Origin of the sequence: Massilia agilis, from assembly GCF_024756255.1 — a bacterium.
Lineage (GTDB): Bacteria > Pseudomonadota > Gammaproteobacteria > Burkholderiales > Burkholderiaceae_D > Telluria > Telluria agilis.
Genome location: NZ_JANUHB010000002.1, coordinates 624,208 through 733,719, shown reverse-complemented (window position 1 = coordinate 733,719; position 109,512 = coordinate 624,208). Strand labels below are relative to the sequence as shown.

Genomic DNA, 109,512 nt, shown 5'->3' with positions numbered 1-109,512 from the left:
CGGCCTCGCCTCCTCCTCACAACCATCGCCGGGACGGTATTAAATGCAATGACCGGTTTTTGGGGCTGGCTGGCGTGGCAGTACCACACCGAAGTCCAACAGCTCCAAGCGCAACTTCAGCAGGTAGAGAACAAGCGCCCAACCGTCGTGCTGCCACGGCCAACATTGACCGAGCAAGATTTTTTCAGGAATTCGGTTAGGCATCACCGCGAGACGAGACACCAAGGCATGGCTGTGCGGACTACGCGCCACAATCCCCGCCTGTTATAGCCGCCGCTAGGCGATGATGCGCCCGGGCGGGCGCATCCAGAGGGCTGCCGTCAGGCAGCATTCCCGAGTGCCGGATAGTCGATGTAACCGACCGGCCCGGGTGCGTAGAACGTCTTCGGATCCGGCACATTGAGCGGCGCGTTTTTCTTCAGGCGCTGCACCAGGTCCGGGTTGGCGATAAAGAGCCGTCCGAAAGCGACCGCGTCCGCATGGCCGGACTCCACCGCCTGGATCGCCATCGCACGGTCATAGCCGTTGTTGGCGATGTAGGCGCCCTTGAAGGTCTTGCGCGCCCACGCGAAATCGAATCCCGGCACGTCGCGCGCGCCACCGGTGGCGCCTTCGACGAAGTGGATGAAGGCGATGCCGCGCTTGTTCAGCTCTTCAACCAGGTAACCGAAAACTGCTTGCGGATTGCTGTCCGAGATGTCGTTCGATGGCGTCACCGGCGACAGGCGGATGCCGACGCGGCCGGCGCCAATCTCGGCGATGCAGGCGTCAACCACTTCCAGCGCAAAGCGCGCACGGTTTTCCACGGAGCCACCGTACACGTCGGTCCGCTTGTTGGTGCCATCACGCAGGAACTGGTCGATCAGGTAGCCGTTGGCGCCGTGGATCTCCACGCCATCGAACCCGGCGCGGATCGCGTTGGCTGCACCGCGGCGATATTCGGCCACCACCTGCTTGATGTCGTCGGACGACAGCGCGCGCGGTTCGGGCGCATCCACCTTGCCGTTATGGGTGTACGCGGTCACGTTCGGCTTCACCGCCGACGGCGCCACCGGCTGCACGCCACCCGTCAGGTCCGGGTGCGATACGCGGCCAACGTGCCAGATCTGCGCAACGATCTTCGAGCCTGCTTCGTGCACCGCGCGGGTGATCGGCTTCCAGCCTTCCACTTGGGCATCCGAATAGATGCCCGGGGTGGCCATGTAGCCCTTGCCGATCGGCGAGACCTGCGTGCCTTCGCTGATGATCAGGCCAGCGTTGCTGCGCTGGCGGTAGTATTCGATGTTCATTTCGCTGCCGGGAACGTCTCCGGCAGCTTCGTCGGCGCGGCTGCGGGTCAGCGGCGCCATCACCACGCGGTTGGCGATCTCGATGTCGCCGATGCGGGTAGGCTGGAACAGTTTGCTCAGTGCTGCGTCTGCTGGGTTTGCGGCATTCGTCATCGTTTCTCTTCCTTCTTTTGTAATCGGACAGCGGCCCAGGACCATGGCCGGGGCGCAAGATTGGAATTATGGACATTCCACGCAGAATAAAAGAGGCCGGCTCGGGGATATAATTTATTCTTTTCAGGAATAAGTGGGCCAGCTATGGACAGGCTGCGGTGGATGGAAACCTTCGCCCGGATCGTGGAGACGGGCAGCTTCTCGGCGGTTGCGCGCGAGATGATGACGACCCAGCCCGCCGTCAGCAAGCAGCTGCAGGCACTGGAAAAGCACCTGGGCACCAAGCTGCTGGTGCGCTCCACCCGCAGCCACTCGCTGACCGAAGCGGGGCGGCTCTATTACGAGCGCTGCCGGCAGGTGCTCGACACGTTGGAGGAGGCGCGGCTGGAGGTGCACCGCGCCGAGCACGAGATATCGGGCTTGCTGCGGGTGGCTGCGCCTGCCGCGTTCGGGCGGCTGCATATCGTGCCGCGGCTGGCCGCATTCTATGAGCGCTACCCCAAGATCAAGGTCGAGCTGCAGCTGGACGACAGCTTCGTCGATCTGGTGGGCGCCGGCATCGATGTCGCGTTCCGGGTGGGCGAACTCAAGGACAGCCGCTTGATCGCGCGGCGCATCGGCACGGCCCATCGCGCCACGCTGGCCTCACCGGCCTATCTTGCCCGCTACGGCGAGCCGCGCCATCCGTCCGAGCTGGCCAATCACCAGTGCCTCGTCTATACCGGGCTGGCCAACATCAACGAATGGATTTACAAGGACGAGGGCAGTGCCGACATCGTGGTGCGCATCGGCGGCAACTTTCGCTCGAACAGTTCCGAGGCGATTCGCCAGGCCGTACGCGAGGGCCTGGGCATCAGCTATTCCACGCAGTGGATTTACGGTGACGATATTCGCCACGGCCGCATCAAGCCCATCCTGACCCAGTACCGGCCGCCGTCGCTGCCGCTCAACGTCGTATTCCAGCCGGCACGGCGGCCCTCGCTCAAGGTGAACCACTTCGTGTCCTTCTTTGCAGATGCGTTTCGCCAGGACCCGGACATTGGCGAGATGCTAACCGAGGCCCCCCCAAAGTCCGTTACCAAGGACTAGTTTCGCGGCTGGCTCCTTGATTTCTGTTCATTTCCCAGCAGCTCATCGTTAAACATGTAGATTGAATGCATGTTTAATGGTAGAGTCGCTTTCGTTGACTTCTGCAACCTCACACACTTCCTTTTTTGGAGAAGCATATGAAACGGCTGGACGGGAAAACCGCTGTAGTAACGGGCGCAAGCAGTGGTATCGGGCGCGCGATTGTTGAAAAATTCGTTGCCGAAGGCGCAAAGGTGTTCGCGTTTGCCCGCAATGCCGAGGCGCTGAAATCCCTGGAAGCCGCATATCCCGGCCAGGTCGTGGCGATTACTGGCGACGTCACCCGTCAGGCCGACCTGCGACAACTGGTCGAATCCGTCCTGAAGCAGACCGACGCCATCGATATCCTGGTCCCGAACGCCGGTATTGCCCGCGTCGTGGGATTCGACGACAGCACCGCCGAAGCATTCTCCGAACAGTTCTCGGTCAACCTGTTCGGCGCCGCCGAAACAGCGCGCCTGTTCGTGCCGCACATCCGCAAGGGCGGATCGATCCAGTTCATCACCACCTTCCTGACGCAGGTCGGCTTTCCTGGCCTTGCCATTTACAGCGCCAGCAAAGCGGCGCTCAAGTCCTTGTCGCAGACACTGGCGGCGGAGCTGGCACCGCGCGGCATCCGCGTGAACGCGATTGCGCCAGGTCCGATCGCAACGCCGTTGTGGGGTACGGTTGGCTTGCCGGCGGACGTGCTCGGCACGGTGGCGGCGCAGATTAACGCGCGGCTGATGCAAGGGAAATTCGGCGAGCCTGGCGATATCGCTGCAACTTCGGTGTTCCTGGCCTCGGACGAGGCGAAGAACATTTACGGCCAGGAGATTGTCGTCGACGGGGGTTACACCGTCGGCTAAGACGGCAAGGGCCAGCAGGCTAGGGCGGTGGCGCCTGCCGTCCGGGCGCCTGCGGCGCGGGCGCGGTTTGCGCGTCGGCGTTGCCCAGGTCGCTGATCGACACCATGCCCACCAGCTCCATCTCGCGGCTCACCACCGGAAGGCGGTGGGCCTGGCGTTCCCCCATCAGTTCCAACACCTGGCCTTGCGGCTCGTCCTCGAACACCCACGCCACGTCGGTGCTCATCACGTCGGCCACGTGCGCGGTGGTCGGTGACAGTCCCTGGGCCACCGCGCGCACGACGATGTCGCGGTCCGTAATCATGCCCATCAGCCGGCTGCCGTGACACACGGGCAGCGCAACAAGGTCCAGGTCGCGCAACAGCTCGGCAGCCCGCTGCAGGCTCGCGTCCGGCGGAATCACGGCAACGTTGCGGGTCATGACTTCGGAAATCGGTCGCATCGTCGTCTCCTTGTGGCCACCGGTTTTGAACCGGCGCGCGCGGCAAAGTTTCGATGAAATTGCGAAGCCTCCTGCTTTCGGTGCGACAATAGCCCTGTTCCGCAACCACGCAGGGTGAACTCATGAAAGTGCTTCCGAGCTGGGTCCTGTTCGCGCTGGGCTCGGCCTTCTTTGCCGCGCTCACGGCGCTGTTCGGCAAACTTGGCGTGGCCGGCATCAACTCGAACATGGCCACGTTCATCCGCACCATCGTCATCATGGTCGTCACTGCCGGCATTTTGTCGATGCGTTCGGAGTGGCAGAAGCTGGAAAGCATTTCGGCGTACAGCTGGCTGTTCCTCGTCCTGTCCGGCATTGCGACCGGGCTGTCGTGGCTGTGCTACTACCGTGCCTTGCAGCTCGGGCCGGTGAGCAAGGTCGCGCCGGTGGACAAGCTCAGCGTCGCCATCGCGATCGTGCTGGGCATCGTCTTCGCAGGCGAGCAGCTGACCTGGCAGGTGGCGCTCGGCGGCGCGCTGATCGTGGCCGGCTCGGTCGTCATCATCTTGTTCTAGGAGGTTTTCCATGCCCGCACCACACCGCGAACGGCATCGTCTCGGGTCCATCGGCTGGCTGCGTGCCGCCGTGCTGGGCGCCAACGATGGCATCGTTTCCACCTCGAGCCTGGTGCTCGGGGTGGCTGCCGCCCATGCCAGCCACGGCAGCATCGTCACGGCCACCCTGGCCGGGCTGGTGGCGGGCGCCATGTCGATGGCGACCGGCGAGTACGTGTCGGTGCAGTCGCAGGCCGATACGGAGAAGGCGGCGCTGGACACGGAGCGCATGGAGCTGCGCCAGAGGCCGGATGCGGAGCACCGCGAGCTGGCGGACATCTATGTGCAGCGCGGGCTGGACCCGGCGCTGGCCAAGCAGGTGGCCACCGAGCTGATGGGGCACGATGCGCTCGATGCGCATGCGCGCGACGAGCTGGGAATCTCCAAGACGCTGGCGGCGCGGCCGCTGGAGGCGGCGTTCGCGTCCGCGCTCAGCTTCGCGGCCGGCGCATTCATGCCGCTAGTGGTGGTGCTGCTCACGCCGCACGAGCAGCTGATACCGGTGATGGTTGTGGCCTCGCTGGTGTTCCTGGCGGTGCTTGGCGGGGTCGCCGCGCGCGCAGGCGGCGCGCCGGTCGGCCCGGGTGTGGCGCGGGTGACGTTCTGGAGCGCGCTGTCAATGGGGGCGGCGGCCGCCGTCGGTATCGTATTTGGTACGTCGGCCTGAAGCCAGGGGACTGTGCGCGGTGCGCGCGATCAGACGTGAGACGATCAGTGCGGCAGCGGCGGCGGCCAGCAGGTGTTTGAGCGTGTGCCCACTCATCCACCCCAGCGCGTCGAGCACGGGACGGTCGGCCAGTTCGGCCGCCTTGGCGAGACAGTAAAGCAGGAGGGCGGCGCCAAACGCTCGGCGTTCCACGGCCGGGGCGCCGCCAGCCAACTGCCATGCCGGGATCAGCAGCAGCGGCAGCGCCTGCATGAGCAGATAGGGACGAAGGTCGCCGGCACCGTTGCGATCCGTAATCGCCCACCAAGCCACGCTTGCGCCTGCGGCCAGGGCGAACAGGAGGGTGTCGCGGGCGCAGCGTTCGCGCGCAAGGTTGTCGGCGCGGGCGCCAGCGAGGAGACCAGCGCAGGCAAGGGCAATCGGCAGGCGGTCCCACACCAGGCGCGCGTTGTCCGGGGCCAGGTGGTAGAACGCCGAGCCAAATGCCGTCAGCAGGAGCGCCAGCAGGAACAGCAGGTAGCCCGGCCAGGCGCGCCGAAGCAGGGGATGCGTGCGCATGGCGCCAAGCCGGACGAGTCCCCATGCCGCCACCAGCGCAAAGGCGACATTGGACAGGACGTCGCCTGCGTGCGGGATACCGAAGAGTTGTGCACGGTCGGCAAAGTCGTGATAGTGCGATAGTTGCGCGATGGGGCCGTGGACCAGCATTGCAAGGGGCAGCGCGGCGGCAATCGCCGGCGGCAGGTGGCGCATGGCAGTTTTCACGTCAGGCTCCGGTAGAGGTTGCGATGTCCGGAGCATGCGCTTTTGCCCGCCGGCGTGGCCGCTTGCGCAAAAAGTTGCAATTCTTTACTGTTCAGGTATCAGTTGCCGATACCTGCGCCCATGTCCGAAGTCACCCAACTGCTCAACACACTGAAACGCCAGCTCAAACTGCAGGGCAAGACCTATCGCGATGTCGCAGTGGCGCTCGACCTGTCTGAAGCGAGCGTCAAACGCCTGTTCGCGTCCGAGTCGTTTGCACTCGACCGGCTGGTCGAGGTCTGCAACCTGCTCGGCTTTACCGTTGCCGAACTGGCGCAGGAGGCCGCGCGCGCGGAAGAGCAGTTGCGCACGCTGACGGTGGAGCAGGAGAAGGAGCTGGTGTCCGACCCGAAGCTGTTGCTGGTGGCGGTGTGCGCGCTGAACCATTGGACGCTGCGCGACATCATTGCAGTGTACCGGCTGACGGAAGCGGAGTGCATCGAGCGGCTGGCGCGCCTGGACCGGCTGCGGCTGATCGCGTTAATGCCGGGGAACCGGATCCGGTTGACGGTGGCGCGCGACTTCGACTGGATCGCCGATGGGCCGATCCGGCGCTATTTTCGTGGCGATGGCATGGGCGACTTCCTGGCCAGCGCGTTCCACGGGAGCGAAGAGTCGCTGGCGTTCACGCATGGGATGCTCACCGACGTGGCGATGGAGAAGATGCAGGCGGAGTTGCGGCAGCTGCGGGCGCGATTTGCGCAGCTGCACCAGGAGAGCCTGGCCTCGCCACTGCCCAAGCGGCGCGGCACCGGGCTGCTGGTGGCGATGCGGGAATGGGAGCCGGTGCAGTTCACGCAGCTGCGGCGGACCGGCTGAGCAGCCCGCCGGCCTTGTTACTTGCCGCCTGGTGTGCGCGCGTCGATCCGGTAGCCCCACGCCGGCAGGCTGGCGCGCTTGTGCCCGGGCAGGGCGTAGGACTGCCGCTCGCCGGTCAGGTTGACGGCAACCTGCACCACGCTGCAGATGGCAAAGCTCAATACGCGCAGCGAACAGGCAGGCTGTCTCATCTTTTCTTGTCCTTTATTTGTTTGAGGAATTGTTTTTGATGCAAATTGAAAGTGGGGAGCGTGCTTTGCGCGACACGTTTCTGTTGCGTTTGTGTCGTCAGAGAATGCCGACAAAAAAACGAGAACATTTGAGGGATGGTTTGTGGGATTTTGGACAGATGAATCCGCTGGCAAAGAGGATAAGGTAGAGGCGTAAAGAGGCCACGCCATGAAACCGTCAATTCTAGTGTTCGCTGCTCTTGGAGGATACGCGGCGTTTGCGTACGCGCAGACCCAGGACGGGGTTGCGTTCTACACGCGCGACCCCGCTGGCGCTGCGGCACGCCCTGCGGCCGCGGCGCTGCCAGGCGTGCTGCCGGGGGCGCCGTACATGGGCGGTTCCATGCTGCCGCCGTCGGGTCGCGAGTACAGCCTGGACTACCTCGCGCTGGCCGACGTGGGCGAGCCGTCAGGCGGAGACGCGGCCGGCCACGCCGCCAGCGTCATCGCCAACGGCAACCGGCGCGCCGACGGCACCATGCAGTTCCACAGCCCGCCCGTCAAGGGCTTTTCCGCCGGCGCATCGTACTCGAGCGATACGAGTTACCGCGACCCCGGCAACCGGGCGTGGGGCATGTCGCTGGCTTACCAGCTTGGCCCGCTGACGCTGCGCGCGGCGCACCAGAACCGGCATGTGGCCAAGGTGCGGCTGTACGACCTGGCTGGCAACAACATGGAAGCGAAGAACTCGCTGATTGCGGCCAACATGCGCTTTGGCTGGGGCACGGCCTACGCCGGCTTCAGCGCCAACAACGGCTGGGGGAGCACGCCGCTGTTCAACCCCGACAATCCCTATGGCGCGTCGATGGCCACCACGCCCTCCACCGACAGCCGCGACGTGCTGTTCGGCGTGGCAGTGCCGGCCGGGCGTGCCACCACGCTGCTCGCTTCATTCGTCCACAAGAACGACCGGGATCCGGCCAACCGCGACGCCAACCAGTTCGCGCTGGGCGCGTCGTATGCGGTTGACCGCCACACCGATTTCTACGCGGCCTGGTCGCACACGCAGAACCTCAGCGCCGCTGGCCAGCCGCGCACCAGCTACGATGCGCCCGGCCGCACCAGCTCGGCCTTGAGCTTTGGCATGCGGCACGCCTTCTGAGGCTACGCTGCGCCGCGTCAATTGAAAATTCGGTAGCCTGTGGCGATGGCATCCACCATCCGCAACGCCCCGGCGCGGCGCATTGCGCGCACCTGCGTGCGCGTGTCTCCGTCGCCGCCAAGGCTTGCATCACAGGGAGAGAAATCATGACTGGCAGCAGCACGCTTGACCCGGACAACTTTCCGGAACGCCCGGACCGCAGCCTTGGCCGCGGCAAGGGAATCGATTCGCTCGGCCCGAGCGACATTTCCGATACCGGCAGCGACGTCGTCGGCGGCCACGGCTTTGCCGACAACCTGGATGACGACCAGGTGATCAACCTGGACGAGGGTACCACCTCGGACATGGAGAGCAGCCATGCGGGCGAAACCGCGGGCCCGGACATCGGCGACGCCAATTTTTCGTCCGACAGCGACTACGGCGGCACGGGCGAGCGCGCCAGCGCCGGCCGCGACACCATTGCCGAGGCCGGCTCCGACATTTCGACCGACCACGTCGAGGTGATCCCCGACACGCCGCTTAGTGACGAGGACACCGAATTCCTATCGAGCCGCCCGCCGGGACAGCATACTCCACGCAAATAGCGCACCGGCGCCGAGCAGGGCGGTCTTCAGCGGCCCGGAGTGGCGTGCGAGCGCGGTGTAAGGCGAGTGCTCGTGCACGCTGCGCGGCATGCCTTGGCGCTCGCGCAGCTCGGTCGCCGGATCGGGCGCGTAGAGGGCGTCGCGCCGGCCCGGCGCGGCGGGTGCATCCGTCTGCTGCTGGCGGAAGACGAAGGCTTGCATGAAGCGGTCGAGCGCGCGCGGCATCGTGATATCGCTGACCGACGCGAACTTGGCATGGCCGCCGACGAACACGTCGCGCACGGGATGCTGGGCCGCATGCAGGATCGACTCGGCCACCAGCTCGGGCGCATACACCGGCGGGGGCAGGGTGGGCTCCTTGTCCATGTAATTTTTGGCGTGCACCGTGAACATGGTGTCGATGGCCGACGGCCGCACCAGCGTCACCGAGATCGGCGCGCCTTCCTTCTCCAGCTCCATGCGCAGCGCGTCGGTATAGCCCTTGACCGCGTGCTTGGAGGCCGAGTACACGCCCTGCAACGGCACGGCCCGGGTCGATACTTCGCTGCCCAGGTTGATGAGGGCGCCGCCGCCGCGCGTCTTCATGCGCTTGACCGCTTCCAGCGAGCCGTACACGACGCCCCAGAAGTTGGTCTGCATCACGCGCTGCTGGTCTTCGATCGGCACTTCCTCGATCCTGCCGTAAATGGAAACGCCGGCGTTGTTGACCCAGGTGTCGATGCGGCCGAAACGCTCCATTGCGGCCTGGCCGATGCGCTCCACGTCGTCCTGTTTGCCGACGTCGGCCGCAACGGTGGCCACTTGCGAACCTTGCCGGCGCAGCTCGCTGGCCAACTGGTCGAGCGCGTCGGCGCTGCGTGCAGCCAGCACCAGCCGCGCACCCTGGCTTGCCGCCATGCGCGCGGTCGTCAGGCCAATGCCGCTGGTGGCGCCGGTGATCACCATCACCTGTTCGTTGATCTTGCGAAGATTGACTGCCATGACTTCCTCCTCGATGGGTATCTGGGAAGGACCGGCCCGGCCGCGGTTGGTTCGCGGCCGGGCCGGCCTGTGCTGCTTCATGAACAGTCATGATCGTGGCCAGTGCCACGATTTCAAGTCACTTTTTTCCCGGCTGGTAGATCTGGTCGAACAGGCCGCCGTCGGCAAAGTGCAGCTTTTGCGCACTGGCCCAGCCACCGGCGACCTCGTCCACGGTAAAGAGCTTCACGACCGGAAACTGGCCGGCGTACTTGCGGGCAAAGCGTTCAACGGCGGGGCGGTAATAGTGCTTGGCAATGATCTGCTGCCCCTCGTCGCTGTACAGGTAGGCGAGGTAGGCCTCGGCCGCCTTGCGCGTGCCGCGCTTGTCGACGACTTTGTCCACCAGCGCGACCGGCGGCTCGGCCAGGATGCTGACGGACGGCGCCACGATTTCAAACTTGTCCTGGCCAAGTTCCTTTTGCGCGAGCAGGGCTTCGTTTTCCCAAGCAAGCAACACGTCGCCGATGCCGCGTTCGACAAAGGTGGTGGTGGCGCCGCGCGCGCCGGAATCGAGCACCGGCACGTTGCGGTAGAGCTTTGCCAGGTATTCCTTGGCGCTCGCTTCGGTTGCGCCGGGCTGGCGCAGTGCGTAGCCCCAGGCGGCCAGGTGGTTCCAGCGCGCGCCGCCGGACGTTTTCGGGTTCGGCGTAATCACCTGCACGCCCGGTTTGACCAGGTCACCCCAATCGCGAATATGCTTGGGGTTGCCTTTGCGGACGAGGAACACGATCGTGGACGTGTAAGGCGCGCTGTGGCCGTCAAAGCGCTGCTGCCAGCCGTGCGCGATAAGGCCGCGTTCGCTGATAGCATCGATATCGTAGGCGAGCGCAAGCGTGACGACGTCGGCCTGCAGGCCATCGATCACCGCGCGCGCTTGCTTGCCCGAGCCGCCATGCGACTGCCGCACCGTGACGTTGTCGCCGGTTTTGGCTTTCCATTGGCGGGCGAAGGCCGCGTTGAATTCCTGGTACAGCTCGCGCGTCGGGTCATACGACACGTTCAGCAGCGTGATGTCGGCCGCGAAGGCCGGCGAACCTGCCAGCAGCGCAAGCGCGGCCAGCGAATGAAGTGCTTTTCGGATAAACATGGTGCTCTTTCGGTAACGGGGGTGACTGCAGAGTACTGCCGCCCCGTTCGGAAGAACACGAATGAATTCCGATATGGATATGCGCTTTTTACTGCGCCTTGGACAAGATGAGCAGCCAGCGGCCGAACAGCAGGATCTCGACATGGCCAGGTTCCACGCCGGTGTCGCACTCGATGAGCGGGTTGACCGGGTAGAAGCGCTTGCGGAAGTCGCGCGTGACCAGAAGCTCGCGCCGGCCCAGGCGCAGCAGGAACGGGGTGGGTGCGTATTGCATGCCGAAAGAGCTGTTGAGGGTGGTCATGTCGGTTTCCTTTTTTCAAGTAGTGTTGATCAGGTGAGGAAAGAATAGCACAACTACTGTATAAATCCACAGGTACTGTACAAAAAGACAGTTCGGATAAAATGTTGTGGTTTTTTCGCCAACAGCCCCAACGTCCACCGCATGCGCGCACGAACTCTCCCACTCCAGCGATTCATCCAGGCCCGGCTGTCACCGGAAGGCGCCTTCGGCCTGCACCTGACCGTGGGGCTGGTGCTGATGCTGGTGGCAGGCTGGGTGTTTTCCGGCATTGCGGACTCGGTCATGGAGGGCGGCGCCGTCACCGTGCTCGACCGTACGCTTGCACACTGGTTCCATGTGCATGCGACAGTCGGCTTCACGCGATTCATGCTCGCGATCACCTGGATGCACAGCGCGTGGGGGATCATCGCGATGCTCACCGTGTTCACCGGCTGGCTGTACCGCAAGCGGGCCTACGCCTGGATGCTGACCGCGCTGCTGGCGGTGACCGGTGGCATGCTGCTGAACGTGGGCCTCAAGCACATCTTCCAGCGCGCGCGGCCGCACTTAGACGATCCGCTGCTTACGCTCTCCACCTACAGCTTTCCCAGCGGGCACACCGCCAGCGCCACCGTGTTTTACGGCATGCTGGCCTGCTATCTCATCACCCGCACCCACCAGCGCTGGCACGTTCCGCTGATCGTCGCCGCGGCAACGCTGGCGGTGGCGTTGGTCGCGCTGTCGCGCATGTACCTGGGCGTGCATTACCTGTCCGACGTGCTCGCCGCTGTGGCGGAGGGCTTCGCATGGCTGGCGATCTGCGTGAGCGGCGCCGCGAGCTTGCGGCGGCACCGGGCGGGCCGGGAGAGCGCATGAGGAAGGCCGCCGTCATCGTCAATGGCAGCGCCGGCAGCGGCCATGACCAGGACACGGCGCGCACCCTGCGCGAGCAGTTTGGCGCGGCCGGCATCGAGGCGGCAGTCACGCTGGCGGACGGTGGCGCCGCCATCATCGATGCTGCGCACAAGGCAGCCCAAAGCGATGCCGAGCTCGTCGTCGGTGGCGGAGGCGACGGCACGATCAACGCGGTGGCCTCGGTACTGGTCGGGACTGGCCGGCCCTTTGGCGTGCTGCCGCTGGGAACGCTCAACCATTTCGCCAAGGATCTTGGCATGCCGCTCGCGCTGGACCAGGCGGTGCGCGCGCTGGCCACCGGCCGGCCCAGGCAGGTGGACGTGGGCGAAGTGAATGGACGCATCTTCCTGAACAATTCCAGCCTCGGCCTGTACCCGGACATCGTGCACGACCGCGAGAAGCAGCAGCGGCGCCTGGGCCGCCGCAAATGGCTGGCCGCGGCGTGGGCAAGCCTGGCGGCGCTCCGGCGCTATCCTTTCCTGTCCGTGCGGCTGGTCGTCGAAGGCCAGCGCCTCGCGCGCCGCACGCCGTTTGTCTTTATCGGCAATAACCAGTACACGATGCAGGGCTTTTCCATCGGCGAGCGCGCACGGCTGGACCAGGGCGTGCTGAGCCTGTACGTGGCGCAGCGCCCGGGTCGGCTTGGCCTGCTGCGCTTCGCGTTGCGCGCGCTGATGGGCACGCTCGCGCAGGACCGCGACTTCGACGTGCTGCTCGCCGCGGAGATGGAGGTGACGACGCTGCGGCCGCGCATCCGCGTCGCGACCGACGGCGAAGTGACCGTCATGGACAGCCCCTTGCGCTACCGGGTGCGGCCCGGGGCGCTGACCGTCATCGTGCCCGAATGAGGAGACACCATGCGCACCCTGGTTCATCTGTCTGACTTGCACTTTGGCCGCGTTGATGCGGCACTGCTCGACCCGCTGCGCGACTTCGTGCACCGCGTAGCGCCGGACGTGGTGGTGGTGTCCGGCGACCTGACACAGCGCGCCAGGAGCGAGCAATTCGAGCAGGCGCGCGCCTGGCTCGACACGCTGCCCGGGCCGCAGATCATCGTGCCCGGCAACCACGACATTTCGCTCTACAACGTGTTCCGCCGTTTCGTCGAACCGCTCAAGCGCTACAAGCGCTACATCACGGAAGACTTGTCGCCGGTGTATATCGACGACGAAATCGCGGTGCTGGGCGTGAACACGGCGCGCTCGCTGACGTTCAAGGACGGCCGCGTGAACGAAGAACAGGTGGGGAAAATCCGGGCGCAACTGGCCGGGGTGGACCCCAGGGTGACGCGCATCGTGGTGACGCACCATCCGTTCGACCTGCCCGAGCATGGCGACGAGAAGGATATCGTCGGGCGTGCGGGAATGGCGATGCAGGCGTTCGCCGAATGCGGGGTGGATGTGCTGATGGCGGGGCACCTGCACCAAAGCCATGCCGGCAGCACGGCCGAGCGCTACCAGATGGGTGACTTCGCGGCGCTGGTGGTGCAGGCCGGCACCGCCACATCCACGCGCGGGCGGGGCGAGGTCAACTCGTTCAACGTGCTACGGGTGGAGCACGAGCGGGTGGAGGTGGATCGCTACGGGTGGGATGTGGTCGGCAGCAAGTTCGAGCTGATGAGCACGGAGAAGTTCCTCCGCAGCGGGAATGTGTGGACGGAGCACAATGACGGGCTATACGCGGCCGGCATTTAGCGGGCGCGACCGTTCATCGCCAATCACCCAAGCCCGGAATGGTTCAGCTAATCAAACCCTGATCCAGTAGCGCCGCGCCAATTGCGACCCGGGGCAGACGTAGCCGCCCCTGGAAGTTGCTCGTCACTTGGCCTCTAGAAATCGATGGAGAGCGAACTTAATTCGTTCCTGCTGATATGGCTTTTGAATGGCATACGTGCCTGCGACAACACTAACTGCCATAGCAATAAGGATGAGTGTCGTTTTGATGACCCTGATGTTCATAAATGCATTCTCCAGTTGGTAGGTGGCTCGTTCTCTGATGGCGAACAGCATACTTCCGATAATCCAACGAACTGCTGCTGGACGTGTTTCGATGTAAGCGAGCTCGTTGAGTATTTCGTGTGCCCAGCCCTTACGATGCGGCGGCATTATCCAAATCACCAGCCGAACGGCGGTGACAGAGCTGATCAGCCTGTTAGCCCTTTTGGACATCAGGCGCGACCTGCCGACAGGAGTCCAGGGTTGATGCATTCGTGCGCCGCATGCTCGATCGCGTAAGCGGCCCCTTCAGTGGTAAGACGATACAGCTTCCTGGGCGGACGGCCTTCATGCTCCGATGGCTCCCACTTCGACTCGAGCATGCCTCTATCGCTCAACCGCATAAGGATGGGATAAAGCGTTCCCGAGCTGAGACCGGTCTGTTCAGAAAGGTCATATCCATGCCGCCACTGAACACGCTGGGCTAGCAGAGCTGCGAGGAGCTTCCGGGTTTGAGGAGATGGGGGTCTGATGCGTGCCATGTGTTAAGTCTACATATGTAGAGATGATCTGGCAAGCGTCGTAATTGTAGTGACTGATCCTGGCCGTTTGCCGACTATCACAGCGTCCGCTTCCGACCCATTGCGGGTCTGGCAAACAGCTTCCCGTGCAGCCCTGTAGGCTTAAATAACTGAGCCTTCCCGCGCACGCGTATAAATACCAACCGCTTTGCCGTATACCTCCGTTTCCGCCTCATAAGTCATTCCCAGCCGCTTGGCAACGCGCAGCGAGGATTCATTGGCTGAAGCGATGAGAGCCCGTACTTTTGGTTCGCGTCGGATCTCGAGCGCATGGTTCAAGGCTGCGGTCGCCGCTTCGTTCGCGAATCCCCGGCCCCAAAAGGCACGATAGGTATTCCAACCAAGTTCCATCACAGTGGATTCCTCGCGAAAGAACGCGCCAACAGTCCCGACGAGTTGACCAGTCTTCTTTTCCTCGACAGCCCACCAACCGGCGCCATGTATGAGCCATAGTCCGGCTTGTGAACAGAAGATTCGCCATGCAGCATGGCGGTCAGCCGGGACCAAGTGGGCCGCGCTTACAGGGTCGGCGACATGCGCGGCGAACAGGTCAAAGTCCTCCCGTCGATATTCGCGAAGCATGAGTCGTTCCGTGTGAAGGTAAGGAACGGAAGTGATGAACTCGCTATTCATGAGCTGGATTCCATGTCTGGTGCCAGATAAGCCGTCCATTGTCGGCTACAAGGTACAGTTCGCGCCAAAGGTCTTCTTTCACCCAATTCGACTCGGCAGCGGTAAGGGTCATTGCAAGAAAACAGGCAGTTTGTTGGCTCGTTCTTGCGAAGGTCCGTTCCAGGCCGATCTCGGCCGTTCGGCCCCCCAGCATAACATCTTCCCGAGTTGGCAAAATCCTTGCATGGTTGGCAACTGGGACATTTTGTCTAAATGTGTGGAAATTTCTTTTAAGTAGAATGACTCAAAGCGTGCGGCAACACGTCTGCACCAAGCCATAGCCTGGAAAGACTCAACATCATGGATTGGATTCCTGTAGCCCTCCTTACGTTCAAGATTCTCGTGTTAGCCACGGGCATGTTCTTCGCCATCAAGTGGCATTACGATCAAGGGAAGAAGGTGGAAGAGAAGCGCGCGGTGCTGCTCGCCAGCGGCAAGGTGGCCGCTGTCTTCCTGCTGTCGCTCCTGGCCATGGGGCTCATCACCTTCTTCCTGATCAGGACGTTCGCTAGTGACCTGAGCTTGACTTGATGGCAAAGATTCGCGCGGTTTGGCCAGGGTTCTAGATCCAGTACTCCGCCATCCGTCCGATCATTTCCATGAACCGGTCCTTGAGCGGGCGCTTGCGCCACTGCGCGAGCGTCACCTCCTTCGAGTCGCGCAGGTCCTCGTTGAAGGCACTTTCCATGTCGCGGCCGAAGGCCGGGTCCATCACCACCACGTTCAGCTCGTAGTTGTGGATGAAGCTGCGCCGGTCGATGTTGGCCGAGCCGATCGTGGACCAGACGCTGTCGATCACCGCCGTCTTTGCATGCAGCACGGCCACCTGCAGCTGGTAGATCTTCACGCCGCTCTCCAGTAGCTCATCGTAAAACGCCTGCCCCGCATGGAACACCAGGCTGTGGTCGGACACGCCCGGCAGCACCAGCTTGACGTCCACGCCGCGCCGCGCGGCAGCGCACAGCGCGTCGATCACCTGCTGGTCCGGCACAAAGTAGGCCTGGGTGATGTGGATCGATTTCTTCGCTTCGCCAATTGCCAGCAGCAGCGATTTGTAGATCGACGAATCGTGGTCCGGTTCGGTCGCCAGTACGCGCACGATCTTGTCGCCCGCCGCTTGCAGCACCGGGAAGTAGTTTGCGCGCGGCAGCTCGCCGCCGGCCTGGCGCACCCAGTTGTTGATGAAGGCCCATTGCAGCGTGGCCACCGCCGGGCCTTCGATCTTGATGTGGGTGTCGCGCCAGCCGACTTTCTGGTGCCCGGTCTCGCTCGGCTTCTGGCGCGAGCGGAAGAACGAGCTGTTGGCATAGGTGCTGCTGATGTTGATGCCGCCGGTGAACGCCATCTTGCCATCCACTACCAGCACCTTGCGGTGGTCGCGGTTATTGAGCTCCCACCTGCCGGGCCCCCGCGCCGGGTTGACCGGGTTGAAGGCCAGCATGGTGATGCCAGCTGCCTTCATGCGGTCGAAAAAGGCCTGCGGGGTGCCCAACGTGCCCACGGCGTCGTACATCACGTTCACCACCACGCCCTGGCGGCGCTTGTCGATCAGGAGGTCGGCGAACTGCAGGCCGATCGGGTCCTGGTCGAAGATGTAGGTTTCCAGGTTGATGGAATTGGTCGCGGAGCGCACCGCGGCCATCATCTCGCGCATCGTGGCCGGGCCGTCGAACAGCAAGGTGACGCGGTTGCCCGCGATGAGGGGCACGCCGGTGGCCTGTTCCTCCAGCACCGCCAGCAACTTGAGGTCGGTGCCGGCGTTGGCCCAGCGGCGCTCGAGCAGTTGCGCGGCCTGCCGCGGCGGCATGTTGCCATCGGGCGTGGCGATGGTCGGGGACGCCTTGCGCGCCTGTTCGGGCAGGGCGCTGGCGTCGGGTAATGTCTTGCAGGATATGGCAACGAGGCCAAGCATCAGCGTGGCCAGCCACCTGGCGCAGCGTTCCGGGATCATTTTCTTCCTTTCGTGTCGTCCGCTTGCGCCAGGTCGGCGTCACTGGGGCCGATCAGGAAGACGATCGGCGCCGTGCGCAGGCGCCGTCCCAGCGCGCGCAGCAGGCGCAGGCCGTGGCGGAACCGGATCTTGCGGGCGCGCAGCGCCACCCACAGCGCCAGGCCAAAGCTCACCACCAGGTTCACCACGCCGATCAGCAGGGCGCCGGCAACGGTGATGGCCGCCGTTTGCGGGTCCACGTCGAAGTCGAGCCCGACCAGCGCAATCGCGAAGTTCGCGGACGAAAAGGTGACGTGGCGCACGTCCAGCGGCAGGCCGACCAGGTAGCCGATGGTGGCGGTGAACCCCATCAGCACGCCGAAATAGAAGTTGCCCATCAGGCCGCCGAGGTTGTCTTCCAGGTAGCCGGCCAGGCGCGCCAGGCGCTGCGGCCCGAGCAGGCGGCGCAGCAGGTGCAGCTGGCGCACGCGCTGGCCCATGCGGGTGTATAGCGCCTTGTTGTCGTAGTAGCCCGAGATCAGGCCCGAGACGAACAGCCACACGCCCGCGGTGGCCGCATAGAGCAGGGCCGGCGAATGGATCGGGTCGATTTCCGCGATCAGGTGCTGCGCCTTCTCGGGCGACACCAGTTCGCGGCCGGTCAGGTAAGGGTAGGCGAGCGCCAGCACGAAGGCGGTCGGGAAGCAGGTCACGATGTTGCCGAGCACCGCCACCAGCTGGGTGCGGAACACCTTGTTGATGAGCTCGGCGAGGGAGTCGGCGTCGATGCGGCGCCCGTCCGTGCTGTGCAGCTCGGCCGCGATGCGCTGGGCGGTCATGGCCGGCTGCTTGGTCGCAATGGTCCAGTGCAGCACGTGCACCAGCATGAAGCCGAGCGAGTAGTTGAGCGAATACAGCACCGCCTCGACCAGCGGCGCTGCCTTCAGGTAGGACAGCAGGATCTTGAACATCGCCATGAAGCCGACCACGAAGCCGGCCCCGGCCGAGGAACGGAACATGCCGCGCAGGTCTGCGCGGCGCTCGGCGATGTAGTGCTCGCCGGTGCGGCTGGCGTTTTCCGTCACGTTGCGCGCCAGCAGGTCGATGTTGTCGGCCACCAGCCCGGTGACGTGGTACTTGGTGGTGTGTGCCTCGATCAGCTCGTGCGCGAGCGCGATCGCGGCCGCGCGGCGCGGGCTAGCCGGCGGCGCCCACGGCGGGGTGGCGTCGTTGGCGACCGCTTCGATGTCCACCGTGGGCGCGCTGGGCAACTGGCCGCTCACGTCGACCAGGAACAGGAGCTTGCGCAGCCGGTCGATGCTCTGGGTGAGCGCGACCAGCAGGTAGGTCAGCGCGATGCTGGTGCCGCCCGACAGCGCGCTCTTGCGCACCTTTGACACCACTTCCTCGCACTGGTCCAGCATCACCAGCACCGGGCGCGCGTTCTCGGGCTGCTCGCCGGTCTCGTCCAGGTACCGTCCGTATTCGTCGAGGTACTGGTTGACCTCGATGTTCTGCATCAGGAAGGGCGAGTGCACGTCCTCGATTTCGCGGTAGGCGTGCACCAGGCGCGGTTCCAGCCCCAGCGCGCAGACGCGGCAGGACAGGGTGCGGACCGCGTCCAGCAGGCCCATGATGGTGACGTAGCGGGCGCGGCCCGGCTCGCTGCCTTCGGGCGGGGCGGCTTCGGCGATCACGTCGAACAGGGCCAGCCAGTCGGCGTTGGGCACGGCGCGGATCCAGCGGTAGTCGGTGTCGTAGCGCAGCACTTCCTCGAGCGAGTCGGACAGGTAGCGATCGTCCAGTGCCGGCGGCAGGAAGCGATAGGCGATGCGGCGCTTGAGCTCGGTAAAGAAGCCGTCATTCGACAGCACCCCGACCTCGCTGTACAGGCTGGTGTGGCGGCGCCGCTCGAGCAGGGTGGTGAGGTAGGCGCGCAGGCGCGCCGCCTGGTCGGGATTTCCCTTCAGTAGCTGGGTGAGCGTGCGCACCCGCTGGCGCGCCTGCTCGTGCAGGCTCGGGCGCGGCGGACGCAAACAGTCGGCCAACTCGACCAGCAGGTCGATACGGTCGCTGTGCGGGTCGATACGTTCGAGGATGGAGAGCATTGCACCCAGCCAAAGCCGAAAAGCACAGTGTACGCGGGGCGCCACCGGAACTTTGTACGCCAGCGTACAGACTCAACAATAGACGCCGGGAAACCGTCGCGTATCTGCGGTACACTTTAACGCTTGTCGAACACTGGGGGAATGCATGTACCTGACTTACTTCAACGGACAATGGAACGAGGGGAACGTCCCCCTGTACGGCGCGATGGACCATAGCGTGTGGTTGGGCTCGTCCGTGTTCGATGGCGCGCGCGCAATGGGCGGGCGGCTGCCGGACCTGCGGCCGCACCTGGAGCGCGTGGTGCGCTCGGCCGACAAGCTGGGCCTGCGTTGCCCGTTGACGGTGGACGAGATGGAAGCGCTGGTGCGCGAGGGCGTGGCCAGGTTCCCGGCCGACGCCGAGCTGTACATCCGTCCGCTGGTGTTTGCCGCCGAGGGCTTCCTGATCCCGGAACCGGAGAAGACCGGCTTTGCGCTGACCCTGTTCGATGCGCCGCTGCCGACGTTCACCGGGTTCTCGGCCTGCCTGTCCACGCTGCGCCGTCCGGAGCCGAGCATGGCGCCGACCGATGCCAAGGCGTCGGCGCTGTATGCCAACTCGACCCGTGCGATGCGCGAAGCGAAGGCGCGCGGGTTCGACCAGGCGATCATGCTCGATGCGGCCGGCAACGTGGCCGAGTTTGCGTCGTCCAACTTGTTCCTCGTGACGCAGGACGGCAAGGTGGTGACGCCAGTGGACAACGGCACCTTCCTGGCCGGCATCACCCGCGCACGCGTGATCGCGCTCTTGGGCGAGGCGGGGGTGCAGGTGGAAGAGCGCACGGTCAAGCCGGAAGAGCTGGATACGGCGCGCGAGATTTTCAGCACAGGCAATTACGGCAAGGTGACGCCGTGCACCCGCTACGAAGGCCGCACGCTGGAGGCGGGGCCGGTGGCGCGCCAGGCGCGCGAGCTGTACCTGGCGTTTGTGGAGAACTGCTGACTGGCGTTGAACGCGTGGGCAGAGGATCTGCCCACCCTACCTGGAGCAGCCGCGTGGCGTAGGGTGGGCAGGTCCTGCCCACGCGTTCAATCAGCGTCCGATTGGCCGGCTATTTGGCCCTGGACACCGCCAGCGGCTTGATCGCACCGCAATCGGCGCCCAGCCATTTGCCGCTGGCATCCATCGTCATCGTCTCGCGGCCCGAGACCACTTTCATCTTCGACTTGTAGGCGGTATCGCCGGTAAAGCTCACTTCGCCTTCGCCGGTGGTCTTCGGGTTGGCGCAGCTGAACGTGTACTTGTACTTGCCGGCGCCCATCGGCGTGTTCTTGTAGCTGCAGTCGCCTTTTTGCTGCATCAGGCCGTCGCCGCGCTTGGCCATGTCCGGCGAAATGCACACCTTGGTGACCATGCCGCCGCCGGCACCGGCGCTCATCTGCACGCCTTGCTTGGCCATCATCTGCTGCATCATCTTGCGCTCTTGCGGGTCCATGTCGGCCATCTGCTTTTGCAACTCGGCCATGGCGTTGCCGGCCTGGCCGCCCATGTTGCTGGTCATTTCCCACAGGCCCGGCTTGATGGTCTGGGCGGAAGCAGGCAGGGCGGCTGCCGCGCCGATCACGAGCGCAGCAAGTGCATGGCGATGCGATTTCATTGTTCGGTCTCCCTGAGTCGAGGTGCCATATTGTTACTGGTTACGTCCGGAATATCCAGCACCATCGGTGGGGGTAATCAGGTCAGCGCCACCAGCAGCCAGGTGAAACCGGCCGACAGGATCCAGTAGGCGGTGCCGGCGAACACGGCCAGCAGCAAGGCATAGTCCCAGCCCTGGCGCGGGTAGTCGGCGCCAAAGCGGGTGTGCAGCAGGCGCGCTTGCGGGGCGGCGGCCCCGATCCACCAGGCCAGCAGGAACATCCAGCCGGCCCAGTGCATCAGGTTCGACTGGCCGTTGACACGCGCGTTGACGGCAGAGGACAGCAGGCGCACCGCAAGCAGCCCCATGCTGAACACGAACCATTTGCGCGCTGCCAGCGCCTGGCGGGCGTCGCCCAGCGCTTCCCAGTTGCGCATCAGGAGCCAGGCGCCGAAGGCGGGCGTGAAGACGATGCTCCAGAGCGCGGCAACCGTCGGGTTCCACAGGGCGTTGGCGCTGGCGGCGGGCCGCAGCGCCCTGGTGTCGAATGAGCTATGCATAAGTGTGCTCCTCAGAAGTATTGCCCGGATGAAGGAACACTATTGCGCAGCGAAAAGGACCGGGTCTTGATCCCGGTTAGCGCGGCGCGCGCGGCACGGCGCGCGTCAAGCCAGGTGCAGCTGCAGGTATTGCAAAAGCACGACAGTCTTGGCATCCACGATCTCGCCGCTCGCCACCCGCGCCAGCGCGTCCTCGAACGAGAGCTCGATCACTTCGATGTCCTCGCCTTCGTCGCGCTTGCCGCCGCCGGCGTGCTCGCGCATGGCCGGGTCATAGGGGGCCACGAAGTAGTGCACGCGTTCCGTCAGCGAGCCGGGGCTGGCAAACAATTCCATCACCTTGTCGACGCGCTCGATGCGGTAGCCGGTCTCCTCCAGCAGCTCGGCGCGCACCCGCTCGTCCGGGCTTTTGCCGTCGAGGACGCCGGCTGGCACTTCGATCAGGTAACCGTCATGGCCGGCCAGGCGCGCGCCGATGCGGAACTGGCGCGTGAGCACCACCGTGCGGCGCGCCAGGTCGTACAGCAGCACGGCGGCGCCGCTGGCACTGTCATACACCTCGCGCGTCTCGTGCTGCCAGCTGCCGTCGCGGCGGCGCTGGTCGTAGGTGACGCGCTTTAACGGGTAGTATTCGTCGGCCAGCAGCTGCTGGCCGGCGATGCGGACCGGGTCGGCATCCATCGGGTGCATCCAATGAAAAAGCGATCCGTTTCGCCGTCACGCCTGCCAGGCGCAACCGCGAAACGGACCGGTCTTCAAACGCGCGCTACTATATGCCGCGTCCGCTGATCAGGCGCACCAGGATCATGATGATGGCCACTACCAGCAGGATGTGGATGAAACCGCCGACCGTGTATGACGTTACCAGGCCGAGCAGCCACAGGATGATGAGTATGACTGCAATGGTATAGAGCATGATTGGTCCTCCTTGGATGGGGCCGCTAACGCGGCTTGGGTTCAAGTATGAAGACCGCCGCGTTCACACTCCGTTCGCTGCCGTACGTTAGGCGGCAGATTCGCTCTCCTTGCGCAGGCCCGGGATCCAGCCCATCAGGCCCATGACGCCCGCCACGCCGATCAGCACGGTCAGCAGGCCGCCGCTGACCAGGAACAGCACATCGTGCGCCTGCATGTCCGGCTCGATGCCGGAGGGCGTGCCCGCCGAGGCGAGACCAAAACCGGTGATGATCATTCCCCAAACGATGATGCCGACCCACGTCATGGTGTTCATGCCTCGTCCCCTTGCGGTTGGTTGATGTCGCTGCACCGTATGCTGTTCCAGTGCAACAATTCTGGGCCGGGGGCACGGGCACTTCCGTGCGGTGACGCACATTGCGAAAAAGAAAAGCCGGGACGGGCCACAAGGCCGGTCCCGGCGAAGCCAGGCTGGTTGCGCTCAGGCGGGCCGCAGGTGCCCCTTGACGATGCGCACGCGCTCGCCGGTATGCCAGGCGGGCGGGGTGCTCTGGTGGAAGGTGCGCAGCGTGCCGTCGTCCAGGCGCACCCGGATTTCATAGGTCTGGTTGGCGTGCATGTTGCCCTCGACCTGGTTGCCGACCACCGCGCCGCCGACCGCGCCGGCCACCGTGGCCAGCTGGCGGCCATTGCCGCTGCCCACCTGGTTGCCCAGCAGGCCGCCGAGGATGGCGCCGCCGGCCGCGCCCAGGCCCGAGCCGCGGGCGCGGGTGGTGATGGTGCGGATCGATTCGATGTTGCCGCAGCTGGCGCACCAGCCACGTTCAGCCTCCACTGCTGCCACGCGGGTCGGCTTGCTGTGGGCGCGGGCGGTGTCCGGCACCGGGACCGGCGGCGCGGCGGCCGGCATCGGCGGCGGCACCGTGGTGGCCGGCTGCGGCGCATATTGCTGGGCCGGGTAGGCCGGCTGCGGCGCGTATTGCTGGGCCAGTTGCGGCGCCTGGGCCGGCGCCGGTTGCAGCGGCTGCGGTGCCAGTGGCGCGGCCGCAGGCGGCGTTTGCATGCCGGCGGACAGCGCCACGCGGTCGGCGTCGCTGAGCTGCCGGTTTGCGGTGTTACTGCCGATCGAGGACGGCAGCCAGCCGAGCACGGCGGCGGTGCCGACCAGGCAGAACAGCACAACGGCGACGGCCGCCAGGATCATCAGCGGATGATGGCCGGCGTTGCGCGCGGACGGGATCGGGTGCGTCTCCATGATGTGTCCTTTCCTGTTGGTTGCGGGCTTGGGATCGCCTGTTCGAGAGTCTCATTGTCAACAGGCACAAGCTCAGCGTCCGTGCGTCACCGTACATACTTCAGGCACCACCCCCTTTACGCTGGCTGAAATTGTTTGCAAATGTATCCGCGGCGCTTGTCGCCGGTCAGCCAAAGGCCCGAACAGATGCAATCCAACCGTAAAGGTCCGATGAAGTCTGCCGCACCGCGCCGGATCGCAGAGCACAACGCCAACCTGCTGCTGTCCGCACTGCCGCCCGAGGAGCTGGCGCATGTGCTGTCGCTGCTCGATCCGGTGCGGGTCGAGGCCGGCGAGGTGCTGTCCGAGCCGGGCGACCCGATCCGCCACGTCTATTTCCCCCACGATTGCCTGATTTCGCTGCAGGCCGTGGCCGAGGGACGGATGACGCTGGAAGTGGGACTGGTGGGGCGCGAGGGCATGCTCGGCGCAACGGTGGCGCTGGGCCACGAGACCACCCAGGTGCGCGCGGTGGTGCAGCGCGCGGGCAGCGCCAGCCGGATGGAGAGCGACGCCCTGCGCGAGGCGTTCGCGGGCAGCCCGGCGCTGCAGCGGGTGCTGGCGCGCTACACCGACACCCTGCTGGTGCAGGCGATCCAGATTGCGGTGTGCAGCCGCTTCCACGTCCTCGAAGCGCGGCTGGCGCGCTCGCTGCTGGTCACGCGCGACCGGCTGCAGTCGGACAAGTTCCATCTCACCCACGAGTTCCTGGCCCACGCGCTGGGCGTGCGTCGCGTCGGCGTGACCAAGGCGGCGAGCGCGCTGCAGCAGCAGGGGCTGATCATCTACAGCCGGGGCAATATCGAGATCCTGGATCCGGACGGGCTGGCCGCCGCGGCGTGCACCTGCTACGAAATCGTCAAGGAAGCGGGCGAGGTGGCGCTGGAGCCGGTGTTACTGGTGTGAAGTCGTAGGGTGGCCAGGTCCTCCTGCCCACGCGTCCAGGCAGCGCTGGCGTCAGCTGAACGCGTGGGCAGAAATCTGCCCACCCTACAAGTGCGTTGACGCGCGGTGCAACGAAAAACGCCCCGGCGAGCGGGGCGCTTTTGTCCAACGTGCGGCAGCTTAGTGCGTCGATTTGACCTGGTTGCCGATCACGCCGCCCACGGCCGCGCCGCCGACGGTGCCGGCCGCGCTGCCACCGGTGAGCGCGCCGCCGACCACGGCGCCTGCGCCCGCGCCAATGGCGGTGTTACGGTCCTGCTGCGACATGCCGGCGCAGCCGGTCAGGCCCAGGGCCGCGGTTGCCAGCGATGCACACACTACCAGTTGCTTGATGGTTTTCATGATTGATCTCCTTTTCGGTGGGTAATCACTCAGGCATACCGGCCGGAACCAGGTAACGCCCATCATTGCGTTCTCCCGATGGCGCCGCGCGCCACCTCAGCTACAGAGTAGAGCCCGCTTGCGCTCCCGTCTGTTCGCTGGCTCACCCTGCGCGACCTGGCTCAATGCGTTTTGGTCTTGCCCGGTGGCGGCGCGGTCGGCTTGGCGCTGGCCTGCGCCAGCAGCTTGCCGCAATTGCTGTCCTTGCCGCCGCCGGTGTTGATTAGCGGAACCAGCGCGGCCGGGGCGGCAATCGCTCCCAGCGCCAGGGCGCCGCCGGCGCGCAGCGCGAGCACCTTCTTGTCCACCGACACGTCCGGCTGGTGGAAGGTGCCGCGCAGATAGATCGGCGCGCGCAGCGACAGCAGGTGCAGGCCCTTGGTCTGCTGGTCCAGCCGCAGGTTCATCTGCTCGCTGGCCAGGTTGACTGTGCCGCCCACGACAATGCGCGCATCGTCCGTGTCCGCCACGAACAGCTGCGTCTTGGCCACGCCGTTGACCACGTCGAGGTTGGTGGCCACGCAGTTGAGCTCGACCTGCTTGTCGCCGAACAGCTTGTCCACGATGATGCTGCCCACGTTCAGGCCCATCTCCTCCACCAGCAGCTTGCTCACCGTGCCTTCCTGCACCAGCGCGTTGATCTCGCCGTTGGAGTCGGCCAGCATGCCGGCCACCGACTCGCCCACGGCGGTGAGCTTGGCGTCGCCGTTGATCTGGCCGATGGTGGCCTGCTGCACCTTCTGGATCGCCGGGAACAGTTGCTTGATCTGGATGTGGCGCGCCTCGACCTGGGCGGTGGCCTTGATGGTCTTGCCGCTGCTGCCATCGAGCTTGATATGGTTGCGCAGCGTGCCGCCAGCCAGGCCAAAGTCGAGCGGGTCGAGCGTGAGCACGCCGTCCTTCATGACCAGGTGGGTGGACAGCTTGGTGATCGGCAGCTCTTTCTTGCGTACTATGCGCTCGGCCGCAAAGCGCACGTCGGCATCGAGCGTCTTCCAGCGTTCGGTCCTGAATTTCTCGACCGGCAGCACCTTGCCCTCCGGCTGCACCACATCGACGCCGCGCGCCTTCTTGCTGGCGTTGGAGTCGGCGCCGATCAGCGGGCCCAGGTCGGTGAACAGCAGCTGGTGCGATACCACGTTGCCGGAAAGCTTGCCGCGCGGCTTGTCGGGCCGGAATTCAAGCCGGCCGGCAATATCGCTCGAGCCGACCTTGCCCTTGAAGTTTTCGTAGGTCCAGCGCGCGTCGTCGCCCCCGATCTTGCCGATCAGGTGGCCCTCGGTGCTGAACGCCGGCGTTTCGGGCAACAGCAGGTGGGTGAAGTTGTACAGCCGCGCCATGCTCGGCCCGGCCAGCTTCAGGCGCAGGTCGAGCCCGGACAACTGAGTGGGACGGGTGATCGTGCCCTCGACCGCGATGCGCGTGGCGCCCGAATGCATGTCGGCCTGGACCGGGTAGCGCACATCCTCCTCGCGTAGCGTGAGCACGGCGCCGGCCTTGCCGCCGCCGCCCACCGGCGCGCCGTTGTAGCTGCCGCGCAGGGTCCAGCCGATGCCGTAGGTGGGGTTGTTCGGGAGCGTCTCGATGTCGGCCGTCACGTCGGTTTTGGTGACCGCATCGAGCACGTGCACCACGCCCTTGGACAACACGATGCGCTGCAGGTCGAGCCGCCACTTCGATGGCTTCTGTTCGTGCTTGAAGGTCCAGTTGTTGTGCGTGGGATCGACGCGCAACAGGTCCACGCTGGGCGACTCGAAGCGCAGCACGGGAATTGAAATGGTGTGGCCGAGCAGGGCGAAGGGATTGAGCGAGAACGAGAACTGGCGCACCTTGGCCATGTCGCGCTCGGGCATCCCGGCCGGGTTGCCGACATGAACGTCATCGGCGTACAGGTGCGGCCAGGGAATCCAGTCGCGCCAGGTGCGTTCACCCGGCGCCATCGCGCGCGCCGGCTGCTCCCAATGCACGGCAAGATTGCCGCGGATGGCGAACGGGCGCTCGATCGCGTCGCTCACCTTGGTGTTGATCCAGGGCTTGGCCCGGTTCCAGTCGAAGGTGAGAATGAAGATGATGGCGATGACGGGGATTGCGACCAGTACCCCAAGCACGCCCAGCACGATTTTTGTGCCGCGCGACATGCGGTGCGTGTGCGCTGGCTTCTCGCTCGTTTCGGTCATGACACGATCCTTCTAGGTGGGAACTGTCGTGACAGCGAGATTATCGGAAAGGCATGAGTCATGATGTGCGCTGGCGCACCGTGCGCGGGGCGTCGCACAAGCGGGCGGGGCAATGTGCGCCAGCGAACCGATCTCGTCCGCCAATCGGCTTATAACGTTACCAATAACAATCCCTCATTCCAGGAGATGACGATGTACGCACAAGAATCCATGAAACTGCTCGCCGGCGCGGCCGTGCTGGCGCTGCTTGCAGCCTGCTCCAGCCCGCAGAAGGCGCCGGCGGCGGCTGACGTGGCGGTGTCGAAGAACGCGGTCGAGAACGCGGTGCAGGCCGGCGCGGCCGAGTTGGCGCCGGACGAGATCACGATGGCGCGCGAGAAGATGCTCAAGGCTAACCAGGCGCTGCAGGCCAAGGACTACAAGCTGGCACGCGAGCTGGCGGTCCAGGCCGAGGCCGACGCCAAGCTGGCCCAGAGCAAGGCCAGCTCGGCCAAGGCCACGGCCGCCGCCAGCGCGCTGGACGCCGACCTGCGCGCGCTGCGCCAGGAAGTGGACCGCGCCAACCAGCAATGACCAGCACGCACGGGCCGGCCCGCGCTGCTGGCGCCGGGCGTGGCCCGATGCGCGCAACGACAACGATATCCGCGCCGTGTGGCGCGCCCGGGAGAACAACATGAACAAGCATGCACGCATTTTGAAATCGATCGTGTTCGCCAGCGTCGTGATGCTGGCCGCCTGCAGCACCGTGCCCACCACCACCGCCACGCTGGACCAGGCCAGGGCCGACTTTGTGGCCGCAAGCAACAACCCGCAGGTGGCGCAGTACGCGCCGCTGCAGTTCAAGGAAGCCACCGACGCGCTCGACAAGGCCAATGCCGCCGCCGCCCAGCGCGAGAGCCTGGACAAGATCGACCGGCTGGCCTACCTGGCCAAGCAGAAGATCGCGACCGCCCAGGAAGTGGCCAAGGCCAAGGCGGCCGAGGCCGGCATCGCGCAGGCGCGCCAGGAGCGCACCGAGGTGCAGCTGCAGGCACGCACCGCCGAGGCCGAGCGCGCGCGGCGGCAGGCCGCCGATGCCCAGGCCCAGGCCGCCAATGCCCAGCAGCAGGCCGACAGCGCGCGCCAGCAGGCCGCTGAGGCGCAGGCCCAGAGCGCCGCGCTGGCCGAGCGCGCCGCGCGGCTGGAAGCGCTGCTGGTCGAGCTGCACGCCGTCAAGACCGAGCGCGGCTACGTGGTGACGATCGGCGACGTGCTGTTCGACCTGGACAAGGCCAGCCTGAAACCGGACGGGGTTTCAACCTTGCGCAAGCTGGCCGACGTGATGGCGCAGAACCCTGACCGCACGGTATTGGTCGAAGGATTCACGGACAGCACCGGCACGGCCAGCCACAACCAGGAGCTGTCCGAACGGCGCGCGAGCACGGTGGCCTCGGCCCTGGCCGGCATGGGCGTGGCGCGCGAGCGCATCGCGATGCGCGCGTATGGCGAGGCATTCCCGGTGGCGCCGAACGACTCGGCCGCCAACCGCCAGCGCAACCGCCGCGTCGAGATCGTGCTGTCGAACGAGGGCGCGCCCATCCCGCCGCGCGCGGCGATGCGCTGACCCGCTTATCTTAATCGTCACTAAGGAAACATCATGGAAGAAACGAAAAGCAACCTGGCACATGGCTTCGACGTGGCGGCGATCCGCCAAGCCGCCGCCAACCTCGATGACGGCGCCGTCACCGAGGGCTACCAGGCCGACCGCGAGGCGGTGATTGCGATGCTCAACGACGCGCTGGCGACCGAACTGTTGTGCATCCTGCGCTACAAGCGCCACTACTACACGGTGCAGGGGCCCAACAGCGCCCAGATGCGCGCCGAGTTCCTCGAGCATGCGCAGCAGGAGCAGGACCACGCCGACCGCATCGCCGAGCGCATCGTGCAGCTCAATGGCTCGCCCAACTTCAATCCGGCCACGCTGTCGGCGCGCAGCCATGCCGAATACGACGACTCGGACGACGCCCAGGCCATGGTGCGCGCCGACCTGATCGCCGAGCGCGTGGCGATCGAGTCGTACCGCCAGATGATCGCCGTCATCGGCGACAAGGACCCGACCACGCGCGACATGCTGGTCGAGATCATGGCGGTCGAAGAGGAGCACGCCGACGACATGCGCGACCTGCTGGCCATGTAAGCCGGCATTGCAACACGATCGATACCACCCACCAGACAACAGGAGTTCACCATGCTAGACACCATCCGCAGCAACGGCAGCACCCGATCCTTCAACGCCGGCATGCAGGATACCGGTACCGACATGAAAGCGCTGGTGCGCGATGCCCAGGCGCTGCTGTCGGCGGCGGCGGCCTTGACCGGCGAAAAGGCCGAGGAATTGCGCGGACGCGGCATGGACATGCTCGACCGGGCGCTGGGCAAGGCCGGCAGCTACCAGGATCAAGCGATCGAAAAAGGGAAGGAACTGGCGCACACGGCCGATGTCTATGTCAAGGACAACCCATGGCGCACGGTGGTCGCCGCGGCAGGTGTGGGTTTGCTCGTGGGCATGCTCATCAGCCGCCAACAACAATGAGACGCCGGGGACCCGATCATGGAAGACACTGAAACCGTCGTACACTCCCCCGGCCTGATGGGCGGCGTATCGAGCCTGCTGCGCAACCTGTTCGGGCTGGTGGTGTCGCGTGTCGAACTGGCGGCGGTCGAGCTGGGCGAGGTGCGCAACCACGTGATCGAGCTGCTGGCCATTTTTGCGCTGGCGGTCATGTTCACCTGGTTCGCGCTGGCGTACGGTACCGCGACCATCGTCGCGCTGGCGTGGGACGCGCTGGGCTGGAAGATATTGCTGCTGATGTTCGTGGTGTTCCTGGTCTTCACGGCCGCGCTGGTGTTCTGGGGCATGGCCATGCTCAAGCAAGGCAAGCTGGCGTTCCCGGCCACCATGCAGGAGCTGCGCAACGACCGTGACATGCTGCTGTGAGCCAAGGAGAAAACATGCACACACATTCGCACGACAAGCTGAGCCCGGACGTCCGCAAGGCCGAACTGCTGCGCGACGGGGAGTACTACCGCGCCGGCATCGCGCACGCCAAGGCCCAGATCAAGCATGGGGCGCGGCCCGAGGTCATGTTCCACTCGGTGGTGGACCACGCGACCTGGGCGCTGCGCACACGGGCCGACGCGCTGCTCAAGCCGACCGGCACCAACGTGTCGGTGCTGGCGCCGTACGCGCTGACGGTGCTGGGCTTCATCCGCAAAAAGCGGCTGGGCAAGCCGGCGCTGGGCATCGCCACGCTGCTGGGCGTGGCCGCCTGGTACCTGCAGCGCAAACGGGCGCAGGAGCTGGCCTACTGAGCCGGCCCGCGCGCCAGGCCGGGCAACGGTCCGGCCGCAACAGATATGGTGGGGCTTGAGCGGCGTCGCAATCACGGATTGGGCGCCGTCTTTTTTGGGATGCAATGGCCAGGAACTCGCTCAATCCGCAGGGCTTGCGCGTGGTGCTCGTGCTGCAGGGCGGCGGGGCGCTGGGCGCCTACCAGGCCGGCGTCTACCAGGCCCTGCACGAACACGCGCTGGTGCCCGACTGGATTGCCGGCACCTCGATCGGCGCGATCAACGCCGCGCTCATCGCCGGCAACACGCGCAGCCACTGCCTGTCGCAACTGACGCGTTTCTGGGAGCGCGTGGCCCACAGCGATTGCGTGGACATGGAGGCGGTCGGCGACGACCAGCGGCGCGCGCACATTCGCCTGAATACCATGGAAACGGTGGTGCGCGGCGTGGAGGGCTTTTTCGTGCCGCGCGGCGCCAGCGCGTTCGCCTTCGGCATGCCGGTCGCGCCGGAGAACGCCTCGTTCTACGACACCGAACCGCTCGAGGCGACGCTGCGCGAGCTGGTCGATTTCGACTTCATGAACACCCGGATTGCGCCACGGCTGACCATCAGCGCGGTCAACGTGACCAGCGGCCAGCTGGTGCATTTCGACAGCCGCCGCCAGCGCGTTGGCCCCGAGCACGTGCGCGCCTCGGGCAGCCTGCCACCCGGTTTTCCGCCGGTGCGCATCGATGGCGAGCTGTATTGGGACGGCGGCCTGTACTCGAACACGCCGCTCGAGGCCGTGCTCGACGAGTTGCCGCTGGGCGACACGCTATGCTTCGTGGTGGACCTGTGGAGCCCGGCGGGGGCGCCGCCGATGACCTACGAGGAAGTGCGCACGCGCCAGAAGGACGTGACCTATGCCTCGCGCACCGAGCGCCACCTGGCCGACTACGCGCGCGTGCACGCGCTGCAAAGCCGGCTGCGCGACCTGTACGACCGGCTGCCGCCGGAGCTGCGTACGTGTGAGGACGAGCGCGCCATGCTCGCGCTCGGCTGCGGCAGCGTGCTGCACATCGTCCGGCTACGCTACGCCGGGCACGACTGGCACATGGCGTCCAAGGACATCAATTTTTCCAAGGGATCGATCGAGTGGCGCTGGGACCAGGGTTATGCGGATACCCAAAGGGCGCTGCGCCACGCCGGCTGGCTGCGCGGGGTGCCGGCCGATACCGCGGTGGTGGTGCACGAGACGCCGGGTCACGACTCCAGCGCGCGCCAGGCGGATTAAAGGGTCAGGTGGGTAAGTAGGGTGGGCTCCCGTGCCCACCGGTGTGGAACGCGGCGCGTGTGTACCGGTGGGCACAAGTGCCCACCCTACGACTGCGGCAATCGGCCTTGCTTATTTGGTCTTGGCCGGCGAGGCCGGCTTGCGCGCGTCGGCCATGTCTTGCTCGTAGGTGGTGCGCGCGTCCTTCAGGCAGGCGGCGCGCTGGTCCTTGGGCGCCTCGCGGCAAGCCGCCTTGGCCTCGGCGTATGCCGCGCCAATTTCCTTCTCCTTGTTGCGCGCCTCGTCGGCCGGGGTGTACCAGCGCGACGGATCGCCTTTTGCGATTTCCTGCTTCTGTTTCTGTGCAACAGCGGGCGCTACCGTGCTGTCATCCATCTGCTGTGCCTGCGCCAGCGCGAAAGCGCCGAGCGCACCGGCGAGCGCTACCGCGCGCGCCACATCCATGGGTCGCATTTGAACCTCCATCAAAGGTGAGGCGGGCGCACATGCGCCCCCTGGTCCTATAACCGCCCAGTCAGTAGCAACACCAGCAGGACCACGACCAGCAGTCCAGCCACGCCGCTGGGGCCGTAACCCCAGGTACGGCTGTGGCTCCAGGTCGGCAATGCGCCGACCAGGGCGAGTATCAGGATTACCAACAGTATAGTCCCCATCGCCGTTCTTTACAGCAAGTAGGCAGGGGCTCAATACCGGTACACGCGGCCATCGACGAGGCGCACGCGGTTGCCGACGTTCAGGTCATAGACGCTGTCCTGGGTGACGGTGCGGTACTCGCCATTGTCCATGCGCACGTTGATCTGGTACACCTGGCCGCCGTTGGCGTTGCGGTTGGACTCGACGCGGTTGCCGATTGCGGCGCCAGCCACGCCACCGGCCACCGTGGCTGCCGTCCGGCCGCCGCCGCTACCCACCTGGTTGCCGGCCAGCGCGCCAACCAGCCCGCCAACGATGGCGCCGGCGCCGCTGGTGTTGCCCGATGCCTGCACCACCTGGATCGATTCGATCGTGCCGTAGCCCATCGAGGCGTTGCTGTTGTAGCCGTAGCCGCTGCTGTAGCCGCTGTTGTACGGCTGCGTGTTGTTGCTGGCGCAGCCAGTCAGGATGGCGCTTGCCGCGATGACGGTGGCGCCGAAGATACGAGATCCTTTCATGTTGGTCTCCTGGGCAAATGAATGTGTGGACAGAATAGCTACACCGCGCCAAGCGATCTGTGCGTTGACGCACCTCCGCTGCCTTGGCGCCAGTGACCAGCGACATCGGACCAGCTGTGTTCGGCACCGAACAGAACAGCAACGGCAGGCGCGGTACAACGTTGTCAGTCCTGACACAACGGAGAAGACAATGAAGATGCCCCATATGCTGTTGCTGCTCGGCGCCGCGCTCCTGTGGGCCGGGCATGCCCGCGCCGGCGCCGTGCCGGACGCCAAAAACGCTTACGAACAGGGGCGCCAGGCCGCCGCCACCAATTACAAGAACGCGGTGGCGCAATGCGGCAGCATCGCCGGCAACCCGCACGACCTGTGCGTGGCCGAAGCCAAGGCGGCCCAGGTGCAGGCCGAGGAAGAGGCGCGCGCGGCCTACGAGAACACGCTCAAGGCCTACACGCGGGCACGCATGCGCATTGCGGCGGCCAACTACGACCGCGACAAGACGCGCTGCGCCGGGCTCACCGGCAACGACAAGGACGTGTGCATGGAACAGGCCAAGGCGACCCGCATCGCGGCCGAGGCCGACGCCAAGGCCGACAAGAAAACCATCGAGGCGCGCAGCGAAGCGCGCGAAGACAAGCAGAAGGCCGCGTACCACGTTGCGCTGGAAAAGTGCGACGCCTTTGCGGGCGCGGCCAAGGACCAGTGCGTGGCGCAGGCCAAGGCCGCCTACACCGCGCCGCGGTAAGCCGGGCGCAGGTCCTGCAACCGGTTCGGTCTCGTTCCGTGTCCGGCGCGGAACGATCGAGCGCTGTCCAGCACAGCTGCGACAGTTTTGTTTGTGTTTTTGACGTCAATCTACAAGGAGCAATCAATGAAAACGATCCAACGCCTCGCTACCGCGGTCTTCACCGCTTCGCTCGCCCTGACCGTGGTCGGCTGCTCGTCGAGCCCGACCCGCGAGAGCACCGGCGAGTACATCGACGACGCCGCCATCACCACCAAGGTCAAGGCCGCGATCTTCAACGAGCCGACCCTGAAGTCCACCGAGATCAACGTCGAGACGTTCAAGGGCGACGTGCAGCTGTCCGGCTTCGTCGCGCAGCCGGCCGATGCCCAGCGCGCCGCCGAGGTGGCGCGCAGCGTCAAAGGTGTAACATCTGTCAAAAATGATATCCGGGTGAAATAAGCGTCCCGCCGGGGCGGCCCGGTTTTCCAGCAGGTTTTTGTTTTTTTATGCAGCTCGCCCAATCCAGCCCGGCCCAGCCCGAGGCCAGCGCCGCCCCGGCCACTCCCGCCACCGACCTCGACCAGGGGACGGTGCAAGCCCATGTCCCCGACGGGGAAGAATTGTTGCCTGGCAGCTTGCGGCTGCCGGTGCATGTGAACGCGCGCGGCGTTTCGCTCGGCATCATCGCGACCGTCGCCTTCGTGTTCGCCTTGCATTGGGCGCAGAAGTTTTTCGTGCCTTTGTTGCTCGGCATTTTCATCGCCTATACGCTCAGCCCCATCGTTGCCTGGCTGGAGCGTTGGCACATCAAGCGCGCGATCGGGGCGACCCTCGTCACGGTGGCGATCCTGGTCGGCATGGCGTTGACGATGCAGCGCGTGCAGGGCGAGTTCTTCAACATCATCGACGAATTGCCCGCGCTCACGCACAAGGTGACCCGGATGATCACCGATAAATCGGGCGGCCAGCCGAGCACGATCCAGCAGGTACAGGCCGCGGCGACAGAAATCGAGCAGGCCGCATCGAACGTGGGCGCGGACGCCAAGCGGGCGCTGCGCCGGCAACCCTTGCCGCCGAATGCCGGCTCGCCCAGTTTCCGGGTGATGGACTGGATCCTGGCCGGGTCGATGAGCCTGGCCGCCTTCGTGTCGGAGGCGACCATGGTGGTGTTCCTGGTGTTTTTCCTGCTGCTGGCCGGCGACACCTTCAAGCGCAAGCTGGTCAAGCTGACCGGGCCTTCGCTCACGCGCAAGAAGGTCACCGTGCACATCCTCGAGGACATCAACAGCTCGATCCAGAACTACATGTTCATGCTGCTGGTGACCAACATCCTGCTGGCCTTGCTGATGTGGGCGGCGCTGCGCGCGATCGGCCTGGAGAACGCCGGCGCATGGGCCGTGTTTGCCGGCCTGGTGCACATCATGCCGTACTTCGGGCCGCTCCTGATCACGTCGGCCACCGGCCTGGTTGCGTTCCTGCAGTTCGAATCGCTGCGCATGGTGCTGCTGGTGGCCGGCGCCTCGCTGGGCATCGCAACCCTGGTCGGCATGGTCGTCACGACCTGGATGACGGGCAAGATCGCCAAGATGAACGCGGCTGCCGTGTTCGTCAGCCTGCTGTTCTGGGGCTGGCTGTGGGGTATGTGGGGCTTGCTGCTCGGGGTGCCGGTGGTGGTGGTGATCAAGGTGGTGGCCGAGCGCGTCGAAGGGATGGAGGTGGTGGCCGAGCTGTTGGGGGAGTGAGCGGGACCGACAGGGTGAGATCGTAGGGTGGGCAGGTCTCCTGCCCACCCTACGAATGCCGGCGAGATATTCGTCACCCTACGCCCGTGCGCTGGTCTTGCCCGCCCCGGTTTCCTCCTTCGGGCGGTTGCGCAGGCTGCCCAGCTGCAAGGCGTACTGGCGGGTGAATTCGGCGCCAAGGAAAAAGATTTGCGCCGAGTAGTACACCCACAGCAGCAGGGCGATCAGCGAGCCGGCCGCGCCAAAGCTGCTGGTCACGCCGCTGTTGCCGATGTAGAGCCCGATCAGCACTTTGCCCAGCGTGAACAGGGCCGCCGTGCCGAGCGCGCCGATGGTTACGTCGTGCCATGACAGCTTGATTCGCGGCAGCAGCTTGTAGATCACCCCGAACAGGGTGGCGATCACGAGGAAGCTGATGGCGGCCGCGGCCCAGGCCAGCAGGGTGGTGGCGGTCTGCCACATGCCGCTGAAGTAATTTTCGAGCACATTGAGCGCCGCGTTCACCACCAGCGACACCATCAGCAGGAAGGCCAGCACCAGGATCAGGCCGAATGACAGCAGGCGGGTGCGGATCGTGTCCCAGAAGCTCGCATCCTGCGGCGCGGGCACGTCCCAGATCTCGTCCAGGCTGTCCTTGAGTTCGGCAAACGCGCTGGTCGCGCCGATCACCAGCAGCACGGCGGCGACGATGGTGGCCACCGTGCCGCCTTTCTTGTTGCTGGCCGCGGCCAGCACCGCCTGGATGGTTTCGGCGCTTTGCTTGCCCATCAGGCCGCGCAGTTCGCCCAGCAGCTGGCCCTGCGCCGCCTCGGCGCCGTAGAACAGGCCGGCGATGGCGATCACCATCACCAGCACCGGCGCCAGCGAAAACAAGGTGTAGAACGCCAGCGCCGCGCCCTTGCTGGCTGCGCGGTGCGCCATCCATTCGGACACGGCGCTTTTCATCACATGGTAGAGCTCGCCCGACTCCGACAGCCATTTCTTCATCTGCATTCCCGATCCTCCAAAATGACGAACGCGCCAGGGCGGCGCGTTCGGTGGGCCAGGGTTGGCGGGCGCCGCGGGCGCCCGCGCATGCCGCGGTTACTCGACGCGTTTTTCGATCGTGATTTGTTCGACCTCCACGCGGCGATTCGGTGCCAGGCAGGCAATCAGCTCCTTGCGCTTCTTCTGGTGGCACTCGGCCACCGGGTTTTCCTCGCCGCGGCCGACTGCCTTCAGGCGGCTGCCGTCGATGCCCTTGCTGATCAGGTAGTCACGCACGGCATTGGCGCGGCGCAGCGACAGCTTGTGGTTGTACTTGGACGAACCAATGCGGTCGGTGTAGCCGGTGATCGTGATGTCGGTCAGGTTCGGGTTTTGCGACAGCGTGTTGGCGATCTCGTCGAGCTTGGGCTGCGGCATCGAGAGCTTGGCGCTGTCAAACGCGAACAGTTCGGTGGCCGACAGCGTCACCTTCTCGAAGCGGGCCGGCGGCGGGGGCGGCGGCGGCGGCGCTTCGGTCGGGGCCGGGGTCGGGGCCGGCTGCTCGGCCACCGGGGCCGGCGGGGCAGGCGGGGCCGGCGGCGGTTGCAGCGCGTAGTTGAAGCCGAAGGTCACGTACTTGGTCAGGCTCTTGTCGAAGCCGAACTTGGAGTCGTCCGGGTTGCCGCGCACCCAGCGCGCGTCGGCCTGGAACGACCAGCGGTCGTTGATGGTGGCCTGCAGGCCCACGCCGCCCTGGTAGTACCACGAGGTGTCCTTGCGCAGGCCGTAGGGGAAGGGGCGGCTGACGTGGTCATGTTCGCCGCCAATGCCCAGCAGCAGGTAGGGGCGGATGGTCTGGCGCGACAGCATCAGCAGCGCGTCCACCCCGTACAGGGTCTGCCACATGTCACCGCTGTGGTCGGTGTTGGCGCGCGCATGGCTGGCACCGATCTGGATGTCGAAGTACTGGTGGACCGGCTTGCCGAAGCGGACCGCACCGCCCCAGCCGTTCTTGTCCACGCCAAACGACTTGTCGGTATCCATCCAGACCGCCGCGCCCTGGACGTACCACGAGGGGTTGATTTCCTGTGCCAGCGCGGTGCCGGCCGAGCAGACCAGTGCGGCGGCCAGAGCAATCTTCTTCATGTTATTCACGGGTGACTCCCATTGGTTGAAAGGGTAATTGACATCGCATGCTCTCGACAGTGATGTTGGATAAAGATTAAGCGGCTGAGTTCCGTTGGGTCCGTGCGTTATCGAACACAGGGTCCTGCAGAGTGCGCTTTTTACAACACCATCACAGCTTGGTTTCGATGTACCCGTACAGATAGTTGGAGCCGCCGTTGATGTTGCCCAGCAGCTGGGACGAGCCGAAGATGCCGGAGCGGTGCGATACGCCCACGCCGAGGAAGGTGTCCTTCAGGCGCCGGCTGCCGATCGCGTCGCCGACCGAAAAGTCGATCGACGGGTCGAGGTAGTTGAGCAGGCGGTTGGTGGCGCGGCCGCGGCGCGCCTGGTCGCGCACCTCGGTCAGCGGCACGCGCTGGGCCAGCGAGAAGCCGGCGCCGAAGCTGATGCGGGTCTTCACGCGCTCGCTCCACGGCAGGCCGTAGTAGCGTGCCTTGATCTGCGCATCGAGCTGCAGGCCGTTGGCGCGCAGCCCGCGCTCGTCGTGCGCGACCACGCCCACATAGGCGGCGAAATCGAGCGGCCAGCCGTTCACGTGCTGCACCAGCGGGCGGCCGATGTCCACGCCCCAGATGCGGGTGTCGTCGCCGGTGCGGGTGGAGCTGCAGCGCAGCGCCACCGCCGGCAGGAAGTTGCATTCGGTCGCGCGCCCGCCCAGCACCCGCACGTACAGCGGCCGTCCCGGCTCGCCGTACCTGGCATGGCTGCCGAAATCGTAGGCCGCGCCCACCAGCGCGCCCATTTGCGGGCGGTCGTCCACGATCGGGCTCTTGCGTACCGACTCGTCCAGGTAGGTCACGCCGACCCCGCCCAGGAGGCGCCAGCGCTCGGTCAGTTCGTAGTAGCCGTACAGTGCCGCGGTCCAGTCGGTGCCGGCGCCGGGCATGTAGGCCGGCCGCCCGGGCGCCGCTTCTTCCGGCCGCACGCCGTAGTAATAGTTGTTCAGGTTGGCGCTGCGCCGCGCGACCGTCCAGCTGGGGCGGAAGTGCCAGCGCCCGGAATGGATGTCGATGCTGTAGCCGAGGCGCCATTCGTTGCCATGGCTGGTGTTGTTGGCGTCGTGCAGCAGCTCGAGGTCGACGTTGCCGAACTGGGTGCGGCCGCGGTAGGCCACGCCGCTTTGCAGCGCCGCCGTGCGCCGCGTCATGCCGGCAAGGGCTGCCTGGTTTTCGGTCGGGAAGCCTTCGTAGCGGTAGTCGAGGAACAGCTCCCAGTTGTGGTCGCGCCGCTCGCCCAGTTTCAGCCCGACCCGGGTCGCGTGCAGGTACACCTTGTCGCCCTCGTACATGTAGAGCGGCACCAGGTCCTGGGTCACCTTCGCGTCCTGGTAGGGCGGACGGTCCATGCGATGGATTCCCCCCAGCCCGGCGCTGCCGGGTATGGCCAGGAAGTCGACCAGCACGTCGGTGGCGGCCGGGCCGGCGCTGGCGAACAGGGGCAGCAACAGCAGGGGAAGGGGGGCAAGACGCAGGCGCATGGGCAACACAGCCAAAAAACGGACATTTTAGCCCGTCAGGCGAACTGATGCATTTTGGCCAAGCTTGCGCGGGCGCCGCACCCTTGCGAGAAGTTCTTTCAGGAATTTCCAGCAATGTTAGATGGTGCACAGACCAGTCGTGCTGACGCAGGCAATCTTGAGCCCAGTTAAGCGGAACCCGTGGTGTTGTCAGGGTGTCAAACGGCACACAGCGACCCGGACTACACAGTCTCTCTTGAAATTGGAGCTAACCAACATGCATGCAACGACTCATCATAACGCGGTGCAAGGCGACATGGGCGCAGTGCACAACTCCAGCAGCTCTGCGCTGATCGAGCGCGTCCCGCCCCAGCCGACCGAGCGTGCGCCGATTTCGCTGGCGCCGATCGAGCGTGTGCGCTCGACCTCGGCCACCCAGCGGCGGATCGAGAACATGCAGAAGCTGATCCAGGAGCTGCAGACGCATGAGATGCTGGCAGACGAAATCGCCTGGTTCCTCAAGTTTTCGCCGTCCGGCGCCCGCAAGTATATCCGCGACCTGCGCGAAGCCGGCGTGATCGAACTGGCCCGCTACATCGAGGGCACCGCCACCTACCTGGGCAAGGCCGTGTACCAGATCTGCCCCGACCAGGATCGCGTCAAGGCCTTCCTGGCCGCAATCGCCCAGCCCAAGCGCGAGGGCGTGGCCCCGCGCAAGGAGCGCCCGGGCCTGCGCGAGCAGAGCATGGCCGGCGCCGGCCGCCACTTCCACATCCTGGCCGACGACACGCACTACGCGATCCGGGTCAACCGCAGCCCGGTCTCGCGCGATCCGCTGGTGGCCGCCCTGTTCGGTCCGGCCCCGGCCCAGGTCGCCAAAGAGCGGGCCTGATCCGGCGCGGGCACGGAGAGAGGCCCGCTACCGTCCGAGCCGGCCTTGCGCCGGCCGCCGCTGTCCGAATGCCGCCGCGCAGGCTAACTGCGCGGCGGTTTTCATTTGGGGAAAGCCCGGCTATTGAAATCCGGTCAACAATACCCACTTGCTGGCGACTGGCGCGCGGCGCCGGTCCAGGACAAGGGGAGACGGACGATGACGGGAGGATGTCGATGGAAGGGCTAGTGCTTGCCGTGCTGGCGGCGCTGGCCGTGCTGGCGTGGCTGGTGCCGCGCTGGCGGCTGCGGCGCGCCCTGGCGCAACCGTTCGAGCCAGAACGGCTGGCCATCATCGAGCGCAACGTGGGCCAGTACCGCGGCATGGGCCCGGAGCAGCGCGCCGAACTGGTGCGCCTGGTCCAGCAATTCCTGCTGCAGAAAAAGTTCGTCGGTTGCGCCGGGCTCGAGCTCACGGACGAGATGCGCGTGACGATCGCGGCGCAGGCCTGCCTGCTGCTGATGGGCCGCCCGACCAAGGTGTTCCGCGGCCTGCACACGATCCTGGTCTATCCCGGCGCCTTCCTGGTGCCGCGCCGCCAGGTGGACGCGGCCGGCGTGGTGACCGAGGAGCGCCAGGACCTGCTTGGCGAATCGTGGGGCGACGGCCGCGTGATCCTGTCGTGGGACCACGTGCGGCGCTGGGACAACGAGGTGCCGCACGGGCAGAACGTGGTGCTGCACGAGTTCGCCCACCAGCTCGACAGCGAGTCGGGCAGCAACAACGGCGCGCCATGGCTCGGGGCGCGCGAACGCTACCGGCGCTGGTCCGAGGTGCTGGGCCGCAATTTCGAGAGCCTGCGCGCCGACGCCTGGTACGGCCAGCATGGCGTGCTCGACCACTACGGCGCGAACAGTCCGGCCGAATTCTTCGCGGTCGCCACCGAAAGCTTTTTCGAGCAGCCGTACCGGCTCGCCGCGCGCCATCCCGACCTGTTCGACGAGTTTGTCGCCTATTTCCGCGTGGACCCGCGCGCCTGGTTTCCCAGCCCGCTGGCCGAGGAACCGCACGCGCCAGGCATGGTCTATGGACAGTGGCACTAGGCTGCGTGCGCAGTCGTACAGACAGCGGGCGCGGCTATCGCGCATGCTTGCGGCCAACCGTTCAAATGCAGGAGGAAACGCATGTCCACCATCATCGCAGGGCACTTCCAGCTTCAGGACGAGGTCGAGCAGGCGCGCCAGGCGCTGGTTGAGGCGGGCTTTGACGCCGACCGCGTCAGCGGCTTTTACATCAACCAGCCGGGCCAGCACGACATGACTTCGATTGGCGGCGACCACATGGTGTCGCCCGGCGCCAGGGAAACGCCGGAGGGCCTGGCCGAAGGCGCGGGCGTGGGTGCCGCGGTCGGCGTGGCGGCCGGCGCCGTCACCGCCCCGGTGACCGGTCCGCTCGGCCCGGTGGTCGGCGGCCTGCTGGGGGCGCACGTCGGCTCCCTGTTCAGTTTCTCGCGCATGAAAGAACGCGGCGAAAGCGAGCGCGGTACCGGCCCGGTGCCGGACGTGCGCCCGGCCGGCATGTGTGTGGCGGTCGCCTTCGACGACCCGGCGCTGGAGGCGCGCGCGGTGGACCTGCTGCGGCGCCTGGGCGCGCACCACATCGAGCGCGCGAGCGGCAACATCGTTGGCGGCGACTGGGCCGATTTCGACCCGGGAAGCATTCCCCAGGTCATCGCCTGACGGTCCCGGCGCGGTCGTGCGCCCGGCCTTTGACTTTCCTCATCTTTCCAAAAATTCGTGCTCCTAGACTTGGTGGTTCACGCCGCGCAGGGCGCGCGGCGGACATCAACTGGATGGGGACGTTATGAATAACAAAGTAGCGTTGGTGACTGGCGGGATGGGGGGACTGGGGACGGCGCTGTGCCGGCGCCTGCATGCGGAAGGGTTCCAGGTGGCGGCGACCTATTCGCCCAGCAACCAAACGCCGGAAGCCTGGCTGGCGGCGCAGCGTGACGAGGGGTTCCGCTTCAATGCCTACAAGGTCGACGTGACCGACTTTGCCGAGTGCGAATGGATGGTGCAAAAGCTGCTGGCCGAAATGGGCCGGCTCGACGTGCTGGTCAACAATGCCGGCATCACGCGCGACCGCAGCCTGCGCAAGATGACGCACGAGGACTGGCAGGCCGTGCTGCGCGCCGACCTCGACAGCGTGTTCAACGTCACCCGCCAGGCCATCGAGCCGATGATGGCGCAGCGGGCCGGGCGCATCATCAACATCTCGTCGGTCAACGGCCAGGCCGGCGCGTTCGGGCAGGCCAACTATGCGGCCGCCAAGGCCGGCATGCACGGGTTCACCAAGGCGCTGGCGCTGGAAATGGCGCGCCACGGCATCACGGTCAACACCGTGTCACCCGGCTACCTGCGCACCAAAATGACCGAGGCGGTCCCGCCCGAGATCATGCAGCAGAAAATCCTGCCGCAAATCCCCGTGGGCCGGCTGGGCGAACCGGACGAGGTGGCGGCGCTGGTCGCTTACCTGGCCTCGGACGCGGCCGCGTTCGTCACCGGGGCCAACATCGCGATCAACGGCGGGCAGCACATGGGCTAGCGCTTTTCGGCGCGGGTCTGGCAGGTGATGCACAGGCGCGCTTCCGGGCGCGCCTGCAGGCGCGAGAACCCGATGTCGCTGCCGCATTCCTCGCACAGGCCATAGGTCTGGTCATCGAATTTTTCCAGCGTGCGGCGCAGCACCTGCATCTGGGCCGCGTTGTGACCGGCCGCGCCCAGGGCCAGGTCGTTGAGCAGCCGCACCGTCGCCTTGTCGGCCGGCGAGGTTTCCACCTCGGAGACCGGCAGGTCGTGTTCGCCCGCGGCTTGCGGCTGCGCGGCGCCGGAAAGCGCATCGAGGCGCTGCTGCAAAATTGATTTCAGGAGCGCAAGCTGCCCCTGGTCCAGACCGTTCATGGCTGGCCTCGTCAACGCAAGATGGGATCAGGGCAAAGGCGCGCGGCGCGCCGCATCCCGGCCGCGGCTCGCGCGCCGGGCTGCCGGTGCTCGATGGTCATCGCTGGACTCCCCGTTTCTGCTCGTTTGTGCGAGTTTTGATGGTGCCGTGTTCGGGTCCAGTGTAGCGCGTTGGTGGGGCGAAGCATACTGGCGCACGACGCGTGCGAGGGCAGGCCGCGCCCGCCGCGACGGCCGTGGCTGCGACTCAGGGCTTGGCCGGCGCCGGCGGGTCGCTCGGTGCGGGCGTGGTGGCCGGCGGGTTGTGCAGCGCAAGCAGGTCGAGCATGTGGTGCATGTCTTCGAACGAACGCATGATGAGTACCGGGTTGCCGGTCAGCGCGGCGCCGGAAATTTCCAGCAGCCGGCCCACGAGGCCCATCGTGTCGCTGATCCTGGTGAGGGTCTTGATCTTGGCCGTGGCGTCGGCCGCCAGCGCCATCAGGTGCGCCTGCGGCTTGCCCAGCGCGCGCACGATCAGGGTGGCGGCGTCGGCGTACATGCTGTTGGCGCGCTGGCGCAGCTCCTGTTCGTCGTCGATCAGCTTGCGCGCCGCTTCCTGCGCCGGCAGCGGCACCGGGCCGCCGTGGTAGGCGTGCAGGTCCTTCATGATGCGCTCGTGCAGCGCGTTGGCGGCGGCGGTCAGCTGGTCGGCCAGCTGCTCGACCTCGGCCACGGTGGACAAGCCGCCCGGCGCTGCCTGTTTGGCGGCCTGCGCAGTGGGATTTTCCGGTTTCATGCAAGGCCTCCTCGGGCGTCAGCCGCTGATCAGGTTGTCGCGTATCATGCGCAGGTCGCGGCCGTAGTTCGCGATCATGGCGCGCACTTCCTCGCGCTGCAGGTTGTGCAGGTTCTCGCGCATCTTCTGGTGCCCGAGCGCGACCTTGGTCAGGCCCTGCAAGGCCAGGTCGTAGCGCCGGTCCACCAGCTTGTACTCGGCCGCCTTGCTGATGTAGTGCACCTTGGCCAGCGTCACCAGCATGCGGTCGGTGTTACGGTTGGACATGGGCAACTCGACGTCGAAAATGCCGAGCACCGTCTTCTTTTCATTCTCGTTGGTCTTGTAGTACAGCCGCGTGAGCGAGATCATCGCTTCGAGCAGGGTCTGCACGTCGGCGTCGCCGTCGCGCACCATCGTCTCCACGCTGCGGTTCTGGTAGCCGGACGCGATCACCCGCGTGAGCAGGCGCGTCAGGCCCGTGTAGGCGGCGATGTGGCGCCGCTCCAGGCCCGATTCGGCATTGGCCTTCAGGCCGTTGCCCAGGTCGTCCAGGTTGCCCGACAGGTCGAAGCGCCCGTCGCCGGCCAGCACGCTCAGGGTCTGCATGTACAGCACCACCGCCTTCTGGATGCTGACGAAGTCGTCGTACACGGCCTGGCGCTTGGCGTCGTTGTCGCGCGCCAGGCGGTCGGCGGCCGGGGACAGGTAGGGCTGCTCGCGCTCGTAGGTGTCACGGAAGCGCCGCGACAGTTCGGCGTAGCCGCCCAGCTTGGCCGAGGCGTCCGCGAACTCGCGCACTTCCGCCAAACTGACGCTGCCGGTGCTGGCGCACCCTCCCAGCAGCAGGCTGGCGCAGAGCAGGACAAGGCTGGCGAAACGGAAGGGTTTCATGGGTCCTTTCTGGCCGCGCAAAAGGGCGGACCGGAAAGCCCCATTCTTGCAAACTATCCTTGCGGCATCTTGCAGTAAGTCAAGATCAGCCGACCTTGTTGCGATCGAAATGCGGGTTTTCGATGATGCCGAACAGGTTGCCGTAGGGATCACGCACGGTCGCGACCTTGATGCCTTCGCCGACGTCGGTCACGTCCGACTCGACGGTGGCGCCCAGCGCGACCAGGCGCGCGACCTCGGCCTTGGCATCCTGCGTGCCCCAGTAGGCGGTGGCGCCGGCGGTGCCCGGGTCGCCGTCCGGGACCAGCCCCAGCTCGAAGCCGCCGACCTCGAAGCCGACGTAGAACGGCTGGTCGAAATAGGGCGCCTTGCCGAGCACTTGCGCATACCATGCCGCGCCGTCAGCCAGTGCCGGCACCGGGTAGATCACCGTCCGCAATCCCTGGATCATCGCCTTCTCCTTGTTGTTGTGGTGGAGGGCCAGTGTGCGCCGGCCGCCCGCGCTTGTCTAGCTGCCGGGTTGGACCGGCGGCGCGACGCCCAGTTCGCTGCGCCAGCCCAGGCCCTCGACCGTGCCGGCGCGCGGGAAGTATTCGCAGCCGATCCAGCCGTCGTAGCCCAGTTCGTCGAGCAGGCCGAACAGGAAGGCGTAGTTGATCTCGCCCGTGCCCGGCTCGTGGCGGCCAGGCACGTCGGCCAGCTGGAAGTGGCGGATCAGCGGCAGGTACTTGCGGATGGTGTCGGCCAGTTCGCCCTCCATGCGCTGCATGTGGTAAATGTCGTACTGCATGAAGACGTTCGGCATGTCCACTTCGGCGATGATGCCGGCGGCCTGGGCACTGCCCGTGAGGAAATAGCCCGGCATGTCGCGGTCATTGATCGGCTCGATCAGCAGGGACAGGCCATGTGCGCTCATCGCCCTGGCCGCAAAGCGCAGGTTGTTCACATAGGTGGTGCGGGCGCGCTTGCGCGGGACCCTGGGCGGGACGATGCCGGCCATGCAGTGCAGCTGCTTGACGCCCAGTTCCAGCGCGTACTCGATGGCCAGCTCCACGCTGTCCTGGAACTCGCCGATGCGGCGCGGGTCGCAGGCCATTCCGCGGTCGCCCTCGGCCCAGTTACCCGGCGGCAGGTTGTGCAGCACCAGCTGCAGTTGGTGGCGCTCGAGCCGGCGCGCGATCTGTTCCGCCTCGAAGGCGTACGGGAACAGGAACTCGACGGCATCAAAGCCGGCCACCCGGGCCGCGCCAAAGCGGTCCAGGAAGCTGAGCTCGTTGAACAGGGTGCTCAGGTTGGCGGCAAGCTTGGGCATACGGACAGTCGGTTGTTGGGAACCCGCTATCGTAAACCATCTGGCCCGGCGGCGGCCCGAAAGCGCCGCCGCGCATTACGCCTGGCGCGCGGCGGCGTCGGCCATCGTGCGCATCGGCGTGAAGGCGTAGGCCAGCGCGGCGGCGGCCGCCAGCAGCAGGCCCGAGCCGGTGAACACGCCCGCCAGGCCCACGTACTGCATCACCCAGCCGGTGGCGGCCGAGGCCAGCGGCGCCAGGCCCATGACGACGAACATGAACATGCTCATCGTGCGCCCGATCATCATCGGCGGCACGCGGCGCTGGATCCAGGTGATCATCGCCACCTGCATGAAGCCGGCCAGCACGCCCACCGCGATGTTGATGAGCGCGATCTGCCAGGTGGCCGCCAGCTGGGCCAGCGGCAGCACCAGCGCCGCAACCACCGCGTCCACCAGCAGCAGGGTGGTGCCCAGGTTGCGCACCCGCAGGTCGCCCTTGATCCCGGTGAGCACCATGCCCGCCAGCGTGCCGGCCCCATGGGCGCCCAGCAGCACGCCGAGCGAGGCCGCGCCGTGCAGGCGGGTATTGGCCAGCACCGGCAGCGCCACCTGCATCAGCCCGGTCACCACGCACGAGCACAGGGCCCAGTAGGCAAAGCAGGCGCGCAGGGTGGCGTCGTTCCAGACCATCGCCAGGCCCTCGCTGACCGCGCGCAGGATCGGCTGCGGCGCGGCGGCCGCGCCCGGGCGCAGCACGACCTTGCTCAGCGTCCAGGTGGACACGGCAAAGCTGAAGCAGTCGAACGCGAACGCATAGCCCAGGCCCCTGGCGTCGTGCGTGCCGCCGCTGCCGTCGCCGGCCAGCAAAAACAGCAGCGCGGCCAGCAGCGGGCCGGCCAGCAGCGCTACCTGGCGCATGCCCATCATCATGCTGTTGGCGCGCTGCAGGTCTTCCGGCGCGACGATGCGCGGCAGGATCGAGGTGCTGGACGGAATGCTGAAGGCCGAGGCAACCCCGATCGACAGCGCGATCGGCGCCACCAGCGCCAGCGTGGCCTGGCCCGACAGCACCAGCGCCGCCAGCAGGCCGAGCAGCACGGTGTTGGCGTACTTGGTCAGCATCAGCACCTGCTTGGGCGAGTAGCGGTCCACGACGGCGCCGCCGAACAGGATCAGCACCGCGCGCGGCACGGCCATCAGGGCCACGATCACGCCCAGCATGAGGGCGTCGCCGGTCATCTGCAGCACCAGCCAGGGCAGGGCGATCATCGTGAACTGGTCGCCCAGGATCGAGATCGCGCCGCCGCCCAGCATCCAGCGCAAGCTGGGGTCTTTCAGCAAATCGTTCTTGTTGTTCATTTGAGACAGTCCGTTCAATGGATGCCGGCGATCTGCCCAAGCAGCAGCGCCATCGCATCGAGGTGGGCAAAGGGCGGGTCGCCGACGAATTCGGCGGCCATGGTCTCGACCAGCGAGTCGGCATTGCCGACCAGTTCGGCGCCAGCCGGGGTGATGATCGCGTAGCCGACGCGGGCGTCGCGCGGGTCGCTCTGGCGGCCCACGAGGCCGATTTTTTCCAGCGGCAGCAGCGAGCGGGTCACGCCGGACGCGGTCAGGCCAAGGCGGTCGGCCAGGTCAACGCGGCGCAAGCGGCCCTCCGGCGCGCGTGCCAGCTGGCGCAGCAGTTGGTAGTCGGCAAAGCTGATCCCGTGGTGGTTGCCCAGGCCCGAGTCGAAACGGCGCGTCATGGCCGTGGCGGCGCGCGCCAGGCGCAGGCAGAAATCGGTTGCGGCATCGTTCATGGCAAAACTCCTTGAGTGCTCGTTTACATATACTTGAGTACTCAACTATATCTCAGCGTTTCGCGTTTGGCAAATACATTGGAAAGTGTTGCTTGGTTGGGACAATGAATGATGTAAGGCAACCGTAATGCTTTGCAACCACAATGTGGAACGATCCAGAATAGTGCAGACGGCCCGTCCTTGCGGGACCACACACAGAGCTGCCGGCCGGAGGAGACCGAATTGAAAGAATTGCTGCAAAACCAGCGGGCCTGGCTGTTGCCGGGTGCCGCCATCCTCGCCAGTACGTCGCTTGCGTTTGTCATCGATGCCGGGCCGGCCTGGTCGGCCCTGCTCGGGGCCCTCGCTACGGGCTCGGCGGCCTGGCTGTCCGCGCGGCCGCGCGGCGAGACGGATGAAGCCATCGGCCGCGTCGGCCATGCCATCGACGACATCATGATCGGCGCCGCCGAGACCTCCTACTTCGTCGAATCGGTGCAAAAGAAGATCGAGGAAGACGTGAGCACCTCGGGCATCGTGCGCCAGCACGCCCAGGACAATGCCGAGACCACCTCACGCATCGCCGCCGACGCCGAGCGCGCCGCCAAGGTGGCCACCCAGGTGCGTGCCGAAAGCGTGGCCGGGCGCAGCGAGATCGACGCCGGCCTGGAGCGCATCCGCCACGCGCGCGACCAGGCCGACCAGGCCGCGCGCGCGATGGCGCTGCTGCAGGAACATTCGCGCAGCATCGCCGGCTTTACCCACACCATCACCGAGATCTCGCTGCGTACCAACCTGCTGGCGCTGAACGCCGCGATCGAAGCGGCGCGCGCGGGCGAGCACGGGCGCGGCTTCGCGGTGGTGGCCGGCGAGGTGCGCCAGCTGGCCATGCGCACGCGCGAGGCGACCGGCCAGATCGGCGCCATGACCACCTCCATGATCGAACAGGCCGAAAGCGCCACGCGCGGCATGGCGACCTTGACCACGGCGGTGAACCAGGCCAGCGGCAACGTCGATACCGTGCACCGGCTGCTCGGGGAGATCGAGCGTTCGGCCAGCGAGTCCGAGAAGGAAATCGGCCGCATCGCCCAGGCGGCGCGCGCCCAGGCCGCCACCACCGGCGCCATCCTGCAGTCGCTGATCGGCATCGAGGAGCACATGCTGGGCACCGACAAGGACCTGCCGCGGGTGGCGGCGAGCGCCATGTCGCTGGCCACCAAGGCCGAGACCATCGTCGAGGCCTTGTCGGAAGGCGGCGTCGCGACCGAGCACGACCACATCCGTGTCGCCGCGCAGGAGGCGGCGGAGACCATCGGGCAGCTGTTCAGCAAGGCGGTGAAGGCCGGCGCCATCGGCATCGACGACCTGTTCGACCGCCGCTACCAGCCGATCGCCGGCACCGACCCGCAGAAATACCACACCCGGTTCGACCGCTTCACCGACAAGGTGCTGCCGCCGATCCAGGAAGGGCTGCTCGCCAGGCTGCCGGAAGTCAGTTATGCCGGCGCGGTCGACGACAAGGGCTACTTCCCGACGCACAACAAGAAGTTCAGCCAGCCGCTGACGGGCGACTACGACGTGGACATCGTCAACAACCGCACCAAGCGCATCTTCGACGACCGTACCGGCGCGCGCTGCGGCGCGCACCAGAAGCCGTTCCTGCTGCAGACCTACAAGCGCGACACGGGCGAAGTCATGCACGACCTGTCGGTGCCGATCTACGTGGATGGCCGCCACTGGGGCGGCTTCAGGGTGGGATACCGCTCGCGTGCCAAGCACGAGACGGCGGCGCCGCAGCAGGGTGCCACGACCAACAGCGTGGCGCAGCAGGCGCGGCAGGTGCGCCGGACCGGGGCCTGATCCGGCGCTTTGCGGTCAGCCCTCGCGGCCGCCGCGGCGGGCCGCCGCCGGGCGCGGGCCGCGGTTGCCGTTGCCGGAACGCTGGCCGTTGCCGCCGCTCGGGCGCTGGCCGTTGCCGGTGCGCTGGCCATTGCCGCCGCCAGCGGAACGCGCTTGCCCGCCGTTGCCGGCCGGCGCATGCGGCGCCGCCGCACGCGGTTGCTGCGCAGGCTGGCGCTGGCCGCCGCCGCCGTTGCGAGCGCCACCCGGACGCCCGCCGCGGTTCTGGTGGCCGCGGTCGCCGCTGCGCAGCTGGATCGGCTGGGCCTTGGCGTTCGGGTCCGGCTCGAAGCCGGGGATGACGTCGCGCGGCAGCGTCTGCTTGATCAGCTTTTCGATGTCCTTGAGCATCTGGTGCTCGTCCACGCACACCAGCGACACGGCCTGGCCGGTGGCGCCGGCGCGGCCGGTGCGGCCGATGCGGTGCACGTAGTCTTCCGGCACGTTCGGCAGGTCATAGTTGACCACGTGCGGCAGCTGGTCGATGTCGATGCCGCGCGCGGCGATGTCGGTGGCCACCAGCACCTGCAGCGAGCCGTCCTTGAACTCGGCCAGCGCCTTGGTGCGCGCCGACTGGCTCTTGTTGCCGTGGATCGCCATCGCGCCGATGCCGTCCTTGCCCAACTGTTCGACCAGCTTGTTGGCGCCGTGCTTGGTGCGGGTGAACACCAGCACCTGGTGCCAGTCGTGGGTCTTGATCAGGTGCGCCAGCATCGGGTGCTTCTTGTCGCGGTCCACCGGGTGGATCTTTTGCGAGATCACTTCCACGGTCGAGTTGCGGCGCGCCACCTCGATCATGGCCGGGTTGTTCAGCAGGCGGTCGGCCAGCGCCTTGATCTCGTCCGAGAACGTGGCCGAGAACAGCAGGTTCTGGCGCTTGGGCGGCAGCGCCGCCAGCACCTTGCGGATGTCGTGGATGAAGCCCATGTCGAGCATGCGGTCCGCTTCGTCCAGGATCAGGATCTCGATCTTGGACACGTCCACCGTGCCCTGGCCCATGTGGTCGAGCAGGCGGCCGGGCGTGGCCACCAGGATGTCCACGCCGTTTGCCAGCAGCTTGATCTGCGGGTTGATGCCGACGCCGCCGAAGATCACGGCGGAATTAAGGTTGGTGTACTTGCCGTACAGGCGCACGCTTTCCTCGACCTGGGCGGCCAGCTCGCGCGTGGGCGTGAGCACCAGCGCGCGGATCGGGCGCTTCGAGGTCTTGTTGCGCAGCGCCGCGCCGGCCGTGTCGGTGGACAGGCGTTGCAGCACGGGCAGGGTGAAGCCGGCGGTCTTGCCGGTGCCGGTCTGGGCGCCGGCCAGCAAATCGCCGCCGTTCAATACCGCAGGGATCGCCTGGGCCTGGATCGGGGTCGGCGTCGTGTAGCCTTGTTCGGCGACCGCGCGCAGGATAGCGTCGGACAAGCCGAGAGTAGAAAATGACATAGTGACTCGAAGGTTGAATCGGCCCGTCGCCGCAAGCGGCGCCAGTGCAGGCAAAGTCGGATTGTCAAAAGTGACCGGACGGCAGGTACTGGCTGCGCGCCGTCCGGCAGTGGCCGCACGGGCGGCCAGCGGGGATTATAATGTTAAAACGTTTCCTTGTGGAAATTTAAGTTCCCACGCAGAAAGCGTAAAATATCCAAGCTATGTATTTTACGCGAACGGCGCCATCAGCGTGACGAGTTGTGCGAAAACCTTCGGGCCGGCGGCAATAATGTCGCCTTTGTGCAGGTATTCCGACTCGCCGTTGAACTCGCCGACGATGCCGCCCGCCTCCGTGACCAACAGGGCGCCGGCGGCGATGTCCCACACCTTCAGGCCCTTCTCGAAATAACCATCGCTGCGGCCGGCGGCCACGTTGGCCAGTTCCAGCGCGGCCGAACCGGAAGCGCGGATGCCGTGGCAGCGCGGGTGCACGGTTTCGTACATGCGCAGGAACTCGGCCAGCGCGCGCGGCTCCGGGCCGTGGTTGGCGGCGATCAGCGCCTTGGCCAGGCGGTCCGGATTGCGCACGCGGATGCGCTTGTCGTTCAGGTAGGCGCCGGCGCCCTTGGTGGCGGTGAACAGGTCGTTGCGCACCGGGTCGTAGATCACGGCCTGGGTGATCACGCCTTTCTGCTGCAGCGCGATCGAGATGCAGTAGTTGGGATAGCCGTGGATGAAGTTGGTGGTGCCGTCGATCGGGTCGATGATCCAGGCGTATTCGCTCTCGTCGTTCAGGTTTTTCGACGGGCCGGACTCTTCGCCCAGGATGGCGTGGTCGGGATAGGCCTTGAGCAGGGTCTCGACGATGGCCTGTTCGGCCGCCTGGTCGATGTCGGTGACGAAGTTGTTGTGTTCTTTTTCGCTGACCGTGATGCGATCGAGGTCGAAGGACGCGCGATTGATGACGGTGGCGGCGCGGCGTGCGGCCTTGATGGCCGTGTTGAGCATTGGATGCATGGGCTTTCCGTAGAAAATAACGCGAACGCCCACCGCGCCAATGGCGCCGCGAACGGTCAGCTTGAAGATCGAATTATAAAGAGCAAAGCGCCACAGGACTGGTTACAATCGCGCACTTGTGTACTCGCGCATGTCCTTTTCGCGACGCGAAAGGCGCTATTTTAAATGAACCAGCAAAAAACGGACACCTCCTTGTTCAACCGGCTGCGCTTCGTGCTGGTCGAGACCAGCCGCGCCGGCAACATCGGCTCGGTGGCGCGGGCCATGAAAACGATGGGTTTTTCCGACCTGGTGCTGGTCACGCCGCGCTCTCCCGACCCCTTGCACGACCCCGAGGCGGTGGCCTTTGCCAGTGGCGCGCTCGACGTGCTGCAGGGCGCGCGCATCGTGGACAGCGTGGGCGCGGCGCTGGAGGGCTGCAATTTCGCCGCGGCCGTGTCGGCACGCCTGCGCGAGTTTTCGCCGCCCGTGTGGACGCCGCGCGCATTCGCCGGGCACGTGGCCGCGCAAGCCGAGCTGGCGCCGGCGCTCATCCTCGGCAACGAGCGCTTCGGGCTGCCCAACCAGGTGGTCGAGCAGTGCAACGTGCTGATCAACATTCCCGCCAATCCCGACTACTCGTCGCTGAACCTGTCGCAAGCGGCCCAGGTGCTGGCCTACGAGTGCCGCCAGGCCGCCTGCGGCGAGCCGGGCGGGCAGCTGCCGGTCGGCTTTCGCGGCGAGGCGGCCAGTGTCGCGCAAGTGGAGGGCATGTACGCGCACCTCGAGGAGGCGCTGGTGGCGATCGGCTTTCTCGAGGCCAGCAATCCCAAAAAGCTGATGCCGCGCATCAAGCGCCTGTTCGCGCGCACCGGGCTGGAGACCGAAGAGGTCAATATCCTGCGCGGCATTGCGCGGCAAATCCTGAAGCAGCCGAAGCAATAGGCGCTGGTTGAACGCGTGGGCAGGTCTCCTGCCCACGCGTTCAGCCGCCGGTGGCGTCACCCCAGCGCCAAAGTTTGCACAATTGTCAGCTTTCCCGTATAACTCTTCCAAAACTGCCGCTTTCGGCGGCGAAAAACAGAGATCGGGGAGCCGACCATGGAGACATCACGCAGGACTTTCCTGAAAGCCGGCGCGCTGGGTGCGCTTGCCCTTGCGGCAGGCGGCGGCATCTATCGCGCCACGCATCCGTCCGCGCCACAGCGTTTTGCGCTTGACGGCGAGGCGCGCGCCGCGCTGCACGCCATCATCCCGGCCATCCTGGACGGTGCCTTGCCCGGCGGCGCCGCGCGCGAAGCCGCGATTGCCGCCACCACAGAGCGCGTGCACCAGGCCATCCTCGGGCTGCCGCTCGCCACCCAAAAGGAAGTGCAGGACCTGTTCGGCCTGCTGGCGCTGGCGCCCGCGCGGCGCCTGTTGACCGGCATTGCCGGCGGCTGGGAACAGGCGACCGTGCCGCAGGTGGCCGGCTTCCTGCAGGACTGGCGCTTGCATCGCCTCGGCCTGTTGCGCTCTGCCTACCAGGCGCTGCACGACCTGGTGCTGGGCGGCTGGTACGCCGACCCGTCGAGCTGGGCGGCCATCGGCTACCCGGGCCCGATCAAGGAACTTGCATGAGGACGACATGACGATCAACAGCATTCCGGTAACGCCCACCAAAACCACCATTCCCGACCCGATCCAGGCCGGCATTGCGCGCGGCTGGAAAATCATCGACGGCGCAGCGCTCCTCTCCGACCAGGTCATCAACGCCGATGTGGTGGTGGTCGGCAGCGGCGCCGGCGGCGGCGTGACGGCCGAGATCCTGGCGCTGGCCGGCCTGAAAGTGGTGATCGTGGAGGAGGGCGCGCTCAAGTCGTCGAAGGACTTCAAGATGCGCGAGGCCGAGGCCTACCCTTCGCTGTACCAGGAATCGGCCGCGCGCAAGACCGCCGACAAGGCGATCAACATCCTGCAGGGACGCACGGTGGGCGGTTCGACCACGGTGAACTGGACCTCGAGCTTTCGCACGCCGCCCACCACGCTGGAGTACTGGCAGCGCCACTTCGGCCTGGCGGACTACAGTGTCGATGCGATGGCGCCGTGGTTCGAGATGATGGAAGCGCGCCTGAACGTGTCGGACTGGCAGGCCGCGCCCAACCAGAACAACGACGCGCTGCGCCGCGGCGCGGCCAAACTGGGCATCCCGACGGGCCTCATCCGCCGCAACGTGCGCGGCTGCTGGAACCTGGGCTACTGCGGCATGGGCTGCCCCACCAACGCCAAGCAATCGATGCTGGTGACGACCATTCCCTCGGCCCTGGACCATGGCGCCACGCTGGTCACGCGCGCCCGCGCCGAGCGGCTCGAGCTCAAGGGCGATCGTGCCGACGAGCTGCTGTGCGTGGCGCTCGACGCCACCGGTCTTTCACCCAACGGCCGCCTGCTGCGGCTGCGCGCAAAGCACTTCGTGGTCGCGGGCGGCGCCATCAACTCGCCGGCGCTCTTGATGCGATCCAGCGCGCCCGATCCGCACGGACTGCTCGGCAAACGCACCTTCCTGCATCCCACCCTGATCTCGGCCGGCATGTTCAACGAGCGCGTGGATGGCTATGCCGGCGCGCCGCAAACGGTGTACTCGGACCACTTCCTGCACACCCAGGCCATCGACGGCCCGATCGGCTACAAGCTCGAGGTGCCGCCGATGCATCCGCTGCTGCTGGGGTCCACCATGACCGGCTTTGGCCGCCAGCACGCGGCGATGATGCTGCGCTTCCCGCACATGCAGGGCATGCTGGCGCTGCTGCGCGACGGCTTTCACGATGCGTCGCGCGGGGGCGAGGTGGCGCTGCGCGACGGCGCGCCGGTGCTGGATTACCCGATCAGCGACTTCCTGTGGGACGGCACGCGCCGCGCGCTGCTCACCATGGCCGAGATCCAGTTCGCGGCCGGGGCGGCGGTGGTGCAGCCGGCCCATGAAATGGCGCAGCCCTATCGCAACTGGAGCGAGGCGAAGCTGGCGATCGCCAACCTGGCATACCGCCCGCAAGTAGCCAAGGTGGCGTCGGCCCACGTGATGGGCGGCTGCGGCATGGCCGGCGACGACCGCCTGGGCGTGACCGCGCCGGACGGGCGCTACCGCTACCTGGCCAACGTCTCGGTGCACGACGGTTCACTGTTCCCGACCTCGATCGGCGCCAATCCGCAGCTGTCGATCTATGGCATCACCGCGCGCCTGGCGAGCGGCCTGGCGCATTCGCTGACGGGAAAGCCGGCGCCACGCGTGACGGCATGAGGCGATGAGCACGCGCACGCTGCTGCAGCTGCTGCTGGTAGTGCAGGCGGCGGCCCTGGTGGCGATCGCGTTCGCGCTGCATCGGTGGCTGGGGGCGGCGCCGTGGCTGGCGGCGCTGGCGGGCCTGGCCTGCGTGGTCGTGGTGCGGCTGGCGATCAGCGCCAACAACTTTGCGATGGCGGCGCGCTACGCCAGCCCGGCCCCGGCGTGCTTCGCGCTCGGGCCGCTCGCGCGGTTGCGCCTGTTCGCCGAGGAGTTTGGCGCCAGCATGCTGGCCTCGTCCTGGTTCATGGCGCGCGGCAGCGCCGCCACCCGCATTTATCCCGATTCGTGCAACGCCCCGGTGCTGCTGCTGCACGGCTACGTGGCCAACAGCGGCTACTGGGCCAGGCTCACGCCGCTGCTCGATGCGGCCCGCATCAGCCACGCGACGGTGGACCTGGAGCCGATGATCGGCGACATCGACGGCTACGTGCCGGCGGTCGAGAAAGCGGCGCAGGCGCTGCTGGCGGCGACCGGCAGCGACAAGCTGGTGGTGGTGGCGCACAGCATGGGCGGGCTGGTGGCCCGTGCCTGGCTGCGCCGCCATGGCACGGCCCGTGTCGCGCGCGTGATCACGCTGGGCACGCCGCACCACGGCACCAGCCTGGCGCGCTTCGGCCTGGGCGCGAATGCGGCGCAGATGCGCCGCACGGCCGACGCTGATGCGCCCGAAAGCGCATGGCTGCGCGCGCTCGCGGCCAGCGAAAGCGCGGCCACGCGCGCGCTGATCACCTCGATCTACAGCTACCACGACAACATCGTCTCGCCACAAACCTCGAGCCGGCTGCCGGGCGCGCGCAACATCGAATTCGGCGGCATGGGCCACGTTGCGCTGGGCAGCAACCCGCGCGTGCTGGCCGAAGTGATGCGCGAGATCGGCGCCGTGCCCGCCCGGGCGTGACCGCGCCGCGCCCGCATGGTAAAGTGGAAAAGTAACAGACACGCATCGCTCCTGGAGTTGTTTTGGCCGCACGCATTTTGATTATCGCCGCCGATCCCGGCACCGCTTCCGAGATCGCCGGCCTGCTTTCCGCGCATGGCCATGTTCCCCTCGTTCCCGGCAGCGCCGGGCTGCTCGGGCAGCCCGACCTGGCGCTGTGCCTGCTGCCGCAGGGCGCGGACCCGAGCCGCATGCTGGCCGGCCTGCGTTCCGGCGCGGCGCCGTACGGCGTGCCGGTGCTGGCGCTATGTTCGCTCGCGCAGGAAGGCGACAGCGAACGCCTGGTCGCCGCCGGGTTCGACGGCTACCTCGGCCTGCCGCTCGAGCCGGCCAGCTTCGCCGCCGAAGTCGAGGCCTTCCTGCCGCCGCAGTCGAGCGAGCCGCCCACCCTGCTGGTGGTGGACGACGACGTGTTCATGGTCGAGATCCTGGCCGAGTTCCTGGGCCAGGACGGGTACCGCATCCTGACCGCGCACTCGGGCACGGACGCGCTGGCGCTGCTGGAGCGCGAAGCGGTGCACGTGATCGTGTGCGACCAGTGGATGCCGGGCATGAGCGGCACCGAGTTCCTGGCGCAGGCGCATGCGCGCTACCCGCACACGGTGCGCCTGATCCTGTCGGCCCAGCGCGAATCGGCGGACATCGGCCAGGCTGTGGGAGCCGGCATCGTGGATGCCTTCCACACCAAGCCGTGGACCGGTGCGGCGCTGCGCGAAGGAATCCGCGAGGCGTTCCGGACGCAGCGCGAGCGCTCCGGGCGCCGGCGCCAGCTGCCGCCCGGCCCCTGAACAATGATATCCTTGGTGATGAACCGTCCAATCGCCCCGTCCATGCTACAGAAAGCCCCCCGCCGAACGCGCGAACGCATCCTCGAGTTGTCGCTGCGGCTGTTTAACGACTTTGGCGAACCGAACATCACCACCACGGTCATCGCGGAGGAGATGGGCATCTCGCCGGGCAACCTGTACTACCACTTCCGCAACAAGGACGACATCGTCAATTCGATCTTCGCCCAGTTCGAGGCCGAGATCGTGCGCCTGCTGTCGGTGCCGGCGGTGCGGCGCTCGAACCCGGAGGACGTGTGGGCCTACCTGCACCAGATGTTCGAGCTGATCTGGCGCTACCGCTTCTTCTACCGCGACCTGAACGACCTGTTGTCGCGCAACCGCACGCTCGAACTGCAGTTCAAGGCCATCCTCGACCACAAGCACAAGCTCGCGCGCCAGCTGTGCGAGGACCTGCGCAGCGACGGCTCGCTCGAGGCCACCGACGCCGAGATCGGCGCGATGGCGACCAACATGGTGGTGGTGGCGACCTACTGGCTGTCTTACGAATACGTGCGCAACCCGCGCAAGTACGGCGAGCAGCAGTCGGTGGCCGATGCGCTCGCGCGCGGCTGCTACCAGGTCATCTCGATGGCCGGGCCCTACCTGCGCGGCGAGCGGCGCGAGCGCTTTCGCAAGATGTCCGACGAGCACCTGCGCAAACTGGCGCCGCAGGACCCGCGCCCCCATCAACCCTGATGCAAGAACAAGCAATGAAATCGATCGCAGTCTATTGCGGCGCCTCGCTCGGCGCCAAGCCGGTGTATGCCGATGCCGCCCGCGAGCTGGCGCGCGCGCTGGTGGAGCACAACATCGGCCTGGTGTACGGCGGCGGCAAGGTCGGCCTGATGGGCGCGATCGCCGACGAAGTGCTGCGCCTGGGCGGCGAGGCCACCGGCGTGATCCCGCGCGCGCTGCTCGAACGCGAGGTCGGCCACACGGGCCTGACGCGCCAGTTCGTGGTCAAGGACATGCACGAGCGTAAAGCGATGATGTCCGAACTGGCCGACGGCTTCATCGCCATGCCGGGCGGGATGGGCACGCTGGAAGAGCTGTTCGAGATGGTGACCTGGTGGCAGCTGGGCATCCACTCGAAGCCGATCGGCCTGCTCAACACGGAAGGCTTCTGGGATGGGCTGGTGCAGTTCGTGCGCCACCAGCACGACGAAGGCTTCGTGCGCCAGCAGCACCTCGAGGTGATGATGGTGGACGCCGACTCGCACAGCCTGGTCGGCCGGCTGCGCGCGGCGGCGGTGCCGTCCACGCCGCTGTTCAAGACGCCGTAGGGTGGGCTCTCGAGCCCACGCGTGATACGCGCCACGTGACTGCCGCGTGGGCACGAATGCCTACGCAGCCACCACCCGGTTGCGCCCCTCGGCCTTGGCTCGGTAGAGCGCCTTGTCGGCGCGGTTGATGGTGTCGGCAAACGGCTCGCCGCCTGCGCGCGCGGTGACGCCGGCCGAGAAGCTGAGCGCACAGTCCAGCTCCAGCCCCGGCACCTCCAGCGCCACCACCTTTGCCGCGATGCGCGCCAGCACCTGCTGCGCTTCGGGCAGGTCGGCGTTGGGCAGCATCAGCAGGAACTCCTCGCCACCCCAGCGCGCCAGCATGTCCGACCCGCGCAGCGCGCCCTGGGCCGCCTGCGCAAACGCGCGCAGCACCGCGTCGCCGTGCGCGTGCCCGAAGCGGTCGTTGATGGTCTTGAAGAAGTCGATGTCGAGCAGCGCGATGCAGGCGGCGTGGCCGTGCGCCTGGCGCCGTTCCTCGGCCGCCAGCACCTCGTTCATGTGGCGCCGGTTCGCCAGCGAGGTCAGCTCGTCGACGGTGGCCAGGGTGCGGATGGTCGCCACCGCGGCCAGCAGGTCTTCCTTCTGGCGCTTCAAGCGCGCGCGCAGCTTGTTCATTTCGCCAGTCAGGAGCGTGATCGCGAACAGGCCCGCGCTGGCAAAGCCGAAGGTCAGGCCCTCGACCAGCGGCGGGTAATGCGCGGGATCGTGCGCGGCGTGCCACCACATGGTCGCGCCCATCGCGGCGATGCCGGCCGCCGACAGCAGCAAGGTCTGGCGCGGCCGCATGGCGAAGGTGCAGAAGGCAACCACCACCAGCAGCATGATGAGCGACGCTTCGCGCAGCGGGCCGGCAATGGTATAGACCCACATGTTGCAGCTGATCGCGAACAGCCCCTGCAGCACCGCCAGCGTGCGCGGCGCGATCCCGAGCACGGCGGAAAAGCGCACCAGGGCCATGAACACCAGCACGCCGGTGAAGCTGTAGCTGGTGAGAGCGTACGCGCCGGCACGGTCGACCAGGCCGAAGTCGGTGGCCACCAGGATCAGTGCGGTGCAGACCCCGTACAGCACGCCGGTGGCCGCCCAGTACGCGACCATGCGGCGCAGCTTCGGGTCCGGCCCCAGCAGCACGGTGGCCAGCGCGTCCTTGCGCGTCATGCCGCCACCTCGGCCGGCACAAACTGCTGCGCCGTGGCCAGCAGCTCGGCGATGCGCGCCGGCGGCACTGGACGGCTGAACAGGTAGCCCTGCATCTCGTCGCAGTCGTTCGCGCGCAGGAAGGCGCACTGTTCTTCAGTCTCGACGCCTTCCGCGATCACGCGCAGGTGCAGCTTGTGGCCGAGCGAGATGACCGCCATGGCGATCGCCTGGTCGTCCGGGTTGGCGGCCAGTTCGCTGACGAAGGACTTGTCGATCTTGAGCCGGCTGATGGGGAAGGACTTGAGCGCGGACAGGCTCGAATAGCCGGTGCCGAAGTCGTCGATCGACAGCGACACCCCCATCGCCTCCAGGTCGCGCATCTTGGCCACCGACTGCGCCAGGTCGCGCATGATCAGGCTTTCCGTGACCTCCAGCTCCAGCGCGTCGGGCGGCAGGCCGCTGTCGCGCAGCGCGGCGGCCACCCGCGCGACCAGGCGCCGTTCCTCGAACTGGCGCGGCGACACGTTGACCGACACGGTGATCGGGGGCAGGCCGCACGCGCGCCATGCCTGGTTCTGGCGGCACGCGGTGCGCAGCGCCCATTCGCCCAGCTCGACGATCATGCCGCTTTCCTCGGCCAGGCCGATGAAGCGCTGCGGCGAGACCGGCCCGTGTTCCGGGTGGTGCCAGCGCAGCAGCGCCTCGACCCCGAACACGCGGCCGGTCTTCAGGTCCACCTTGGGCTGGTAGCACAGGGACAGGCCGCCGTCCGGCGCGCCGGCCAGCGTCGCTTCGAGCGACTGGCGCAGCCCGTCCAGCAGGACCAGGTTTTCCTCGCCGCTGGCGTTCATCTCGCGGGCGTAGAACTGGTAGTTGTTGCGGCCGCCGTCCTTGGCGCGGTACATGGCGGCGTCCGCGTTCATCAACAGGGTGTTGGCGTCCAGGCCGTCGCGCGGGTACATCACCACGCCCATGCTGCAGCTCACCTGCACCGACTGGCCTGCCACCTGCACCGGCGCGTGCACCGCCTGACGCAGCTTTTCCAGCAGCGGCGCGAGCGACTGCGCCCGTGCGGCCACGCCCGGCAGCAGCAGCACGAATTCGTCGCCGCCGAAGCGCGCCAGCGTGTCGCTGCGGCGCAGGCAGGCGCGCATGCGCTTGCCCACCACCTTGAGCAGCTCGTCGCCGGCGTTGTGGCCAAGGCCATCGTTGATTAGCTTGAAGCCGTCCAGGTCCACGAACACCAGCGCAAGCGACAAGCCCTTGTGCGCGGCCTGCGCGATGTTCTGTTCCAGCCGCAGGCGCAGCAGGGTGCGGTTGGGCAGGCCGGTCAGGTCGTCGTGGTGCGCCATGTGCACGATGCGTTCCTCGGCCTGCTTGCGCTCGGTGATGTCGCGCACGATCGCCACCACGCCGCCCTCCACCGGCACCACCTGGCGGTGCAGCCAGCGCCCGCGCATCGGGTACACCTGCGCATGCCATTCGGCCTGGTCCACCCCGCCTTCGAGCGCCACCTTCGCCGCGGCGTCGAAGATGCCGTTGCGCCGGTAGGACGGCAGCATCTCGCACATCAGCATGCCGCGCATCGCTTCCTTGGGCAGCCCGGCCATCTCTTCGGCGCGGCTGTTGGTGGCCTCGATCGCGAAATCGGCCACGGTGCCGTCCGCGGCCCACACGGTGCGCAGCACGAAGAACGCATCCACGCTCGCCTCCGAGGCGGCGGCGTAGGTCTCCTGGGCGCGCCGCTCGCGCCGGCGTGCCCGCGCGACCTGCCACGACCACGCGCTCACCAGGGTGACCACCAGGAGCAGCACCGCCGTGCCGATGCCGGCCCCGGCCAGCCAGGCGCTGCGCTGGCGCGCGAAGCCGGCCATCTGCTCGTCGGCATCGAGCCCGACGATGGCGCTCAGGCCGTAGCCGTGCAGGCGCCGCACGCCCAGAAAGCGCGTCAGCCCGTCGGGAGTGGTGGGGGCAAGGCTGACCTGGCCGTCGGGCAGGCGCGCCAGGTCGATCCGCTGTCCCCAGCTGGTCTGCTCGCCCACGCGCAGTGCGCGCACCACGCCGTCGGCGCCGACCAGTCCCAGCAGGCCACGCTCGCCTTCGCGCCCGTGCTCGTAGGCGCTGGTGAAGTAGCCCGGGTCCACTTCGACGATGGCCACGCCTGCAAAGTGCCCGCTGGCGTCGTTGATGCGGCGCGTGAAGTGAAGGTGCGGCTCGGCCTTGGTGCGGTCCGTGAGCGTCTGGCTCACGTACGGCACGCCGCCGTCGGCCGCGCGGTGCACCAGGAAGTAGGTCTCGCGCGAGACGTCCAGCGGCCGGGCGGGGGGATTGCTGGCCACCACCAGCCCGTCGCGGTTCGCCACCGCCACGGTGAACAGCACCGACGGCGGCAGCAGGGACTGGCGGCGCAGCGTGGCCAACGCGCCGCTGGCCCCGTCCTGTTCGACCGCGTATTTGAGCAGCTTGAGCGTCTGGTCGATGCCGGCCAGGCTGCGCGCCATCTGCGCCTCGTAGGTATCGACCAGTTCGCGTGTGTCGTCCCGCGCCGCCTGGCGCGCATCGCGCTGTTCCTTGTCGATGAAGTGAAATGCCGTGGTCCACAGCGCCGCCACCAGCACCACCGCGAACAGCGGCAGCGCGACATAGGTCTCGAGCACCAGCGACAGCCGGCGCGCCAGGCGCGCGCGCGGCGGCGCGGCCGGCGGGCCGGACACGATTGCGCTTCTTCGCGGTGCGGGCAAGCGTGCGTTCATGCGTGAGCCGTTCAGTGCAGCAGCAGCACCGGGCGCACGCTCGGATCGAGCGCGTCGCGGTCGATGTAGCCGATCAGCGCCGGATTGTCCGCCACCGCCTTGCGTACCGCGATGCTGTCGGGCGCGTCGCGCGGCGGCTGGCCGCGGCCGGTGAACACCATCTTGGACCAGTAGGCCTTGAGCATCGCTTCGGTCTTGCCGGACACGCGCTGGTAGAACTGTTCGCGCAGCGCCGATCCCACCGGCTGGTCGAGCGCATGGGCTTCGGCGCCGTCGGGAAAGCGCGCCGACTGCCCGAGGAAGATCGCGGCCACCTGGTCCGGGCGCAATGCCGGGCTCGCGTTGTGCGCCGAGACCACGACCACGAGCTCGCCGGCGGCACTGGCGCCAGCGGCAAGCAAGAGGACAATCCCGGCAAACAGGCGATGGTGCAGGCGCATGGCAGGTCCTAGAACACGAAGTCGAGCGCCAGGCTCGCTACCTGCAATGGGCGGCCCGGGACGAAGCCGGGCTGGGTATTGATCAGCGTGCCGCGCGAGCCGTCGCGCGGGGTGACACGGTCGAGCTGCGCCTTGAGCGCGACGCCCCGGCGCGCATCCCAGCGCACGCCCAGCGACACGCTCGATTGCGACGGGATCGTCTGCAGCAGCGCGTTCAGGCCGACGTTCAGGTTGACGGCAGTGGACAGGCTCGCCGCGGCCAGGCCGGCCACCGGCAGGCCCGGGTCCGACGTCGGGGTGTCGGCGCGCACCCGCGCAACGCTGGCATACGGGGTGAGGGCGCCGCGGCGCAGGCCGCCGGTGGCGTACATGCTGGTGGTCGTGCCGAGGAAGGACTCGGTGTGCGTGTGGCCGGCCTCGCCCATGATGAACCAGTGGCCCGGATCCCAGGCCAGCCCCAGGCTGGTGAGGGCGGCGCGCTTGTGATCGACCTCGTAGCGCCCGGCCAGCGCGTCGCCGGCGATGCCGAAGGCGCCGAGCGCGTCGAACAGGCCGCGCCCGATGTCCAGGGTCAGGTCGGCGGTGAGGGCGGACAGGCGCGCAGTCAGCGGCCCGCGCTCGACAGTCTGCGAGAAGCCGGACAGGCGGCGCACCTTCACGTGGGTGGTGCTCGTCAGGCCCATGTCGGTGCGGCCGAAGAAGGCTTGCGTGGTGTTGCGGATTTCGCCGAGCGGGTAGCGCCAGGTCAGGTCCACCCCGTCGCTGCTGGGCAGCGGCAGCGAGCCATAGACCTCGACCGGCGGGCGCACCCAGGTGTAGGCGTAGCCGACCTTGCGGTAGTCGGCGGCCAGGAACGCGGGCAGGGCGATGCGTCCGGCGCGCAGCGCCAGTTCCGGCGTCACCTGGAATTGGATGTTGGCCCATTCGATGCGCGGCCGGTAGCGGCGGTCCAGCCGCTGCTCGCTCACCACCTGCACCACGCCCGACCAGCGCTGCCCCAGCTGCACGTCGGCCTGCGCGCCCAGGCGGCTGTCCACGTCCGGGCTCCACGCGCGCGTGAAGCCGGCGCCGCTGGCCTTCATCGACGAGTTGGTGTAATCGGCCTCGCGCTCGGTCGAGTGCACATAGCCCAGCGTGCCGAAACCGGACAGCACCAGGCCGGGGGCGTCGGCATCCCCGGCCAGCGCGCCTGCGGACAGCGCCATGCCAAATGCAAATGCCGCGGCACGCATGCCGAGGCGCGAATCTGATTGGAGGAACATCGTCGTGTCGGGTTGGGCGCACCAGTATGCATACGTTGTTTTTGGTGCAAGACGCGAATGTATCGAAGCGTAACGTTCTTGTCGACAAATTTACGACAAATAATTACATTTCGATTAATTTCTGTTGCGAAATATTAACGCTGTGCAACCCATAGTGCCGGACCGCCATGGTCGAGCAGGGTGAGGTACAGCCGCAGGTCGAATTCGAACTGGTGGTAGTGGGGTTCCATGGCGCAGCACAGTTGGTAGAACGCCTTGTCGTGCTGCTTTTCCTTCAGGTGCGCCAGCTCGTGCACGGTGATCATGCGCAGGAACTCGGGCGGCCCTTCGCGAAACACGGTGGCGATGCGGATTTCGTGCTTGGCCTTGAGCTTGCTGCCCTGCACGCGCGAGATTGCGGTATGCAGGCCGAGCGCATGCCGGATCACCTGGATCTTGCTGTCGAACGCCACCTTGGACACCGGTTCGGCGTTGCGCAGGTGCCGCTCCCTGAGCTCCTGCACGTACTGGTACAGCGCCTTGTCGCTGCGCACCTCATGCGCCTGCGGATAGCGCCGTCGCAGCACGTCGGCCAGGCGGCCCTCGGCCAGCAGCTGCGCGGCCTGTGCGCGCAGCGTTCCCGGGTAGGCGGTGAGGTAGGGAAGGGAAGACATCGGGCGCGCACTGTAGCACACCCGGACAAAAAAGGGCCGCCGCCCGCTGGCGCGGCCCGTGAAAATGAGGTTGCTAAGGGAATGAAAGAAATGGGTCTGGCGATTGGTGCACGTAAAAACGCGGCCTATTCTTTGTCGCCGCCCTGGCGCGACCCCTTGGCGGCGGCCGCCTGCGCGGCCCGGTGTGCCGATTGCCGGCTTTCGCCGCCCTTGCGGCCGATATCGGCCATGTGGGCGCGGTTGCGGCTGACTGCCTCGCCGCCTTTTTGGCCCGCACGCCGCGCTTCTTCGGAATCGAATTCGTGCGCCGTGCCTTTTTGGTGGGCGGCCTGGCCGCCTTTGCTGGCGATTTCGCGTTGCTGTGCCTGGTCCATCGCCGCGAAACCACGCTTGGCTGGCCCCTGGCTGCTGCCGGCCCCGCCTTTCTGCGCGCTGCCGCCCGAGCTGCCCGCGGCCTTGCCGCCTTCCTTACTTGTCGCCATGTCGATCTCCTTGATTGCCCATTCGGTGTCAGGTGAAAGCCGCGAGCGCGGCGTGACGCGCTCGTGGGTTTAGAGAGAGCGGTTTTTCAATAGTTCCACCTAGTCGGGCGGGCGCTGGGCGCGGCGCGCGCCCTCGTGCGGTTCCATCGCGTCGATCGTGCCGGCGGGCGAGGACAGGTCTTCTTCCAGCTCCGCGCGGCGCGCCGCGAGCTGCTCGCCAAGCCGCTCGAAGTCGATGCCGGCGCGGCGTGCGGCGTCGAACATCTCGCCTTCCTCCTTGTCCATGTGGTGCCCGACTTCTTCGCCCAGCACCGCCACCGTGGCGTCGAAATGGTCGTCGCCGGGGTACATCACCTCGAGCTGGCTGATCAGCTCGCGCGCGCCGGCGTGCTCGACGTCGGCCTCGTCCATCAGGTCGTCGTCGGCGATCGCCGAGCGCAGCACCGGGTAGAAGATTTCTTCCTCGATCATGGTGTGCAAGGTGAGCTCGTAGCAGATCTCGTCCACCAGTTCGGCCTTGCGTTCGTCCTCGTCGTCCAGCCCCTTGAGGCTGTCGAACTCGCCGAACAGGGTGCGCACGCGCTGGTGCTCGCCGCGCAGCAGGTCGAGCGCCAGCGTGCCGGCCTTGTGTTTGCCGTGTGCGGTCATGGCAGGCCCCGCCGCGTCAGGTGGGGTTGTGGGCCGCGCCCACGTCGGCCGCGTTGGCCGCGTTGGCGGCGGCGTTGCGCACCATTTCGTCGGCCATGGCGCTGGCCTGGCGGCTGGCTTCGGGAATGTGGGTTTCCGCCGTGCGCGAGAAGTCGGCCTGGGCGCCGGACAGCACGCCCATCAGCTGGCGCTGGTAGCTGCGCAGGTGCTCGGTGGCCGGCTGCAGCTGGTTGATGGCGGTGGAGGTGACCTGGAACGGGTCGGAGCAGTTCATCAGCTCGCGCCCGAAGTTCATTGTGTCCTCGACGAACTGCTGGGTGAAGCGCATGTTCAGTTCGCTGACCTTGCGCACCGAGTCGTAGGTGCGGTGCGACAGCTCGGTCAGGAAATTGACCTGGGTTTCGAGCTGGGAGCGCAAGGCCGGGTTGTTGGTGAGAGATGCTGGCTGCATGTTTTCCTCTGTCTAGTGTTTGGACCGCCGTATCGTGTTTGGACCGCCGCTGGCGGGTGTGCGCGCTGAAAACGAGTCCAATAGACGCTGTTTGCCGCGCCAAGTTCGCGCAATCGCACGGCCACCCGGTTTGGCTCAAGGCCAGCGGGACGGCAGGCATGGCGGCAGGGGACGTGGCGTGCGACAATAGCGGGCTGCGCCACTCATACGAATCGTTTTCAATGGCCCTCAAAGCAACCATCTACAAGGCGGACCTGCAGATCGCGGACATGGACCGCAACTACTACCAGGACCACACCCTCACCATCGCGCGCCACCCGTCCGAGACCGACGAGCGGGTGATGATCCGCGTGCTGGCCTTCGCGCTGCACGCGAGCGAGGGGCTGGTTTTCACCAAGGGCCTGTTCGATACCGACGAGCCAGACCTGTGGGAAAAGGACCTGACCGGGGCGCTCAAGACCTGGATCGAGGTCGGCCAGCCGGACGACAAGCGCATCATGAAGGCGTCGGCGCGCGCCGACCGGGTGTTCGTGTACAGCTACAGCACCGCCAGCCAGGTGTGGTTCAGGGGCCTGTCGGGCAAGCTCGGGCGCGCCCATAACGTCACGGTCGTCAACGTGCCGGCCGAGGCCAGCCAGGCCCTGGAAAAGCTGGCCAAGCGCGGCATGCAGCTGCAGGTGACGGTACAGGACGGCCAGGTGTGGATCACCGATGGCGCCGACACCGTGCTCATCGAGCGCGAGTACTGGCACGGCGCCCCGTAAAGCGCGGCTATAATCGACGCGATCACTTACAAGGGGAAGCCCATGAGGAAGACACTTCTAGCACTGGCCGCCGGCGTGCTGTACTCGAGCGCGGCGCTGGCCCAGGTATCGGTCAGCGATGCGTGGATCCGCGCCACCGTGCCGCAGCAGAAAAGCGCGGGCGCGTTCATGCGCGTGCGCTCGGCTGCGCCGGCAAAGCTGGTGGCGGTGCGTACGCCGCTGGCCGCCAACGCCGAGCTGCACGAAATGCAGATGCAGGGCCAGACCATGCGGATGCACGCGGTGGAATCGCTGGCGCTGCCGGCCGGGCAGGATGTGGTGCTGGGACCCGGCGGTTACCACGTGATGCTGTTCGGGCTGAAGCAGCAGCTCAAGGAAGGCGACAGCGTGCCGCTGACGCTGGTGGTGGAAGGCGCCGCCAACAAGCGCCAGGAAGTGCAGGTATCGGTGGCGGTCAAGCCGATCGCCTACCAGCCGCCGAAGTAAGGCAGGCGGGATTTGCCCGTGTAGGGTGGGCGGGTCTCCCGCCCACGCGTTCAGGCGGCGTTAGCCTGGACTGAACGCGTGGGCAGACAAGCTGCCCACCCTACCGGGTTTTCATTTTTCAGCGCGGCGCCGGACCGGCGCGGCGCACGTCCGACGAGCCCACCACGGTGCGGGTGACGCGCGGATCGCCGTAGTAGTTCACGTCGCCGGAGCCGGCCAGTTTCGCCGACAGCGTGTTGAGCGCCCACACGGTGGTGGTGCCCGAACCGGCGCCCTGCACCTTGACGTCGCCCGCCTTGACCTTGCCCAGGTCGACGTCGCCCGACCCGGCCAGCTTGACTTCCAGGCGGCCGGCCGTGCCGCCGGCGGCGGACAGGTCGCCGCTGCCAGCCACGTGCACCTCGACCTCGTCGGCCTGCACCGAGCGCGCCTTGATCGAGCCCGAGCCGCCCAGCGACATCTCCAGCTTGCGGGCGCGCAGGTCGTCCGCATTGATCGAACCCGAGCCGCCCAGCTTGAGCTGGTCGATCTCGCGCGCGTTGACGGTGATGTGCAGCGTGTGCGGGCGCAGCTGCATGTTGTCGTGCACCGGGCGGATCTTCAGCGTGCCGTTTTCGACCACCGTTTCGATCAGCGGCAGCAGGTTGTCGTCGGCCTCGATGCTCACGCCTTCAGCCGTGCCGGTGTGCAGCTCGACGTCGCCCGGCACGGACAGCGCCAGACCCGTGAAGTGCGCCACCTGGCGCGCCTGCTTGCTGACGTGGCCGCTGCCCTTGACGGTCTCGTGGCCAAAGCCAAAGCCGAAGGCGAAGGCGGGCGCCGCGAGGGCGAGGGTGCTGGCGGCAAGCAGGAGCTGGCGGCGGGTGAAAGCGTGGTTCATGGTCGGGTTCTCCAGGTGTTGTTATTGATGCTGCAATCGTAAGCTTGCGCGGGCCCAGGCGGCGGCATTTTGCGACGAACTGCAGCCGGCAAGGACCAGGCTGCATGGGGCCGGGACGAACGGGTCTTCAGAAGCTGCTACCCATCGCGGCCTCCACTTCCCCCAGGCAGGCGTGCGACAGCCGGAACGTCTCTTCGGGCGAATCGAGCGCCAGCTGCTGGCGCTCGACCGCCGCCAGCTCGGCCTTGATGAAGGGGCGCAGCCAGTTGTCCACGTCGCTCTCCAGTCTGGCCAGGCCAGTGCCGGGCGCGCCGTACAGCGGCCGGCCCGCGTAGCGCTGCTCGAGTGCCTCGCGCACGTGGCGCTCGAGCACCGGCAGGTTGTCGCGGTACACCTGCACGTGGCGCATCTCGTGTTCATAGACGGTGCGGTAGGCGCACGACTGCTGGTGGAATTCGCGCGCCACGAACACACGCAGCGGCTCGTACGCCAGGTCCACGTAGATGCGCGGGGCGACGCATTCGCGCCGGTGCGCCGCGTCGAGCATGGACGGGCCATCGATGCCGATCTCGGTGCGGTGCGTCCCGGAGGTCATCCCCATGGTCAGCTGGGCGGCGGCGCCGTAGCTGACCTTGGTGTTGAGCACGCGGCTGGACAGCGAGGTGGACAGGTCGAACTTCGCTTCCCGCGCGCGCACCTCGAACACCGGCTTCATTTCGCGTTCGCAGCGCGCGATGAAGTCATCCGCGGCATGGGCGGCGCAGGGCAGCGCCAGGGTGCAGGCAAGGGCAAGGCGGCGCATGATCGCCTCCTAAGGAATAACAATGTAAATATGCTGCCACCGAGCTGGGCATTTTGCAAAGGTTTGCACGCACCGCGCCGGTGCATCGTACAATCCGCGCTTTGTCCCGCTGTTGCTCAAGAGGTGTTGTGTGAACGTGATGTTGTTTTTGATGGCCCTGTGCGTGGGCGTGGCGATCTCGGTGCAGGCGGCCGTCAACGGCCAGCTGGCGCTCGGCCTGGGCGCCGATTCGGTGCTGGCCGCGCTGGTGTCGTTCTCGGTCGGCACAGTCGCGCTGGCGCTGCTGGTCGTACTGCGCGGCGGCGCGCCCGGCACGCTGGCGCTGATGGCCGGCCAGCCGCTGTGGAAGTACGCCGGCGGCCTGCTGGGCGCCAGCTTCGTGTTCGGCAGCGTGTACCTGGCGCCGCGCATTGGCCTGCTGAACCTGGTGGTGCTGGTGATCGCTGCCCAGCTGCTCACCTCGATGGCGATCGACCAGTTCGGCCTGATCCACATGGCCGTGCGCAGGGTGTCGGGCGTGCGCATGTTCGGCGCGCTGGTGATGGTGGCGGGCGTGGCGACCGTGCTGTTTGGCGACCGCGTCGTTGCCGCCATGTCACGCTGAACATTTTTCTTTCAAGAGTGCAACTTCCGGCGTGGCTGGTTTTATAATTGGCCCATTGCAGACCACGCCGGCAGCGCCAATGGAATACCACCAGTCCTCGCAGATTCCCACTCTCTCGTACATCGAGAACGAAGACCATCCGGTGTTCGGCACCCTGGTCGAGCAGATCCTGCACTTGCTGAACTCGCGGCTGGTGTTCTCTGACATCATCATCCACCAGAACAGCCCGCTGATGCTGCGCCAGCCGAAGGGGCTGGTGGCGGTGACCGACTCGCCCATCACGCGCGAGGAGCTGGAGGAATTCTTCGAGGTGATCGAGCCCAACTGGGCCGAGCGGATCGAGGAGCGCGCGTTCGACCGCTCGATCGACCTGCATACCGCGCGCATCCGCGCCAACTGCTTCAGCTTCCAGGGCAAGAAGCGGCTGGGCTGCGTGATCCGGCGCTTTCCCAAGGAGCCGCTGGCGCTGGCCGAACTGGACCTGCACGCGGACGAGCAGGAGTTCGCGCGCCTGACCAACGGCCTGGTGCTGATCATCGGCGACACCTGCCAGGGCAAGTCCACCACCATCGCCTCGATGGTCGACGAGATCAACAAGTGCCGCTCGGGCCACATCATCACCATCGAGGACCCGGTGGAGACCCTGATCCCCCAGCGCAAGTGCATCGTCACCCAGCGCGAGGTGGGCGTGGACGGCGACGTGGGCAGCTACTACCTGGGTGCGTTGGACGCGCTGCGCGAGCGCCCGGACGTGATCGTGATCGGCGAGATCCGCGATGCGCAGACCGCGCAGGAGGCGCTGGCGCTGGCCGAATCGGGGCCGCTGGTGCTGGCCTCGCTGCACGCGCGCTCGACCGAGCTTGGCTTGCAAAAGATGATGCGCCTGCTCGGCAACGACGAAGCGCAGACCCAGGCACTGGCGCACGCGCTGCGCGGCGTGCTGTGCCAGGCGCTGCTGCCGTCCCTGGAAGGCAACCGCTACCACCTGGCCACCGAGTGCCTGACCCTCGAGCCGGCCGTGGCGCGCATGCTCGAAGGCGGCGACCTGGGCGCGATCCGCGAGCACCTGAACGCCGGACGCGTCCCGCAAAGCCACACCATGAATTCGGCGCTGGAGCGGCTGCTGTCCGCGCACAAGGTCAGCGTCGAGGCCGCGCGCGCGGCCACCACCGACCGCATCGGCTTTGCCGAGATGGTCTGATCAGTCCAGCGGCACCGTGCGGTAGCGGTTCACGTCCTGCGCGGTCACCGCGCTGGCCCGGTTGCCCCAGCTCGCGCGCAGGTAGGTGACCACCTGCGCCACTTCCGCGTCGCCCAGCACCGGGCCGAAGGGCGGCATGCCGTACGGGCGCGGATTGCCCGCGGTGCCGGGCGCGAAACCACCATTGAGCACCACGCGGATCGCGTTGACCGGCTCGCGCATGGTCAGCGCGCGGTTGCCCGCCAGCGGCGGGTAGGCCGGCGCCTTGCCGCGGCCGTCGGCGCCGTGGCAGTCGGCGCAGTGGTGCTCGTACAGCAGCTTGCCGGCCTGGATGGTGCGTTCGGCCTCCGGTCCCACCGGCGCTTCGGCCGCCGGCGTGGCGGGCGAGGCGGGCAGCGACTTCAGGTAGAGGGCCATCGCGCGCGCGTCGTCGCTGGACAGGTGCTGCAGGCTGCGCGCCACCACCTCGGCCATTGGCCCGAACACGGTGGCGCGCGGCGACACGCCCGTTTGCAGCAGCTGCACGATGTGGTCCACCTCCCAGCTGCCAAGACCGGCTTCGCTGTCCGCCGTGAGCGAGGGCGCGTACCAGCCCAGTTGCGGGATCAGTCCACCCGAGAGTCCCTGTTCGCTCGCACCCAGGCTGTTGCGGCTGCTGTGGCAGGCGTTGCAGTGGCCCAGGCCCTGCACCAGGTAGGCGCCGCGGTTCCAGCTGGCGTCCTGTTTGGCGTCCGGCTGGTACACGCCCGGTTTGAAATACAGCAGTCGCCAGGCGGCCAGTGCCCATTGCTGGTTGTAGGGAAAGCGCAGCGCGTGCGCCGCGCTGGCCTGGCGCACCGGCGCCACGCTGCGCAGGAAGGCGTACAGCGCATCGCTGTCGGCGCGCGTGATCTTGGTGTAGTTCGCGTACGGGAAGGCCGGGTAGAGCAGGCGGCCGTCCTTCGAGGTGCCGTTGTGCAGGGCACCCCAGAAATCGTCCGCGCTCCAGGTGCCGATGCCGGTGGCGGCGTCCGGCGTGATGTTGGGCGCGGCCACGCGGCCGAATGGCGTGTCGAGGAAGCGGCCGCCGGCGAACGGGGCGCCGCCGCGCGCGGTGTGGCAGGCCATGCAGTCGCCGGCGCGCGCCAGGTATGCGCCGCGGGCGATGTTCTGCGGTGTCGGCGCATAGGCGGCCGGTGAGCTGGCGGGGACGTGTTCCGCGCGCGGCCAGGCGGCAATGGCGGTGGCGGCCAAGAGGCCCGCCGCGAGGATGATCGGGTAGAGGACAGTCTTCTTCATCGCTTCAATCCGGGGAGCTGCCGCAGGCCAGCGGCAGTGGGCGCGTCACCGATCGGACAGGGCTGGCGTCGGCCGGCACCGGCTGGGACGACAGCCAGCTCGACACGGCCGCCACGTCAGCCACCGACAGGCGCGCCGCAATCGTCGCCATGCAGTCGGGCGCGTGTGCGCGGCGCACCTTGTTGCGCCAGGCGCCGAACTGCGCGTTGATGTAGTCGCGCGGCAGGCCGGCCAGCCCCGGGATCGCGGGCGCCACGCCGGTCAGCTGCTGCCCGTGGCAAGCCATGCAGGCCGGGACCTTGAGCGTGGTGTCGCCGCGGGTGGCGAGCTGGCGTCCGCGTTCAAGCACCGCGGCCGGCACGTCGGCGGGCGTGGGCGCGGGGTAGGGCAGGTGGTCGTTGGCGAAGTAGTCGGCGATCTCGCGCAGGTAGGCGTCGGGCATGTGGTCCACCATCCACGTCATCAAGGGATACTGGCGGCGGCCTTCGCGAAAGTTGACGAGCTGGTTGTACAGGTAGCCGGCCGGCTTGCCCGAAATGCGCGGGAAGTAGCGGTCGGTGCCGGGCGTGCCCTGCGCGTCCTTGCGCGCGTGGCACGAGGTGCAGGCGGCAAGCCGCTGGGCGAGGGTGTCGGGCACCTGCGGGGCGGCGCCGGCGGCGCTGGCCGCGAGCAGGGCTGGCAGCAGGGTGAGTCTGGCTAGCTTTGCGCAAAAGGTCATACGTCGCTTCGGGAACTGTACCGAACGACATCATACCTTGCTTGAATGATCACGCGCGGCAAACCAATGGCTAGCTTCCTCAGCACGTCGTCCCCGGGCTCGGCGCCCCCTCGGCGGGGACCCATAGGCGACACGCGTAGTCGAATCTTCTGCACCGCAGGCCAGCGCGCTCAGCATGGGTCCCCGCCTCCGCGGGGACGACGTGGCTTGCCGAGTTGGTGACTTCGGCGCAGCGGTCCCGTTGGCTCAGGTGTTTTTCAGCTCGCGCCAGCGCCGATACACGCGCAGCGCCACGTGCGCGTCGTCGGCCGCGTACAAGATCTGCTTTTCCGACAGCACCGGCAGCGCCCAGTTGGTGGTGGTGATGCGCTTGGATTTCTGCATGGTCTGCCCAAAGAAGCGCGCCACGGCCGTCTTCGCGCCGATGGTCTGGCGCTTGTTGGCGCGCAGCGCGACTGCCAGGTCGAGCACGTTCTGTGAATCGATCGCGAGCTTGGTGCGCAGCCGCCGCAGGTCGTCCGACAGCCCGAACCCGACCTTGAGCACCGCTTGCGACTCCAGCACCGCGCGCAGGCCGTCGGTGAACACCGGCGCCGTGCGCCCGATCTGGAACAGGTAGGCCACCTCGTCGGTCGCCAGCTGCACCAGGTGCGGCCCGGTCGATTCCTCGCCCTTCTGGAAGGTGGGCTTGGACTCGGTGTCAAAGCCGATCGCGTCCATGGCCAGCAGGGCATCGAACGCGGCAACGGCGTGCTGCGCAGTCTGCACCAGGCGCACGTCGGCCAGCCTGATGCCGTCGTAAGGCGGCAGCAATGCGTCTGGCGACTCGCTCATGCGCGAATCAGTTGCGCGAGAATTTGGAGGCGAGGGCTTGCAGCTTTTGCTGGCGCACGCGCGCCGCTTCCTCGGCAGCCGCGGCCTCGCGCTCGGCGCGCTTGCGTTCGGCCTCTTTCTTGAAGCGCTGCTGCAGCTGCTCCCTGGCGTGCGCGCGGTGGGTGTCGGTGACTTCCGCCCCCGGCTTGCCGTCCAGGTCGTAGCGCACGGTGGCTTTTTCCATCGCCTTCAGGTAGCGCAGCGAGCCGGTGTGGATGCCGAGCGCGGCCCGCATGGCCTTGCGGTTCAGCCCCGGCATGCGTGCCAGCAATTGCTTGTCGATGCCGATTTCCAGCGGCAGGCATTTCTGGAATGCCGGGAACTGCTGTTGCAGCTGTTTGAGCAGAGCGCGCGCAGATGGCGCTTCGGAGGGCGCCGCCGCTGCGGCCGGGGCCGGGGCGGTGGTTGCCTGGGCCTGTTCTGCGGTTGCTTCTTGGGACTCTGCGGCGGTGCTGTTGGTATTCATTGACTTCATGGTAAGAACAAGAACCCGAAGGATAGCATGGCGGCCGCCACAAGTGGCGCGACCGTTGCGTTGACATCGGGTTGGGTCGTTGGGGTAACTGGCGGTGGCGAGACGGGCTCGGCCTGCGTGCCGCCGCGAAATCCTGTATGATCCGCCCCTTGCTTTGCGTGTGGCTTGCGCCAGCGCAGAGAGAACCGGGAGACGGGTCCTGTGCCAGCTATGCGATACGGTTATATCCGATATGGAATATTTCAATTATCGCTAAAGTTTTCCTTGCGGCATAATGGCGTCTGTCTCCTCTATCTCCTTGAGAAATAGACTCAAGCCCGTTTCTATTGACGGGCTTTTTTTCGTTCCGACATGCACACCGCACTCGATCACAGCAAACATCCCACCGTAGGCGCCGGGCCTGCGCCAGCCGGGTCTGGCGACTTCTCGTTGCGACGCAGGAGTGCTTGATATGCGGCCTGTCTGCCCCTAGTTAGGGCGCTTCCCCGAAACAAACGATTGCAACCGAGCTGCAGCGCGCGGCTCAGGTGGATTATTGACCTCGCTGGCGCGCATCCGCCGCGATTGGAGAGTGAAGATGAAAAACCCCGCCAAGACACTGACACTGACGGCGAAGAAGCCGGCGGCCAAGGCCGCGGCGCCGCTGGCGGTGCCGAAAACCGCGACGTCGTATTTCCTCGAGACGGAAGCTGCGGCCAAGGTCACGGTAGTGAAGACGCGTTCGCGCCTGGCGGCAGCCAAGGCGGCGCAGGCGCAGCAGGCCGACGTGGCGGCCCAGCCGGCCGCCATCGAGCAGCCGGTAGTCGAGGCGCAGCCGGTCGTGGCCGAGCAGCAGCCGGCAGTCCAGCCTGCGCCCGCCGAGGCGGCACCGGCGCCGGTCATCGTCAAAAAGCGCGTGTCGCGCCTTGCCGCGCTGAAGGCGGCCGAGGCTGAACCGGGCGAGCCGGAAGCGCCGGCCGCGCCCAAGGCGGCCCGCACCCGCACCGTGGTCAAGCCGGTTGTGCCGGCGGCGACGGCCGGGCAGGGTACGGTCAGCACCACCACCGACGCCAGCGCGCTGTCGGCAATCGACACCTCCGGCTATGTGCTGCCGGGCGTGAAGGTGCCGGGCCGCCGCGGCCGCAAGCCCAGCGAGTTCGTGCCCGAGAACGACGAGATCGCCGCGCTGAACGCGGTCGAGCGCGCCGAGATGAAGGTGGCCTCGCGCCTGCGTGAGCGCAAGCTCAAGGGCGGCGGCCTGTCCAGCATGCTGGACGGGGCCGACGGCGCGAGCGAAGCCGAACTGGAAAAGCGCCGCCTGCAGATCAAGGCGCTGATCAACCTGGGCAAGGAGCGCGGCTACCTGACCCATGCCGAGATCAATGACCACCTGCCCGAGAACATCATCGATCCGGAAGCGATCGAGGGCATCATCGCGACCTTCAACGACATGGGCATCGCGATCTACGAGCGCGCGCCGGAAGCGGAAATGATGCTGCTGTCGGACGCAGTGCCGACCGCCGCCAGCGACGACGAAGTCGAGGCCGCCGCTGCAACCGCGCTGTCGACCGTCGATTCGGAATTCGGCCGCACCACCGACCCGGTGCGCATGTACATGCGTGAAATGGGCGCGGTGGCGCTGCTCACCCGCGAGGGCGAGATCGAGATCGCCAAGCGCATCGAGGACGGCCTGAAGGACATGGTGCAGGCCATCTCCGCCTGCCCGACCACGATTTCGGAGATCATCGCGCTGTCGCACAAGATCGCGGCGGACGAGCTGAAGATCGACGAAGTGGTGGACGGTTTCGTCGATCCCTATGAGGCGGCTGCCGCGCCGGTTGCGGCGTCCGACGATGAGGACGACGAAGACATCGAGGACGTCGAGGAAGAGGAAGACGGCGACGTCGGTGGCGGCGCGGCCGGCTATTCGGCCGAGCAGCTGGCCCAGCTCAAGAAGGGCGCGCTGGAGAAGTTCGCGCTGATCGAAAAGCAGTTCGACAAGATGGGCCACGCATTCAAGAACGACGGCTACGGCTCGGCGGCCTACATGAAGGCGCAGGAGATCATCTCCAACGAACTCTTGGGCATTCGCTTTACCGCCAAGATCGTCGAAAAGCTGTGCGACACGCTGCGCGGCCAGATGGACGAGGTGCGCAGCGTCGAGCGCGCGGTGCTGGACATCTGCGTGAACCGCTGCGGCATGCCGCGTGCGCACTTCATCAAGGTCTTCCCGGGCAACGAGACCGACCTGGAATGGGGCGACCGCGAAGTGGACTGCGCCTACCCGTACAGCGCGGTCCTGTCGCGCAACCTCCCGGCCATCAAGGAGCTGCAGCAGCGCATGATCGACCTGCAGGCGCGCGTGGCGCTGCCGCTGGCCGACCTGCGCAAGATTAACAAGCAAATGGCTGCGGGCGAAAAGCGCGCGCGCCAGGCCAAGCGCGAAATGACGGTGGCCAACCTGCGCCTGGTGATCTCGATCGCGAAGAAGTACATCAACCGCGGCCTGCAGTTCCTGGACCTGATCCAGGAGGGGAACATCGGCCTGCTCAAGGCGGTGGACAAGTTCGAATACCGCCGCGGCTACAAGTTCTCGACCTACGCGACCTGGTGGATCCGCCAGGCGATCACGCGCTCGATCGCGGACATGGCGCGCACCATCCGTGTGCCGGTGCACATGATCGAGACCATCAACAAGATGAACCGCATCTCGCGCCAGATCATGCAGGAAACCGGCACCGAGCCGGACATGGCGACGCTGGCGCAGAAGATGGAGATGCCGGAATCGAAGGTGCGCGAGATCATGAAGATCGCCAAGGAGCCGATTTCGATGGAAACGCCGATGGGCGAGGACGGCGATTCGCAGCTGGGCGACTTCATCGAGGACACCGCGACCCTGGCGCCGCTGGAAGCCGCGATGCACGCCTCGATGCGCACCGTGATCGCCGAGGTGCTCGATTCGCTGACCCCGCGCGAAGCGAAGGTGCTGCGCATGCGCTACGGCGTGGAGATGTCGAACGACCACACGCTGGAAGAGGTGGGCAAGCAGTTCGACGTCACGCGCGAGCGCATTCGCCAGATCGAAGCCAAGGCGATGAGCAAGCTGCGCCAGCCGTCGCGTTCGGACAAGCTCAAGACCTTCCTGCAGAGCCAGTAAGCCTGCGCTTCAAACGCGAAAAACGCGCCAGCCCGCAAGGGTGGCGCGTTTTTTTGTAGGGTGGGCACTCGTGCCCACGCGGTTTGACACGCGACGCGTGCCCGCAGCGTGGGCTCAAGAGCCCACCCTACGAGTCAGTTCAGCGTGACCACCACCACCTGGCTGTCGAAGCTGACCAGGAACTTGTGATTGCCGATGTAGGCGAGCGCGCTGATGGATTGGAACGGCAGGTCAGTCGTGATCTCGACCGGATTGCCGGGCACCGCCGGCCCGAGCACCTTCTTCACCACCTTGTCCGCGCCGTACTTGAAGATCGAATTCCCCGAAATGAAGAACAGGTTGCCCGCATCGTCCGGCGCCAGGTGGTAGCCCGGGATCTTGTTGCCCTGGCTGTCCAACAGGTACGACGCCACCCCTGCCGCCGTGCGCATGGCCAGGCTATCCCCGCTGACCAGGTACAGGTTGCCCGCCGTGTCAAAGCGCAGGTCGTTGGCGCCCCACAGGGCCGGCGCCTTGTTCCTGTCGGCACAGCTCCACTCGCTGCCTGGCACCGTGCTCGCCACGCCCTGCAGGGTGAGGGTGCGCAGCGAGTTGGGCGCGTTGCCGTAGTCGAAATTGCACAGTGTGAAGCCCGAGACTTGGTACCCGTCGCTGACCATCAGGTTGCGGTCCGGCCCTATGGCGATGCCGAGCAGGTTCTGGAACGTCGGCGCATCGCCGTCCTTCTTGTCGGTGGTGCCGGGCCTGCCCGCGACCGTCGTGACCTCGCCCGCCAGCGTCACCTTGCGCACCGTGCTCATTTCCGCCACGTACAGATTGCCGTCGGCGTCCTGGGACATCGCACGGATGTTGTCGAAGCGCGCGGCCGCGCCGGTGCCGTCCGCGTAGCCGCAGTAGCCGCCGGCGCCCGCCAGGGTCGTGACGTTGCGTGCCGGGTCGATCTTGCGGATCGCGCAGTTAGCGGCATCGGCCACGTAATAATTGCCCGCCTTGTCGTAACCAAAGCCGAGGATGTTGCGGAACGCCGCCGCGGCGCCCTTGCCGTCGGCGAAGGTGGGCGGCAGCGTCCACGGCGGGCCGCCGGCGTAGGTGGAGACCTGCTGGTCCGGCGAGAGCTTGCGGATCACGTTGTTGCCGGCATCGGCCAGGAGCAGGTTGCCTGCCTTGTCGAACGCGATGCCGCGCACGCCGCTGAAACGCGCGCTGGCAAGCGGTCCATTGACGAGGCCAGGCATCGTCGCATCCGGGTTGAGGGTCTTGACGTTCCCGGCCGCGTCCACCGTACGGATTGCGGTGCCGGTGAGCGAGTTGTCCGCCACGAACAGCAGACCGTTCGGCCCGTAAGCGATGCCCTGGATCTGGCTGAACCGCGCTTGCGCGGCGTTGCCGTCGATGATGCCGAGCACTTCGGTCCCGCCAATCGTCTGGAGCAGTTTGCCGGAGGCGTCGAAGCGCTTCAGGATCGTGCCGTAGTCGTAGCTGACGCTCATGCCGCCATTGCTGTCGAAGGCGATGCGGTTGTAGTTGGTGTCCTGGACATCCAGGTGCACGGTCTGGACGTTGCCGGCGGGCGTGATCTTGCGAAGCTGGTAGTCACCCACATACAGGTTGCCCGCGCCATCGATCGCCAGTCCTTTGATCGAACTGAAGGTCGCGTCCGCGCCGGGGCCGTCTTGCTGTCCCATGCTGAACGGCTTGCCGGCCAGGGTCGTGACCACGCCCGCCGGCGTGACCTTGCGTACCGTGGTATTGCTTGCCACATAGACGTTGCCGCTGGCATCCACCGCCATGCCGGTGATCGGCTGGAAACTTGCGCCGGGCCCGGTGCCGTCCACCGAGTTCGGGTTGCCGACCGAGCCCGCCAGGGAGCTCACCACGCCGGCGGGCGTGATCTTGCGGATCACTAAGTTGCCGTCTGCAACATACAGATTGCCGTCCTTGTCGAACGCCACCTGGCTGGGGCCGGCAAAGCGCGCGGTTGCCAGTGTACCGTCGGCAAAGCGCAGCGGCTGGTCCGCCTGGCCGGCAATGAGCTCGGCGTGCAACGCTACCGGAGGAGGCGGGGTCACCACCACCGGCGGCTGGACGACAGGGGCGGTCGGCGAGGCGCTGCCGCCACCGCCGCATGCGCTCAACAGAAGGGAGATGGCGCCGCCGAGGGCGCCTGCACGCAGGTACTTGTTCATCAGGCGGGAATGCAAACGGAAAGTCACAATCGACGGATTGTATCTTTCCGTTGCCCCGCTACATGTAACAAATTGTCGGCTGTGGCGGATACCTCCTGGCTAACACGCCGGCCTGGTCACCCCGTATTGCGCAGCCCGGCAGCCACCCCGTTGATGGTCAGGTGGATGCCGCGATGCACGCGCGGGTCGATCTTGTCGGGCTCGCGCGAGAGCGAACGGTGGCGGTGGATCAGCTCGACCTGCAGGTGGTTGAGCGGGTCCAGGTACGCGAACCGGTTCTGGATCGAACGCGCCAGCAGCGGGTTGGAGGCCAGCCGCTCGCCGGTGCCGGTGATCTCGGCCAGGCAGCGCAACGTGGTGCCGTGCTCGCCGGCGATGCGCTTGAAGATGCGCTCGCGCAGCTGCACGTCTGGCACCAGCTCGGAGTAGCGGCGTGCGATCGGCAGGTCGGTCTTGGCCAACACCATGTCCATGTTCGACAGGAGCGTGGCAAAGAACGGCCATTCGCGGTACATCGCGCGCAGCGTCTCCAGCTTGCCTTCGCGCTCGCCTTCGCCCAGCCAGCCGGAGATGGCCGCGCCGAAGCCGTACCAGCCCGGCAGCAGCAGCCGGCACTGGCCCCACGAGAAGCCCCAGGGAATCGCGCGCAGGTCCTCGATGCGGCGCGAGGGCTTGCGCGAGGCCGGGCGCGAGCCGATGTTCAGCTCCGCGATCTCGGCGATCGGCGTGGCGGCAAAGAAGTAGTCGGCAAAGCCCGGCGTCTCGTACACCAGGTCGCGGTAGGCCTGGTAGGCGCGCTCGGACAGCTGCGCCATGACCGACTCGAACATGGCGAGCCGTTCGGCGTGGTCGCTTTCCGGCGGGTGCGGCATCAGCCCCGCTTCCAGCGTGGCCGCCAGCAGCAGTTCGAGGTTGCGGTGCCCGATCTCGGCATTGGAGAACTTGGAGGCGATGATCTCGCCCTGTTCGGTCAGGCGGATCTGGCCGCTCACCGTGCCCGGCGGCTGCGCCAGGATCGCCTGGTAGCTCGGGCCGCCGCCGCGCCCGACCGTGCCGCCGCGGCCGTGGAACAGGCGCAGCTTCACGCCGCGATCCTTGAACAGCTTGACCAGCTTGATCTCGGCCTGGTACAGCTCCCAGTTCGAGGTCAGGAAGCCGCCGTCCTTGTTCGAGTCCGAATAGCCCAGCATGACTTCCTGCAGCCTGCCCTGGTGCTCGACCGTGCGCGCCACCAGCGGCAGCGCCATCCACTCGCCCATGATGTCGGCCGCGCGGCGCAGGTCGGGAATGGTCTCGAACAGCGGGATCACCATCACCTCGGACCTGCCCGCGCCGGGCTTGAACAGGCCGGTCTCCTTCTGCAGCAGCATCACTTCCAGCAAGTCGGACACGGTCTCGGTGTGCGAGATGATGTAGTTGCGGATCGCGCGGTAGCCGTAGCGCTCGCGTATCTCGCGCGCGGCGTGGAAGATGTCGAGCTCGCGGCGCGCGTCGTCCGAATACTGCTCGTACGGCGAATACAGCAGGCGCGGCTGCGCCAGCTCGGCCAGCAGCAGCTTGACCTTGTCGCTTTCGTCGAGTGCCGCGTAGTCGGCCTCGACCCCGGCGCGCTCGAACAGTTCGGCCAGCACGCGCTCGTGCACGTCCGAGCTCTGGCGCATATCGAGCGAGGCCAGGTGAAAGCCGAAGATGCGCGCTGCGCGTAGCAGGCTGGCCAGGCGCGGCTGCACCAGCACCGCGCCGTGGTTGGCAACCAGCGAGTTTTCGATGACCTTGAGCTCGGCGCGGAACTCGCGCGGCTCGCGGTACGGGTCGGCGTGGCCGACTTCCTTGCGCAGGATGTTGGTCGCGCCCAGTTCGCGCGCGGTCGAGGCAAGCCGTGCGTAGATGCCGATCAGCGCGCGGCGATACGGCTCGTCGCTGCGGTGCGGCGAGTGGTCGGGCGAGGACTCGGCCAGCGCCTGCAGTTCCGGGCTCGCTTCCACCAGCAGGGTCGAGGCGGACAGCTCCGCGCCCAGCAGGTGCACCTGCTCAAGGTAATAGTCGAGGATGGTGGTGGACTGGCGCACCAGCGCGCGGCGCATGGTGTCGACGCCCACGTTCGGGTTGCCGTCGCGGTCGCCGCCGATCCAGCTGCCCATCTGCATGTAGGCCGTGTTGTCGAGCCCCTCGGCGGCCTTGCCGTAGTGCGTGCCGATCTCGGCTTCGACGTCGTCGTACAGCGCCGGCAGCTGCGCCAGGAAGGTGGTCTGGTAGTAGGACAGGGCGTTCTCGATCTCGTCCGCCACCGTCAGCTTGTTGTAGCGCAGCATGCGCGTTTGCCACAGGGTCGACACGCGCGCATGCAAGAGCTGCAGGTTGCGCGCGCGTTCCTTGGGCGTGAGCGGCAGGTCGCGCTCGGCCAGCAGGTGCGCGATGTCGTGCTCGGCGTCCAGGATGCTCTTCCTTTGCACCTCGGTCGGGTGCGCGGTCAGCACCGGCGAGATCAAGGCCTCGCGCAGGAAGGATTCAACCGCCTGCTGCGAGACGCCGGCGTCCTTCAGGCGCGCCAGTGCAAAGCCGACGCTGCCTTCCTGCGGGGCCGAGCCGGCGATCAGGTGGGCGCGGCGGCGGCGGATGTGGTGCTGGTCTTCCGCGATGTTGGCCAAATGCGAAAAATACGAGAACGCACGCACCACCGAGATGGTCTGGTTGCGGGTGAGCTTGTGCAGGAGCGCGGTCAATTCCTCCCCGGCACGGGGATCGTCGTCGCGGCGAAAGCGCACGGCGGTCTGGCGAATCGTCTCGACCACGTCGAACACGGCGTCGCCTTCCTGGTCGCGCAGCACGTCGCCAAGCAGGCGGCCGAGCAGGCGGATGTCTTCTTTCAGCGGCGCGTCCTTGTCTGCGCCGGCGGGTGAAACGGGTACGGCTGGTTTGTCCATATCGACCAAAGGTTTAAGGTTGGCGGATGGCTTTTGGCCGGTTTTGCGAAGGTGGCGCGTGCTAAAATTTGTGATCTTATGCACGAGCCTTGGGGTGTCACCAGCCCGGTAAGGCTCAACGACAGTGAAAGAATCCGTTTTGAAAGCACCTGATATGACGAAGCCCATGCCCTCGAAGCTCATTATCGCATCGCGCGAGAGCCGGCTCGCCATGTGGCAGGCCGAGCACGTGCGCGACCGCCTAGCCGCATTATATCCGCAGACCAGCGTCGAAATTCTTGGAATGACGACCCGTGGCGACCAGATCCTGGACCGCGCGCTGTCCAAGGTCGGCGGCAAGGGCCTGTTCGTCAAGGAACTGGAAGTGGCGATGCACGAGGGCCGTGCCGACCTGGCGGTGCACTCGCTGAAGGACGTGCCGATGGAGCTGCCGGAAGGCTTTGCGCTGGCCGCCGTGCTCGAGCGCGAAGACCCGCGCGACGCGTTCGTGTCGAACGACTACGCGAGCCTGGACGAGCTGCCCGAAGGCGCGGTGGTGGGCACCAGCAGCCTGCGCCGCCAGGCGCTGATCGCGGCGCGCTACCCGCACTTGGTCATCAAGCCGCTGCGCGGCAACCTCGACACGCGCCTGGCCAAGCTGGACCGCGGCGACTACGCGGCCATCATCCTGGCCGCCGCCGGCCTGAAGCGCCTTGGCCTGCCCCAGCGCATCCGCGCGCTGCTGCCGCCCGAAATGAGCCTGCCGGCCGCCGGGCAGGGCGCCATGGCGATCGAGATCGTCGCCGGGCCGCGTGCCGACGGCGTGGACATGGTCGCGCTGCTGGCGCCGCTGAACCACGAGGACACGGCGCGCGCCGTCGCGGCCGAGCGCAAGGTGTCCAAGGTGTTCGGCGGCAGCTGCCAGATCCCGCTGGCCGCGCACGCCACCGTGCAGGGCAACGCGCTGCACCTGCGCGCGATGGTCGCCACCCCCGATGGCAAGCGCAGCGCAAGCGCCGAACTGTCCGGCCCGGCCGACAAACCCGAGGTGCTGGGCCAGCGCGTGTCCGAACTGCTGCAGCAGCAGGACGCCGACGCGATCCTGGCGGCCTGCCGGGAGGGCGCCGCGCCCGATGCTTGAGAAGGTTGTCATCACCCGCCCGCGCGCGCAGGCCGAACCGCTGGCACGCGCGGTTGCCGCGCTCGGCCGCGAGCCGGTGGTGCTGCCGCTGCTGGAGATCCAGCCGCTGCCGGATCCGGCGCCGCTCAGGCAGGCGCTGGCGCTGCTGGCCGAATACGACCTGGTGGCGTTCGTGTCGCCCAACGCGATCGAGGCCGCTTTTGCGCACATCGCGGCCTGGCCCCCGGGCGTGCCGGTCGCGGTGGTGGGCGAGGGCAGCCGCGCCGCGCTGGCGCGCCACGGTCTCACCGACGACACCGCCACCATCTACTGCCCGCCATGCGGCCAGCCCAGCGATTCCGAGCACCTGTTGCAGGCGATCGACCTGGCGCGCTTGGCCGGCCGCCGCGTGCTGATCGTGCGCGGCGAAAGCGGGCGCGAGCTGATGCCCGAAGCGTTTGCCGCCGCCGGCGCGCTGGTCACCACCGTGGCCGCCTATCGCCGCGCCACCCCGGCCCTGAGCCCCGAATTGGCCGCGCGCCTGCGGGCACTGCTTGCCAGCACCAACGCTTGGGTCATCACCAGTTCGGAAGCGCTGCGCGGTCTTGCCGCGCTGGTGCGCGAGCTGGACCCAGTTGACGGCGTTGTAAAGTTGCAACAACAACATCTGATCGTGCCGCACGCACGCATCGCGGAGACTGCACGCGCGCTGGGGCTGACACGCCTGACGCAGGCCGCTTCCGGCGACGCGGGCGTGCTTGCCGCGTTACAATCACAAGAATGAACGAACTGCCGAATCTTCCAGAACAAGGCGCGCAGCCGGCCCCGGGCCAGGGCGCTCCCCAGGTGCCGCCAGCAGCCCCGCGCAGCGGGCTGTTCGAGACGCTGCGCCAGCCGCTGCCGGCCGCCGTGAGCGTGCTCGCGGTGCTGCTCGTGGCGCACATGTGGTCCACCCACAGCCGCATCAACAGCATGCGGGCCGACGTCGCGCGCATGCTGCAAAAGGACGAGCAGGTGGCGGCCGAGACGTCGGCGCTGGCGCGCGAGGTGTCCGAGCAGTCCAAGCAGCTGCAGGTGAAGGTGGGCGTGCTGGAGAGCCGCCAGCAGGAAGCGCAGAGCCAGCAGGCCGCGCTCGAGCAGCTGTACCAGGACCTGTCGAAGAATCGCGACGAATGGGCGCTGTCGGAGATCGAGCAGGTGCTCTCGACCGCGAGCCAGCAGCTGCAACTGGCCGGCAACGTGCAGGGCGCGCTGATCGCGCTGTCCAACGCCGACCGCTCGCTGTCGCGCTCGGACAAGCCGCAGTTCATCACGATCCGCCGCGCCATCGCGCACGACATGGAAAAGCTCAAGGCGCTGCCGGCGGTGGACCTGGCGGGCGTGGCGCTGCGGCTGGATAACGTGATCGCCGAGGTCGACAGCCTGCCGCTGCTGTCGGACGAAAAGCCGCTGCTGCCGGCCCCGCCCGCGCCGCGCGCCAAGGCGAGGAAGAACGCCCCGGCCCCGGCCCCGGCGCAACCGCTCACGCTCGGCCAGCGCATGACCGACACCTGGCGCGCGTGGAGCACCGAGATGTGGGACGACATCCGCCAGCTGGTGCGCGTGCGCAGCGTCGAGACGCCGGAAGCGCTGATGCTCTCGCCGACCGAATCGTACTTCGTGCGCGAGAACCTCAAGCTGCGCCTGCTGAACGCGCGGCTGGCGCTGCTGTCGCGTAACGAGAGCGCGTTCCGCGATGACCTGAACACGGCGCAGACCATGCTGCTCAAGTACTTCGACACGCGCGCGCGCAGCACCCAGGCCGCGCAGTCGGCGCTGCGCCAGGTCCAGGCCAACAACCTGACGATCGAAATGCCGACGCTGGCCGACAGCCTGAACGCGGTGCGCAACTACAAAGCCAAATAAGCCATGCGTCTTCTTCTCTGGTTAGTCGTCCTGATGGCCGCGGCGATCGGCGTGGCCGTGACCGCCCGCTTCAACCCCGGCAACGTGGTGTTCTTCTACCCGCCGCACCGGATCGACATGTCGCTCAACCTGTTCGTGGTGCTCACCGTACTGCTGTTCCTGCTGCTGTACTGGCTGGTGCGCGCGATCCGGGCCACGCTGGCCATGCCGCAGCGGGTTGCGGCCTACCGCCAGCGCAAGCGCGAGCGCGAGGGCAACAAGGGCCTGCGCGACGCGCTCAAGGCGCTGTTCGAGGGCCGCTTCGGCCATGCCGAGAAGGCCGCGATGCGCGCCGCCGAGCTGCCCGAGAATGCCGGCCTTGCCGCGCTGATCGGCGCGCGCGCCGCGCACCGCATGCGCGAGCCGGCGCGGCGCGACGCCTGGCTGGCCGGGATCGTGCACGACAACAGCCTCAAGACCGCGCGCCTGATGACGGTGACCGAACTGCGCGTGGACGAGCACCAGCCGGAAGCGGCGCTGGAGGCGGTGTCGGAGTTGAACGCCAGCGGGCAGCGCCACATCCATGCGCTGCAATGGTCGCTCAAGGCCAACCAACAGGCGCGCAACTGGCCCGAGGTGCTGCGGCTGGTGCGCATCCTGGACAAGCGCAAGGCGCTGCACCCGGCGCTGTCGAGCCGCCTGCGCGAGATGGCGTACGAGGCGCTGCTGTCCGAAGGCACGCACGACGCCGAATCGATCCAGCGCGCCTGGGCCAGCGTGCCGCCCGAAGACCGTACCAAGCCCTACGTGGCGCAGCAGGCGGCCAGCGCCTTCAACGCGCGCGGCATGCACGACGAGGCGCGCGCGATCGCCGAAGAGGCGCTCAAGGCCGGCTGGGACGACCGGCTGGTGCGCGCCTATCGCGAGTCGGCCGGGCCGCTTGGTTCGACCACGCTGCTGGCGCAAATCGAGAATTGCGAAGCCTGGATCCACGAGCGCCCGAACGACCCCGAGCTGGCGCTGACCCTTGGTTCGCTGTGCCTGCGCCAGAAGCTGTGGGGCAAGGCCCAGCGCTACCTGGAGCAGGCGCTGTCGGACGTGACCGACCCGGACATGGTGCAGGAAGCGCACCTGAAGCTGGCCCAGATGCACGAGGCGCTGGGACAGGACGCGGAGGCGGCGGCGCACTACCGCCAGTGCGCACTGGCGACCATTCTCTGACGGCAAAGCGCCAATACCGCCGTCGCCCCGGCGCAAGCCGGGGCCCATGCTGAGTGTGCGGTTCGCATACTTAAAACCCGTCGTCCCCGCGCAGGCGGGGACCCATAGGCCGCGTGCCCGCTCGCTCAGCATGGGTCCCCGCCTGCGCGGGGACGACGGTCTTTGAGCAAACTGGGAGTTCGACGCCGCAGAAGTGCACGCTCAGCATGGGTCCCGGCGTTCGCCGGGACGACGGATGGCGCCGCCAGGTGTGGGCATTTCCGCACGCTACTGCCTTGCTGCGGCGCACAAACCCTGTCCGATTCGCTATAATGTCCCACTTACATTGAATCTTCAGCAACCCAAGGAAACCTCATGAGTTTGAACAAAGTTCCGGCCGGCCGCGACGTGCCGAACGACTTCAACGTCATCATCGAAATCCCGATGAATGCCGACCCGATCAAATATGAAGTGGACAAGGAATCCGGCGCCATCTTCGTCGACCGCTTCATGGGCACCGCGATGCACTACCCGTGCAACTACGGTTACGTGCCGCAGACCATCGCCGACGACGGCGACCCGTGCGACGTGCTGGTGATCACCCCGTTCCCGCTGATCCCGGGCGTGGTGGTGCGCTGCCGCGCAGTCGGCGTGCTGAAGATGACCGACGAAGCCGGCGGCGATGCCAAGATCCTGGCAGTCCCGGTCGACAAGATCCTGCCGATCTACAGCCACTGGCAGAAGCCGGAAGACCTGCAGGACCTGCGCCTGCAGCAGATCCAGCACTTCTTCGAGCACTACAAGGACCTCGAGAAGGGCAAGTGGGTCAAGATCGAAGGCTGGGGCGGCCCGGAAGACGCGAAGGCGGAGATCGTCAACGGCGTCGCGGCGTTCAAGGCCAAGCAGAAGTAATCAGCCGTATTCATCGAAAAGGGTCGGTTCCCGCAAGGGTTCCGGCCCTTTTTTCGTGCACTGCCCATCACCAGCCGATGTCGCGCAGCAGCAGGTAGGTCAGGTCGTGCGGCGGCGTGACCTCGTGCGCCAGGTCGCCATTGATGGCGGGCTCCATCAGCTGGTTGGGCTTGGCGTCGGTGGTGTAGTGCGACACCGAGGAACCGGGCGTGAGCGTGGTCGGGGTGTACATCAGGACGCGGTGCTGGGCGTCGGCGCCGGCCAGTTCGTCCGGGTTGATGCCCAGGCTCGCCACCACGCCCGAGCGCGTGCGCGAGCGGTGCTGCAGCACGGCCTTGAGCGTGGCGCCGTCGGCCTGGGTGACGCGCACCGCGGGGATCTTGATCGCCGGGTCCGAGCCGCTCATGCCGGCCAGGTCGCCGGGCTGGTTGTCCGCCACGATCATGCCGATGGCGCCGGCGTCCTGCACCATCTTGGCCTTGACCACGAACGAGCAGGTGCCGCGGTCCACCAAGGCGATATTGCGGCGCACGGCGATCTTGTTGGCGGTCGATAGCGGCGTGCAGGCGGTGCCGGTGCCATCGCCCTGGTCCACCACCGGCATCAGCTGCCCGGTCACGGCTTTGGCCGAGAGCGCGGGGCCGAACGAGGCGTCGCCCACGCTGTAGTTGCCGGCCGCGTCGCCGGCGGCGGGGCCGCTGACGGCCAGGTTCGAGCGCGGCGACAGCGCTTGCGGCACGGCGGCGGTGACGATCGGCCCGTTCCACGACAGGCCGTTGCCGCTGATGGCCGAGGCGGCGCGCTCGGCATCGGTCATCTGGACCCAAGCCTTGTTGCTGCGGTTATCGACCAGGAAGTAGTCCCACACCGAAGGCAGGCCGAGGATTTCTTCGCCGGTGGCGTCGTCGGTGAAGGTCTGGAAGCCCAGGCCGTGGCCCATCTCGTGCAGCAGCACCGTGACCAAGTCGATCTGGTTGCCGAACTTGTTGTCCAGGCCCAGGTAGAAGCCGGAGCCGGGCATGCAGTCGTCGAACAGGCCCAGGCGCGAATTGAAGCGCGCCACGATGTGCGGCTGGTCCGGCGTGGTCACGTCGCTGCCCTGCAGCTTGCTGGCCAGCGCGCTCGGGTACCAGGTCTTGGCCTTGGGCGCGTTGTCGAAGTCGGACCAGATCTCGTTGGCGCCGGCCGAGCCGAGCACTGCGCTGTTGGCGGTGCACGACAGCGGCACGAACGAGGCATCGACGCGGATCGGCACGTTGCTGTTCAGGGTCGCGCCCCAGATGTCGGCGGCGCGCTGGAACGCAATCAGGCGCTGCTGGCCAAGCGTGGTGCCGGTGTTGCCGCCCACCGGCGCCGCCGGGGTTTGGTCGTTGAAGCCCACGCCCGGCTCGTTGGTGTTGATGATGGTGATGGTGGCGCCGGCCTGCGCCGCGCCGATGGCGCAGCAGGACAGGGCCAGCACGGCGCAAGCGCGCCGCAGCAGCAGATCAGCGGTCTTCATGGCGAACCTCCGGTTGATGGCCGGCGCCGGCCGGTTCGGCCAGCGCCTTGTCGGCAGCGTCCGCGCCTTGCACGCAGTGCTGGGCCAGCGTGCCGTCCGGCGCGCGCGACACGACCGAATAGACCAGGCCGCGCTCGCCCAGGCGCAGCGTGCGGCTGCCGTTCGGGTTGGTCTTGACCAGCGAGGACAGCGGCACCTGGGCGCGCAGGCCCACCATCGGCGGCGGCGCCAGCGCCTTCATTTCGGCGGCGGTGGGGGCGCGCATCTGGCCGGTCTGCGGGTCGCGCACGACGACCATCCCGTCCTGCGCGCGCGCCGGCATGTGCATGAGCACCGCGGCGAACAGTGCTGCCAGCGGCAAGGCCGCGAGGAGTTTTTCGTTGGGCATGGCAGGTTCCTCCTGGGTCAATTGGCGTTCTTGCGGCGCAGCAGGGCCAGTGCGCCGAGTCCAAGACTGAGCATGAGCGAGAGCGACGGCTCAGGCACCGCGGTGATCACGCGCACGCTGTCGATGCCGATGTAATTGAGTGCCGCGGCGTCGCCGAAGTAGCGGAAGGCAAAGCGCCCGGCGCCGTCGAACTGGAAGCTGGAACTCACCTGCGTCCAGGTGCGCGGGTATTGCGCCGTCCCGACCGTCGCCAGCAGCGTGGCAAAGTCGGAGGTGTCGGCGCCGCTGCCGGGCGCAAAGCGCACTTCGAGCTTGTCGGCAAAGCCAGGGTCGCTCGCCGTGCGGGTGAAAAAGGAGAAGATGGTGGTGCCGGACAGGTTCAGCACCGGCGTGATGAGCCAGCTGTCCACGCTGCCGCTGCCGTCCTGGGCACTGAGGTAGTTGGCGGCGGCGTACGCGCTGGCAGCGCCCGCCTGGGCAGGGAAAATGCTCGCGTTGCCCTGGAACCAGCCGGCGCCGGCGGGCGCGCTGTTGTTAAGCTGCGTCCAGCCGGGCAGCGCCGTGAGGTCGGAAAAGCCCTCGTTCAGCACCTCGACGCCGGCATGTGCGGCCAGCGGGGCCAGTACGGCAAGCGACAGCGTGGCCGCTGCCAGGTTCTTCAGCATTCTCATGCGCGTCAGCTCCCAGCGAAAGCATTGTTGCCTTCATAATATGTTCGGGGAGATAACGAACATTGATTTTCGTTCAATGTTCAATGCTGAAAACTGTAGCGTGGGCAAGTCCCTTGCCCACGCGTCCAGCCAGAAGAAATGCCGCCCGGGCGGGCGGCGGTGTCAGCCGCGCTTGCGCAGGCGCAGCTTGCCCACGATCCCGACCGGGAAGAAGTACACGGACAGGACGAAGAGCACGCCGAGCCACAGCATCCAGCGGTCCGGGTGCAGCGCCGCGGCCAGCAGCGGCACGCCTTCCAGCGCGCCGGAGGCGTGGGCCATCAGCTCCTTCAGGTAGTTCTGGGCCAGGATGAAGAGGGTGGCGCCGACCACCGCGCCGTACATCGTGCCCATGCCCCCGATCACGACGATCAAGAGGATGTCGGTCATGATCTCGAAGCCGAGCGAAGTCTTGGGACCGACGTAGCGCAGCCACAGCGCCATCAGCGCGCCGGCCAGCGCCGCGACCAGGGCCGCGATCACGTTCGCCCAGATGCGGTAGAACATGGTGCGGTAGCCCAGCGCCTCGGCACGGAACTCGTTCTCGCGGATCGCCTGCAGCACGCGGCCGAACGGCGAGTTCACCACGCGCAGCAGGAACAGGAACAGCAGCAGGCAGCCAAAGAACACCACGTAATAGGTGATCAGCTTGCCGTCGATCGACCTGCCGAATACCTCGTTCTCCATCAGGGTGAAGCCCGGCGAGAGCAGTTCCGGCACGCTGAAGGTCTTGCCGTCTTCGCCGCCGGTCAGGTCCGACAACTGCGAGGCGAGCACGCCGAACGACGCGGCCACCGCGAGCGTGATCATGGCGTAGAAGATGGCGCGCACGCGCAGCGCGAACAGGCCCACCACCAGCGCAAGCGCCAGCGTGAGCACCAGCGCGATCGCAAGGCCGGCGAAGACGTGCGACCAGGTCGGCTCGTCCACGCTGGACAGCGCGATGCCCACGCCGTAGGCGCCGATCCCGTAGAACATCGTGTGGGCGAACGAGACGATGCCGGTGTACCCGAGCAGCAGGTCGTAGGACGCCACCAGCACGATGTACACGCAGATCGTGGCGGCGGTGTTGAGCGGCCGCGCGCCCGACACCAGGAAGGGCGCGCAGGCGAGCGCGGCGAGGATCAGCACCAGCACCAGCGACAGCGCGCGGCTACGGGGCAGGTCGGCGGAAAGAAGCGATTTGAGCATGGGGTCACCGCGATTTCGAATACAGCCCGGCAGGGCGCCAGAGCAGGATGGCGATCATCAGGATGATGTTCGACACCAGCGCCACCTTGGGCGCGAGAAAGCCCGCGTAGTTGGCCACCAGCGCCATGAGCAGCGCGCCGATGAAGCAGCCGCCGATCGAACCGAGCCCGCCGATGATGACGACGATGAAGATCATGACCATGGTGTCGGCACCCATCGAGGCGGTCAGGTTTTCCTTGTACAGCCCCCACATCACGCCGCCCAGGCCCGCGAGCGCCGAGCCGGCCGCGAACACGGCCACGAACAGGCGCCGGATGCGGTAGCCCAGCGCCTCGACCATTTCGCCGTTTTCCACGCCGGCGCGGATCAACAGGCCCAGCTTGGTGCGGTTCAGGACCAGGAAGATTGCCAGGAATACGGCCAGGCCCACCACGACCGCGACCAGCCGGTATTTTTCGATGGCCGCGTCGCCCAGGATCAGCGAGCCGCGCAGCGTGGCCGGCAGCGGCAGCGCGATCTGCTCCGGGCCCCAGATCACGTTGATCAGCTGCTCGGAGACGATCATGCCGCCCATGGTCACCAGGATCTGCTTGAGGTGCTGGCCGTACACCGGCATGATGATCACGCGCTCGAACGCCCAGCCAAGCACGCCGGTGACGAGCATCGCAACGATGAGCGCGAGCCCGAGCGCGCCAAGGTTCGCCGCCAGCGACTCGGCCTCGAGCCAGCCGTGCATCGGCAGCAGGACCATGGTGGCGGCAAACGCGCCGACCGATACGAACGCGCCGTGGCCGAAGTTCAGCACGCTCATGAGGCCGAACACGAGCGTCAGCCCGCTGGCCATAATGAAGATCATCATGCCCATCGCAAGGCCCGCGACGGTCAGGGTGACCCAGGTGGGAAAGCTGCCGACCAGCGGCAGCATGGCCAGCATCAGCGCCGGCACCAGCAGCAGCGGCGCGATGTCGCGCTTGGCCGCGGGCAGCGTCTCTGGCTGGGCAAGGGGAAGGGAAGCACTCATCGATGAAGTCCTATTGGTGCGAATCGAGCGAGAGCCCGAGCAAGCGCGTCTGCAGTTCGTCGTCGCCGGCCAGCTCGCGCATGGAGCCCGCGTGCACCACGCGGCCGTCGTCCATCACGCTCACGGTGTCGCCCAGCGTGCGCACGAAGTTGAAGTTCTGCTCGACCAGCAAAATGGTGGTGTCGGTGTCCTTGAGTTCGCGGAAGGCGGCCATCAGGCTTTGCACGATCGCGGGCGCCAGGCCCTTGGTCGGCTCGTCCACCAGCAGGAGCTTGCGCGGTTCGACGATCGCGCGCGCGATCGCAACCATCTGCTTCTGCCCGCCCGAGAGGTTCCCGGCCGGGTAGTTCCAGAACTTCTTCAGCGCCGGGAAGAAGCCGCAGATCCAGTCCACGCGCGCTGTGTCGAGCGCGCCGCTGCGGGCCGCCAGGTACAGGTTCTCGCGCACGGTGAGTTCCGAGAACACGGCCATGCTTTCGGGGACGTAGGCAATGCCGGCGCGCGCGATGTCGGGCGTGGACATCTTCGTGATGTCCTGGCCGTCGAAGGTGATCTTGCCGCCGCTGGCCTGCCACAGGCCCATGATGGTGCGCAGCGTGGTCGTCTTGCCCGCGCCGTTGCGGCCCAGGAGCACCGACAGGCCGCCGCGCGGCACCACCAGGTCTACGCCCTGCAGGATGTGGTACTGGCCAATGTGGGTGTGCACGCCGGTGAGGGTCAGCAATGGGGCTGCTCCGGCGTCCGCGTGGGCACCAGTGCCCACCCTACGCGTGTTCGGGTGTTCCAAGATAGGCTTCCTGTACGATCTGGGATTGCATCACTTCCTGCGGCTTGCCGTCCGCGACCAGCGTGCCGTTGTGGAGCACGATGATGCGGTCGGCCAGTGCGCGCACCACGTCCATCTTGTGCTCGACCAGCAGCACGGTCTTGTTGGCGTCACGCTTGACCTGGTGGATCAGGTCCAGCACCACCGGTACCTCGTCCACGCTCATGCCGGCGGTCGGCTCGTCGAACATCATGATGGCCGGTTCCAGCGCGAGCAAAATGGCCACTTCCAGCTTGCGCTGGTCGCCGTGCGAGAGCGTGCCGACCATGGTGTCGCGCCGCCCCATCAGGTGGACGCGCTCGAGGTAGTGTTCGGCGCGGGCGATCAGTTCCTTGTTGCTGGACCAGATCGAGAACATGTTCATGCCGGCCCCCGCGCGCGCCTGCACCGCGAGCCGCACGTTCTCCATGACGGACAAGTGCGGGAACAGGTTGGTGAGCTGGAACGCGCGCCCGATGCCAAGGCGCGTGCGCCGCGCCGGACCGTGGCGGGTCACGTCATGGCCGTTGATGAAGACGCTGCCCGAGGTCGCGGGCAGCTGCCCGGACACCAGGTTGAAGTAGGTGGTCTTGCCCGCGCCGTTGGGGCCGACGATGACCGTCAGCGTGCCCGGATAGAAGTCCGCCGTCACTGCGTTCACCGCGACGTGGCCACCGAAGCGGATGGTCAGCTCGCGGGTGGACAGCGACGGCTGCTGTTGCGATTGTGCGGTCATGCGATCAGCGCTTGTTCGTCACCGGCAGCGGCAGTTCCTTGGCCGGGATCTCGCGCACCAGTTCCAGCAGGTCCCATTCGTTCTTCTGGTCCTTCTTGATGCGGAAGTGGTACATCGGCTGCAGCGCCTGGTGGTCTTCCTTGCGGAAGGTCATGGTGCCCTTCGGGGTCTCGAACGACATGCCTTCCATCGCCGTGACCAGCTGCTCGCTGTTGGCGCTCGGGACCTTGGACAGGGCGGTGTACACCGCGCTGGCCGCAGCCATGCCGCCGGCAGTGAACATGTCGGGCGGTGCCTTGTAGCGCTTGGTGTGCTCGGCCACCAGCCAGTCGTTCATCTTATTTTTCGGGAAGCCGTAGTAGTAATAGATCGTGCCTTCGGTGCCGGCGTAGGCCTTCCAGGTCTTCATGACCGGCAGCAGGTTGCCGCCCGGCGCCAGCGCAATGCCGTAGCGTTCCGGCTTCATGTCGGCGATCTTGTTCATCGGGTTGGGGCCGGCCCACACGATCGCCAGCACGCGCGGCTGCGGCTTGTCCTTGAGCGCGTCGAACAGGCGCTGCGACGGCGCGGTGAAGTCGGTGGCGGTAGCCGGCGCGTATTCCTCGTGCACGACGGTGGCCTTGGAGCCGGTAGCGGCCAGTGCCTGCTTGCCGGCCTTGATCGCGTCGCGGCCGAAGGCGTAGTCCTGCGCCAGGAAGCCGATCGAACCGCTCTTGAGCGTGCTGGCTGCGGCCAGCGCGTCCTGCATCGAGTTGCGCGCGGTGCGGAAGATGTACTTGTTCCACTTGGCGCCGGTGATCTCGTCGGCCACCGCCGGTTCCACCACCAGCACCTTCTTGTATTCCTTGGCCACCGGCAGCATGGCCAGCGCCGAGCCGCTCGAGGTGGTGCCCACCGCGATATCGGCCTTGTCGTCGCCGTAGGCTTCGGCCAGCAGGGTGCGGCCCAGGTCCGGCTTGCCCTGGTCGTCCTTGACGATCACCTTGATCTTGCGGCCGTTGATTTCCATCTTGCCGCCGGTGAGGTACTCCAGGCCCATCATGAAGCCGGTCTCGGTCTCCTTGGCGTACGACTCGAGCACGCCGGTCTTGCCGGCGATGAGCGCGATCTTCAGGTCGGGCGCAGCCAGCGCGGAAGCCGAGAACAGGGCGGCGAACGCGCCGGCCAGTGCGAGGCTCAAGGGCTTGGCGAGGGGTGTGGTGCTGTTCATGTGAGTCTCCTAGTGATTTCTTCTTACGCGACCTGCGCCATGAAGTTGCGGATCGCGGCGAGGGCCTCGGGCTCGGTGAGCATCGGCGCGTGGCCGACGTTCGGCACCTCGGCGTAGCGCAGGTCGGGCGCTGCCTTGCGCATCCACGCTGCCTGCTGTTCCTCCACGAGGTCGGACAGCGTGCCGCGAATGAGCAGGGTGGGGCGCTTCTTTGCCAGGCGCTTGAACGCCAGCCGTGCGGCAAGCGAGGTCGGCCTCAGTTTACCCGTTTGCAACGCAATCGCAATATTCGGGTCATAGCGCGCCGCCAGCCGCCCTTCGGCATCCTGCTCGAATGCGCGGCGCGCCCACTTGAGCCATTCGTCATCCGAGTTGTCGGGGAAGGCGCACTGGTTGATGTCCTTGATGTAGTCGGCCGCTTCCTCCCAGGAGGTGAGCGAGGCGGACTTGCCGGTGTAGCCGGCGATGCGCGCCAGGCCCTTGGGCGAGATGACGGGGCCGATGTCGTTGAGGATGGCGCCGGCGATCAGGTCCAGGTTCTTGGCCGCGAGCGTCATCGTGATCAGGCCTCCCATCGAGGTGCCGACGAAGACGGCGCGCGCGATGCCCAGGTCGTGCATCAGCTTCTCGACGTCGCCGGCATACACCAGCGGGCTGTAGTTGTCCGGATTGGGGTCGCGCTGCGAGTGGCCGCGGCCGCGCACGTCCACGGCGATGACACGCCGGCCAAGGCGCGCGATCTCGGGCGCGATCTCGTCGAAGTCGGAAGAATTGCGGGTCAGGCCGTGGATGCAGATGACGGGCAGGTGTGCTGGTCCCGCACTGGCGGCATAGTCGCGGGCGTACAGCGCAAGGCCGTCGGTGCTGGTAAAGGTGATCGGTGTGAAGTTGGACACGCTGGCGGATCCTCTCGGGTCAGGCGGATTCGGGGTCGAAAGGGTGCAACCGGCCTGGCCGGCGCCTTTGTGGGGCGCCAGCCAGGTGATGCTGACTACAGTGGGATCGCTAGATCAGAAGCGGTACTCGACCGTGCCGGACACGGTGCGCGGGGCGGCGTAGAACGCGCTCAGCGTACCTTCGTTGCCGAGGGTCTGGAACAGGTAGCCACCGGTCTTGTAGTGCTCGTCGGTCAGGTTCTTGCCATGCAGGCCAACGCGCAGGCGGCCGTCGGCACGGGTCCAGACCACGCTCGCATCGACCAGGTGGTACGACTCCTGGTCCAGGTCGGACGGGGTCTCGAACTGGTAGGTCTTGCTCTTGAAGGCGTAGCTGGCCATCAGCGAGGTGGTGCCGTTGTAGCCCATCAGCGGGGTCGGGATGTCGTAGGTCGCGCGGATGTTGCTCGAGTTGCGCGGCGTATTCTGGAAGTAGCGCTTGTCCGCCACGTTCGCGCCGGCCACGATGTACTCCTTGTACTTGGCGTCGATGTAGCTGTACATGCCGGCCAGCGTGAACTCCTTGGTGATGTGCGCGATCGCCTCGAGTTCGACGCCCTTGATCTTGGCCTTGCCCGCGTTGGTGGTCACGCCTGCGAAGGTGTCGTCCTTGCCGTCGCCGTTGGTGTCGATCGCCACCGAGCCGGGGATCTGCACGTCCTTGTAGTCGCTGTGGAAGACCGCGGCGTTGGTGGTGATGCGCCCGCCGTTGAACGAGGACTTCAGGCCCAGTTCGGTGGTCTTGATGGTCTCGGGGCTGTAACCCTGGCGTGCCTTGGCCACGGTCAGCTTGGTGCCGACCATGTTCATGCGCGGGTCGAAGCCGCCGCCCTTGAAGCCTTCCGAGTACGAGGCGTACACGTTGTGGTCGGCGTTGACCTTGTAGTTCAGCGCGATGCGCGGGGTGAACTTGGTGTCGCGGCGGCTCAGGTCAGGCAGGTCGGTATCCGGAATGGCGGTCAGCTTGGTCGCGGCCGGGTTGCCCAGGTAGGGCGAGCCCTTGCCCAGGTAGCTCTGGCGGTACAGCGCGGCCTCGCGCTTGTCCACGGTGTAGCGGCCGCCCAGCGACAGCTGCAGGTCCGGGGTCAGGTTGTAGCTGCCGTCGATGTAGGCGGCCCAGGCCTTGGTGCCGACCTTGGCGCTGGTGTAGGTGCTGGCGATGAAGGCCGGGAAGCCGACGATCGTGTCGAACTGGTTGAACGCCGTCGCGTCCATGTAGTACACCCCTGCGGTGCCCTGCAGTTCCTTGCCGCTGTAGGTGGCGTTGAACTCCTGGCTGAACTGCTTGTTCGAGTACTCGGCCGGCACTTCCAGGTCCACCACGGGCAGCGCGTCGAAGTCGATCGGCGCCCACGAGTGGTCGCGGCGGCTGGCGGTGATCGATTTGAGGGTGACTTCCGGCGTGACGTTGTATTCGACCAGTGCGGACACGCCATGGGCGCGGATCTCCTGCTCGTGGCCGTTGGTGGTGATCATCTCACCCTGGGTGTCGTACACGTTCGACAGGATCGGGAAGCCGCTCTTCTTGCCAACCATCAGGCGGTGGCCGTTCTTCGGATTCGAGTCGTCCTGGGTGATGTCGCCGGCGATACGGATGAACAGGTCCTGGGTCGGGGTGAACTCGGCCGACAGGCGGGCTGCGGTCAGGTCCTTGTCATAGTTGCCCTTGCCTGTGACCAGGTTCGTGCCGTAGCCGTCACGCTTGAACTTGGCGATGGTGCCGCCGATGCGGGCGGTGTCCGACAGCGGGGTGCTGGCGGTCAGCACGCCTTCCTTCTGGCCGTAGTCGCCCACGGTGGCGCGCACGCGCACGTCGGTTTGCGGGGCCAGCTTGCGGGTCACGTACTTGATGGCGCCGCCGATGGTGTTACGGCCGTACAGCGTGCCCTGCGGGCCGCGCAGCACTTCGATGCGCTCAACGTCGTAGATGTCGGCCACGGCCGCTTGCGGGCGGGCCAGGAACACGTCGTCCATGTAGATGCCAACGCCGGATTCGAAGCCGGCAACCGGGTCGGCCTGGCCGACGCCGCGGATGAAGGCGGTCAGCGTGGTGTTGGTTGCACGCGACGCTTTCAGGGTGGTGTTCGGGATGCTGTTGGTCAGGCCGGTCAGGTCCGGGATGGCCTGCTTGGACAGCTGGTCGGCGCTGAAGGCGGTCACCGACACCGGGACGTCCTGCAGGGTCTCCTCGCGGCGGCGCGCGGTGACGACCACTTTCTCGATGTTGTTTTCCGAGGTCGCTGCCGGTGCCTGGCTGTTCGCTTCCTGGGCGTAGGTCACGCCAACGGTGCCGTACAGGGCGAGTACGGCTGCGGCGGTACGGGTGAGCAGCAGCGGGTTCTTCTTGGTAAGACGCATTGTTGTCTCCTAATTTTGGAATTGCGGCATGCGTTCAGTCGCACGGGACCAAGTGTGCCCTTGTTGAGTTTGGATGAAAAGATGGCAAGCCCGCCCACCCTTTGTGCAAATTTGCACACCCGTTTGCACCGCGCCGGTGCGAGAGCGAAACGCAGCTACCCAGCAGGGTTTGCACAATTTCTGTGCATACACAAACTGTTGCGCCAAAATGATTGCCCGGGCAATGTGCGCTAGTGCACAATATTCCAAACTGACATCACTTTTTCCTCATGAACATCCTGCCCGAGTGGACCGACCTGCGCTTTTTCCTGGAACTGGCGCGCGCCGGCACGCTGTCGGGCGCCTCGCGCCGGCTCGATGTCGAGCACACGACGGTGGCGCGGCGCATCGACCGGCTTGAGGCCCAGCTGGGCACCACCTTGTTCGACCGATCGCGCGAGGGCTACGAGCTGACCGAGATGGGCCAGACCCTGCTGCCGCACGCCGAGGCGATGGAGGGCGCGGCGCTGGCCGCTGCCGAGCAGTTGGTGGGGGCGGAGGTGACGGCGCACGGCGTGGTGCGGCTGGGCGTGCCGGAGCTGTTCGGCGTGCGCGTGGTGGCGCCGCTGCTGTCCGGGCTGCTGCGCGACCATCCGGACCTCTCGATCGACCTGTTGGTGCTGCCGCGCTTTGCCAACCTGGCCAACCGCGAGGCCGACATGGGCGTGATGCTCGACCCGCCGACCACCGGCCGCTACGTGGTCACGCGCATGGCGACCTTCCGCATGTACCTGTACGCCTCGCCCGAGTACCTGGCGCGCCACAAGCCGATCCATTCCCACGCCGACCTGGTGCACCACGATTTCGTCGACTACGTGCAGGACCGCCTGGCCAGCCAGGAACTCTCCTACCTGAACGAGCTGGGCTTCACGCCGCGCCGCCGGCTGTGCTGCACCGGCATGACGGCGCAGGTGGAAGCGGCCAAGGCCGGCCTGGGCCTGATGCTGGCGCCGCCGTACGCGATTCCCGATGACGGCCGGCTGAAGATGGTGCTGCCCGGTTTTTTTGCGGAGCGCTCTTACTGGCTGGCCGCGCCGACCGACCTGTACCGCCTGCAGCGGGTGCGCGCGGTGTGGAACCTCTTGCGCGAGCACGCGGATGCCCACCCGCAGCTGTTCATGCACCAGGTGGCCGAGTCCGGCCTGCAGCTGTAATCAGCCGCGCGCGCGGAACGGACTGCGCTCGCTCAGTTCGTCGATGTACTCGTCGATGCCGCCGGCCTCGCGTTCGAGGAAGCGTTCGATCGCATCGGCAAACGCCGGGTGCGCCAGCCAGTGCGCGGACCAGGTGCGGGTGGGCAGGAAGCCGCGCGCCATCTTGTGTTCTCCCTGCGCGCCGCCCTCGAAGGTCTGGATGCCACGCTCGATGCAGAACTCCAGCGGCTGGTAGTACGCCGCCTCGAAATGCAGGCAGGGCACGTGCTCGATCTCGCCCCAGTAGCGGCCGAACAGCGTGTCCTCGTCGTGGATGACGAGCGATGCGGCCACCGGCCTGTTGTCGCGCTCGGCCAGCACCAGCAGGATATTCTCGGGCATGGACTCACCGATACGCAGCCAGAAATCCAGGTTCAGGTAAGGCGTCGAATGGTGCGCTGCATAGGTGTGGCGGTAGCAGCGGTTGAAGAAGCGCCAGTCCGTATCGTCGGCATCCACCCCGCGCACGCGCCTGAGCGTCACGCCCGCCTGCGCCACCTTGCGGCGCTCGGCACGGATGTTCTTGCGCTTTTTCTGTTCGAGCGTGGCCAGGAACTCGTCGAAGCTGGCGTAGCCTTGGTTCAGCCAATGGAACTGTACCCCGGAGCGCAGCATGAAACCGGCTTGTTCCAGTTCGCTTGCCTGTTCGGCGGGTGGGAACAGCACGTGGGTCGAGGACACGCCGGATGCCTGCTGCGTCGCCTTGAGCACCTCGATGAGCGCCGCGCGCGCCTGTGCGTCACGCGCCAGCAGGCGCGGGCCGGTCACCGGCGTGAACGGGATCGCCGACAGCAGCTTGGGGTAGTACTCGAAGCCGTGGCGCTGGTAGGCGTCGGCCCAGGCCCAGTCGAACACGTACTCGCCGTACGAGTGGTCCTTCACGTACAGGGGCAGGGCGGCGGCCAGCGTTTCGCCCTCCCACAGCGTGATGAACTGAGGCTGCCAGCCGGTTTCGGCGCTCGCGCTGCCGGACTCGTGCAGGGCATGCAAGAATGCGTACGACAGGAAGGGGTTGGCTGCCTCCTGCGCCCGGACGAGACCATTCCACGCCGCCTGGCCAATCTCGGCAAGAGAAGAAACGATATGCGTGCGATAATTCAAAATTACTTCCGTACCAAAGATGGCGCCTCATGATGCAGGCATGTGCCCAAGCGAGAATCTCGTCATGAACAACCGATTTTTCAACCTCTACTCCCACCACTTTGCCCGAGTGGCGGCGGCCAGCCCGGTCTGCAAGGTGGCGGACCCTGCCTTCAATGCGCAGCAGACCATCGAGCTGGCCAAGCAGGCGGCGCAGCAGGGCGCGGTGCTGGTGGCCTTTCCGGAGCTGGGGCTGCCGGCCTACAGCTGCGACGACCTGTTCCACCAGCGCGCGCTGCTGGACGGTTGCGAGCGGGCCCTGGCCAGCGTGGTGGAGGCCTCTCGCGCGCTGCCCGTGGCGATGGTAGTGGGGCTGCCGCTGAGGGTCAATCACATGCTGTTCAACTGTGCGGCCGTCGTCGCCAACGGACAGGTGCTGGGCGTGGTCCCCAAGAGCTACCTGCCCAATTATGGCGAGTTTTACGAATCCCGGCAGTTTGCGCCTGCGGATTGCGCGGCGGTGGACAAGGTCGAGCTGTTTGGCGCCGAGGTGCCGTTCGGTGTCAACCTGCTGTTTGACATCGAGGGACTGCCGTTCTTCCGCTTTCACGTGGAGATCTGCGAGGACGTCTGGGTGCCGGTGCCGCCGTCCTCGTTCGGCGCCATGGCCGGGGCCACGGTGCTGGTCAACCTGTCGGCGTCCAACGTCGTGGTCGGCAAGAGCGGCTACCGCCACCAACTGGTGAGCCAGCAGTCGGCGCGCTGCATGGCGGCCTACTTGTACACATCGGCCGGGCGCGGCGAGTCGTCCACCGACATGGCCTGGGACGGCCAGGCGCTGATCTACGAAAACGGCACGCTGCTGGCCGAGTCCGAGCGCTTCCGCGACGACTCGCACATCATCTTTGCGGATGTGGACCTGGAGCGGCTATCGCAGGAGCGCATGCACGCCACCACCTATGCGATGAATGCGCGCCGCCACGCGGACGAGATTGCGAAATTCCGCACGGTGCGCTTTGCGCTGGCGCTGCCGGTGGACCGCACGCTGCCGCTGGCGCGCGCGGTGGAGCGCTTCCCGTACGTGCCGGTGGACCGTTCGCGCCGCGACGAGCGCTGCACCGAGGTGTACAACATCCAGGTCCAGGCGCTGGTGCAGCGGCTGTCCGCAATCGGCGTGAACAAGGTCGTGATTGGCATTTCGGGCGGGCTGGACTCGACCCACGCGCTGCTGGTGTGCGCCAAGGCCTTCGACCGGCTCGGCCTGCCGCGCGCGAACATCCTGGCGTACACCATGCCGGGCTTTGCTACCAGCGAACGCACGCTGCGCCAGGCGCGCGAGCTGATGCGCGTGGTCGGCTGCTCGGCACACGAAATCGACATCCGCCCAAGCTGCATCCAGATGCTCAAGGACCTTGGACACCCGTACGCCGAGGGCAAGGAAGAGTACGACGTCACGTTTGAAAACGTGCAGGCGGGCGAGCGCACCAGCCACCTGTTCCGGCTCGCGAACCACCACAACGCGATCGTGATCGGCACCGGCGACTTGTCCGAACTGGCGCTGGGCTGGTGCACGTTCGGCGTGGGCGACCAGATGGCGCACTACAACGTGAACGCGAGCGTGCCCAAGACGCTGATCTCCCACCTGGTGCGCTGGGTGGCCGAGACGCACCAGCTGGGCGAAGGCGGCTCCGAAGTGCTGATCAACGTGCTGGAAACCGAGATCAGCCCCGAGCTCGTGCCCGGCAATACCGGCGACGGCCGGCCGGCCCAGATCACCGAGAACGTGATTGGCCCTTACGAGCTGCAGGATTTCACGCTGTACTACACGCTGCGCTACGGGTTCAAGCCATCGAAGGTCGCCTTCCTGGAGTACAGCGCATGGAAGAACCGCGACGAGGGCGCCTGGCCCGACGACAGCAAGGCTTCGCGCAACGAGTACGACCTTGCCCAGATCAAGCGGTACATGAAGATCTTCCTGTGGCGCTTCTTCAAGACCAGCCAGTTCAAGCGCTCCACCGTGCCGAACGGTCCGAAGGTCGGCAACGGCGGCTCGCTGTCGCCGCGCGGCGACTGGCGCGCCCCAAGCGACTCGGAGGCCACGGTGTGGCTGGCGGACCTGGACAATATCCCGGGCTAAGAATTCGAATCAATGACTAAAGGAGCACAGATGAAACAGATCACTGCCGTTATCAAGCCGTTCAAACTGGACGAGGTGCGCGAAGCGCTGGCCGAGGTCAACGTGACCGGCCTGACCGTGACCGAGGTGAAGGGCTTCGGCCGCCAGAAGGGCCACACCGAGCTGTATCGCGGCGCGGAGTACGTGGTGGATTTCCTGCCGAAGGTGAAGATCGAGGTGGTGGTGGACGAAGCCGTGGCCGACCAGGTGGTGGACGCGATCATCAAGGCCGCGCGCACGGGCAAGATCGGCGACGGCAAGATCTTCGTGCAGAACATCGAGCAGGTGATTCGCATCCGCACCGGCGAGACCGGGCCGGACGCGGTTTAATCCGCACCGTATGATCCGTCGTCCCCGTGCAGGCGGGGACCCATGCTGAGCTTGAAGGTAGTCGGCTGACGTCAAGGCTGCCATGTGCGCCCGTTCCATGGTTCCCCGCCTCCGCGGGGACGACGTGCTGGAGGGGTGATACTTACCGTCCCAGCCGCATATCAAACCGCCACGTCACCAGCCGCAAGCCGGTGATGAACAAGGCGCTGACCCACAGCGCCAGGTTATAGGGCAGGTCCACCGCCCGCATCAGCAGGAACAGCCAGTTCCCCAGGAACGCGCAGATCGCATACGGTTTGCCGTCCCTGAACACCATCGGCACCTCGTTACAGACGATATCGCGCAGCACCCCGCCGAAAATCCCGGTGATCACGCCCATCATCGACGCGATGAAGAGCGGCATGTGCGCGTCCAGCGCCGAGGACACGCCGGCCACCGAAAACAATCCCAGCCCGATCGCGTCCGCGATCACGATCAGCCGTTCGGACAGGATGTGCCTGAGCGTGCGCATCAGCGGCGTGGCCACCAGCGCGAGTACGAAGATGAGGATCGCGTATTCCTGGTGGATGACCCAGAACAGGGGACGCTTGTCGAGCAGGATGTCGCGCAGGGTACCGCCGCCGAATGCGGTGATGAAGGCGACCGTGAAGACGCCGACCAAATCCATGCGCTTGCGGCGCGCCTCGATGAATCCCGAGAACGCGCCGACCAGAATCGCCATGATTTCGATGAACTTAATGAGATGCATGCAACTGCAGTGTTGTTATTGTGGCGATATTGCTAGCCTAACATGACACCCGTGTGTCACGTAAGCACGCTTGCCGCGGCGATCCCGTTGCTTTTTCGCCGCGTGCTTGCCTGTGCAGGCAGACGTTGCTATATTGATCAGCAATAATTCATCAAGTGTTGAATTATTGCCGCGTGCTACCCGGCTGCAGGCACACCGCCTTGAACCCGGCTGCACAGTATTCGATCATGCGCGGCGCAATGGCCGCGATGTCGGACGACTTGCACAGGCCGTTCGACAGCCGGTCCAGGCGCCCGGTGTCGGACAGCGTGAGCGTGAGCGAGCCGGTGAGCATGTGGTAGCTCCAGTACAGGTCTTCGCGCCGGGCCTGGGGCATCACCTGCTGCAGCAGGTCGATCAGGCGGGTGACCACCGGGTCGAAGTAGCGCGTCATGGTGGCGCCACCGAGTTCGTTGGTGTTGTTCAGCTGGGCGATCAGGGAGAAGTAGTTCTTCCAGCCGGGGTCGGCGTGGCGCGCGGGAGCGAGCAGCGGTGCGAGGAAGGCCGCGATCACGCCCTCCACCGTCATGCTGGCGCCGGCCGTGGCGGCATAGGCGTCCATGGCCGCCACCCGTTCGGCGTTGACGATGTCGGCGCGGCGCATGCAGACCGCGTCGAACAGGCCCTGCTTGGTGCCGAAGTAGTAGTGGGCGAGGGCGGTGTCCACCTGCGCGTGCGCGGCCACGGCGCGCATGGTCACGCCGTAGAAGCCGTGTTTGGAGAACAGGTCTTCGGCCGCGTCGAGAATGCGCGCCGAGGCTTCGGGATTGCCGTCGGTCTTGCGCGGCCGTCCTACCGTTGCGCTTTTGCGCCCCGTCCTGGCGGCTGCGGTGGGGGTGTCAGTCGGGGAGGCGGGCTTCACATTCAAGGAGAGATGGATGAAGTTGATCGACGCATTTTACACAAGCCGGTTCACGCAGGAGCATCCATGAGCGACGCATTGACCATCGGCGGCCTAGTGACGCGCAGCGCACGGCATCGCCCCGAGCACCTGGCCGTGATCGCCAGCGGGGAGCGGCTGACCCATCATGATTTGAACCTGCGCGTGAACCGACTGGCCAATGGCATGCTGGCCGCGGGCGTGCAGCGCGGCCAGCGCGTCGCCACCTTGCTGCCCAATTGCCTGGAGCTGCTCGACATCTACTGGGCTGCGGCCAAGATCGGCGCGGTGGCAGTGCCGCTGTCGCCCATGCTGCTGGCGCCGGGGCTGGCGAGCCTGCTCGACGATTCCGAGGCGGTGATGCTGTTCACGACCGGCTCCTTGCTTGGCCTGGCACGGCATGCCGCTGCGCTGGCGCCGCGCCTGTCTGACTGCCGGGTGGTGCTGGTCGATGGCGCCGCCGACGGGGCGAGCGCGTATGGCGAACTGCTCGCGCATGGCGATGCCGAGCCGGTCTTGCCGTCGCCAGTGGCCCCGTCCGACCTGTACAACATCATGTACACCAGCGGCACCACCGGCCAGCCGAAGGGGATCATGCTGAGCCAGGAGGTACGCGCCATGTATGCGCTGCTGTGTTCCAGCGTGTTTCGCATCGGGCCGGAGTCGGTCGTGCTGGCCACCGGCTCGCTGGTGTTCAACGGCGCCTTTGTCACGATGATGGGCGCGTTCTTCGCGGGCGCAACTTACGTGGTGCATGGCCAGTTCGATGCCGAGGCACTGATCGACACCGTGCGCCGCGAGCGTGTCACGCACATCATGCTGGTGCCGTCGCAGATCATCGCGGTGCTGGCGTCACCGCGCTTTGCGCCCGAGCACCTGGGATCGCTGCAGATGATCCTGTCGCTGGGCGCGCCGCTGCACAGCCACCATAAGGACGAGCTGCAGCGCCTGCTGCCAGGGCGCTTCCACGAGCTGTACGGGTTGACCGAGGGGTTCCTGACCATCCTCGACAAGACCGACGCCGCGCGCAAGGCGGGCTCGGTCGGGTGTGCGCCGCCGTTCATGGACATGCGCATCGTGCGCGAAGACGGCAGTATTGCTGCCCCCGGGGAGATCGGCGAGATCGTCGGGCGCGGGCCGATGCTGATGGACGGGTACTTCAAGCGGCCGGACCTGACGGCCGCGGCGCTGGTGGACGGCTGGCTGCACACCGGGGACCTGGGCTACGTGGACGACGAGGGCTTCCTGTACCTGGTGGACCGCAAGAAGGACATGATCGACAGCGGCGGCGTGAAGGTGTACCCGCGCGACATCGAGGAACTGCTGGTGGCGCATCCGGCGGTGCTGGAGGTGGCGGTGTTCGGCGTGCCGCACGAGAAGTGGGGCGAGACGCCGCTGGCGGCCGTGGTGCTCAAGGAGCCCGGGGCGGTGGATGGCGTCGAGTTGAAGGAGTGGCTCAACGCCCGGGTCGGCGCGCGTTTCCAGCGGGTGCAGGAGGTGGTGGTGCTGGAGGCGTTTCCGCGTAACGCGGCGGGCAAGGTGCTCAAGCGGGCGTTGCGGGAGCCGTACTGGGCGGGGCGGGGCACGCGGATTTGAACGCGTGGGCAGGAGACCTGCCCACCCTACCGGACAGCTGCGGGGCCATGTAGGGTGGGCGGGTTTCCCGCCCACGCGTTCAAGCGGAGCTTGAATTAGTGGTCGAGCAGCGCGTGCCGCAGCAGCACGATGAGCGCGCCGTGCCCGCCATCCTTTTTGCCCGCGACGCAGAACGCCACCACTTCCGGCTTTTGCACCAGCCAGCTGTGCACCATCCCGCGCAGCACGGGTTCCCCCTTGGCCGAGCCGTAGCTGATCCCGTGGATCACGCGCAGGCAGCGCACGCCGCGCCGGTTCATCCGGTGCAGGAAGTCGTTGAGGATCTCGCGCGCCTGGTCGCGCGTGTAGCCGTGCAGGTCGATCTCGTCCTGCACCGGCCAGTGGCGCTTGCGCAGCTTCTTGAGCACGTCCGGCCCCACGCCCGGCTGGGCGTAGGCGAGCGACGGGTCTTCGTCCAGCAGCCCGTCCACGTCGAACTGGTCCGACAGCATCGACTCGCGCAGCACCGCCGCGTCGTCTTCCGCCTGGGTGGCGAACTTGCGCTTTTCCGCCAGCGGCTTGGCCGGCGGCGGAGGCGGGCGGTACACGTAGCGGTCGGACTCGGGCAGCTTGTGCACGTCCTTCATCGCGCCCTTGAACTCGACCGCGCGCTCGCGCGCGAGCCGCTCCTGCTTTTCGCGTTCGGCTTGCTCGATGGCGCGAGCCCGCTCGTCTTCCTTGAGCTTGTCGCGCAAGCCCTTCAGGTCTTCGAAGCTTTTCAGTCCCGCCATCGCTCAGCCTTAGCCTTCCAGCGCCTCCAGGTAGCGCTGGGCGTCGAGCGCGGCCATGCAGCCGGTGCCGGCGCTGGTGATCGCCTGGCGGTACACATGGTCCTGCACGTCGCCGGCCGCGAACACGCCCGGGATGTTGGTGGCGGTGGCCATGCCCTCGAGCCCGCCGCGGGTCTTGATGTACCCGTTGTGCATGTCGAGCTGGCCCTCGAAGATGCCGGTGTTCGGCTTGTGGCCGATCGCCACGAACAGGCCGTGCACGGTGATGTGCTTGACCTCGCCGTTCTCGGTCGACTTGACCTTCACGCCGGTCACGCCCGAATCGTCGCCCACCACTTCGTCCAGCGTGCGGTTCAGCTCCAGCACGATCTTGCCTTCTTCGACCTTGCCCATCAGGCGGTCGATCAGGATCGGCTCGGCGCGGAACTTGTCGCGGCGGTGGATCAGGGTGACCTTGGAGGCGATGTTCGACAGGTACAGCGCTTCCTCGACCGCGGTATTGCCGCCGCCGATTACCGCCACTTCCTGGTTACGGTAGAAGAAACCGTCGCAGGTGGCGCAGGCCGACACACCCTTGCCCATGAACGCCTGCTCCGATTCCAGGCCGAGGTACTGGGCCGAGGCGCCGGTGCACACGATCAGTGCGTCGCAGGTGAACTCGTGCGAATCGCCCACCAGGCGGATCGGTCGCTCGTTCAGGTAGGTGGTGTGGATGTGGTCGAACACGATCTCGGTATTGAAACGCTCGGCATGCTGCAGCAGGCGCTGCATCAGTTCCGGACCTTGCACGCCCATCGGGTCGCCCGGCCAGTTCTCGACATCGGTCGTGGTCATCAGTTGGCCACCTTGCTCGACGCCGGTGACGAGCATCGGCTTGAGGTTGGCGCGCGCGGCGTAGACGGCGGCGCTGTAGCCGGCCGGGCCGGAACCGAGAATCAGGACTTTGGCGTGTTTCTTAGTGGTCATAAGGAGCGCTTCAATGTTTATTGATGAAGGAACTTGGGGCCGTTCCAGGCCAGGTCAAGGCCGAAATGCCACATGCGATTATAGCCGACCGTGCGGACAAGCATGAATGATCGGCCATGCGCGGCAATATATGCCTTAAAATGCATTAACTATTGGAAGGCAACATTTCCACGCATGGGCAAGAAAACATCTTCTTCTTTGAACAACACTCGCAACGCTGACGTCCGTCCGCCGCTGCCCAACCGCCTGGTGCGCCTGTTGTCCGAGGCGCGCTGGATCGCGCTCGCGGTCGCGTTCGTGTACTTCCTGCTGATCCTGCTTTCGTACAACAAGGCCGATCCCGGCTGGTCGCATGCGAGCGTGGTGCCGAAAGTGAGCAACCTGGGCGGCCGCGCCGGCGCCTGGCTGGCCGACCTGCTGCTGTTTATCTTTGGTTTTTCGGCCTGGTGGTGGTGCGTGTGCTTCCTGCGCCTGGTCTGGCGCGGCTACCGCCGCCTGGCCGACAAGTTCATCCACGAGGCCGAGCCGGAGCCGGAGCACGACCACGAGGCGCTGATCCGCTGGATCGGCTTCGTGCTCATGTTCGCGGGCAGCCTGGGCCTGGAATACCTGCGCATGTGGTCGCTCAAGGTGGAATTGCCGCGCGCGCCGGGCGGGGTGCTGGGCCAGTTGATCGGCCACTCCGCCAACGTCGCCTTTGGCTTCACCGGCTCGACCTTGCTGCTGCTGGCGCTGTTCGGGCTGGGCTTTTCCTTGTTCTTCCAGGTGTCGTGGCTGGCGGTGGCCGAACGCATCGGCGAGGCGATCGAGCTCACGGTGGACTGGTTCCGCCTGCGCTACGAGGACCGCATCGACCGCAAACAGGGCGAGGTGGCGGCGGTCAAGCGCGACGAGGTGGTGGACCACGAACGTGCCAAGTACGTGGAGAAGCACGCGCCCCCGCCGCCGCCCAAGGCCGAGCCCAAGCTCGGCGAACCGGTGCCCGACGCGGCGCCGGCGGCCGCGGTGCCGGTGCCGGCACCGTTCAAGATCGAGCAGCCGATGGTGGCCGTGCCCAAGTCCGAGCGCGTGGAAAAGGAAAAGCAGGTGCCGCTGTTCCAGGGCCTGCCGGGCGACTCCAAGCTGCCGGCGCTGTCGCTGCTGGATGACCCGCCGGCCGCGCAGGAGACCGTGGCGGTGGAAACGCTGGAATTCACCAGCCGCCTGATCGAGAAGAAACTGTCGGACTTCGGCGTGGAGGCCAAGGTCATGGCCGCCTATCCGGGCCCAGTGGTCACGCGCTACGAGATCGAGCCGGCCACCGGCGTGAAGGGCAGCCAGATCGTGAACCTGGCGCGCGACCTGGCGCGCTCGCTGTCGCTCACCTCGATCCGCGTGGTCGAGACCATCCCCGGCAAGAACTATATGGCGCTGGAGCTGCCAAACCCGAAACGCCAGATCG

At 66.8% G+C, this 109,512-nt stretch carries 116 protein-coding genes (1 of these 116 only partly in view); 50 read left to right on the top strand and 66 right to left on the bottom strand.

Annotated elements, in window-relative coordinates:
* Positions 1–320: 320 nt before the first annotated feature.
* Entirely contained in the window at positions 321–1,442 is a 1,122-nt protein-coding gene (locus NX774_RS10340) for an alkene reductase (protein WP_258822089.1), read from the bottom strand.
* A 162-nt stretch (positions 1,443–1,604) separates the two neighbouring features.
* Here NX774_RS10340 and NX774_RS10330 point away from each other — a divergent pair, with 162 nt between their 5' ends.
* Positions 1,605–2,531, top strand: a complete 927-nt coding sequence (locus tag NX774_RS10330) for a LysR family transcriptional regulator (protein WP_307731184.1) — start codon at positions 1,605–1,607, stop codon at positions 2,529–2,531.
* Between the two features lie 137 nt (positions 2,532–2,668).
* Positions 2,669–3,418 (top strand): SDR family NAD(P)-dependent oxidoreductase, encoded by a 750-nt coding sequence (locus tag NX774_RS10325; protein WP_258822088.1) that lies wholly within the window; start codon positions 2,669–2,671, stop codon positions 3,416–3,418.
* Between the two features lie 19 nt (positions 3,419–3,437).
* Here NX774_RS10325 and NX774_RS10320 read toward each other — a convergent pair whose 3' ends face one another.
* On the bottom strand, positions 3,438–3,860 hold the full coding sequence (locus NX774_RS10320; protein WP_258822087.1) for a CBS domain-containing protein: 423 nt from the start codon (positions 3,858–3,860) through the stop codon (positions 3,438–3,440).
* Positions 3,861–3,982: 122 nt separating this feature from the next.
* Between NX774_RS10320 and NX774_RS10315 the strand changes: the two genes are divergently transcribed.
* Together NX774_RS10315 and NX774_RS10310 are read left to right on the top strand one after the other, a co-directional pair.
* Positions 3,983–4,414 carry an EamA family transporter gene (locus tag NX774_RS10315; RefSeq protein ID WP_258822086.1) on the top strand — a complete coding sequence of 144 codons (432 nt, stop codon included), beginning with the start codon at positions 3,983–3,985 and terminating at the stop codon, positions 4,412–4,414.
* A 10-nt stretch (positions 4,415–4,424) separates the two neighbouring features.
* Positions 4,425–5,120, top strand: a complete 696-nt coding sequence (locus tag NX774_RS10310; protein WP_258822085.1) for a VIT1/CCC1 transporter family protein — start codon at positions 4,425–4,427, stop codon at positions 5,118–5,120.
* Here the strand turns inward: NX774_RS10310 and NX774_RS10305 are convergent.
* Positions 5,070–5,885: a hypothetical protein gene (locus NX774_RS10305; protein WP_258822084.1), complete on the bottom strand. Its 816-nt coding sequence runs from the start codon at positions 5,883–5,885 to the stop codon at positions 5,070–5,072. The two genes, NX774_RS10310 and NX774_RS10305, sit on opposite strands and share 51 nt — an antisense overlap.
* A gap of 120 nt (positions 5,886–6,005) precedes the next feature.
* On the opposite strand from NX774_RS10305, the gene NX774_RS10300 reads away from it, so the two are divergent.
* Positions 6,006–6,743 (top strand): helix-turn-helix transcriptional regulator, encoded by a 738-nt coding sequence (locus NX774_RS10300; RefSeq protein WP_258822083.1) that lies wholly within the window; start codon positions 6,006–6,008, stop codon positions 6,741–6,743.
* A gap of 17 nt (positions 6,744–6,760) precedes the next feature.
* Here NX774_RS10300 and NX774_RS10295 read toward each other — a convergent pair whose 3' ends face one another.
* Positions 6,761–6,934, bottom strand: a complete 174-nt coding sequence (locus NX774_RS10295; RefSeq protein ID WP_258822082.1) for a hypothetical protein — start codon at positions 6,932–6,934, stop codon at positions 6,761–6,763.
* A gap of 208 nt (positions 6,935–7,142) precedes the next feature.
* Between NX774_RS10295 and NX774_RS10290 the strand changes: the two genes are divergently transcribed.
* The gene (locus NX774_RS10290) at positions 7,143–8,075 is read left to right on the top strand and encodes a porin (protein ID WP_258822081.1); all 933 of its coding nucleotides are present in this window, start codon (positions 7,143–7,145) and stop codon (positions 8,073–8,075) included.
* Between the two features lie 146 nt (positions 8,076–8,221).
* Complete coding sequence (locus NX774_RS10285; RefSeq protein WP_258822080.1) at positions 8,222–8,659, top strand: hypothetical protein; 438 nt, start codon at positions 8,222–8,224, stop codon at positions 8,657–8,659.
* Here the strand turns inward: NX774_RS10285 and NX774_RS10280 are convergent.
* From NX774_RS10280 to NX774_RS10270, 3 genes are all read right to left on the bottom strand, one after another.
* Entirely contained in the window at positions 8,618–9,640 is a 1,023-nt protein-coding gene (locus tag NX774_RS10280) for an SDR family oxidoreductase (RefSeq protein WP_258822079.1), read from the bottom strand. The genes NX774_RS10285 and NX774_RS10280 overlap by 42 nt on opposite strands.
* 118 nt (positions 9,641–9,758) lie before the next feature.
* The gene (locus NX774_RS10275) at positions 9,759–10,769 is read right to left on the bottom strand and encodes a sulfate ABC transporter substrate-binding protein (RefSeq protein ID WP_258822078.1); all 1,011 of its coding nucleotides are present in this window, start codon (positions 10,767–10,769) and stop codon (positions 9,759–9,761) included.
* A gap of 88 nt (positions 10,770–10,857) precedes the next feature.
* Complete coding sequence (locus NX774_RS10270; RefSeq protein ID WP_258822077.1) at positions 10,858–11,070, bottom strand: hypothetical protein; 213 nt, start codon at positions 11,068–11,070, stop codon at positions 10,858–10,860.
* A 141-nt stretch (positions 11,071–11,211) separates the two neighbouring features.
* On the opposite strand from NX774_RS10270, the gene NX774_RS10265 reads away from it, so the two are divergent.
* From NX774_RS10265 to NX774_RS10255, 3 genes are read left to right on the top strand one after another with little or no spacing between them, the layout of a single operon-like run.
* The gene (locus NX774_RS10265; protein ID WP_258822076.1) at positions 11,212–11,925 is read left to right on the top strand and encodes a phosphatase PAP2 family protein; all 714 of its coding nucleotides are present in this window, start codon (positions 11,212–11,214) and stop codon (positions 11,923–11,925) included.
* Positions 11,922–12,812, top strand: a complete 891-nt coding sequence (locus NX774_RS10260; protein WP_258822075.1) for a diacylglycerol/lipid kinase family protein — start codon at positions 11,922–11,924, stop codon at positions 12,810–12,812. Before NX774_RS10265 ends, NX774_RS10260 begins: the two co-directional genes overlap by 4 nt.
* Before the next feature lie 9 nt (positions 12,813–12,821).
* Positions 12,822–13,658, top strand: a complete 837-nt coding sequence (locus tag NX774_RS10255) for a metallophosphoesterase family protein (RefSeq protein WP_258822074.1) — start codon at positions 12,822–12,824, stop codon at positions 13,656–13,658.
* Positions 13,659–13,781: 123 nt separating this feature from the next.
* On the opposite strand, the gene NX774_RS10250 is transcribed toward NX774_RS10255, so the two are convergent.
* From NX774_RS10250 to NX774_RS10245, 3 genes are all read right to left on the bottom strand, one after another.
* A complete protein-coding gene (locus NX774_RS10250) occupies positions 13,782–14,132 on the bottom strand; it encodes a hypothetical protein (protein ID WP_258822073.1) in 351 nt (116 codons plus the stop codon).
* Positions 14,132–14,440, bottom strand: a complete 309-nt coding sequence (locus NX774_RS23470; protein WP_370660416.1) for a PadR family transcriptional regulator — start codon at positions 14,438–14,440, stop codon at positions 14,132–14,134. The genes NX774_RS10250 and NX774_RS23470 overlap by 1 nt, the downstream gene beginning before the upstream one ends.
* A 141-nt stretch (positions 14,441–14,581) precedes the next feature.
* A complete protein-coding gene (locus NX774_RS10245; protein ID WP_258822072.1) occupies positions 14,582–15,112 on the bottom strand; it encodes a GNAT family N-acetyltransferase in 531 nt (176 codons plus the stop codon).
* A gap of 339 nt (positions 15,113–15,451) precedes the next feature.
* Here NX774_RS10245 and NX774_RS10240 point away from each other — a divergent pair, with 339 nt between their 5' ends.
* Positions 15,452–15,682, top strand: coding sequence for a hypothetical protein (locus NX774_RS10240; protein WP_258822071.1), 231 nt, complete (start codon positions 15,452–15,454; stop codon positions 15,680–15,682).
* 31 nt (positions 15,683–15,713) lie between these two features.
* Here NX774_RS10240 and cls read toward each other — a convergent pair whose 3' ends face one another.
* Both cls and NX774_RS10230 read right to left on the bottom strand, forming a co-directional pair.
* Positions 15,714–17,102: a cardiolipin synthase gene (gene cls, locus NX774_RS10235; RefSeq protein ID WP_258822070.1), complete on the bottom strand. Its 1,389-nt coding sequence runs from the start codon at positions 17,100–17,102 to the stop codon at positions 15,714–15,716.
* Positions 17,099–19,189: a site-specific recombinase gene (locus NX774_RS10230; RefSeq protein ID WP_258822069.1), complete on the bottom strand. Its 2,091-nt coding sequence runs from the start codon at positions 19,187–19,189 to the stop codon at positions 17,099–17,101. Before NX774_RS10230 ends, cls begins: the two co-directional genes overlap by 4 nt.
* Positions 19,190–19,334: 145 nt before the next feature.
* Here NX774_RS10230 and NX774_RS10225 point away from each other — a divergent pair, with 145 nt between their 5' ends.
* Positions 19,335–20,171, top strand: coding sequence for a branched-chain amino acid aminotransferase (locus NX774_RS10225; protein WP_258822068.1), 837 nt, complete (start codon positions 19,335–19,337; stop codon positions 20,169–20,171).
* A 109-nt stretch (positions 20,172–20,280) separates the two neighbouring features.
* Here NX774_RS10225 and NX774_RS10220 read toward each other — a convergent pair whose 3' ends face one another.
* The 6 genes from NX774_RS10220 to NX774_RS10195 form a co-directional block, all read right to left on the bottom strand.
* On the bottom strand, positions 20,281–20,826 hold the full coding sequence (locus tag NX774_RS10220; RefSeq protein ID WP_258822067.1) for a DUF3617 domain-containing protein: 546 nt from the start codon (positions 20,824–20,826) through the stop codon (positions 20,281–20,283).
* 77 nt (positions 20,827–20,903) lie between these two features.
* Positions 20,904–21,365 carry a hypothetical protein gene (locus NX774_RS10215; RefSeq protein WP_258822066.1) on the bottom strand — a complete coding sequence of 154 codons (462 nt, stop codon included), beginning with the start codon at positions 21,363–21,365 and terminating at the stop codon, positions 20,904–20,906.
* 105 nt (positions 21,366–21,470) lie between these two features.
* The gene (locus NX774_RS10210; protein ID WP_258822065.1) at positions 21,471–22,046 is read right to left on the bottom strand and encodes an NUDIX domain-containing protein; all 576 of its coding nucleotides are present in this window, start codon (positions 22,044–22,046) and stop codon (positions 21,471–21,473) included.
* 88 nt (positions 22,047–22,134) lie between these two features.
* Complete coding sequence (locus tag NX774_RS10205) at positions 22,135–22,281, bottom strand: lmo0937 family membrane protein (protein ID WP_135187822.1); 147 nt, start codon at positions 22,279–22,281, stop codon at positions 22,135–22,137.
* A gap of 87 nt (positions 22,282–22,368) precedes the next feature.
* Complete coding sequence (locus tag NX774_RS10200; RefSeq protein WP_258822064.1) at positions 22,369–22,596, bottom strand: hypothetical protein; 228 nt, start codon at positions 22,594–22,596, stop codon at positions 22,369–22,371.
* Between the two features lie 165 nt (positions 22,597–22,761).
* A complete protein-coding gene (locus NX774_RS10195; protein WP_258822063.1) occupies positions 22,762–23,535 on the bottom strand; it encodes a glycine zipper 2TM domain-containing protein in 774 nt (257 codons plus the stop codon).
* Positions 23,536–23,745: 210 nt separating this feature from the next.
* Between NX774_RS10195 and NX774_RS10190 the strand changes: the two genes are divergently transcribed.
* The gene (locus tag NX774_RS10190; RefSeq protein WP_258822062.1) at positions 23,746–24,480 is read left to right on the top strand and encodes a Crp/Fnr family transcriptional regulator; all 735 of its coding nucleotides are present in this window, start codon (positions 23,746–23,748) and stop codon (positions 24,478–24,480) included.
* A 159-nt stretch (positions 24,481–24,639) separates the two neighbouring features.
* Here the strand turns inward: NX774_RS10190 and NX774_RS10185 are convergent, their stop codons facing one another.
* Together NX774_RS10185 and NX774_RS10180 are read right to left on the bottom strand one after the other, a co-directional pair.
* On the bottom strand, positions 24,640–24,861 hold the full coding sequence (locus NX774_RS10185) for a YMGG-like glycine zipper-containing protein (protein ID WP_258822061.1): 222 nt from the start codon (positions 24,859–24,861) through the stop codon (positions 24,640–24,642).
* A 161-nt stretch (positions 24,862–25,022) separates the two neighbouring features.
* Positions 25,023–27,077, bottom strand: coding sequence for an AsmA family protein (locus NX774_RS10180; protein ID WP_258822060.1), 2,055 nt, complete (start codon positions 27,075–27,077; stop codon positions 25,023–25,025).
* A 186-nt stretch (positions 27,078–27,263) separates the two neighbouring features.
* On the opposite strand from NX774_RS10180, the gene NX774_RS10175 reads away from it, so the two are divergent.
* The 7 genes from NX774_RS10175 to NX774_RS10145 all read left to right on the top strand — a co-directional run bounded on the left by NX774_RS10175 (position 27,264) and on the right by NX774_RS10145 (position 31,681).
* Positions 27,264–27,650 (top strand): DUF4398 domain-containing protein, encoded by a 387-nt coding sequence (locus tag NX774_RS10175; RefSeq protein WP_370660415.1) that lies wholly within the window; start codon positions 27,264–27,266, stop codon positions 27,648–27,650.
* Between the two features lie 100 nt (positions 27,651–27,750).
* Positions 27,751–28,680, top strand: a complete 930-nt coding sequence (locus NX774_RS10170; RefSeq protein ID WP_258822058.1) for an OmpA family protein — start codon at positions 27,751–27,753, stop codon at positions 28,678–28,680.
* 33 nt (positions 28,681–28,713) lie between these two features.
* Positions 28,714–29,253 (top strand): ferritin-like domain-containing protein, encoded by a 540-nt coding sequence (locus NX774_RS10165; RefSeq protein WP_258822057.1) that lies wholly within the window; start codon positions 28,714–28,716, stop codon positions 29,251–29,253.
* 102 nt (positions 29,254–29,355) lie between these two features.
* Complete coding sequence (locus NX774_RS10160; RefSeq protein ID WP_258822738.1) at positions 29,356–29,649, top strand: ElaB/YgaM/YqjD family protein; 294 nt, start codon at positions 29,356–29,358, stop codon at positions 29,647–29,649.
* Between the two features lie 18 nt (positions 29,650–29,667).
* Complete coding sequence (locus tag NX774_RS10155; RefSeq protein WP_258822056.1) at positions 29,668–30,054, top strand: phage holin family protein; 387 nt, start codon at positions 29,668–29,670, stop codon at positions 30,052–30,054.
* 14 nt (positions 30,055–30,068) lie between these two features.
* Complete coding sequence (locus tag NX774_RS10150; RefSeq protein ID WP_258822055.1) at positions 30,069–30,428, top strand: hypothetical protein; 360 nt, start codon at positions 30,069–30,071, stop codon at positions 30,426–30,428.
* A gap of 104 nt (positions 30,429–30,532) precedes the next feature.
* A complete protein-coding gene (locus tag NX774_RS10145; protein WP_258822054.1) occupies positions 30,533–31,681 on the top strand; it encodes a patatin-like phospholipase family protein in 1,149 nt (382 codons plus the stop codon).
* A gap of 111 nt (positions 31,682–31,792) precedes the next feature.
* Here the strand turns inward: NX774_RS10145 and NX774_RS10140 are convergent, their stop codons facing one another.
* The 3 genes from NX774_RS10140 to NX774_RS10130 are packed head-to-tail and all read right to left on the bottom strand — an operon-like array spanning position 31,793 to position 32,832.
* Positions 31,793–32,134: a hypothetical protein gene (locus tag NX774_RS10140; RefSeq protein ID WP_258822053.1), complete on the bottom strand. Its 342-nt coding sequence runs from the start codon at positions 32,132–32,134 to the stop codon at positions 31,793–31,795.
* 47 nt (positions 32,135–32,181) lie between these two features.
* Positions 32,182–32,334 (bottom strand): DUF3309 family protein, encoded by a 153-nt coding sequence (locus NX774_RS10135; RefSeq protein ID WP_258822052.1) that lies wholly within the window; start codon positions 32,332–32,334, stop codon positions 32,182–32,184.
* 30 nt (positions 32,335–32,364) lie between these two features.
* Positions 32,365–32,832 (bottom strand): outer membrane lipoprotein, encoded by a 468-nt coding sequence (locus NX774_RS10130; RefSeq protein WP_258822051.1) that lies wholly within the window; start codon positions 32,830–32,832, stop codon positions 32,365–32,367.
* A 190-nt stretch (positions 32,833–33,022) separates the two neighbouring features.
* Here NX774_RS10130 and NX774_RS10125 point away from each other — a divergent pair, with 190 nt between their 5' ends.
* The 3 genes from NX774_RS10125 to NX774_RS10115 all read left to right on the top strand — a co-directional run bounded on the left by NX774_RS10125 (position 33,023) and on the right by NX774_RS10115 (position 35,301).
* The gene (locus NX774_RS10125) at positions 33,023–33,577 is read left to right on the top strand and encodes a hypothetical protein (protein ID WP_258822050.1); all 555 of its coding nucleotides are present in this window, start codon (positions 33,023–33,025) and stop codon (positions 33,575–33,577) included.
* Between the two features lie 126 nt (positions 33,578–33,703).
* Complete coding sequence (locus NX774_RS10120; protein ID WP_258822049.1) at positions 33,704–34,018, top strand: BON domain-containing protein; 315 nt, start codon at positions 33,704–33,706, stop codon at positions 34,016–34,018.
* A gap of 47 nt (positions 34,019–34,065) precedes the next feature.
* Positions 34,066–35,301: an AI-2E family transporter gene (locus NX774_RS10115; protein WP_258822048.1), complete on the top strand. Its 1,236-nt coding sequence runs from the start codon at positions 34,066–34,068 to the stop codon at positions 35,299–35,301.
* Positions 35,302–35,379: 78 nt separating this feature from the next.
* Here NX774_RS10115 and NX774_RS10110 read toward each other — a convergent pair whose 3' ends face one another.
* From NX774_RS10110 to NX774_RS10100, 3 genes are all read right to left on the bottom strand, one after another.
* Complete coding sequence (locus NX774_RS10110) at positions 35,380–36,294, bottom strand: YihY/virulence factor BrkB family protein (RefSeq protein WP_258822047.1); 915 nt, start codon at positions 36,292–36,294, stop codon at positions 35,380–35,382.
* A gap of 90 nt (positions 36,295–36,384) precedes the next feature.
* On the bottom strand, positions 36,385–37,413 hold the full coding sequence (locus tag NX774_RS10105) for an OmpA family protein (protein WP_307731182.1): 1,029 nt from the start codon (positions 37,411–37,413) through the stop codon (positions 36,385–36,387).
* 151 nt (positions 37,414–37,564) lie between these two features.
* The gene (locus tag NX774_RS10100; RefSeq protein ID WP_258822045.1) at positions 37,565–38,932 is read right to left on the bottom strand and encodes a MipA/OmpV family protein; all 1,368 of its coding nucleotides are present in this window, start codon (positions 38,930–38,932) and stop codon (positions 37,565–37,567) included.
* Between the two features lie 256 nt (positions 38,933–39,188).
* Here NX774_RS10100 and NX774_RS10095 point away from each other — a divergent pair, with 256 nt between their 5' ends.
* The 4 genes from NX774_RS10095 to phbB all read left to right on the top strand — a co-directional run bounded on the left by NX774_RS10095 (position 39,189) and on the right by phbB (position 42,389).
* Entirely contained in the window at positions 39,189–39,803 is a 615-nt protein-coding gene (locus NX774_RS10095) for a winged helix-turn-helix domain-containing protein (RefSeq protein WP_258822044.1), read from the top strand.
* A 215-nt stretch (positions 39,804–40,018) separates the two neighbouring features.
* Positions 40,019–40,885 (top strand): M90 family metallopeptidase, encoded by an 867-nt coding sequence (locus tag NX774_RS10090; RefSeq protein ID WP_258822043.1) that lies wholly within the window; start codon positions 40,019–40,021, stop codon positions 40,883–40,885.
* A gap of 81 nt (positions 40,886–40,966) precedes the next feature.
* Positions 40,967–41,521 (top strand): hypothetical protein, encoded by a 555-nt coding sequence (locus NX774_RS10085; protein ID WP_258822042.1) that lies wholly within the window; start codon positions 40,967–40,969, stop codon positions 41,519–41,521.
* 124 nt (positions 41,522–41,645) lie between these two features.
* Positions 41,646–42,389 carry an acetoacetyl-CoA reductase gene (gene phbB / locus NX774_RS10080; RefSeq protein ID WP_258822041.1) on the top strand — a complete coding sequence of 248 codons (744 nt, stop codon included), beginning with the start codon at positions 41,646–41,648 and terminating at the stop codon, positions 42,387–42,389.
* On the opposite strand, the gene NX774_RS10075 is transcribed toward phbB, so the two are convergent.
* From NX774_RS10075 to NX774_RS10045, 7 genes are all read right to left on the bottom strand, one after another.
* A complete protein-coding gene (locus NX774_RS10075) occupies positions 42,386–42,745 on the bottom strand; it encodes a TraR/DksA family transcriptional regulator (RefSeq protein WP_258822040.1) in 360 nt (119 codons plus the stop codon). The genes phbB and NX774_RS10075 overlap by 4 nt on opposite strands.
* Before the next feature lie 247 nt (positions 42,746–42,992).
* Positions 42,993–43,523, bottom strand: coding sequence for a hypothetical protein (locus NX774_RS10070; RefSeq protein WP_258822039.1), 531 nt, complete (start codon positions 43,521–43,523; stop codon positions 42,993–42,995).
* Positions 43,524–43,541: 18 nt separating this feature from the next.
* Positions 43,542–44,396 (bottom strand): hypothetical protein, encoded by an 855-nt coding sequence (locus NX774_RS10065; RefSeq protein ID WP_258822038.1) that lies wholly within the window; start codon positions 44,394–44,396, stop codon positions 43,542–43,544.
* A gap of 85 nt (positions 44,397–44,481) precedes the next feature.
* Positions 44,482–44,847, bottom strand: coding sequence for a VOC family protein (locus NX774_RS10060; protein WP_258822037.1), 366 nt, complete (start codon positions 44,845–44,847; stop codon positions 44,482–44,484).
* A gap of 57 nt (positions 44,848–44,904) precedes the next feature.
* Positions 44,905–45,708, bottom strand: a complete 804-nt coding sequence (otnI, locus tag NX774_RS10055; protein ID WP_258822036.1) for a 2-oxo-tetronate isomerase — start codon at positions 45,706–45,708, stop codon at positions 44,905–44,907.
* 75 nt (positions 45,709–45,783) lie between these two features.
* Complete coding sequence (locus NX774_RS10050) at positions 45,784–47,046, bottom strand: MFS transporter (RefSeq protein ID WP_258822035.1); 1,263 nt, start codon at positions 47,044–47,046, stop codon at positions 45,784–45,786.
* A gap of 14 nt (positions 47,047–47,060) precedes the next feature.
* Positions 47,061–47,489: a MarR family winged helix-turn-helix transcriptional regulator gene (locus NX774_RS10045; protein ID WP_258822034.1), complete on the bottom strand. Its 429-nt coding sequence runs from the start codon at positions 47,487–47,489 to the stop codon at positions 47,061–47,063.
* 222 nt (positions 47,490–47,711) lie between these two features.
* Between NX774_RS10045 and NX774_RS10040 the strand changes: the two genes are divergently transcribed.
* A complete protein-coding gene (locus NX774_RS10040) occupies positions 47,712–49,328 on the top strand; it encodes a methyl-accepting chemotaxis protein (RefSeq protein WP_258822033.1) in 1,617 nt (538 codons plus the stop codon).
* Positions 49,329–49,343: 15 nt separating this feature from the next.
* Here the strand turns inward: NX774_RS10040 and NX774_RS10035 are convergent, their stop codons facing one another.
* Complete coding sequence (locus tag NX774_RS10035; protein ID WP_258822032.1) at positions 49,344–50,798, bottom strand: DEAD/DEAH box helicase; 1,455 nt, start codon at positions 50,796–50,798, stop codon at positions 49,344–49,346.
* 210 nt (positions 50,799–51,008) lie between these two features.
* Positions 51,009–51,788 carry an inositol monophosphatase family protein gene (locus NX774_RS10030; protein WP_258822737.1) on the bottom strand — a complete coding sequence of 260 codons (780 nt, stop codon included), beginning with the start codon at positions 51,786–51,788 and terminating at the stop codon, positions 51,009–51,011.
* A gap of 174 nt (positions 51,789–51,962) precedes the next feature.
* Between NX774_RS10030 and NX774_RS10025 the strand changes: the two genes are divergently transcribed.
* The 7 genes from NX774_RS10025 (at position 51,963) to NX774_RS09995 (ending at position 58,145) form a co-directional block, all read left to right on the top strand.
* Entirely contained in the window at positions 51,963–52,721 is a 759-nt protein-coding gene (locus NX774_RS10025; RefSeq protein WP_258822031.1) for an RNA methyltransferase, read from the top strand.
* Between the two features lie 156 nt (positions 52,722–52,877).
* The gene (locus NX774_RS10020; protein WP_258822030.1) at positions 52,878–53,396 is read left to right on the top strand and encodes a twin-arginine translocation signal domain-containing protein; all 519 of its coding nucleotides are present in this window, start codon (positions 52,878–52,880) and stop codon (positions 53,394–53,396) included.
* A 7-nt stretch (positions 53,397–53,403) separates the two neighbouring features.
* On the top strand, positions 53,404–55,053 hold the full coding sequence (locus NX774_RS10015) for a GMC family oxidoreductase (protein ID WP_258822029.1): 1,650 nt from the start codon (positions 53,404–53,406) through the stop codon (positions 55,051–55,053).
* A 4-nt stretch (positions 55,054–55,057) separates the two neighbouring features.
* Positions 55,058–55,996: an esterase/lipase family protein gene (locus tag NX774_RS10010; protein WP_258822028.1), complete on the top strand. Its 939-nt coding sequence runs from the start codon at positions 55,058–55,060 to the stop codon at positions 55,994–55,996.
* Between the two features lie 62 nt (positions 55,997–56,058).
* A complete protein-coding gene (locus NX774_RS10005) occupies positions 56,059–56,823 on the top strand; it encodes a response regulator (RefSeq protein WP_258822027.1) in 765 nt (254 codons plus the stop codon).
* Between the two features lie 42 nt (positions 56,824–56,865).
* Positions 56,866–57,558 carry a TetR/AcrR family transcriptional regulator gene (locus tag NX774_RS10000; protein ID WP_258822026.1) on the top strand — a complete coding sequence of 231 codons (693 nt, stop codon included), beginning with the start codon at positions 56,866–56,868 and terminating at the stop codon, positions 57,556–57,558.
* A gap of 14 nt (positions 57,559–57,572) precedes the next feature.
* Positions 57,573–58,145 carry an LOG family protein gene (locus tag NX774_RS09995; RefSeq protein WP_258822025.1) on the top strand — a complete coding sequence of 191 codons (573 nt, stop codon included), beginning with the start codon at positions 57,573–57,575 and terminating at the stop codon, positions 58,143–58,145.
* A 60-nt stretch (positions 58,146–58,205) separates the two neighbouring features.
* On the opposite strand, the gene NX774_RS09990 is transcribed toward NX774_RS09995, so the two are convergent.
* The 8 genes from NX774_RS09990 to NX774_RS09955 all read right to left on the bottom strand — a co-directional run bounded on the left by NX774_RS09990 (position 58,206) and on the right by NX774_RS09955 (position 65,977).
* On the bottom strand, positions 58,206–59,306 hold the full coding sequence (locus NX774_RS09990) for a diguanylate cyclase (RefSeq protein ID WP_258822024.1): 1,101 nt from the start codon (positions 59,304–59,306) through the stop codon (positions 58,206–58,208).
* Positions 59,303–62,041, bottom strand: coding sequence for a bifunctional diguanylate cyclase/phosphodiesterase (locus NX774_RS09985; protein WP_258822023.1), 2,739 nt, complete (start codon positions 62,039–62,041; stop codon positions 59,303–59,305). Before NX774_RS09985 ends, NX774_RS09990 begins: the two co-directional genes overlap by 4 nt.
* Positions 62,042–62,052: 11 nt before the next feature.
* Complete coding sequence (locus NX774_RS09980; protein WP_258822022.1) at positions 62,053–62,481, bottom strand: type 2 periplasmic-binding domain-containing protein; 429 nt, start codon at positions 62,479–62,481, stop codon at positions 62,053–62,055.
* An 8-nt stretch (positions 62,482–62,489) separates the two neighbouring features.
* Complete coding sequence (locus NX774_RS09975; RefSeq protein WP_258822021.1) at positions 62,490–63,743, bottom strand: hypothetical protein; 1,254 nt, start codon at positions 63,741–63,743, stop codon at positions 62,490–62,492.
* 134 nt (positions 63,744–63,877) lie between these two features.
* Positions 63,878–64,396 (bottom strand): YgjP-like metallopeptidase domain-containing protein, encoded by a 519-nt coding sequence (locus NX774_RS09970; RefSeq protein ID WP_258822020.1) that lies wholly within the window; start codon positions 64,394–64,396, stop codon positions 63,878–63,880.
* Positions 64,397–64,521: 125 nt separating this feature from the next.
* Positions 64,522–64,878: a KGG domain-containing protein gene (locus tag NX774_RS09965; RefSeq protein ID WP_258822019.1), complete on the bottom strand. Its 357-nt coding sequence runs from the start codon at positions 64,876–64,878 to the stop codon at positions 64,522–64,524.
* A 99-nt stretch (positions 64,879–64,977) separates the two neighbouring features.
* The gene (locus tag NX774_RS09960; protein WP_258822018.1) at positions 64,978–65,526 is read right to left on the bottom strand and encodes a hemerythrin domain-containing protein; all 549 of its coding nucleotides are present in this window, start codon (positions 65,524–65,526) and stop codon (positions 64,978–64,980) included.
* Positions 65,527–65,542: 16 nt separating this feature from the next.
* Positions 65,543–65,977, bottom strand: a complete 435-nt coding sequence (locus tag NX774_RS09955; RefSeq protein WP_258822017.1) for a phasin family protein — start codon at positions 65,975–65,977, stop codon at positions 65,543–65,545.
* Positions 65,978–66,198: 221 nt separating this feature from the next.
* Between NX774_RS09955 and NX774_RS09950 the strand changes: the two genes are divergently transcribed.
* Both NX774_RS09950 and NX774_RS09945 read left to right on the top strand, forming a co-directional pair.
* Positions 66,199–66,741: a YaeQ family protein gene (locus NX774_RS09950; RefSeq protein WP_258822016.1), complete on the top strand. Its 543-nt coding sequence runs from the start codon at positions 66,199–66,201 to the stop codon at positions 66,739–66,741.
* Between the two features lie 42 nt (positions 66,742–66,783).
* The gene (locus tag NX774_RS09945) at positions 66,784–67,227 is read left to right on the top strand and encodes a copper chaperone PCu(A)C (protein ID WP_258822015.1); all 444 of its coding nucleotides are present in this window, start codon (positions 66,784–66,786) and stop codon (positions 67,225–67,227) included.
* A gap of 118 nt (positions 67,228–67,345) precedes the next feature.
* Here the strand turns inward: NX774_RS09945 and NX774_RS09940 are convergent, their stop codons facing one another.
* Positions 67,346–68,107, bottom strand: a complete 762-nt coding sequence (locus NX774_RS09940; protein ID WP_258822014.1) for a head GIN domain-containing protein — start codon at positions 68,105–68,107, stop codon at positions 67,346–67,348.
* A 127-nt stretch (positions 68,108–68,234) separates the two neighbouring features.
* Positions 68,235–68,909, bottom strand: a complete 675-nt coding sequence (locus NX774_RS09935; RefSeq protein WP_258822013.1) for a hypothetical protein — start codon at positions 68,907–68,909, stop codon at positions 68,235–68,237.
* 139 nt (positions 68,910–69,048) lie between these two features.
* Here NX774_RS09935 and NX774_RS09930 point away from each other — a divergent pair, with 139 nt between their 5' ends.
* Together NX774_RS09930 and NX774_RS09925 are read left to right on the top strand one after the other, a co-directional pair.
* The gene (locus NX774_RS09930) at positions 69,049–69,513 is read left to right on the top strand and encodes a DMT family transporter (protein WP_258822736.1); all 465 of its coding nucleotides are present in this window, start codon (positions 69,049–69,051) and stop codon (positions 69,511–69,513) included.
* Between the two features lie 79 nt (positions 69,514–69,592).
* A complete protein-coding gene (locus NX774_RS09925; protein ID WP_258822012.1) occupies positions 69,593–70,714 on the top strand; it encodes a type IV pilus twitching motility protein PilT in 1,122 nt (373 codons plus the stop codon).
* Here the strand turns inward: NX774_RS09925 and NX774_RS09920 are convergent, their stop codons facing one another.
* From NX774_RS09920 to NX774_RS09905, 4 genes are all read right to left on the bottom strand, one after another.
* Complete coding sequence (locus NX774_RS09920) at positions 70,715–71,992, bottom strand: c-type cytochrome (RefSeq protein ID WP_258822011.1); 1,278 nt, start codon at positions 71,990–71,992, stop codon at positions 70,715–70,717.
* A 4-nt stretch (positions 71,993–71,996) separates the two neighbouring features.
* Entirely contained in the window at positions 71,997–72,710 is a 714-nt protein-coding gene (locus NX774_RS09915; protein WP_258822010.1) for a c-type cytochrome, read from the bottom strand.
* Between the two features lie 246 nt (positions 72,711–72,956).
* Positions 72,957–73,544, bottom strand: coding sequence for a 3'-5' exonuclease (locus NX774_RS09910; protein ID WP_258822009.1), 588 nt, complete (start codon positions 73,542–73,544; stop codon positions 72,957–72,959).
* Between the two features lie 7 nt (positions 73,545–73,551).
* Entirely contained in the window at positions 73,552–74,049 is a 498-nt protein-coding gene (locus NX774_RS09905) for a ProQ/FINO family protein (protein WP_258822008.1), read from the bottom strand.
* Positions 74,050–74,635: 586 nt separating this feature from the next.
* Here NX774_RS09905 and rpoD point away from each other — a divergent pair.
* Complete coding sequence (gene rpoD, locus NX774_RS09900) at positions 74,636–77,194, top strand: RNA polymerase sigma factor RpoD (protein WP_258822007.1); 2,559 nt, start codon at positions 74,636–74,638, stop codon at positions 77,192–77,194.
* Positions 77,195–77,328: 134 nt separating this feature from the next.
* Here the strand turns inward: rpoD and NX774_RS09895 are convergent, their stop codons facing one another.
* Entirely contained in the window at positions 77,329–79,380 is a 2,052-nt protein-coding gene (locus tag NX774_RS09895; protein ID WP_258822006.1) for an NHL repeat-containing protein, read from the bottom strand.
* 116 nt (positions 79,381–79,496) lie between these two features.
* Entirely contained in the window at positions 79,497–82,304 is a 2,808-nt protein-coding gene (gene ppc / locus NX774_RS09890) for a phosphoenolpyruvate carboxylase (RefSeq protein WP_258822005.1), read from the bottom strand.
* 154 nt (positions 82,305–82,458) lie between these two features.
* Between ppc and hemC the strand changes: the two genes are divergently transcribed.
* The 5 genes from hemC (at position 82,459) to ppa (ending at position 87,399) form a co-directional block, all read left to right on the top strand.
* The gene (hemC, locus tag NX774_RS09885; RefSeq protein WP_258822004.1) at positions 82,459–83,424 is read left to right on the top strand and encodes a hydroxymethylbilane synthase; all 966 of its coding nucleotides are present in this window, start codon (positions 82,459–82,461) and stop codon (positions 83,422–83,424) included.
* On the top strand, positions 83,417–84,187 hold the full coding sequence (locus NX774_RS09880; RefSeq protein WP_258822003.1) for a uroporphyrinogen-III synthase: 771 nt from the start codon (positions 83,417–83,419) through the stop codon (positions 84,185–84,187). Before hemC ends, NX774_RS09880 begins: the two co-directional genes overlap by 8 nt.
* A complete protein-coding gene (locus NX774_RS09875; protein WP_258822002.1) occupies positions 84,184–85,308 on the top strand; it encodes a uroporphyrinogen-III C-methyltransferase in 1,125 nt (374 codons plus the stop codon). The genes NX774_RS09880 and NX774_RS09875 overlap by 4 nt, the downstream gene beginning before the upstream one ends.
* Positions 85,309–85,311: 3 nt before the next feature.
* Positions 85,312–86,508, top strand: coding sequence for a heme biosynthesis protein HemY (locus tag NX774_RS09870; protein ID WP_258822001.1), 1,197 nt, complete (start codon positions 85,312–85,314; stop codon positions 86,506–86,508).
* 354 nt (positions 86,509–86,862) lie between these two features.
* The gene (gene ppa, locus NX774_RS09865; protein ID WP_258822000.1) at positions 86,863–87,399 is read left to right on the top strand and encodes an inorganic diphosphatase; all 537 of its coding nucleotides are present in this window, start codon (positions 86,863–86,865) and stop codon (positions 87,397–87,399) included.
* Between the two features lie 67 nt (positions 87,400–87,466).
* On the opposite strand, the gene NX774_RS09860 is transcribed toward ppa, so the two are convergent.
* The 10 genes from NX774_RS09860 to NX774_RS09815 form a co-directional block, all read right to left on the bottom strand.
* Positions 87,467–88,900, bottom strand: a complete 1,434-nt coding sequence (locus NX774_RS09860) for a PA domain-containing protein (RefSeq protein WP_258821999.1) — start codon at positions 88,898–88,900, stop codon at positions 87,467–87,469.
* Entirely contained in the window at positions 88,887–89,288 is a 402-nt protein-coding gene (locus tag NX774_RS09855) for a post-PEP-CTERM-1 domain-containing protein (protein ID WP_258821998.1), read from the bottom strand. The genes NX774_RS09860 and NX774_RS09855 overlap by 14 nt, the downstream gene beginning before the upstream one ends.
* Positions 89,289–89,305: 17 nt before the next feature.
* On the bottom strand, positions 89,306–89,959 hold the full coding sequence (locus NX774_RS09850; RefSeq protein WP_258821997.1) for a choice-of-anchor J family PEP-CTERM protein: 654 nt from the start codon (positions 89,957–89,959) through the stop codon (positions 89,306–89,308).
* A 162-nt stretch (positions 89,960–90,121) separates the two neighbouring features.
* On the bottom strand, positions 90,122–91,189 hold the full coding sequence (locus NX774_RS09845) for a branched-chain amino acid ABC transporter permease (RefSeq protein ID WP_258821996.1): 1,068 nt from the start codon (positions 91,187–91,189) through the stop codon (positions 90,122–90,124).
* A 4-nt stretch (positions 91,190–91,193) separates the two neighbouring features.
* A complete protein-coding gene (locus tag NX774_RS09840; protein ID WP_258821995.1) occupies positions 91,194–92,210 on the bottom strand; it encodes a branched-chain amino acid ABC transporter permease in 1,017 nt (338 codons plus the stop codon).
* A gap of 10 nt (positions 92,211–92,220) precedes the next feature.
* Entirely contained in the window at positions 92,221–92,934 is a 714-nt protein-coding gene (locus NX774_RS09835; RefSeq protein WP_258821994.1) for an ABC transporter ATP-binding protein, read from the bottom strand.
* 40 nt (positions 92,935–92,974) lie between these two features.
* Positions 92,975–93,751: an ABC transporter ATP-binding protein gene (locus tag NX774_RS09830; protein ID WP_258821993.1), complete on the bottom strand. Its 777-nt coding sequence runs from the start codon at positions 93,749–93,751 to the stop codon at positions 92,975–92,977.
* 4 nt (positions 93,752–93,755) lie between these two features.
* The gene (locus NX774_RS09825) at positions 93,756–94,961 is read right to left on the bottom strand and encodes a substrate-binding domain-containing protein (RefSeq protein ID WP_258821992.1); all 1,206 of its coding nucleotides are present in this window, start codon (positions 94,959–94,961) and stop codon (positions 93,756–93,758) included.
* Between the two features lie 23 nt (positions 94,962–94,984).
* The gene (locus NX774_RS09820; protein WP_258821991.1) at positions 94,985–95,857 is read right to left on the bottom strand and encodes an alpha/beta fold hydrolase; all 873 of its coding nucleotides are present in this window, start codon (positions 95,855–95,857) and stop codon (positions 94,985–94,987) included.
* A 114-nt stretch (positions 95,858–95,971) separates the two neighbouring features.
* Positions 95,972–98,254, bottom strand: coding sequence for a TonB-dependent receptor (locus NX774_RS09815; RefSeq protein WP_258821990.1), 2,283 nt, complete (start codon positions 98,252–98,254; stop codon positions 95,972–95,974).
* A gap of 269 nt (positions 98,255–98,523) precedes the next feature.
* On the opposite strand from NX774_RS09815, the gene NX774_RS09810 reads away from it, so the two are divergent.
* A complete protein-coding gene (locus NX774_RS09810; RefSeq protein WP_258821989.1) occupies positions 98,524–99,447 on the top strand; it encodes a LysR family transcriptional regulator in 924 nt (307 codons plus the stop codon).
* On the opposite strand, the gene NX774_RS09805 is transcribed toward NX774_RS09810, so the two are convergent.
* Entirely contained in the window at positions 99,448–100,587 is a 1,140-nt protein-coding gene (locus NX774_RS09805) for a GNAT family N-acetyltransferase (RefSeq protein ID WP_258821988.1), read from the bottom strand. It abuts the gene before it with no gap.
* 64 nt (positions 100,588–100,651) lie between these two features.
* Here NX774_RS09805 and NX774_RS09800 point away from each other — a divergent pair, with 64 nt between their 5' ends.
* A complete protein-coding gene (locus NX774_RS09800) occupies positions 100,652–102,703 on the top strand; it encodes an NAD(+) synthase (protein WP_258821987.1) in 2,052 nt (683 codons plus the stop codon).
* A 30-nt stretch (positions 102,704–102,733) separates the two neighbouring features.
* Positions 102,734–103,072, top strand: coding sequence for a P-II family nitrogen regulator (locus tag NX774_RS09795; RefSeq protein ID WP_258821986.1), 339 nt, complete (start codon positions 102,734–102,736; stop codon positions 103,070–103,072).
* Positions 103,073–103,214: 142 nt separating this feature from the next.
* On the opposite strand, the gene NX774_RS09790 is transcribed toward NX774_RS09795, so the two are convergent.
* Together NX774_RS09790 and NX774_RS09785 are read right to left on the bottom strand one after the other, a co-directional pair.
* Positions 103,215–103,820, bottom strand: a complete 606-nt coding sequence (locus NX774_RS09790; protein WP_258821985.1) for a trimeric intracellular cation channel family protein — start codon at positions 103,818–103,820, stop codon at positions 103,215–103,217.
* Between the two features lie 163 nt (positions 103,821–103,983).
* On the bottom strand, positions 103,984–104,721 hold the full coding sequence (locus NX774_RS09785; protein WP_258822735.1) for a TetR/AcrR family transcriptional regulator: 738 nt from the start codon (positions 104,719–104,721) through the stop codon (positions 103,984–103,986).
* Between the two features lie 66 nt (positions 104,722–104,787).
* Between NX774_RS09785 and NX774_RS09780 the strand changes: the two genes are divergently transcribed.
* Entirely contained in the window at positions 104,788–106,335 is a 1,548-nt protein-coding gene (locus NX774_RS09780) for a class I adenylate-forming enzyme family protein (RefSeq protein ID WP_258821984.1), read from the top strand.
* Positions 106,336–106,430: 95 nt separating this feature from the next.
* Here NX774_RS09780 and NX774_RS09775 read toward each other — a convergent pair whose 3' ends face one another.
* Both NX774_RS09775 and trxB read right to left on the bottom strand, forming a co-directional pair.
* Entirely contained in the window at positions 106,431–107,105 is a 675-nt protein-coding gene (locus NX774_RS09775; protein ID WP_258821983.1) for a Smr/MutS family protein, read from the bottom strand.
* A gap of 9 nt (positions 107,106–107,114) precedes the next feature.
* On the bottom strand, positions 107,115–108,071 hold the full coding sequence (gene trxB, locus NX774_RS09770; RefSeq protein WP_258821982.1) for a thioredoxin-disulfide reductase: 957 nt from the start codon (positions 108,069–108,071) through the stop codon (positions 107,115–107,117).
* A gap of 174 nt (positions 108,072–108,245) precedes the next feature.
* On the opposite strand from trxB, the gene NX774_RS09765 reads away from it, so the two are divergent.
* Positions 108,246–109,512, top strand: partial view of a DNA translocase FtsK gene (locus NX774_RS09765; RefSeq protein WP_258821981.1) — the 5' portion only. It continues 1,157 nt past the right edge of the window; only the first 1,267 of its 2,424 coding nucleotides appear in the window; it begins with the start codon at positions 108,246–108,248; its stop codon lies beyond the right edge, outside the window.

Bases quoted from the DNA above. Each gene is read 5' to 3' on its own strand.
- NX774_RS09910 (WP_258822009.1), bottom strand. From the start codon at position 73,544: ATGAGCGAGTCGCCAGACGCATTGCTGCCGCCTTACGACGGCATCAGG.
- NX774_RS10225 (WP_258822068.1), top strand. From the start codon at position 19,335: ATGTACCTGACTTACTTCAACGGACAATGGAACGAGGGGAACGTCCCC.
- NX774_RS10270 (WP_258822077.1), bottom strand. From the start codon at position 11,070: ATGACCACCCTCAACAGCTCTTTCGGCATGCAATACGCACCCACCCCG.
- NX774_RS10100 (WP_258822045.1), bottom strand. From the start codon at position 38,932: ATGCGCCTGCGTCTTGCCCCCCTTCCCCTGCTGTTGCTGCCCCTGTTC.
- NX774_RS10120 (WP_258822049.1), top strand. From the start codon at position 33,704: ATGAAAACGATCCAACGCCTCGCTACCGCGGTCTTCACCGCTTCGCTC.
- NX774_RS10220 (WP_258822067.1), bottom strand. From the start codon at position 20,826: ATGAAATCGCATCGCCATGCACTTGCTGCGCTCGTGATCGGCGCGGCA.
- NX774_RS10300 (WP_258822083.1), top strand. From the start codon at position 6,006: ATGTCCGAAGTCACCCAACTGCTCAACACACTGAAACGCCAGCTCAAA.
- hemC (WP_258822004.1), top strand. From the start codon at position 82,459: ATGACGAAGCCCATGCCCTCGAAGCTCATTATCGCATCGCGCGAGAGC.
- NX774_RS09800 (WP_258821987.1), top strand. From the start codon at position 100,652: ATGAACAACCGATTTTTCAACCTCTACTCCCACCACTTTGCCCGAGTG.
- NX774_RS09795 (WP_258821986.1), top strand. From the start codon at position 102,734: ATGAAACAGATCACTGCCGTTATCAAGCCGTTCAAACTGGACGAGGTG.
- NX774_RS10170 (WP_258822058.1), top strand. From the start codon at position 27,751: ATGAACAAGCATGCACGCATTTTGAAATCGATCGTGTTCGCCAGCGTC.
- NX774_RS10065 (WP_258822038.1), bottom strand. From the start codon at position 44,396: ATGAAACCCTTCCGTTTCGCCAGCCTTGTCCTGCTCTGCGCCAGCCTG.
- otnI (WP_258822036.1), bottom strand. From the start codon at position 45,708: ATGCCCAAGCTTGCCGCCAACCTGAGCACCCTGTTCAACGAGCTCAGC.
- NX774_RS10280 (WP_258822079.1), bottom strand. From the start codon at position 9,640: ATGGCAGTCAATCTTCGCAAGATCAACGAACAGGTGATGGTGATCACC.
- NX774_RS10110 (WP_258822047.1), bottom strand. From the start codon at position 36,294: ATGCAGATGAAGAAATGGCTGTCGGAGTCGGGCGAGCTCTACCATGTG.
- NX774_RS09860 (WP_258821999.1), bottom strand. From the start codon at position 88,900: ATGAAGACCGCTGATCTGCTGCTGCGGCGCGCTTGCGCCGTGCTGGCC.
- NX774_RS10275 (WP_258822078.1), bottom strand. From the start codon at position 10,769: ATGTTTATCCGAAAAGCACTTCATTCGCTGGCCGCGCTTGCGCTGCTG.
- NX774_RS10210 (WP_258822065.1), bottom strand. From the start codon at position 22,046: ATGGATGCCGACCCGGTCCGCATCGCCGGCCAGCAGCTGCTGGCCGAC.
- NX774_RS10000 (WP_258822026.1), top strand. From the start codon at position 56,866: ATGCTACAGAAAGCCCCCCGCCGAACGCGCGAACGCATCCTCGAGTTG.
- rpoD (WP_258822007.1), top strand. From the start codon at position 74,636: ATGAAAAACCCCGCCAAGACACTGACACTGACGGCGAAGAAGCCGGCG.
- NX774_RS09975 (WP_258822021.1), bottom strand. From the start codon at position 63,743: ATGTTCCTCCAATCAGATTCGCGCCTCGGCATGCGTGCCGCGGCATTT.
- NX774_RS10190 (WP_258822062.1), top strand. From the start codon at position 23,746: ATGAAGTCTGCCGCACCGCGCCGGATCGCAGAGCACAACGCCAACCTG.
- NX774_RS09990 (WP_258822024.1), bottom strand. From the start codon at position 59,306: ATGACGCGCAAGGACGCGCTGGCCACCGTGCTGCTGGGGCCGGACCCG.
- NX774_RS09840 (WP_258821995.1), bottom strand. From the start codon at position 92,210: ATGAGTGCTTCCCTTCCCCTTGCCCAGCCAGAGACGCTGCCCGCGGCC.
- NX774_RS10035 (WP_258822032.1), bottom strand. From the start codon at position 50,798: ATGTCATTTTCTACTCTCGGCTTGTCCGACGCTATCCTGCGCGCGGTC.
- NX774_RS10340 (WP_258822089.1), bottom strand. From the start codon at position 1,442: ATGACGAATGCCGCAAACCCAGCAGACGCAGCACTGAGCAAACTGTTC.
- NX774_RS10015 (WP_258822029.1), top strand. From the start codon at position 53,404: ATGACGATCAACAGCATTCCGGTAACGCCCACCAAAACCACCATTCCC.
- NX774_RS10245 (WP_258822072.1), bottom strand. From the start codon at position 15,112: ATGAATAGCGAGTTCATCACTTCCGTTCCTTACCTTCACACGGAACGA.
- ppc (WP_258822005.1), bottom strand. From the start codon at position 82,304: ATGGACAAACCAGCCGTACCCGTTTCACCCGCCGGCGCAGACAAGGAC.
- NX774_RS09810 (WP_258821989.1), top strand. From the start codon at position 98,524: ATGAACATCCTGCCCGAGTGGACCGACCTGCGCTTTTTCCTGGAACTG.
- NX774_RS09790 (WP_258821985.1), bottom strand. From the start codon at position 103,820: ATGCATCTCATTAAGTTCATCGAAATCATGGCGATTCTGGTCGGCGCG.
- NX774_RS23470 (WP_370660416.1), bottom strand. From the start codon at position 14,440: ATGGCACGCATCAGACCCCCATCTCCTCAAACCCGGAAGCTCCTCGCA.
- NX774_RS09855 (WP_258821998.1), bottom strand. From the start codon at position 89,288: ATGCCCAACGAAAAACTCCTCGCGGCCTTGCCGCTGGCAGCACTGTTC.
- NX774_RS09980 (WP_258822022.1), bottom strand. From the start codon at position 62,481: ATGCGCCTGCACCATCGCCTGTTTGCCGGGATTGTCCTCTTGCTTGCC.
- NX774_RS10315 (WP_258822086.1), top strand. From the start codon at position 3,983: ATGAAAGTGCTTCCGAGCTGGGTCCTGTTCGCGCTGGGCTCGGCCTTC.
- phbB (WP_258822041.1), top strand. From the start codon at position 41,646: ATGAATAACAAAGTAGCGTTGGTGACTGGCGGGATGGGGGGACTGGGG.
- NX774_RS10285 (WP_258822080.1), top strand. From the start codon at position 8,222: ATGACTGGCAGCAGCACGCTTGACCCGGACAACTTTCCGGAACGCCCG.
- NX774_RS10260 (WP_258822075.1), top strand. From the start codon at position 11,922: ATGAGGAAGGCCGCCGTCATCGTCAATGGCAGCGCCGGCAGCGGCCAT.
- NX774_RS09780 (WP_258821984.1), top strand. From the start codon at position 104,788: ATGAGCGACGCATTGACCATCGGCGGCCTAGTGACGCGCAGCGCACGG.
- NX774_RS10165 (WP_258822057.1), top strand. From the start codon at position 28,714: ATGGAAGAAACGAAAAGCAACCTGGCACATGGCTTCGACGTGGCGGCG.
- NX774_RS10255 (WP_258822074.1), top strand. From the start codon at position 12,822: ATGCGCACCCTGGTTCATCTGTCTGACTTGCACTTTGGCCGCGTTGAT.
- NX774_RS09830 (WP_258821993.1), bottom strand. From the start codon at position 93,751: ATGACCGCACAATCGCAACAGCAGCCGTCGCTGTCCACCCGCGAGCTG.
- NX774_RS10135 (WP_258822052.1), bottom strand. From the start codon at position 32,334: ATGGGGACTATACTGTTGGTAATCCTGATACTCGCCCTGGTCGGCGCA.
- NX774_RS09870 (WP_258822001.1), top strand. From the start codon at position 85,312: ATGCGTCTTCTTCTCTGGTTAGTCGTCCTGATGGCCGCGGCGATCGGC.
- NX774_RS10125 (WP_258822050.1), top strand. From the start codon at position 33,023: ATGAAGATGCCCCATATGCTGTTGCTGCTCGGCGCCGCGCTCCTGTGG.
- NX774_RS09940 (WP_258822014.1), bottom strand. From the start codon at position 68,107: ATGAACCACGCTTTCACCCGCCGCCAGCTCCTGCTTGCCGCCAGCACC.
- NX774_RS10085 (WP_258822042.1), top strand. From the start codon at position 40,967: ATGTCCACCATCATCGCAGGGCACTTCCAGCTTCAGGACGAGGTCGAG.
- NX774_RS10075 (WP_258822040.1), bottom strand. From the start codon at position 42,745: ATGAACGGTCTGGACCAGGGGCAGCTTGCGCTCCTGAAATCAATTTTG.
- NX774_RS09905 (WP_258822008.1), bottom strand. From the start codon at position 74,049: ATGAATACCAACAGCACCGCCGCAGAGTCCCAAGAAGCAACCGCAGAA.
- NX774_RS10140 (WP_258822053.1), bottom strand. From the start codon at position 32,134: ATGCGACCCATGGATGTGGCGCGCGCGGTAGCGCTCGCCGGTGCGCTC.
- NX774_RS09965 (WP_258822019.1), bottom strand. From the start codon at position 64,878: ATGGCGACAAGTAAGGAAGGCGGCAAGGCCGCGGGCAGCTCGGGCGGC.
- NX774_RS10205 (WP_135187822.1), bottom strand. From the start codon at position 22,281: ATGCTCTATACCATTGCAGTCATACTCATCATCCTGTGGCTGCTCGGC.
- NX774_RS10115 (WP_258822048.1), top strand. From the start codon at position 34,066: ATGCAGCTCGCCCAATCCAGCCCGGCCCAGCCCGAGGCCAGCGCCGCC.
- NX774_RS09850 (WP_258821997.1), bottom strand. From the start codon at position 89,959: ATGAGAATGCTGAAGAACCTGGCAGCGGCCACGCTGTCGCTTGCCGTA.
- NX774_RS10095 (WP_258822044.1), top strand. From the start codon at position 39,189: ATGCATGCAACGACTCATCATAACGCGGTGCAAGGCGACATGGGCGCA.
- NX774_RS10145 (WP_258822054.1), top strand. From the start codon at position 30,533: ATGGCCAGGAACTCGCTCAATCCGCAGGGCTTGCGCGTGGTGCTCGTG.
- NX774_RS10180 (WP_258822060.1), bottom strand. From the start codon at position 27,077: ATGACCGAAACGAGCGAGAAGCCAGCGCACACGCACCGCATGTCGCGC.
- NX774_RS10090 (WP_258822043.1), top strand. From the start codon at position 40,019: ATGGAAGGGCTAGTGCTTGCCGTGCTGGCGGCGCTGGCCGTGCTGGCG.
- NX774_RS10150 (WP_258822055.1), top strand. From the start codon at position 30,069: ATGCACACACATTCGCACGACAAGCTGAGCCCGGACGTCCGCAAGGCC.
- NX774_RS10185 (WP_258822061.1), bottom strand. From the start codon at position 24,861: ATGAAAACCATCAAGCAACTGGTAGTGTGTGCATCGCTGGCAACCGCG.
- NX774_RS09970 (WP_258822020.1), bottom strand. From the start codon at position 64,396: ATGTCTTCCCTTCCCTACCTCACCGCCTACCCGGGAACGCTGCGCGCA.
- NX774_RS10295 (WP_258822082.1), bottom strand. From the start codon at position 6,934: ATGAGACAGCCTGCCTGTTCGCTGCGCGTATTGAGCTTTGCCATCTGC.
- NX774_RS09930 (WP_258822736.1), top strand. From the start codon at position 69,049: ATGTTGTTTTTGATGGCCCTGTGCGTGGGCGTGGCGATCTCGGTGCAG.
- NX774_RS09955 (WP_258822017.1), bottom strand. From the start codon at position 65,977: ATGCAGCCAGCATCTCTCACCAACAACCCGGCCTTGCGCTCCCAGCTC.
- NX774_RS10200 (WP_258822064.1), bottom strand. From the start codon at position 22,596: ATGAACACCATGACGTGGGTCGGCATCATCGTTTGGGGAATGATCATC.
- NX774_RS09960 (WP_258822018.1), bottom strand. From the start codon at position 65,526: ATGACCGCACACGGCAAACACAAGGCCGGCACGCTGGCGCTCGACCTG.
- NX774_RS10215 (WP_258822066.1), bottom strand. From the start codon at position 21,365: ATGCATAGCTCATTCGACACCAGGGCGCTGCGGCCCGCCGCCAGCGCC.
- trxB (WP_258821982.1), bottom strand. From the start codon at position 108,071: ATGACCACTAAGAAACACGCCAAAGTCCTGATTCTCGGTTCCGGCCCG.
- NX774_RS09945 (WP_258822015.1), top strand. From the start codon at position 66,784: ATGAGGAAGACACTTCTAGCACTGGCCGCCGGCGTGCTGTACTCGAGC.
- NX774_RS09845 (WP_258821996.1), bottom strand. From the start codon at position 91,189: ATGCTCAAATCGCTTCTTTCCGCCGACCTGCCCCGTAGCCGCGCGCTG.
- NX774_RS09880 (WP_258822003.1), top strand. From the start codon at position 83,417: ATGCTTGAGAAGGTTGTCATCACCCGCCCGCGCGCGCAGGCCGAACCG.
- NX774_RS10265 (WP_258822076.1), top strand. From the start codon at position 11,212: ATGCGCGCACGAACTCTCCCACTCCAGCGATTCATCCAGGCCCGGCTG.
- NX774_RS10010 (WP_258822028.1), top strand. From the start codon at position 55,058: ATGAGCACGCGCACGCTGCTGCAGCTGCTGCTGGTAGTGCAGGCGGCG.
- NX774_RS09815 (WP_258821990.1), bottom strand. From the start codon at position 98,254: ATGCGTCTTACCAAGAAGAACCCGCTGCTGCTCACCCGTACCGCCGCA.
- NX774_RS10045 (WP_258822034.1), bottom strand. From the start codon at position 47,489: ATGAACGATGCCGCAACCGATTTCTGCCTGCGCCTGGCGCGCGCCGCC.
- NX774_RS10130 (WP_258822051.1), bottom strand. From the start codon at position 32,832: ATGAAAGGATCTCGTATCTTCGGCGCCACCGTCATCGCGGCAAGCGCC.
- NX774_RS10175 (WP_370660415.1), top strand. From the start codon at position 27,264: ATGACGATGTACGCACAAGAATCCATGAAACTGCTCGCCGGCGCGGCC.
- NX774_RS09985 (WP_258822023.1), bottom strand. From the start codon at position 62,041: ATGAACGCACGCTTGCCCGCACCGCGAAGAAGCGCAATCGTGTCCGGC.
- NX774_RS09925 (WP_258822012.1), top strand. From the start codon at position 69,593: ATGGAATACCACCAGTCCTCGCAGATTCCCACTCTCTCGTACATCGAG.
- NX774_RS09875 (WP_258822002.1), top strand. From the start codon at position 84,184: ATGAACGAACTGCCGAATCTTCCAGAACAAGGCGCGCAGCCGGCCCCG.
- NX774_RS09950 (WP_258822016.1), top strand. From the start codon at position 66,199: ATGGCCCTCAAAGCAACCATCTACAAGGCGGACCTGCAGATCGCGGAC.
- NX774_RS10155 (WP_258822056.1), top strand. From the start codon at position 29,668: ATGGAAGACACTGAAACCGTCGTACACTCCCCCGGCCTGATGGGCGGC.
- NX774_RS10105 (WP_307731182.1), bottom strand. From the start codon at position 37,413: ATGAAGAAGATTGCTCTGGCCGCCGCACTGGTCTGCTCGGCCGGCACC.
- NX774_RS09935 (WP_258822013.1), bottom strand. From the start codon at position 68,909: ATGCGCCGCCTTGCCCTTGCCTGCACCCTGGCGCTGCCCTGCGCCGCC.
- ppa (WP_258822000.1), top strand. From the start codon at position 86,863: ATGAGTTTGAACAAAGTTCCGGCCGGCCGCGACGTGCCGAACGACTTC.
- NX774_RS10020 (WP_258822030.1), top strand. From the start codon at position 52,878: ATGGAGACATCACGCAGGACTTTCCTGAAAGCCGGCGCGCTGGGTGCG.
- NX774_RS09920 (WP_258822011.1), bottom strand. From the start codon at position 71,992: ATGAAGAAGACTGTCCTCTACCCGATCATCCTCGCGGCGGGCCTCTTG.
- NX774_RS10060 (WP_258822037.1), bottom strand. From the start codon at position 44,847: ATGATCCAGGGATTGCGGACGGTGATCTACCCGGTGCCGGCACTGGCT.
- NX774_RS10240 (WP_258822071.1), top strand. From the start codon at position 15,452: ATGGATTGGATTCCTGTAGCCCTCCTTACGTTCAAGATTCTCGTGTTA.
- NX774_RS09915 (WP_258822010.1), bottom strand. From the start codon at position 72,710: ATGACCTTTTGCGCAAAGCTAGCCAGACTCACCCTGCTGCCAGCCCTG.
- NX774_RS10030 (WP_258822737.1), bottom strand. From the start codon at position 51,788: ATGCTCAACACGGCCATCAAGGCCGCACGCCGCGCCGCCACCGTCATC.
- NX774_RS10070 (WP_258822039.1), bottom strand. From the start codon at position 43,523: ATGAAACCGGAAAATCCCACTGCGCAGGCCGCCAAACAGGCAGCGCCG.
- NX774_RS10310 (WP_258822085.1), top strand. From the start codon at position 4,425: ATGCCCGCACCACACCGCGAACGGCATCGTCTCGGGTCCATCGGCTGG.
- NX774_RS10330 (WP_307731184.1), top strand. From the start codon at position 1,605: ATGGAAACCTTCGCCCGGATCGTGGAGACGGGCAGCTTCTCGGCGGTT.
- NX774_RS10250 (WP_258822073.1), bottom strand. From the start codon at position 14,132: ATGTCCAAAAGGGCTAACAGGCTGATCAGCTCTGTCACCGCCGTTCGG.
- NX774_RS10325 (WP_258822088.1), top strand. From the start codon at position 2,669: ATGAAACGGCTGGACGGGAAAACCGCTGTAGTAACGGGCGCAAGCAGT.
- NX774_RS09825 (WP_258821992.1), bottom strand. From the start codon at position 94,961: ATGAACAGCACCACACCCCTCGCCAAGCCCTTGAGCCTCGCACTGGCC.
- NX774_RS10195 (WP_258822063.1), bottom strand. From the start codon at position 23,535: ATGGAGACGCACCCGATCCCGTCCGCGCGCAACGCCGGCCATCATCCG.
- NX774_RS10230 (WP_258822069.1), bottom strand. From the start codon at position 19,189: ATGCTCTCCATCCTCGAACGTATCGACCCGCACAGCGACCGTATCGAC.
- cls (WP_258822070.1), bottom strand. From the start codon at position 17,102: ATGATCCCGGAACGCTGCGCCAGGTGGCTGGCCACGCTGATGCTTGGC.
- NX774_RS09895 (WP_258822006.1), bottom strand. From the start codon at position 79,380: ATGAACAAGTACCTGCGTGCAGGCGCCCTCGGCGGCGCCATCTCCCTT.
- NX774_RS10025 (WP_258822031.1), top strand. From the start codon at position 51,963: ATGAACCAGCAAAAAACGGACACCTCCTTGTTCAACCGGCTGCGCTTC.
- NX774_RS09995 (WP_258822025.1), top strand. From the start codon at position 57,573: ATGAAATCGATCGCAGTCTATTGCGGCGCCTCGCTCGGCGCCAAGCCG.
- NX774_RS10320 (WP_258822087.1), bottom strand. From the start codon at position 3,860: ATGCGACCGATTTCCGAAGTCATGACCCGCAACGTTGCCGTGATTCCG.
- NX774_RS10290 (WP_258822081.1), top strand. From the start codon at position 7,143: ATGAAACCGTCAATTCTAGTGTTCGCTGCTCTTGGAGGATACGCGGCG.
- NX774_RS09775 (WP_258821983.1), bottom strand. From the start codon at position 107,105: ATGGCGGGACTGAAAAGCTTCGAAGACCTGAAGGGCTTGCGCGACAAG.
- NX774_RS10160 (WP_258822738.1), top strand. From the start codon at position 29,356: ATGCAGGATACCGGTACCGACATGAAAGCGCTGGTGCGCGATGCCCAG.
- NX774_RS10050 (WP_258822035.1), bottom strand. From the start codon at position 47,046: ATGAACAACAAGAACGATTTGCTGAAAGACCCCAGCTTGCGCTGGATG.